The organism is Pseudomonas sp. GM25, from assembly GCF_000282255.1.
Taxonomy (GTDB): domain Bacteria; phylum Pseudomonadota; class Gammaproteobacteria; order Pseudomonadales; family Pseudomonadaceae; genus Aquipseudomonas; species Aquipseudomonas aphyarum.
On sequence record NZ_AKJQ01000078.1, the window covers coordinates 1 to 114770 of the forward strand.

The 114770-nt window shown below is 61.6% G+C and carries 98 protein-coding genes, 1 pseudogene and 1 riboswitch (1 of these 100 running past the window's edge); of the genes and pseudogenes, 48 read left to right on the plus strand and 51 right to left on the minus strand.

What is annotated here, in order from left to right; translation table 11 throughout:
* The 3 genes and pseudogenes from PMI24_RS26755 to PMI24_RS26765 form a co-directional block, all read left to right on the plus strand.
* Positions 1-377, plus strand: a pseudogene (locus PMI24_RS26755) (amine oxidase); the annotation flags it as partial.
* 216 nt (positions 378-593) lie between these two features.
* The gene (locus PMI24_RS26760) at positions 594-1145 is read left to right on the plus strand and encodes a cytochrome b (protein ID WP_007959675.1); all 552 of its coding nucleotides are present in this window, start codon (positions 594-596) and stop codon (positions 1143-1145) included.
* Between the two features lie 32 nt (positions 1146-1177).
* A complete protein-coding gene (locus PMI24_RS26765; protein WP_045121911.1) occupies positions 1178-1756 on the plus strand; it encodes a YceI family protein in 579 nt (192 codons plus the stop codon).
* 140 nt (positions 1757-1896) lie between these two features.
* Here the strand turns inward: PMI24_RS26765 and PMI24_RS26770 are convergent, their stop codons facing one another.
* The 4 genes from PMI24_RS26770 to ahcY all read right to left on the minus strand — a co-directional run bounded on the left by PMI24_RS26770 (position 1897) and on the right by ahcY (position 7401).
* Positions 1897-3774 carry a DEAD/DEAH box helicase gene (locus tag PMI24_RS26770; RefSeq protein WP_007959679.1) on the minus strand — a complete coding sequence of 626 codons (1878 nt, stop codon included), beginning with the start codon at positions 3772-3774 and terminating at the stop codon, positions 1897-1899.
* A gap of 222 nt (positions 3775-3996) precedes the next feature.
* Positions 3997-4809, minus strand: coding sequence for a substrate-binding periplasmic protein (locus PMI24_RS26775; protein ID WP_007959681.1), 813 nt, complete (start codon positions 4807-4809; stop codon positions 3997-3999).
* Positions 4810-4956: 147 nt separating this feature from the next.
* Entirely contained in the window at positions 4957-5802 is an 846-nt protein-coding gene (metF, locus tag PMI24_RS26780) for a methylenetetrahydrofolate reductase [NAD(P)H] (protein WP_007959683.1), read from the minus strand.
* 189 nt (positions 5803-5991) lie between these two features.
* Positions 5992-7401 (minus strand): adenosylhomocysteinase, encoded by a 1410-nt coding sequence (gene ahcY / locus PMI24_RS26785; protein WP_007959684.1) that lies wholly within the window; start codon positions 7399-7401, stop codon positions 5992-5994.
* 23 nt (positions 7402-7424) lie between these two features.
* Positions 7425-7523: riboswitch (S-adenosyl-L-homocysteine riboswitch) on the minus strand.
* Between the two features lie 197 nt (positions 7524-7720).
* Between ahcY and PMI24_RS26790 the strand changes: the two genes are divergently transcribed.
* Both PMI24_RS26790 and PMI24_RS26795 read left to right on the plus strand, forming a co-directional pair.
* Positions 7721-8128: an acyl-CoA thioesterase gene (locus tag PMI24_RS26790; RefSeq protein WP_007959686.1), complete on the plus strand. Its 408-nt coding sequence runs from the start codon at positions 7721-7723 to the stop codon at positions 8126-8128.
* A 73-nt stretch (positions 8129-8201) separates the two neighbouring features.
* Positions 8202-9107: a formate/nitrite transporter family protein gene (locus PMI24_RS26795; protein WP_007959688.1), complete on the plus strand. Its 906-nt coding sequence runs from the start codon at positions 8202-8204 to the stop codon at positions 9105-9107.
* Here the strand turns inward: PMI24_RS26795 and PMI24_RS26800 are convergent, their stop codons facing one another.
* Together PMI24_RS26800 and PMI24_RS26805 are read right to left on the minus strand one after the other, a co-directional pair.
* On the minus strand, positions 9108-10373 hold the full coding sequence (locus PMI24_RS26800; RefSeq protein WP_007959690.1) for a cation:proton antiporter: 1266 nt from the start codon (positions 10371-10373) through the stop codon (positions 9108-9110). It abuts the gene before it with no gap.
* A gap of 105 nt (positions 10374-10478) precedes the next feature.
* Positions 10479-11648, minus strand: a complete 1170-nt coding sequence (locus tag PMI24_RS26805) for an MFS transporter (protein ID WP_007959692.1) — start codon at positions 11646-11648, stop codon at positions 10479-10481.
* Between the two features lie 219 nt (positions 11649-11867).
* Between PMI24_RS26805 and PMI24_RS26810 the strand changes: the two genes are divergently transcribed.
* Together PMI24_RS26810 and PMI24_RS26815 are read left to right on the plus strand one after the other, a co-directional pair.
* Positions 11868-12701: an EamA family transporter gene (locus PMI24_RS26810; RefSeq protein WP_007959693.1), complete on the plus strand. Its 834-nt coding sequence runs from the start codon at positions 11868-11870 to the stop codon at positions 12699-12701.
* 39 nt (positions 12702-12740) lie between these two features.
* Complete coding sequence (locus tag PMI24_RS26815) at positions 12741-13124, plus strand: MAPEG family protein (protein ID WP_007959694.1); 384 nt, start codon at positions 12741-12743, stop codon at positions 13122-13124.
* 49 nt (positions 13125-13173) lie between these two features.
* Here the strand turns inward: PMI24_RS26815 and mltA are convergent, their stop codons facing one another.
* Positions 13174-14346 carry a murein transglycosylase A gene (gene mltA / locus PMI24_RS26820; RefSeq protein WP_007959695.1) on the minus strand — a complete coding sequence of 391 codons (1173 nt, stop codon included), beginning with the start codon at positions 14344-14346 and terminating at the stop codon, positions 13174-13176.
* Between the two features lie 128 nt (positions 14347-14474).
* On the opposite strand from mltA, the gene PMI24_RS26825 reads away from it, so the two are divergent.
* The gene (locus PMI24_RS26825; RefSeq protein WP_007959696.1) at positions 14475-14924 is read left to right on the plus strand and encodes a c-type cytochrome; all 450 of its coding nucleotides are present in this window, start codon (positions 14475-14477) and stop codon (positions 14922-14924) included.
* 42 nt (positions 14925-14966) lie between these two features.
* Here PMI24_RS26825 and PMI24_RS26830 read toward each other — a convergent pair whose 3' ends face one another.
* From PMI24_RS26830 to PMI24_RS26845, 4 genes are all read right to left on the minus strand, one after another.
* Positions 14967-15362: a DUF1090 domain-containing protein gene (locus PMI24_RS26830; protein WP_007959697.1), complete on the minus strand. Its 396-nt coding sequence runs from the start codon at positions 15360-15362 to the stop codon at positions 14967-14969.
* Positions 15363-15460: 98 nt separating this feature from the next.
* Positions 15461-17134 carry an NAD-dependent DNA ligase LigB gene (ligB, locus tag PMI24_RS26835; protein ID WP_007959698.1) on the minus strand — a complete coding sequence of 558 codons (1674 nt, stop codon included), beginning with the start codon at positions 17132-17134 and terminating at the stop codon, positions 15461-15463.
* Positions 17135-17337: 203 nt separating this feature from the next.
* On the minus strand, positions 17338-18528 hold the full coding sequence (gene metK, locus PMI24_RS26840) for a methionine adenosyltransferase (RefSeq protein WP_007959699.1): 1191 nt from the start codon (positions 18526-18528) through the stop codon (positions 17338-17340).
* Between the two features lie 18 nt (positions 18529-18546).
* Complete coding sequence (locus PMI24_RS26845) at positions 18547-19542, minus strand: ArsR/SmtB family transcription factor (RefSeq protein ID WP_007959700.1); 996 nt, start codon at positions 19540-19542, stop codon at positions 18547-18549.
* Positions 19543-19813: 271 nt separating this feature from the next.
* Between PMI24_RS26845 and tkt the strand changes: the two genes are divergently transcribed.
* From tkt to fba, 6 genes are all read left to right on the plus strand, one after another.
* A complete protein-coding gene (tkt, locus tag PMI24_RS26850) occupies positions 19814-21811 on the plus strand; it encodes a transketolase (RefSeq protein ID WP_007959701.1) in 1998 nt (665 codons plus the stop codon).
* Positions 21812-21992: 181 nt separating this feature from the next.
* Positions 21993-23045 carry an erythrose-4-phosphate dehydrogenase gene (gene epd / locus PMI24_RS26855; RefSeq protein ID WP_007959703.1) on the plus strand — a complete coding sequence of 351 codons (1053 nt, stop codon included), beginning with the start codon at positions 21993-21995 and terminating at the stop codon, positions 23043-23045.
* A gap of 12 nt (positions 23046-23057) precedes the next feature.
* Positions 23058-24221: a phosphoglycerate kinase gene (locus PMI24_RS26860; protein ID WP_007959705.1), complete on the plus strand. Its 1164-nt coding sequence runs from the start codon at positions 23058-23060 to the stop codon at positions 24219-24221.
* Between the two features lie 34 nt (positions 24222-24255).
* Positions 24256-24477 carry a hypothetical protein gene (locus PMI24_RS26865; RefSeq protein ID WP_007959706.1) on the plus strand — a complete coding sequence of 74 codons (222 nt, stop codon included), beginning with the start codon at positions 24256-24258 and terminating at the stop codon, positions 24475-24477.
* 56 nt (positions 24478-24533) lie between these two features.
* A complete protein-coding gene (locus tag PMI24_RS26870) occupies positions 24534-24866 on the plus strand; it encodes an MliC family protein (protein WP_007959707.1) in 333 nt (110 codons plus the stop codon).
* 125 nt (positions 24867-24991) lie between these two features.
* On the plus strand, positions 24992-26056 hold the full coding sequence (fba, locus tag PMI24_RS26875) for a class II fructose-bisphosphate aldolase (RefSeq protein WP_007959708.1): 1065 nt from the start codon (positions 24992-24994) through the stop codon (positions 26054-26056).
* Between the two features lie 83 nt (positions 26057-26139).
* Here the strand turns inward: fba and PMI24_RS26880 are convergent, their stop codons facing one another.
* Both PMI24_RS26880 and PMI24_RS26885 read right to left on the minus strand, forming a co-directional pair.
* Entirely contained in the window at positions 26140-26499 is a 360-nt protein-coding gene (locus PMI24_RS26880) for a DUF6124 family protein (protein WP_007959709.1), read from the minus strand.
* Between the two features lie 360 nt (positions 26500-26859).
* Positions 26860-27528, minus strand: a complete 669-nt coding sequence (locus PMI24_RS26885) for a polysaccharide lyase family 7 protein (RefSeq protein WP_007959711.1) — start codon at positions 27526-27528, stop codon at positions 26860-26862.
* A 351-nt stretch (positions 27529-27879) separates the two neighbouring features.
* On the opposite strand from PMI24_RS26885, the gene PMI24_RS26890 reads away from it, so the two are divergent.
* The 3 genes from PMI24_RS26890 to PMI24_RS26900 are packed head-to-tail and all read left to right on the plus strand — an operon-like array spanning position 27880 to position 30857.
* Positions 27880-30003, plus strand: coding sequence for a putative bifunctional diguanylate cyclase/phosphodiesterase (locus PMI24_RS26890; protein WP_007959719.1), 2124 nt, complete (start codon positions 27880-27882; stop codon positions 30001-30003).
* Positions 30004-30044: 41 nt separating this feature from the next.
* A complete protein-coding gene (locus tag PMI24_RS26895; RefSeq protein ID WP_007959720.1) occupies positions 30045-30536 on the plus strand; it encodes a M48 metallopeptidase family protein in 492 nt (163 codons plus the stop codon).
* 24 nt (positions 30537-30560) lie between these two features.
* Positions 30561-30857: a winged helix-turn-helix domain-containing protein gene (locus PMI24_RS26900; RefSeq protein WP_007959722.1), complete on the plus strand. Its 297-nt coding sequence runs from the start codon at positions 30561-30563 to the stop codon at positions 30855-30857.
* A 42-nt stretch (positions 30858-30899) separates the two neighbouring features.
* On the opposite strand, the gene PMI24_RS26905 is transcribed toward PMI24_RS26900, so the two are convergent.
* Positions 30900-31352 carry a GNAT family N-acetyltransferase gene (locus PMI24_RS26905; protein WP_007959724.1) on the minus strand — a complete coding sequence of 151 codons (453 nt, stop codon included), beginning with the start codon at positions 31350-31352 and terminating at the stop codon, positions 30900-30902.
* Positions 31353-31608: 256 nt separating this feature from the next.
* On the opposite strand from PMI24_RS26905, the gene PMI24_RS26910 reads away from it, so the two are divergent.
* Entirely contained in the window at positions 31609-32346 is a 738-nt protein-coding gene (locus PMI24_RS26910) for a substrate-binding periplasmic protein (RefSeq protein WP_007959725.1), read from the plus strand.
* A gap of 6 nt (positions 32347-32352) precedes the next feature.
* Here PMI24_RS26910 and yccS read toward each other — a convergent pair whose 3' ends face one another.
* The 9 genes from yccS to betI form a co-directional block, all read right to left on the minus strand.
* A complete protein-coding gene (gene yccS / locus PMI24_RS26915; RefSeq protein WP_007959728.1) occupies positions 32353-34536 on the minus strand; it encodes a YccS family putative transporter in 2184 nt (727 codons plus the stop codon).
* Between the two features lie 110 nt (positions 34537-34646).
* Positions 34647-35825, minus strand: a complete 1179-nt coding sequence (locus tag PMI24_RS26920) for an NAD(P)/FAD-dependent oxidoreductase (RefSeq protein ID WP_007959730.1) — start codon at positions 35823-35825, stop codon at positions 34647-34649.
* 158 nt (positions 35826-35983) lie between these two features.
* Positions 35984-37369 (minus strand): ATP-dependent RNA helicase DbpA, encoded by a 1386-nt coding sequence (gene dbpA / locus PMI24_RS26925; RefSeq protein ID WP_007959732.1) that lies wholly within the window; start codon positions 37367-37369, stop codon positions 35984-35986.
* Between the two features lie 57 nt (positions 37370-37426).
* Positions 37427-38854 carry a multidrug transporter subunit MdtD gene (gene mdtD / locus PMI24_RS26930; RefSeq protein WP_007959733.1) on the minus strand — a complete coding sequence of 476 codons (1428 nt, stop codon included), beginning with the start codon at positions 38852-38854 and terminating at the stop codon, positions 37427-37429.
* Between the two features lie 135 nt (positions 38855-38989).
* Entirely contained in the window at positions 38990-40327 is a 1338-nt protein-coding gene (locus tag PMI24_RS26935) for a TldD/PmbA family protein (protein ID WP_007959735.1), read from the minus strand.
* Positions 40327-41769, minus strand: coding sequence for a TldD/PmbA family protein (locus PMI24_RS26940; RefSeq protein ID WP_007959737.1), 1443 nt, complete (start codon positions 41767-41769; stop codon positions 40327-40329). Before PMI24_RS26940 ends, PMI24_RS26935 begins: the two co-directional genes overlap by 1 nt.
* Before the next feature lie 263 nt (positions 41770-42032).
* Complete coding sequence (betA, locus tag PMI24_RS26945; RefSeq protein WP_007959739.1) at positions 42033-43736, minus strand: choline dehydrogenase; 1704 nt, start codon at positions 43734-43736, stop codon at positions 42033-42035.
* 178 nt (positions 43737-43914) lie between these two features.
* Positions 43915-45387 (minus strand): betaine-aldehyde dehydrogenase, encoded by a 1473-nt coding sequence (betB, locus tag PMI24_RS26950; RefSeq protein WP_007959741.1) that lies wholly within the window; start codon positions 45385-45387, stop codon positions 43915-43917.
* Between the two features lie 108 nt (positions 45388-45495).
* A complete protein-coding gene (gene betI / locus PMI24_RS26955) occupies positions 45496-46089 on the minus strand; it encodes a transcriptional regulator BetI (RefSeq protein WP_007959743.1) in 594 nt (197 codons plus the stop codon).
* 482 nt (positions 46090-46571) lie between these two features.
* Here betI and PMI24_RS26960 point away from each other — a divergent pair, with 482 nt between their 5' ends.
* A complete protein-coding gene (locus PMI24_RS26960) occupies positions 46572-48512 on the plus strand; it encodes a BCCT family transporter (protein WP_223290698.1) in 1941 nt (646 codons plus the stop codon).
* A 98-nt stretch (positions 48513-48610) separates the two neighbouring features.
* Here the strand turns inward: PMI24_RS26960 and choV are convergent, their stop codons facing one another.
* From choV to PMI24_RS26975, 3 genes are all read right to left on the minus strand, one after another.
* A complete protein-coding gene (gene choV / locus PMI24_RS26965) occupies positions 48611-49789 on the minus strand; it encodes a choline ABC transporter ATP-binding protein (protein ID WP_007959747.1) in 1179 nt (392 codons plus the stop codon).
* On the minus strand, positions 49786-50631 hold the full coding sequence (gene choW / locus PMI24_RS26970) for a choline ABC transporter permease subunit (RefSeq protein WP_007959749.1): 846 nt from the start codon (positions 50629-50631) through the stop codon (positions 49786-49788). The genes choV and choW overlap by 4 nt, the downstream gene beginning before the upstream one ends.
* Positions 50632-50697: 66 nt before the next feature.
* Complete coding sequence (locus PMI24_RS26975; RefSeq protein WP_007959751.1) at positions 50698-51642, minus strand: choline ABC transporter substrate-binding protein; 945 nt, start codon at positions 51640-51642, stop codon at positions 50698-50700.
* A gap of 434 nt (positions 51643-52076) precedes the next feature.
* On the opposite strand from PMI24_RS26975, the gene PMI24_RS26980 reads away from it, so the two are divergent.
* Entirely contained in the window at positions 52077-53453 is a 1377-nt protein-coding gene (locus tag PMI24_RS26980) for an L-serine ammonia-lyase (RefSeq protein ID WP_007959754.1), read from the plus strand.
* 524 nt (positions 53454-53977) lie between these two features.
* Complete coding sequence (locus PMI24_RS26985; RefSeq protein WP_007959756.1) at positions 53978-55081, plus strand: GlxA family transcriptional regulator; 1104 nt, start codon at positions 53978-53980, stop codon at positions 55079-55081.
* A gap of 75 nt (positions 55082-55156) precedes the next feature.
* Here PMI24_RS26985 and PMI24_RS26990 read toward each other — a convergent pair whose 3' ends face one another.
* From PMI24_RS26990 to choX, 6 genes are all read right to left on the minus strand, one after another.
* On the minus strand, positions 55157-55417 hold the full coding sequence (locus PMI24_RS26990) for a hypothetical protein (RefSeq protein WP_007959758.1): 261 nt from the start codon (positions 55415-55417) through the stop codon (positions 55157-55159).
* Positions 55418-55690: 273 nt separating this feature from the next.
* Complete coding sequence (locus PMI24_RS26995; RefSeq protein ID WP_007959759.1) at positions 55691-56854, minus strand: gamma-butyrobetaine dioxygenase; 1164 nt, start codon at positions 56852-56854, stop codon at positions 55691-55693.
* A gap of 24 nt (positions 56855-56878) precedes the next feature.
* The gene (locus PMI24_RS27000; protein ID WP_007959761.1) at positions 56879-57355 is read right to left on the minus strand and encodes a thioesterase family protein; all 477 of its coding nucleotides are present in this window, start codon (positions 57353-57355) and stop codon (positions 56879-56881) included.
* A 56-nt stretch (positions 57356-57411) separates the two neighbouring features.
* Positions 57412-58377, minus strand: coding sequence for an L-carnitine dehydrogenase (locus PMI24_RS27005; RefSeq protein ID WP_007959763.1), 966 nt, complete (start codon positions 58375-58377; stop codon positions 57412-57414).
* Positions 58378-58447: 70 nt separating this feature from the next.
* Positions 58448-59335 carry a 3-keto-5-aminohexanoate cleavage protein gene (locus PMI24_RS27010; protein ID WP_007959765.1) on the minus strand — a complete coding sequence of 296 codons (888 nt, stop codon included), beginning with the start codon at positions 59333-59335 and terminating at the stop codon, positions 58448-58450.
* Between the two features lie 75 nt (positions 59336-59410).
* Positions 59411-60355, minus strand: coding sequence for a choline ABC transporter substrate-binding protein (choX, locus tag PMI24_RS27015; RefSeq protein WP_007959767.1), 945 nt, complete (start codon positions 60353-60355; stop codon positions 59411-59413).
* Between the two features lie 193 nt (positions 60356-60548).
* Between choX and PMI24_RS27020 the strand changes: the two genes are divergently transcribed.
* Together PMI24_RS27020 and PMI24_RS27025 are read left to right on the plus strand one after the other, a co-directional pair.
* The gene (locus PMI24_RS27020) at positions 60549-61493 is read left to right on the plus strand and encodes a GlxA family transcriptional regulator (protein WP_007959768.1); all 945 of its coding nucleotides are present in this window, start codon (positions 60549-60551) and stop codon (positions 61491-61493) included.
* A 68-nt stretch (positions 61494-61561) separates the two neighbouring features.
* A complete protein-coding gene (locus tag PMI24_RS27025; RefSeq protein ID WP_007959770.1) occupies positions 61562-62734 on the plus strand; it encodes a hypothetical protein in 1173 nt (390 codons plus the stop codon).
* Here PMI24_RS27025 and PMI24_RS27030 read toward each other — a convergent pair whose 3' ends face one another.
* Both PMI24_RS27030 and PMI24_RS27035 read right to left on the minus strand, forming a co-directional pair.
* Positions 62735-63151, minus strand: a complete 417-nt coding sequence (locus tag PMI24_RS27030; protein ID WP_007959772.1) for a DUF3010 family protein — start codon at positions 63149-63151, stop codon at positions 62735-62737. It lies immediately after the preceding gene.
* Positions 63152-63198: 47 nt separating this feature from the next.
* Positions 63199-63600: a lysozyme inhibitor LprI family protein gene (locus PMI24_RS27035; protein ID WP_007959774.1), complete on the minus strand. Its 402-nt coding sequence runs from the start codon at positions 63598-63600 to the stop codon at positions 63199-63201.
* Positions 63601-63834: 234 nt separating this feature from the next.
* Here PMI24_RS27035 and PMI24_RS27040 point away from each other — a divergent pair, with 234 nt between their 5' ends.
* From PMI24_RS27040 to PMI24_RS27080, 9 genes are all read left to right on the plus strand, one after another.
* Complete coding sequence (locus PMI24_RS27040) at positions 63835-64812, plus strand: dipeptidase (protein ID WP_007959776.1); 978 nt, start codon at positions 63835-63837, stop codon at positions 64810-64812.
* 77 nt (positions 64813-64889) lie between these two features.
* Positions 64890-65420 carry a DUF5943 domain-containing protein gene (locus PMI24_RS27045; protein WP_007959778.1) on the plus strand — a complete coding sequence of 177 codons (531 nt, stop codon included), beginning with the start codon at positions 64890-64892 and terminating at the stop codon, positions 65418-65420.
* A 15-nt stretch (positions 65421-65435) separates the two neighbouring features.
* Positions 65436-67496 (plus strand): dimethylglycine demethylation protein DgcA, encoded by a 2061-nt coding sequence (gene dgcA / locus PMI24_RS27050; RefSeq protein ID WP_007959780.1) that lies wholly within the window; start codon positions 65436-65438, stop codon positions 67494-67496.
* 155 nt (positions 67497-67651) lie between these two features.
* A complete protein-coding gene (gene dgcB / locus PMI24_RS27055; RefSeq protein ID WP_007959783.1) occupies positions 67652-69601 on the plus strand; it encodes a dimethylglycine demethylation protein DgcB in 1950 nt (649 codons plus the stop codon).
* Entirely contained in the window at positions 69601-70821 is a 1221-nt protein-coding gene (gene etfA, locus PMI24_RS27060) for an electron transfer flavoprotein subunit alpha (RefSeq protein ID WP_007959785.1), read from the plus strand. Before dgcB ends, etfA begins: the two co-directional genes overlap by 1 nt.
* A 9-nt stretch (positions 70822-70830) precedes the next feature.
* Complete coding sequence (etfB, locus tag PMI24_RS27065; RefSeq protein WP_007959786.1) at positions 70831-71601, plus strand: electron transfer flavoprotein subunit beta; 771 nt, start codon at positions 70831-70833, stop codon at positions 71599-71601.
* Positions 71602-72595: 994 nt separating this feature from the next.
* Entirely contained in the window at positions 72596-76048 is a 3453-nt protein-coding gene (locus PMI24_RS27070) for an alpha/beta fold hydrolase (protein ID WP_007959788.1), read from the plus strand.
* 140 nt (positions 76049-76188) lie between these two features.
* A complete protein-coding gene (locus PMI24_RS27075) occupies positions 76189-78057 on the plus strand; it encodes a hypothetical protein (protein WP_007959791.1) in 1869 nt (622 codons plus the stop codon).
* 25 nt (positions 78058-78082) lie between these two features.
* Complete coding sequence (locus tag PMI24_RS27080; protein WP_007959792.1) at positions 78083-79327, plus strand: metallophosphoesterase family protein; 1245 nt, start codon at positions 78083-78085, stop codon at positions 79325-79327.
* A gap of 106 nt (positions 79328-79433) precedes the next feature.
* Here the strand turns inward: PMI24_RS27080 and gbcA are convergent, their stop codons facing one another.
* Complete coding sequence (gene gbcA / locus PMI24_RS27085) at positions 79434-80726, minus strand: glycine-betaine demethylase subunit GbcA (protein ID WP_007959793.1); 1293 nt, start codon at positions 80724-80726, stop codon at positions 79434-79436.
* Between the two features lie 293 nt (positions 80727-81019).
* Between gbcA and gbcB the strand changes: the two genes are divergently transcribed.
* Positions 81020-82120, plus strand: coding sequence for a glycine-betaine demethylase subunit GbcB (gene gbcB / locus PMI24_RS27090; RefSeq protein WP_007959796.1), 1101 nt, complete (start codon positions 81020-81022; stop codon positions 82118-82120).
* A gap of 53 nt (positions 82121-82173) precedes the next feature.
* Here the strand turns inward: gbcB and PMI24_RS27095 are convergent, their stop codons facing one another.
* The gene (locus PMI24_RS27095) at positions 82174-82998 is read right to left on the minus strand and encodes an SDR family oxidoreductase (protein ID WP_007959799.1); all 825 of its coding nucleotides are present in this window, start codon (positions 82996-82998) and stop codon (positions 82174-82176) included.
* Between the two features lie 123 nt (positions 82999-83121).
* Entirely contained in the window at positions 83122-84162 is a 1041-nt protein-coding gene (locus tag PMI24_RS27100; protein ID WP_007959802.1) for a threonine aldolase family protein, read from the minus strand.
* A gap of 128 nt (positions 84163-84290) precedes the next feature.
* Between PMI24_RS27100 and PMI24_RS27105 the strand changes: the two genes are divergently transcribed.
* The 8 genes from PMI24_RS27105 (at position 84291) to fdhA (ending at position 93897) form a co-directional block, all read left to right on the plus strand.
* Positions 84291-85001, plus strand: a complete 711-nt coding sequence (locus tag PMI24_RS27105; RefSeq protein WP_007959803.1) for a TraX family protein — start codon at positions 84291-84293, stop codon at positions 84999-85001.
* A 156-nt stretch (positions 85002-85157) separates the two neighbouring features.
* Positions 85158-86411: a serine hydroxymethyltransferase gene (glyA, locus tag PMI24_RS27110; protein ID WP_007959804.1), complete on the plus strand. Its 1254-nt coding sequence runs from the start codon at positions 85158-85160 to the stop codon at positions 86409-86411.
* Positions 86412-86431: 20 nt separating this feature from the next.
* On the plus strand, positions 86432-87682 hold the full coding sequence (locus PMI24_RS27115) for a sarcosine oxidase subunit beta (protein WP_003206307.1): 1251 nt from the start codon (positions 86432-86434) through the stop codon (positions 87680-87682).
* Between the two features lie 14 nt (positions 87683-87696).
* A complete protein-coding gene (locus PMI24_RS27120; protein ID WP_007959805.1) occupies positions 87697-88026 on the plus strand; it encodes a sarcosine oxidase subunit delta in 330 nt (109 codons plus the stop codon).
* Positions 88023-91040 (plus strand): sarcosine oxidase subunit alpha, encoded by a 3018-nt coding sequence (locus PMI24_RS27125; protein WP_007959806.1) that lies wholly within the window; start codon positions 88023-88025, stop codon positions 91038-91040. The genes PMI24_RS27120 and PMI24_RS27125 overlap by 4 nt, the downstream gene beginning before the upstream one ends.
* 55 nt (positions 91041-91095) lie before the next feature.
* On the plus strand, positions 91096-91728 hold the full coding sequence (locus PMI24_RS27130; protein WP_007959807.1) for a sarcosine oxidase subunit gamma: 633 nt from the start codon (positions 91096-91098) through the stop codon (positions 91726-91728).
* A gap of 13 nt (positions 91729-91741) precedes the next feature.
* Entirely contained in the window at positions 91742-92599 is an 858-nt protein-coding gene (gene purU / locus PMI24_RS27135; protein ID WP_007959808.1) for a formyltetrahydrofolate deformylase, read from the plus strand.
* A 98-nt stretch (positions 92600-92697) separates the two neighbouring features.
* Entirely contained in the window at positions 92698-93897 is a 1200-nt protein-coding gene (fdhA, locus tag PMI24_RS27140) for a formaldehyde dehydrogenase, glutathione-independent (RefSeq protein ID WP_007959809.1), read from the plus strand.
* A 67-nt stretch (positions 93898-93964) separates the two neighbouring features.
* Here the strand turns inward: fdhA and PMI24_RS27145 are convergent, their stop codons facing one another.
* Together PMI24_RS27145 and PMI24_RS27150 are read right to left on the minus strand one after the other, a co-directional pair.
* Entirely contained in the window at positions 93965-94177 is a 213-nt protein-coding gene (locus PMI24_RS27145) for a cold-shock protein (protein ID WP_007959811.1), read from the minus strand.
* 40 nt (positions 94178-94217) lie between these two features.
* A complete protein-coding gene (locus PMI24_RS27150) occupies positions 94218-94439 on the minus strand; it encodes a hypothetical protein (RefSeq protein WP_007959812.1) in 222 nt (73 codons plus the stop codon).
* Between the two features lie 322 nt (positions 94440-94761).
* Here PMI24_RS27150 and PMI24_RS27155 point away from each other — a divergent pair, with 322 nt between their 5' ends.
* Positions 94762-95319 (plus strand): DUF2780 domain-containing protein, encoded by a 558-nt coding sequence (locus PMI24_RS27155; RefSeq protein WP_007959813.1) that lies wholly within the window; start codon positions 94762-94764, stop codon positions 95317-95319.
* Between the two features lies 1 nt (position 95320).
* Here PMI24_RS27155 and PMI24_RS27160 read toward each other — a convergent pair whose 3' ends face one another.
* A complete protein-coding gene (locus PMI24_RS27160; protein ID WP_007959814.1) occupies positions 95321-96208 on the minus strand; it encodes an acyltransferase in 888 nt (295 codons plus the stop codon).
* A 175-nt stretch (positions 96209-96383) separates the two neighbouring features.
* On the opposite strand from PMI24_RS27160, the gene rloA2 reads away from it, so the two are divergent.
* From rloA2 to creD, 4 genes are all read left to right on the plus strand, one after another.
* On the plus strand, positions 96384-96887 hold the full coding sequence (gene rloA2 / locus PMI24_RS27165) for a retropepsin-like aspartic peptidase RloA2 (RefSeq protein WP_007959815.1): 504 nt from the start codon (positions 96384-96386) through the stop codon (positions 96885-96887).
* 73 nt (positions 96888-96960) lie between these two features.
* Positions 96961-97641: a two-component system response regulator CreB gene (creB, locus tag PMI24_RS27170; protein ID WP_007959816.1), complete on the plus strand. Its 681-nt coding sequence runs from the start codon at positions 96961-96963 to the stop codon at positions 97639-97641.
* Positions 97641-99056, plus strand: a complete 1416-nt coding sequence (creC, locus tag PMI24_RS27175; protein WP_007959817.1) for a two-component system sensor histidine kinase CreC — start codon at positions 97641-97643, stop codon at positions 99054-99056. The genes creB and creC overlap by 1 nt, the downstream gene beginning before the upstream one ends.
* 82 nt (positions 99057-99138) lie before the next feature.
* Positions 99139-100509 (plus strand): cell envelope integrity protein CreD, encoded by a 1371-nt coding sequence (creD, locus tag PMI24_RS27180; RefSeq protein ID WP_007959818.1) that lies wholly within the window; start codon positions 99139-99141, stop codon positions 100507-100509.
* An 87-nt stretch (positions 100510-100596) separates the two neighbouring features.
* Here creD and PMI24_RS27185 read toward each other — a convergent pair whose 3' ends face one another.
* The 8 genes from PMI24_RS27185 to PMI24_RS27220 all read right to left on the minus strand — a co-directional run bounded on the left by PMI24_RS27185 (position 100597) and on the right by PMI24_RS27220 (position 109541).
* Positions 100597-101226 (minus strand): glutathione S-transferase, encoded by a 630-nt coding sequence (locus tag PMI24_RS27185; protein WP_007959819.1) that lies wholly within the window; start codon positions 101224-101226, stop codon positions 100597-100599.
* A gap of 64 nt (positions 101227-101290) precedes the next feature.
* Complete coding sequence (locus PMI24_RS27190; RefSeq protein WP_007959820.1) at positions 101291-101470, minus strand: hypothetical protein; 180 nt, start codon at positions 101468-101470, stop codon at positions 101291-101293.
* Positions 101467-102597, minus strand: a complete 1131-nt coding sequence (locus tag PMI24_RS27195) for a PepSY-associated TM helix domain-containing protein (protein ID WP_007959821.1) — start codon at positions 102595-102597, stop codon at positions 101467-101469. Before PMI24_RS27195 ends, PMI24_RS27190 begins: the two co-directional genes overlap by 4 nt.
* Positions 102598-102671: 74 nt before the next feature.
* Positions 102672-105098, minus strand: coding sequence for a TonB-dependent siderophore receptor (locus tag PMI24_RS27200; RefSeq protein WP_007959822.1), 2427 nt, complete (start codon positions 105096-105098; stop codon positions 102672-102674).
* Positions 105099-105299: 201 nt separating this feature from the next.
* The gene (locus PMI24_RS27205; protein ID WP_007959823.1) at positions 105300-106271 is read right to left on the minus strand and encodes a FecR family protein; all 972 of its coding nucleotides are present in this window, start codon (positions 106269-106271) and stop codon (positions 105300-105302) included.
* Positions 106268-106786, minus strand: a complete 519-nt coding sequence (locus tag PMI24_RS27210; protein WP_045121909.1) for an RNA polymerase sigma factor — start codon at positions 106784-106786, stop codon at positions 106268-106270. Before PMI24_RS27210 ends, PMI24_RS27205 begins: the two co-directional genes overlap by 4 nt.
* Before the next feature lie 110 nt (positions 106787-106896).
* Positions 106897-107604, minus strand: a complete 708-nt coding sequence (locus PMI24_RS27215; protein ID WP_007959826.1) for a 3'-5' exonuclease — start codon at positions 107602-107604, stop codon at positions 106897-106899.
* Positions 107601-109541 (minus strand): putative nucleotidyltransferase substrate binding domain-containing protein, encoded by a 1941-nt coding sequence (locus PMI24_RS27220; protein ID WP_045121910.1) that lies wholly within the window; start codon positions 109539-109541, stop codon positions 107601-107603. The genes PMI24_RS27215 and PMI24_RS27220 overlap by 4 nt, the downstream gene beginning before the upstream one ends.
* A gap of 253 nt (positions 109542-109794) precedes the next feature.
* Here PMI24_RS27220 and PMI24_RS27225 point away from each other — a divergent pair, with 253 nt between their 5' ends.
* On the plus strand, positions 109795-110241 hold the full coding sequence (locus tag PMI24_RS27225) for a response regulator (protein WP_007959828.1): 447 nt from the start codon (positions 109795-109797) through the stop codon (positions 110239-110241).
* 70 nt (positions 110242-110311) lie between these two features.
* Here PMI24_RS27225 and PMI24_RS27230 read toward each other — a convergent pair whose 3' ends face one another.
* The gene (locus PMI24_RS27230; RefSeq protein ID WP_007959829.1) at positions 110312-112489 is read right to left on the minus strand and encodes a malate synthase G; all 2178 of its coding nucleotides are present in this window, start codon (positions 112487-112489) and stop codon (positions 110312-110314) included.
* A gap of 454 nt (positions 112490-112943) precedes the next feature.
* On the opposite strand from PMI24_RS27230, the gene PMI24_RS27235 reads away from it, so the two are divergent.
* Positions 112944-113462 (plus strand): glycine cleavage system protein R, encoded by a 519-nt coding sequence (locus PMI24_RS27235; RefSeq protein WP_007959830.1) that lies wholly within the window; start codon positions 112944-112946, stop codon positions 113460-113462.
* Positions 113463-113685: 223 nt separating this feature from the next.
* Here PMI24_RS27235 and rarD read toward each other — a convergent pair whose 3' ends face one another.
* Both rarD and PMI24_RS27245 read right to left on the minus strand, forming a co-directional pair.
* Positions 113686-114573, minus strand: a complete 888-nt coding sequence (gene rarD, locus PMI24_RS27240) for an EamA family transporter RarD (protein ID WP_007959831.1) — start codon at positions 114571-114573, stop codon at positions 113686-113688.
* Positions 114574-114639: 66 nt separating this feature from the next.
* Positions 114640-114770, minus strand: the 3' end of a protein-coding gene (locus tag PMI24_RS27245; protein WP_007959832.1) for a serine/threonine protein kinase. The gene runs 844 nt beyond the window's last position; only the last 131 of its 975 coding nucleotides appear in the window; the start codon falls outside the window, past its right edge — the gene reads right to left on this strand; the stop codon is at positions 114640-114642.

Genomic DNA, 114770 nt, shown 5'->3' on the forward strand with positions numbered 1-114770 from the left:
CCCCCGCCGCAGCGGCAGGCGCAGCGGGTGCAGCCGTGGCGGCGAAGAAAGGCAACTTCTTCACCAACCTGTTCGGCGGTTCGGACGACGACAAGAAACCAGAGCCAGTGAAAGCGCCAGAGCCGGCACCTGCTCCAGCCGCCCCAGCGCCTGCACCGACCCCGGCCCCTGCGCCAGCCCCGGTGGAAGCACCGAAGCCAGCAGCTCCGGTAAAAGCCGAGCCGGCGAAGAAAGCGGCAGCCAAGCCAGCGGCGAAGAAACCGGCGGCCAAGACCGAAGCGAAAAAAGCTCCGGCCAAGCCAGCGGCGAAAAAAGCTGAACCGGCGAAGAAGCCAGCGGCCAAACCGGCAGCAACCACCGAGACCAAAGCGCAGTAAGGCCTTGCGGTGAATGAAAAAGCGCGGCTTTCAGGCCGCGCTTTTTTTTTGCGTGTGATTCACAACATCCCGCCACACTTTTGTCTTTAATCTTTCCTTAACTCCCCTGTTCAAGACTCTTGATCGTATTTCTCGATATTTCAAAGCGAAATTTTCCGCTTTAATTCGATAGATAACTCGCTAGTCTTGGTTCGCAGTTCTCACAGGATTTGGGCAATGCAGCTACGTAACTCTTCTTCGCGCTACGGTTGGGTCAGCATCTTCATGCACTGGGGCGTGGCGCTGGTGGTCTTCGGGCTGTTCGCGCTGGGTCTGTGGATGGTGGGGCTGGATTACTACAGCACCTGGCGCAAAGACGCGCCGGATCTGCACAAGAGCATCGGTCTGGTGCTGCTGGGTGTGATGGTGTTGCGGGTGTTGTGGCGCTTTGTCAGCCCACCACCGCCAACGCTGCAAAGCTACAGCCGCATGACCCGCATCGGCGCCAAGTTCGGCCATGGGTTCCTCTACCTTGCGCTGTTCGCCGTGATGATTGCCGGTTACCTGATTTCCACCGCAGACGGTGTCGGGATCCCGGTGTTTGGCCTGTTTGAAGTTCCTGCACTGGTTTCCGGACTACCGGATCAGGCAGATACCGCCGGTGTGATTCATCTCTGGCTGGCATGGGCGCTGGTAATTTTTTCCGGCCTTCATGCGTTGGCAGCATTGAAGCACCACTTTATCGATCGTGATGCGACCCTGACACGAATGCTGGGACGCAAAGCCTGATGTTCAACCTCGACTCCAAAGGAAAACAAAGCATGTTGAAAAAGACTCTGGCCGCTCTGGCAATCGGCTCTGCCGTCCTGTCCGCCAACGTGATGGCCGCTGACTACGTGGTTGATAAAGAAGGCCAGCACGCCTTCGTCGACTTCAAGATCAGCCACCTGGGTTACAGCTTCATCACCGGTACCTTCAAGGACATCGATGGCAAGTTCAGCTTCGACGCTGCCAAGCCTGAAGACAGCAAGATCGAGTTCAACGTGAACACCGCCAGCGTGTTCACCAACCACGCCGAGCGCGACAAGCACATCGCCAGCGCTGACTTCCTCAACGCCAGCAAGTTCGCCAAGGCGACCTTCGTCTCCACCAGCGTCAAGTCCACCGGTGCCAACACCGCTGACGTGACCGGCGACCTGACCATCCTGGGCGTCACCAAGCCAGTGGTTGTGAAGGCGACCTTCCTGGGCGAAGGCAAGGATCCATGGGGCGGCTACCGTGCCGGCTTCGAAGGCACCACCACCATCAAGCGTTCCGATTTCGGCAAGCAGAAAGACCTGGGTCCGAAGTCCGACGCGGTCGAGCTGTACGTTTCGTTTGAAGGTGTGAAAGCGAAGTAATTTTCGCCGGCCCCACAAAAACGCCCCCGTTCTTGCGACCGGGGGCGTTTTTTATTGCCTGCCGTAACGCTCGTCTCGGCGGCGCGCAAAAAAAATGCCCCGGTTTTCAGGCCGGGGCATTTTTCATTGCAGTGGAAAACTCAGCGATTGCGGGTCAGCAAGGCCGGTTTTTCACCGCGTGGGCGGCTTGGCAGTTGATCCAGCTGCTCAGGCGTCGGGAAGCGGTCGGCTTTCGATTCCTTGTGCATGATCTTCGGCCCGCTGCTGCGCGGGTTCTGCACGGCCGGTTCAGCGCGTTGCTGATCGTCACGGGCCGGGCGGCGGTTGCGCGAGTTCTCATCGCGACGACCCTGGCCGTCACGCGGGGCACCGTTGCGTGGGCCGCTGCGCTTGCCTGGCGGAGTGCCGGTGCTCGAACCGTTGCTGTTACGTGGGCCGTTCTGGCGACCTTGCGGCTGACCGCCGCGGGGTGCGCCCGAACCTGCGCCTTGCGCCGGAGCGCCCGGGCGACGGTTGCGACCACCGGCCGGAGCCTGCTTCGGCACGTAATCAACGCGGTTACCGAAGTTATCGATATCGTCGTCGAGGAATTCGTCCGGAGCACGGTCAGCAGCGGCGCGTGGCGGCTGGCTTGGCTGGCGCTGTTCGCGAGCCGGGGTGCCTTCACGCGGTTTTTGTTGACGGGCTGGACGCTCGCCACGCTCACCGCGTTCGCCGGCCGGTTTTTCCTTGCCCTTGTCTTTGCCTTTGTCTTTACGACCGCCGCCACCGCCGCCGCCATTCGGACCGTCACCGCGTGGGCCACGGGCATTGCGCGGGTTGCGCATGTCCGGACGTTCGCGGGCTTCCGGCTTCTCGGCCTCGATGGTGCTGGCATCGAAGCCCATCAGGTCGCCGTCGGCGATTTTCTGCTTGGTCATGCGCTCGATGCTTTTCAGCAGTTTTTCTTCGTCAGGTGCGACCAGCGAGATCGCCTCGCCCGAACGACCGGCACGGCCGGTACGGCCGATACGGTGAACGTAGTCTTCATCGACGTTCGGCAGTTCGAAGTTGACCACGTGTGGCAACTGGTCGATGTCCAGACCGCGCGCCGCGATGTCGGTCGCTACCAGGATGCGTACCTGGTTGGCCTTGAAGTCGGCCAGGGCTTTGGTGCGGGCGTTCTGGCTCTTGTTGCCGTGGATCGCCACAGCCGGCAGGCCGTGTTTGTCCAGGTACTCGGCCAGACGGTTGGCGCCGTGCTTGGTGCGGGTGAACACCAGCACCTGTTCCCACGCGCCGGCGGTGATCAGGTGGGCCAGCAGCGCACGCTTGTGGCTGGCTGGCAGGCGGAATACGCGTTGCTCGATGCGCTCGACCGTGGTGTTCGGCGGCGTCACTTCGATGCGTTCCGGGTTGTGCAGCAGCTTGCCGGCAAGGTCGGTGATGTCTTTGGAGAAGGTCGCCGAGAACAGCAGGTTCTGACGCTTGGCCGGCAGACGCGCGAGGACTTTCTTCACGTCGTGGACGAAGCCCATGTCGAGCATGCGGTCGGCTTCGTCGAGCACGAGGATTTCAACGTGGGACAGATCGACGCTGCCCTGGCCGCACAGGTCGAGCAGGCGACCCGGGCACGCAACGAGGACGTCCACGCCACGGGACATGGCCTGAACCTGCGGGTTCATGCCGACGCCGCCGAAGATGCAGGCACTGACGAATTTCAGGTCGCGGGCGTAGATCTTGAAGCTGTCGTGAACCTGGGCCGCGAGTTCGCGGGTCGGGGTCAGGACCAGCACGCGCGGCTGGCGCGGGCCGTGACGCTGGGATTTGTCCGGGTGGCCGTTGGGGAACAGCCGCTCCAGGATCGGAAGGGCGAAACCGCCGGTTTTACCGGTACCTGTCTGTGCCGCAACCATCAGGTCGCGACCTTGCAACACGGCGGGAATGGCCCGCTGTTGCACCGGAGTAGGCTCGGTATAGCCCGCATCTTCGATAGCGCGGACCAAAGCCTCGGAGAGACCGAGGGAAGCAAAGGACATGAGTAATCCTGTTTCAGTTAGGGCTTGGCCCAATGGGAGTCTTGCCTGGCGCGAATGGCGTTTAAGAGGACGCAATCCCGTCCGGTCCTGCTGCGGTTCCGAAGGCACGTCCGGAGCGCTCGCGCGGGCTGAAAAGCTGCGCTGTAGCGGGTCGGGAGGCCTGTTACGGTTCCGGGCGTCCGGGCGTGAGCCTGGCGGGAACGCCGGAGTATAACAGAGCAATCACTGCGCGCCGCTTTCCTGCTGCTCAACGGTTTTGCCGCTGGCGGTGGCATTGCCCAGCGGCGCCGTCAGGGCAGGGGCCGCGCCGTAGCGGGCGCTGAGCTCGGCATAGGCCGGTTCGCGCTTGAAACGCTTCAGCTCGGCGCCGAAGCGCTGCACCAGCAAATCCATCCCGGCATTGCGCCGCACGGCCAGAAACTGGCTCTGGCGGCTGATGACCGTGGGGTTTTCCGTGATCTTGTCGCGAATGCCCAGTTCATCGAGCAAATGCTGACCCACGCGGCGATCGGTGATCAGCAGGTCGATGCGCCCGCGCACCAGTTTGCCGAAGTTGGCTTCGTGGGTCGGTGCCGGTTCCCGAGTGAACAGGGTCGATTCGCGAAAGTCCGGGCTGTACAGATAGCCCGGCGAGGTGCCGACGGTCAGGCCTTTGAGGTCTTCCAGGCTACTAAAAGGGTGTGGTCGCTCGTTGGCGTAGAACATCACGAACTCGACGTCCGACAATGGTTCGCTCGGGTAGAGCAGGGTGGCGTCGCGTTCGTCGCTGTGGAAGATGTCCAGCGCGCCGTCGGCCTGACCGGTTTCGAGCATCGACAGGCAGCGCTTCCACGGCAGGAACTGCCATTCGACTTCAATGCCCAGACGCTTGAACACGATGGCGGTGGTTTCGTAATCGAGACCGAGGTTCTTGCCGCCCTGTTCATAGACGTACGGCGCCCACGGTTCGGTGACGATACGCAGCTTCTCGCCCCGAGCCGCAAAGCTCAGGCAAGCAAAAACCAGCACGGCGAATAACTGCGTGATCAAAGGCATGGCTTGAGATTACGACGAGAAACGGCAAAGAGCCAGAAACTGGCCGCAGAAGCTCTGTTTCGGGCGTTAAAAGCAAAAGATCGCAGCGGCGAAAACGCTGTTGGCGCTGTCGCGGCTACGATCTTCTGGTCTTGCGGTGACGTCTTTTTAGCGCGGCAGCTTCAGGTTGTTCCAGATCGCCAGGCTCGGTTCGGCCTGGTTCATGGAATAGAAGTGCAGGCCAGGCGCGCCGCCTTGCAGCAGGCGTTCGCACATCTCGGTGACGACCTGTTCGCCAAAGCGCTGAATGCTTTGGCTGTCATCGCCGTAGGCTTCCAGCTGCTTGCGGATCCAGCGCGGGATTTCCGCACCGCAGGCATCGGAGAAGCGCGCGAGCTTGCTGTAGTTGGTGATCGGCATGATCCCCGGCACAACCGGAATGTCCACGCCCAGCGCCTGCAAACGGTCGACAAAGTAGAAGTAGCTGTCGGCGTTGAAGAAGTACTGGGTGATCGCGCTGTCGGCGCCGGCACGGGCCTTGCGCACGAAGTTGGCGAGATCGTCTTCGTAATTGCGCGCTTGCGGATGCATCTCCGGGTAAGCGGCAACTTCGATGTGGAAATGATTGCCGGTTTCTTCACGAATGAATTCAACCAGTTCATTGGCGTGACGCAGCTCGCCGCTGGTCATGCCCATGCCGGATGGCAGGTCACCGCGCAGGGCGACGATGCGCTTGATGCCGGCAGCCTTGTACTCGTTCAGCAGGCCGCGCAGGTCGTCCTTGCTGTCGCCGACGCACGACAGGTGCGGGGCGGCGGGGATTTTGACTTCGCTTTCCAGCTGCAGAACGGTGTTCAGCGTGCGGTCACGGGTCGAGCCGCCAGCGCCGTAGGTGCAGGAAAAGAAGTCAGGGTTGTAGGTGGCCAGCTGACGGGCAGTGGCGAGCAGTTTTTCATGCCCAGCATCGGTCTTGGTCGGGAAGAACTCGAAGCTGTAGCGACGGTCTTGGGACATGGAGGGGACCTCCAGCTACAAGCTGCAAGCTTCAAGTTGCAAGAGCAGCGGAGGTGCGCTGGTCTCTTGTGCCTGAAGCTTGCGGCCTGACACTGTTTTGACAAATAGGGGCAGAGCCTTCGGGCTTCGCGCGGCAAGCCCGGCTTGTGGCCTTGCTTGCCGCTTGAAGCTTGAAGCTCGCAGCTGCTCTTAGTAGCGGTAAGCGTGCGGCTTGAACGGGCCTTCGACGGTCACGCCGATGTAGTCAGCCTGTTGCTTGGTCAGTTGAGTGACCACGCCGCCGAAGCCGCGAACCATTTCCAGGGCCACTTCTTCGTCGAGTTTCTTCGGCAGTACTTCAACGGTCAGGCGCTCGGCTTTCTGGGCTGGCGACAGGTCGGCGTACTTCTGGCCGAACAGGAAGATCTGCGCCAGAACCTGGTTGGCGAACGAACCGTCCATGATGCGGCTTGGGTGACCGGTAGCGTTGCCCAGGTTCACCAGGCGGCCTTCGGCCAGCAGGATCAGGTAGTCGTCGTTCTGAGCGTCGAAAGCGCCCGGGCCGGTACGGTGGATCTTGTGTACCTGTGGCTTCACTTCTTCCCATGCCCAGTTCTTGCGCATGAAAGCGGTGTCGATTTCGTTGTCGAAGTGACCGATGTTGCAGACAACGGCGCGCTTCTTCAGGGCTTTGAGCATGTTTGCATCGCAAACGTTGACGTTACCGGTGGTGGTCACGATCAGGTCGATCTTGCCCAGCAGCGCTTTGTCGATGCTTGCTTCGGTGCCGTCGTTGATACCGTCGATGAACGGCGAAACCAGTTCGAAACCGTCCATGCAGGCTTGCATGGCGCAGATCGGGTCAACTTCGGAAACCTTGACGATCATGCCTTCCTGACGCAGGGACTGGGCCGAGCCCTTGCCCACGTCACCGTAACCGATGACCAGCGCTTGCTTGCCGGACAGCAGGTGGTCGGTACCACGCTTGATGGCGTCGTTCAGGCTGTGACGGCAGCCGTACTTGTTGTCGTTCTTGGACTTGGTCACCGAGTCGTTGACGTTGATGGCCGGGATTTTCAGCTCGCCCTTGGCCAGCATGTCCAGCAGACGGTGTACGCCGGTGGTGGTTTCTTCGGTCACGCCGTGAACGCGGTCCAGAACCTGTGGGTACTTGTCGTGCAGCAGCTGGGTCAGGTCGCCGCCGTCGTCGAGGATCATGTTGGCGTCCCATGGCTGGCCATCTTTCAGGATGGTCTGCTCCAGGCACCACTCGTACTCTTCTTCAGTCTCGCCTTTCCAGGCGAAAACCGGGATGCCGGCAGCAGCGATGGAAGCAGCGGCCTGATCCTGAGTCGAGAAGATGTTGCAGGACGACCAGCGTACTTCGGCACCCAGGGCAACCAGGGTTTCGATCAGCACGGCGGTCTGAATGGTCATGTGGATGCAGCCGAGGATTTTTGCGCCTTTCAGCGGCTGCTCGGAAGCGTACTTGCGACGCAGACCCATCAGGGCCGGCATTTCCGACTCGGCGATGATGGTTTCGCGACGGCCCCAGGCAGCCAGGGACATGTCGGCAACTTTGTAATCGTTAAAATCTGCAGGCGTGATAACAGCGCTCATGAAGAGCCTCCATTCGTAATGTATGCGAATGGGCGCCGTTGTGCGTTTAGTGTCCGGCCTGAGCCGGTCAACGCCCCATCCGAGCCTGACAGGTTGAACCTGCTGCAGCGCCCCTCGGACAGGTGGCGGGAAAACGGTAGCAAGTGAAGGTTACCGTTTTGAAACGGGGGCGATTATAGCCGTCTAGACTGATCTTCCAAAGGGTTTCTGTCGGCCAGATGAAGATCGCTAATCGCGACCATAGTAGAAGCCTCATGGAGCATGACCGCTCAGTCTGCCAAGATGGCGCCATCATTCGGCAAGACGCTCAGGAGTGAAGATGAATTTCCACACCCGCAAGTGGGTAAAACCCGAAGACCTCAACCCCAACGGCACCCTGTTCGGCGGCAGCCTGCTGCGCTGGATCGACGAAGAAGCGGCGATCTACGCCATCGTTCAACTGGGCAACCAGCGCGTGGTGACCAAGTACATTTCCGAAATCAACTTCGTCAGCGCATCGCGCCAGGGCGACATCATCGAGCTGGGCATCACCGCCACCGAGTTCGGCCGCACCTCGATCACCCTGACCTGCGAAGTGCGCAACAAGATCACCCGCAAGAGCATCCTGACCGTCGAGAAGATGGTCTTCGTCAACCTCGGCGAAGACGGCTTGCCGGCCCCGCACGGGCGGACCGAGATCAAGTACGTCAAAGACCAGTTCAAGGATGAAACTCCCGTTACCGAGTAATCGCACCACCCTGGCGAACGGAAGCCGAGCGGCGCGTGTCGTAGCCTTATGACCCCGCCACCGGTTTCCCGCCATGACCACGCCAACAGACGGCAAGACCCCCGACCTCTCGGCCAAGGAACAACACGAAGTCGAGAAAAACCAGCCGCCCCGGGCGGCGGTCCTGCATGAAATCATCCGCAAACAGGGCGACCTGGAACTGGAGCGCAGCATCGCCGCGCTGTGGTGGTCGGCGTTGGCGGCCGGGCTGACCATGGGCCTGTCGCTGATGGGCATGGGCCTGCTCAACTCGCGTCTGCCCGAGGGCGACGAATTCAAGGTGATCGCCAGCTTCGGTTACTGCGCGGGTTTTCTCGCGGTGATCCTCGCCCGCCAGCAACTGTTCACCGAAAACACCCTGACCGCCGTGCTGCCGGTGATGACCAAACCGACCCTGGCCAATTTCGGCCGGTTGATCCGGCTGTGGACGGTGGTGCTGTTCGGCAACCTGTGCGGGACGATTCTGGTGGCGTACGTGATGCTCGAACTGCCGATCTTCGACAGCAAGACCGACGAGGCCTTCCTCGAAATCGGTCGCAAGGTCATGGAAAACCACGCGAGTCAGATGTTCGCCAAGGGCATCGTTTCCGGCTGGATGATCGCCACCATGGTCTGGATGATTCCATCCATGGAGAGCGCGAAGATGTGGATCATCATCCTCATCACCTATTTCATGGCGCTGGGCGATTTCACGCATATCGTGGTGGGGTCGGCGGAAGTGTCGTATCTGGTGTTTGCCGGCGAGTTGCCGTGGAGTGATTTCTGGGCGGTGTTTGCCGGGCCGACCCTGGCGGGGAATATCATCGGCGGCAGTTTCATCTTCGCGCTGATCAGTCATGCGCAGATCCGCAGTGAGAGCGGCGCGCCAAAAGAAACGGACGGGCCGAAAGAGTCTGCGGATCAGGCCGAAAAGCCCGATCCGCAGCAGATCAAAAAATGATCAGTGGTGCGCGGACTCGGCAGCGGTCGCCGGCTCGTCGCGCGTTGCGTGCTTGACCAGTTTGCCGATGGTCAGGCCCTGCAACAGGATCGATGACAGCACCACGATGTAGGTGATGCTCAGCAGCAGATCGCGCTCCGGGCCCAATGGCAGAGCGAGTGCCAGCGCCACCGAAACACCGCCGCGCAAACCACCCCAGGTCAGGATCCGGATCGTGCCGCGCGGCACGGTGCGCCAGCGCCGCAACAGGACGATGGCGGGGGCCACGGTGAGCAGGCGCGACAGCAGAATCGCCAACGCCAGCAGGCTTGCCGCCGCCACGTGCAACCAGTTGAACGGCAGCAGCAACAGCTCCATCCCGATCAGGGCGAACAGCAAGGCGTTGAGCATGTCGTCGAGCAATTCCCAAAAACCGTCGAGGTATTTGCGGGTCATGTCGTTCATCGCCAGGTTGCGACCGAGGTTACCGATGATCAGACCGGCGACCACCATCGCAATCGGCGCCGAGACGTGCAGCTCGGTGGCCATCGCCGAACCACCGATCACCAACGCCAAAGTCAGCATGACTTCGATCTGGTGCTGCTCGATGCTCTTGATCATCAGGTACACCAGATAACCGATCAGCCCGCCGAACAGCACACCACCAACGGCTTCGTGAACGAACAGCATGGCCGTGGCGCCGACGGTCGGGGTTTCGCCCAGTTGCGCGATGCCCAGCAGCACGGTGAACACCACCACGGCGGTGCCGTCGTTGAACAGCGATTCGCCGACGATGGTGGTTTTCAGCGGCTTCGAAGCATTGGCCGTACGCAGCACACCGAGTACCGCAATCGGGTCGGTCGGGGAAATCAGCGCGCCGAACAACAGGCAGTAAAGGAAGCTCACGTGCCAGCCGAACAGGGCAAAAATGTAGTAGGCGAGGCTGCCGATCACGGCGGTGGCGATCAGTACGCCGAAGGTCGCCAGCAGGCCGATCGGCCAGCGGTAGCTGCGCAGGTCGTTCAGGTTGACGTGCAAGGCGCCGGCGAACAGCAGGAACGACAGCATCCAGTTCATCAGCAGATCGCCGAAGTCGATCTGGCCGATCAGTTGCTGTACACGCTCTTCGAGGCCGGGGTAACCGAGCAGGCTCAGGCCTTGCAGCAACAGGGAAAACATCAGTGCGGTAACCATCACGCCGATGGTCGGGGGCAGGCCGATGAAGCGGAAATTCACGAAAGTGAGGAGGGTGGTGAGGCAGATGAAAGCGGCGACGAGTTCAAGCATCCGGGGTCCTTTGGATGGGGGGTGAAAGACAGCGCGCCCATTCATGGACGCAAGGGTTGGATGGGCTGACGCCGGGTGGGGACACAATTGTGTCCCCCGGGAAAATCAGCCGGACACATTGACCGCAGCGACACCCCGACGTTGCAGGTAGATGAAAAACAGCGCCGTCAGCACGGTCAGCACGCCCACCAGCGCGCCGGTCCACGGCAAGTCCGCCAGGTCCGCGCCGCTGGCTACCACCAATCCGCCGATCCACGCGCCGGCGGCATTGCCGAGGTTGAACGCGCTCTGGTTCAGGGTAGAACCGAGGTTCGGTGCTTCATGCGCCTGATCGATGATCAGCAGTTGCAGGATCGGGCACAGGGCGAAGGCAAAAATCCCCCACAGCACCAGCGTGATCGCCGCCGGAACCACCGAGCGGCTGGTCTGGCTGAACGCCGCCAGAATCACCACCACCGCCAGTGCGACACCCACCAGCGAAGGCAACAGGCGGCTGTCGGCCAGGCGCCCGCCGAGCATGCTGCCGCCGGTCAGGCCGACGCCGAACAACAGCAGCATCACCGTTACGCCGTGAGGGCTGACGCCGGTGATGTCCTGCAGAATCGGCGCAATGTAGGTGAACACGCTGAACAGACTGGTGGAGGCCAGTACGCTCATGCCCAGCGCCAGCAACACGTTGACCTTGCCCAGCACCTTGAACTCGCTGGCGAGGTTGGCCTTGTCCATCGGGATGTGTTTCGGCAACCACAGCCATTGGGCGAGGGCAGCGATCACACCGATCACCGAGACCGCCCAGAAGGTCGAACGCCAGCCGGCGTACTGGCCGAGCGCAGTGCCCAGCGGTACGCCGAGGACGTTGGCGAGGGTCAGGCCGGTGAACATCATCGCAATCGCCTGCGCCCGTTTGTTCGGCGCGACCAGTCCGGCGGCGACCACCGAACCGATGCCGAAGAACGCGCCGTGGCAAAGTGCGGTGACCACCCGCGCCGCCATCAGCGTCGCGTAGTTCGGCGCCAGTGCGCACAGCACGTTGCCGAGGATGAACATCAGCGTCATGCCCAGCAACGTGGCCTTGCGCGGCATGTTAGCGGTGCCGATCGCCAGGATCGGCGCACCGAACACCACGCCCAGGGCGTAGCCGGTGATCAACAGGCCGGCGTGGGGAATGCTCACTGCGAGGTCGCGGGCGACATCGGGCAGCAGACCCATGATGACGAATTCAGTGGTGCCGATGCCGAAAGCGGCAACAGCGAGTGCAAGCAAGGCGAGTGGCATGCGCAAGGTCTCTGTCGGTAGTCTTGACGCTTTGATCAGGCATACGCAGGCCGGCGACCGGTCTCGGACGAGAACGGGACAGGCAGGAATTATTGGAATTTATCTGTGCGCAACTGAGTGCGGCGTGGTCGCTTGCAGTATAAACAGCTGCTGACACATCGCGAATCAATAATCTGACTAATTGGCTCAGGCTCAACAACAAGAATCAAGGAGTGGCACGTGCTGGCGACAGCTCTGGTGTTGGTGGCGGCGCTGTTGCATGCAGCGTGGAATACGTTGATCAAATTCAGCGCCGAGCGGCTGCTGGTGGTGGCCTGCATGGACACCGTGGCGCTGTTGTTCGTCGCGATGGCGTTCCCTTTCATCAGCCTGCCACCGCCGGAAATCTGGCCTTGGATTCTGGCGTCGGCAGCGTTCGAACTGCTCTATCGTTATCTGCTGATCCAGGCCTATCGGGTCGGCGATCTGGGGCTGGTCTATCCGTTGATGCGCGGACTGTCGCCGCTGGTGGTGCTGGCGCTGACCCTGATCTTCGCCGGCGAAGTGCTGACCACCCAGCAGATCTTCGGGATCATGTTGATCCCGCTGGGCATGGCTTGCCTGCTCTGGCAGGGCGGCGGCGGGAAACACTTGCCGTGGTCGATGCTGCCGGTGGTGGCGCTGATCGGCTTGTGCATCGGTTGCTACACCTACATCGATGGCCAGGCCTTGCGGCGCTGGTCGCATCCGCTGGATTACCTGGTCTGGGTCACGCTGCTCAGTGCCTGGCCTTTCCCGATGCTGGCGTGGGTGGCCAAGCGTCCGGCGTTCATGCTGTTCTGGCGCGAGCAGTGGAAGCTGGGACTGGCGGTCGGGTTCTGCGTGTTGTTCAGCTACGCTCTGGTGCTGTGGGCGATGCAGTTGGGCTCGATTGCCGAAGCGGCGGCGTTGCGTGAAATCAGCGTGATTCTGGTGGTGCTGTTCGGCATGCGTTACCTGAAAGAACCTTTCGGCCGGCCGCGGCTCTTAGCCTGTGGGCTGGTGCTGGTCGGCATGCTGGTGATGAAGTTCTGACCGCCCGGCAACTCTATAACTCGAAAAAAGGACGGCGTTATGACGGTGGCTCTGTGGTGCGTTTTGATTGCGATCTTTTTGCCCTACCTGTGCACAGGCGTGGCCAAGGCTGTCGGTGGGTATCGGCTGAGCGACAATCACGATCCCCGGGATTTTCTCGAAAGCCTGAACGGCGTGGCGCGGCGTGCCCATGCGGCACAGCTGAACAGCTTTGAAGTGACGCCGGCGTTTGCGGCAGCGGTGATCGTTGCGCACCTGGTCGGCACGGCAGAGCTGGTGACGGTCAACGTGCTGGCGGTGCTGTTCATCACCAGTCGCCTGCTCTACATCATTTGCTATCTGGCGGACTGGGCGATTTTGCGGTCGCTGGTGTGGTTTGTCGGGATGGGGCTGATTGCCAGTTTCTTCTTCGTTTCGGTCTGAACCCTGAAAGATTGCAGGCTGACGAGGCCTGCGATCTTTTGCGTTGTGCTTACGGCTTGTCGGCCACCTGCGGCACTTGCGGCAGCGCTGCACCTTTTGGCCAGAGCATCCAGATCTGCCCTTGCTGCTTCATGTCGCCGGCCAGTTGCCCGGCGGCATCGCCGGTGCCCCAGAACAGATCCGCACGAACTTCGCCGGCAATCGCGCCGCCGGTGTCCTGTGCGGCCACCGGGCGTACCAGCGCCGTGCCGTCCGGGCGGGTGGTCGACAGCCACAACAGGCTGCCCAGCGGAATCACCTTGCGATCCACCGCCGCGCTGTAACCGGCGGTCAGCGGCACATTCAACGAGCCGCGCGGGCCTTCGTTGCTGTCCGGGTTGCGGGTGAAGAACACGTAGCTCGGATTGCTCGCCAGCAGTTCCGGAATGCGCGACGGGTTGGCCTTGGCCCAGTTGCTGATCGCGCCCATGGTCACTTCTTCTTTTTTCAGCTCGCCTTGTTCCACCAGCCAGCGGCCGATCGGCCGGTACGGGTGACCGTTCTGGTCGGCGTAGGCGATGCGCAGCTGGCGACCGTCATCGGTCTGGATCCGCCCCGAACCCTGAATCTGCAGGAATTGCAGGTTCATCGGGTCGGTCAGCCAGGCCACGACCGGCGCCTTGACGCCCTGGCTCTCGATGGTCGCCGCGTCGTCGTAAGGCTTGAGCACACGACCTTCGAGGCGTCCGCGCAGGCGCTTGCCTTTCAGTTCCGGGTAAATGCTGTCCAGCGACACAATGATCATGTCTTCGGGCACGCCGTACACCGGCACGTTGGCGGTGGCGGTTTGCGTCAGGCTGCCGGGATAGACCGGTTCGTAGTAGCCCGTGATCAGACCGTTGGGGTTGTCGTTCTCGGCGCGCAGGCCGAAGACGTCGAGGTTCTGCTTGAGGAACGTGCGAATCTCACCGGCGCTTTGCGGCACGTTGAGGGCTGCCGCACAGGTCGCGCCCCAGACCGGGTCAGCCTTGAGCCGGGTGCAGGCGCTGCGCCACGAACCGAAGCCGGCCACCAGATCGCTATCGGACACTGCCGGCAGGGCTTCCCAGGTGGCACTGGAATACGTGGCCAGGGCGTGGGTTTTCGGCTTGGCGCTGTCGCCACCGGTGCAGCCGGCGAGGATCGCCAGCAGCGGGAGGGTAGCGATAAGCGGATGACGCCAGGCCTTGAAACGGCTGTTCATGGAGAATTTCCTGTGCCGGTTGCAGAAGTGCTCCATGCGCTCAAGCAACCCTTATTGTTAATAGGGCTATTGGTGTTTGGCGGTGACGCGGGGATACTGGCCGCCGATTTCCGTGACCTGAAGCCACCATGACTCTTAAAAGAATTTCTGTTGTATTGCTGGCCTGTCTGACCTTGTCCGCCTGTGGCGGTGTCGACCCGAATTCCCCGCTGGGTCAGCGCAAGGCGATCTTCAAGCAGATGCTCAAGACCGGCGAAGACCTGGGCGGCATGCTGCGCGGACGCATTGCCTTCGACGGGCCGAAATTTGCGGAAGGTGCGGTCAAGCTCGATGCGTTGTCCCATGAGCCGTGGAAACATTTCCCGCAGGTGCGCGAAGAAGATCACACCAGCGCCAAGGACGATGTCTGGCAGAAACAGGCGCGCTTCCAGGAAATGGCCCGCACCCTTGAAGCGGCCACCGGTGAACTGGTGATCGCCAGCAAGGTTCAACCCTACAAGGCCAGTAACCTGGGGCCGGCCGTGCAGAAAGTCGAAGATGCCTGCAGTGCCTGCCATAAAGAGTTTCGCGACCACTGATGTTCAAGGGATCACGGCTTTTGGCTGTGATCCCCGGCTTTCTTACTTGTCGAGTTCGTCCAGCGCGTCCTGCAATTCCTTGCGTGATTCGGCGAGCTTGTTCTTGCGCTTGTCGATCTTCTCCGGATCGCCTTTCTTCATGGCCTTGTCCAGATCAGCCTGACGCTTGCTCACTTCATGCTTGGCGTCGAGCACCTTGTTTTCGCGTTCTTTCTTCAGGCCGGCGTCGGTGCAGTGTTCGGTGACTTCGCGCAGGGCGGTTTCGAGGCCGGCCTGCTGGTCGGCGTTGCCGCGGGACTTGGCCTGTTCGATCTGATTGATGATGCCCTGCTTCTTGGCGGCACAACCGGTCAGGCCCGGCGCGTCTTCGTCGGCCATCACGGGGGCGGCGAGGACTGCGCAGAAAGACAGCAGGGCGAGCGGTGCGAGAAATTTCATAAAAGCTCCATGTGCAAAGGCAATCGGGTCGGTGAAGCACTGCGCTGTTGGAGCGCTCCGGCAGACATTGGGTTCCCGGCGGGCCGGGGATTGCGTGTTCAGAAGCCGTCGACGCCGGCGGCTTGCAGGGTTTCACTCAGGGCCAGTACCTGCGGGTCGCGAAAAAAGGCGCTCAATTGCGCCGCGCGGCCCGGGCCGATTCCGGCTTCTGCCTGCCATTGTTCGGTATTGCGTTGTGCCAGCGCCTGCCATGAATCGGCGAGTGTTGCCTGACCGGTCGGCGGCAGCCCCAGGGCTTTGAGCCACTGCAGGAACGGCCGTTGGCGGGCGCTGTGAAAACTGTGCAGCAGGCGAGCACTGCTGCGCTCGCCGAGACCGGCAATGTTAGCAAGCTCCGGCCCGTCGAGGGTCAACCAATCCAGCAGGCTGTTCAGGCGGCCTGTTTCCAGAAGTTTCTCCCAGGTGCCGCGACCGACATGCGGTAGGGCGAGACCTTGCTTGCTGCTCAGCCAGGTGAGGCGTGCGAGAAACTGGCTTTCGCAGCCCGGCGTCGGTTGCCAGCAGCTCAGGGCGTGAAAGTCGCTGGCGAGCGGAGCGTTCAGATCCACGCGTTCAGTGCTGCGCAATACCACGCTGTCGAGACGCGGGATCGTCAGCCCGGCCAGGCTGATTGCGACCTGATCGCCGGGGCGAATGTCCAGTTCCTGCCAACGCCTGAGCGAACTGACGCTGACCCGTTTGATCTGCCGGTCATCGAGCATCACTGGCGACAGTTCGAGCACCGGCGTAATGCGCCCGGTGCGACCGATCTTGAAGTTCACCTTGCGCACATCGGCCAGCGCCTGGGCGAAAGGGTACTTCCAGGCGACAGCCCAGTAGGGCGGACGGGCCTGCCAGCGCTCCGCCGGTGGCCGCAGGCTCTGACGCAGGACCACGCCGTCCGTGGCGAATGGCAGTGGCGAGCGATACCAGTGATCGCGCCAGTGTTGCGCTTCGTTCAGGCTGGCGACGGCCTGGGTGTAGGGCTCGGTGGTGGGAAAACCGAACTGCGTCAGCGCCACGATTCGCTCCGGCAAGTCCTTCGGCCCTTGCGGCCAGTCCCAGACAAACAGCCCGATGCCGGCAGCGTGTTCCGCGTCCAGATCCTTGCGCCCCAGCAGCCCGGCCACGGTGGCGCGGGCGTTGGCGCTGCCGGCAAGTGCTTGTTTATGTCCGCTCAAGCGCCAATAGAGTTCGCCTTGCACCAGCAGATCCTGCGATTGCTTCAGCTGCTGCGGAATGGCTCCGATCTTTTTTGCTGAAGTCGTCCAGTCCTGCCCGCGAACTCCATCCCCGCGACTGATCGCCTGATGCAGTCGACCGTCGCGATAGATCAGGGTCACGGCCACGCCATCGACCTTGGGTTGTACCCAGACGTTTTGGCGGTCGCGCAGCCAGGTGGCGATGTCCGCCGCATCGTGAAGTTTGTCCAGACCGGTGTGCGCGACCGGGTGCGCAACCGGGCCTGATGCGGTGCGCACCGGCTCGGGTGGTGAGGGAAGTTTGAAGCACCGGCGCCATTGGTTCAGGCGCAAGCGTGACTGATCGTAGAGCTCATCGGCGATCACCGAGCGGCCTTCGCGATGATAGGCGTCGTCCCAGCGGTCGATCTGTTGTTGCAGGGCGGCGACTTCGCTTGATGCCCGGGCGGCGGCCCAGTCGGGGCAGTCGGCGAAGGCGTTGAGGTGGAAAACCGGCAGGAAAAACAGAAACAGGCGTAGTGTGGCAAGCATTGTGAGCGTCCTTGCTCAGGGAGATGCTTGAAGGCTAGGCGAGGATTTGTTGTTGAGAGAGTTCGGTGTTTTGCGAGCTGTTTCCAGTCCGAATGTGATGTCGCTGATTCGGGCCTCTTCGCGAGCAAGCTCGCTCCCACGGAGTACGAATGAAAAAGCCCCGCACGGCGGACCGTGCGGGGCTTCTTGTACCGCCAGGAAAATTACAGGCCGGCAGCGGAACGCAGAGCGTCGGCGCGGTCGGTTTTTTCCCAGGTGAACGTGGTGAAGGTGTCTTCGCCAACGGTCTTGGTCTGCGGAGCACGACCGAAGTGGCCGTAGGCTGCGGTTTCCTGGTACATCGGGTGCAGCAGGTCGAGCATGGTGGTGATCGCGTATGGACGCAGGTCGAACACTTCGCGGACCAGTTTGATGATCTTGTCATCGCTGATCTTGCCGGTGCCGAAGGTGTTCAGCGAGATCGAGGTAGGCTGGGCCACACCGATCGCGTAGGAAACCTGGATCTCGCAACGCTCAGCCAGGCCGGCAGCCACGATGTTCTTGGCAACATAACGGCCAGCGTAGGCAGCCGAACGGTCAACCTTGGATGGATCTTTACCGGAGAACGCGCCGCCGCCGTGACGGGCCATGCCGCCGTAGCTGTCGACGATGATCTTGCGACCGGTCAGACCGCAGTCACCTACCGGGCCGCCAATGATGAACTGGCCGGTCGGGTTGATGTGGAACTGGGTGTCCTTGCTCAGCAGTTCGGCAGGCAGCACGTGCTTGACGATCAGCTCCATCACGCCTTCGCGCAGGTCGTTGTACGACACTTCAGGGTTGTGCTGGGTCGACAGAACCACGGCGTCGATACCGACAACCTTGCCGCCTTCGTAACGGCAGGTCACTTGCGACTTGGCGTCCGGACGCAGCCAAGGCAGCAGGCCCGATTTACGGGCTTCGGCCTGACGCTGCACCAGCTGGTGCGAGAAGGTGATCGGTGCTGGCATCAGCACGTCGGTTTCGTTGCTGGCGTAGCCGAACATCAGGCCCTGGTCGCCGGCGCCCTGATCTTCAGGCTTGGCACGGTCAACACCCTGGTTGATGTCAGGGGACTGCTTGCCGATGATGTTCATCACGCCGCAGGTCGCGCCGTCGAAGCCGACGTCGGAGCTGGTGTAGCCGATGTCGCAAATCACGTCACGAACGATCTGCTCCAGGTCGACCCAGGCGCTGGTGGTCACTTCACCGGCAACGATGGCCACGCCAGTCTTGACCAGGGTTTCCACGGCAACGCGTGCGTGCTTGTCCTGGGCGATGATGGCGTCCAGCACTGCATCGGAAATCTGGTCGGCGATTTTGTCCGGATGTCCTTCAGACACGGACTCGGAGGTGAAGAGGGAGTATTCGCTCATCTCGATGTTTTCCTGAATTTACCGATGGTGAGTGTCGCCAGCCGGTCGCTGAAAATGGCGGACCTGGATCTGGAAACCATTACGTAAGCCTACATAGAGGCTTTCCCCGGGAACGAGTCCCGCAGCGGTGGCCCAACGGGCCAGATCGTCCTGTTCAAACCCCAACCACAGATCACCGCAGGCCTCCCTGGCCCAACTCTGGTTGTGGCTACATAACTCTGTCACGAGCAGGCTACCGCCCGGTTGCAGCAGGCTGGCCATGTGCTTGAGCGCTTCGGCCGGCGCGGCGAAATGGTGCAACACCATGTTCAACACCACGCAATCGGCCTGAAGACTTACGCCATTCAATGCATCGGCCAATTGCAGGCTGACGTTAGCCAGCTGTTCACGTTCACATACCTGACGGGCCAGTTCGAGCATCGCCGCGCTGTTGTCCAGTGCGGTTACGGTGCCGAAGCGACGCGCCAGTTCCGGCAGGAATGCACCATCGCCGGGGCCGACTTCAATGGCCGTGGCAGCGCCATTGAAATTCAGTTTGTCGAGCAGGGCCAGCACGCTTTCACGGTACTGCGGCAGGCCGGCAATCAAATCCTGCTGGGCGCGGAATTTCTCCGCGACCCGGGCGAAAAAGTCCTGGCTGTTGGCCGCACGTTGCCCGTGAACCTGTGCAATCCGGGTTTCCACGTCAGCCGGCAGCGCCAGATTGTCGACTTCTTCTAACAACGCCGCGTGCAACTTGCCGCCCAGCAACTCGGTGTGGGGCAGGGCGCGGCGATAGAACACCGCATTGCCTTCGCGGCGAGTCGCCACCAGATCCGCCTGCGCCAGCACTTTAAGGTGATGGCTCATGCCGGACTGGCCGATATCGAAAATCTGCGCCAGTTCCAGTACGCCGAACGAGTCGTTGGCCAGGGCGCGCAATACATTCAGCCGCAGCGGATCGCCGCCGGCCTTGCACAGGGCCGCCAGCTCGTCGCAATCGTCATGGCGAATGGAAGGCACGCGTAAGTTCATAGGGCTGGCAGTCTAGTGACGGCCGGAAAGCATCGCAAGGTCTATATCAAAATGTTTTGATATTGCTCGATGGATGGCGCATTCGATTGCACTTCTCACCGCCCGGTTAACTCTACAAACGAACAGCGGAAAGGTTTCACCAACCGAAACCGATGTTATCCATGGGAAAAACGCCTTCGGATGACTATCTGTCATTGCCCCGAGGCGCTCGGGTGAGGGAAAATGCCCTCCTTTTTTCCGTTTCAATCTATTCACACCCAGGAGATCAGCGATGCCTAGCCGTCGTGAGCGTGCCAACGCCATTCGTGCCCTCAGCATGGATGCCGTGCAAAAAGCCAACAGCGGCCATCCCGGTGCCCCTATGGGTATGGCAGATATCGCCGAAGTGCTTTGGCGCGACTACCTCAAGCACAACCCGAGCAATCCATCGTTCGCCGACCGTGACCGCTTCGTGCTGTCCAACGGCCACGGCTCGATGTTGATCTATTCGCTGCTGCACCTGACCGGCTACGACCTGTCGATCGACGACCTGAAGCAATTCCGTCAACTGCACAGCCGCACCCCGGGCCACCCGGAATTCGGTTACACCCCGGGCGTTGAAACCACCACCGGCCCGCTGGGTCAGGGTCTGGCCAACGCTGTGGGCTTCGCCCTGGCTGAAAAGGTACTGGGCGCGCAGTTCAACCGTCCTGGCCACAACATCGTCGACCACCACACCTACGTGTTCCTGGGTGATGGCTGCATGATGGAAGGCATTTCCCACGAAGTCGCTTCCCTGGCCGGCACTCTGGGTCTGGGCAAGCTGATTGCCTTCTACGATGACAACGGCATCTCCATCGACGGCGAAGTCGAAGGCTGGTTCACCGATGACACGCCGAAGCGTTTCGAATCGTACAACTGGCAAGTGATCCGCAACGTCGACGGTCACGATCCGGAAGAGATCAAGACCGCCATCGAGACCGCTCGCAAGAGCCCGCTGCCGACCCTGATCTGCTGCAAGACCACCATCGGTTTCGGTTCGCCGAACAAGCAAGGCAAGGAAGATTGCCACGGCGCCCCGCTGGGTGACGCGGAAATCGCCCTGACCCGTCAGGCGCTGAACTGGAACCACGGCCCGTTCGAAATCCCGGCCGACATCTATGCCGAGTGGGATGCCAAGGAAAAAGGCCGCGCCGCCGAAGCCGAGTGGGATCAGCGTTTCGCTGCTTACTCCGCCGCGTTCCCGACCGAAGCCAACGAACTGATCCGTCGCCTGAGCGGCGAGCTGCCGGCCGACTTCTCCGAGAAGGCTGACGCTTACATCGCCGACGTTGCGGCCAAAGGCGAAACCATCGCCAGCCGTAAAGCCAGCCAGAACGCCCTGAACGCGTTCGGCCCGCTACTGCCGGAAGTGCTGGGCGGTTCGGCTGACCTGGCCGGTTCCAACCTGACCCTGTGGAAAGGCTGCAAAGGCGTCAGCGCCGAAGACGCCAGCGGCAACTACATGTACTACGGCGTGCGTGAATTCGGCATGACCGCGATCATGAACGGCGTTGCCCTGCACGGCGGTCTGGTGCCTTACGGCGCGACCTTCCTGATGTTCATGGAATACGCCCGCAACGCCGTGCGCATGTCCGCTCTGATGAAGCAGCGCGTGATCCACGTCTACACCCACGACTCCATCGGTCTGGGCGAAGACGGCCCGACGCACCAGCCGATCGAGCAACTGACCAGCCTGCGCAGCACGCCGAACCTCGACACCTGGCGTCCAGCCGATGCCGTTGAATCGGCCGTGGCCTGGAAAAACGCCCTGGAGCGCAAGGACGGCCCGTCGGCGCTGATCTTCTCGCGTCAGAACCTGCAGCACCAAACCCGTGATGCCGACCAGATCGCCGACATCCGCCGTGGTGGTTACGTGCTGAAAGACTGCGCAGGCGAGCCTGAGCTGATCCTGATCGCTACCGGTTCGGAAGTCGGTCTGGCCGTTCAGGCCTACGACAAACTGACCGAGCAGGGCCGCAAGGTGCGCGTGGTTTCCATGCCATGCACCAGCGCGTTCGACGCTCAGGACGCCAGCTACAAGCAATCGGTCCTGCCGTTGCAGGTTGGCGCGCGTATCGCGATCGAAGCGGCCCACGCCGACTTCTGGTTCAAGTACGTGGGTCTGGAAGGTCGCGTGATCGGCATGACCACCTACGGCGAATCGGCTCCGGCTTCGGCACTGTTCGAAGAGTTCGGCTTCACCCTGGAAAACATCCTGGGTCAGGCTGAAGAGCTGCTGGAAGACTGATCCAGAAGTTGTGTTGATTGAGCTGCCGCCAATCGCGAGCAGGCTCGCTCCCACAGGGAATTTGTTGTGTGACACAAACAGTGTTCACAGCAAAGACCCAATGTGGGAGCGAGCCTGCTCGCGATAGCGGTGGTTCGAACAACAATGCAATAACGGATACACCACGGTAATCGAGAACCCCATGCCTCAACCGCGTCCCTACAAAGTTGCACTCAACGGCTACGGCCGGATTGGTCGTTGCGTCTTGCGTGCGTTGTTCGAGCGAGGCTCGGCGGCAGGGTTTGAAATTGTCGCGATCAACGATCTGGCCGACATGGCCAGCATCGAATACCTGACACGCTTCGACTCCACCCACGGCCGGTTCCCCGGCGAAGTGAAGGTCGACGGCGATTGTCTGCATATTAATGGCGACTGTGTGAAGGTCCTGCGCAGTGCCACCCCCGAAGGCATCGATTGGGCGTCGCTGGGCGTCGATCTGGTGCTCGAATGCTCCGGCGCCTACCACACCCGCGCAGACGGCCAGCGTTTCCTCGACGCCGGCGCGCCGCGTGTGCTGTTTTCGCAGCCGATGGCCAGCGAGGCGGATGTCGACGCCACCATCGTCTACGGCGTCAATCAGGATTGCCTGACCGGCGACGAACTGCTGGTGTCCAACGCCTCCTGCACTACCAACTGCGGCGTGCCGCTGTTGCGTCTGCTGGATCAGGCGGTCGGCCTGGATTACGTGTCGATCACCACGATTCACTCGGCGATGAACGATCAGCCGGTGATCGACGCCTATCACCACGAAGACCTGCGCCGCACCCGTTCGGCGTTCCAGTCGGTGATCCCGGTGTCCACCGGTCTGGCGCGTGGTATCGAGCGCCTGCTGCCGGAACTTGCCGGGCGAATTCAGGCCAAAGCCGTACGCGTGCCGACGGTCAACGTGTCCTGCCTCGACATCACGATGCAGACCGCGAGCGACACCGACGCCGGCGAGGTCAACCGGATTCTGCGCGACGCCGCCACCAGCGGCCCGCTCAAAGGTCTGTTGGCCTACACCGAATTGCCTCACGCAAGTTGTGATTTCAACCATGACCCACATTCGGCCATCGTCGATGCCAGTCAGACCCGCGTTTCCGGCCCACGGCTGGTGAACATCCTGGCCTGGTTCGACAACGAATGGGGTTTTGCCAACCGAATGCTGGATGTTGCAGAACACTATCTGCAAACAGCGACTTCAAAAAAACCGTAGGAAGTGCGACCCATGACCGTGTTGAAGATGTCCGACCTCGATCTGCAAGGTAAGCGCGTATTGATCCGCGAAGACCTCAACGTCCCAGTCAAGGACGGTGTTGTCACCAGCGATGCGCGTATCCTGGCTTCGCTGCCGACCATCAAGCTGGCCCTGGAAAAAGGCGCGGCCGTGATGGTCTGCTCGCACCTGGGTCGTCCGACCGAAGGCGAATTCTCTGCCGAGAACAGTCTCAAGCCTGTCGCTGACTACCTGAGCAAGGCCCTGGGCCGCGAAGTGCCGCTGGTGGCTGATTACCTGGGCGGCGTTGACGTCAAGGCCGGCGACATCGTGCTGTTCGAAAACGTGCGCTTCAACAAGGGCGAGAAAAAGAACGCCGACGAACTGGCCCAGCAATACGCCGCCCTGTGCGACGTGTTCGTGATGGACGCTTTCGGCACCGCTCACCGCGCAGAAGGTTCGACCCACGGCGTCGCCAAGTTCGCCAAAATCGCCGCTGCCGGCCCGCTGCTGGCTGCTGAGCTGGACGCACTGGGCAAAGCCCTGGGCGCCCCGGCCAAGCCGATGGCGGCCATCGTTGCCGGTTCCAAGGTCTCGACCAAACTCGACGTGCTGAACAGCCTGAGCCAGATCTGCGATCAACTGATCGTCGGCGGCGGCATCGCCAACACCTTCCTCGCTGCGGCCGGTCACCCGGTCGGCAAGTCGCTGTACGAGCCGGACCTGCTGGACACCGCTCGCGCCATTGCCGCCAAGGTCAGCGTGCCGCTGCCGGTCGACGTGGTGGTTGCCAAGGAATTCGCTGAAAGCGCCGAAGCGACCGTGAAACTGATCGCTGACGTCGCTGCCGACGACATGATCCTCGACATCGGCCCGCAAACCGCGGCCAACTTCGCCGAACTGCTGAAGTCGTCGAAAACCATCCTGTGGAACGGCCCGGTCGGCGTGTTCGAATTCGACCAGTTCGGCAACGGCACCAAAGTGCTGGCCCAGGCCATCGCGGACAGCGCGGCGTTCTCGATTGCCGGCGGTGGCGACACCCTGGCGGCCATCGATAAATATGGCGTGGCTGAAAAGATCTCCTACATTTCCACCGGCGGTGGCGCGTTCCTCGAATTCGTCGAAGGCAAGGTGCTGCCGGCCGTTGAAGTCCTGGAAAGCCGGGCCAAGGCCTGAGGCCGCCCGATTGGCCAGGCAAAGGAGTGTTCAGATGGTCAAGTCGTTAGCGCTGTTGCTGCTGACCGGTACGTTGGCGGCCTGCGGGAGTAACCCGAAGGCCGAGCCGACACCGGCACCGGGCGAGGCACAGAAAGGCTGCTACCAGGCCGACTGGCAGGCCGAAACCAACCCGGTGCTGAACAAGCGCTCGGGCCCGGACGGTCTGGACAAATACGAGACGCAAACCCCGGCCAAGGAACATGGTTGTCCTTGACCGGTCTGACTCTTTACTCAAGTCCGGCGGCGTGCGCTGCCGGTCGAGGAACACGGATGAAAGGCTTGATCGCCGTTGCGGCACTGGGATTGTTGGGTGGTTGCGCGCAGTGGAACCCGTTCCAGTCGTCCGCCCCTGTGGATAACTGGACCACCTGGACCTGCGACAGCCAGGCCAAGGTGCTGTGGCGCTTCACCGATGCCGCCCGCAAGGAAGTCGATGTGCGCCTGGGCGGCGGCGATCAGGTCTATCGCCTGAAAGAAGAGCCGGGCGCCTCGGGCGCGTTGTACAGCGATGACATGCTGGCGTTTCACATGAAAGGTGAGGAAGGCCTGGTTTACTGGGTCGCCACCAATGATTTGATCGGTCGGGGCTGCAAAGCCGAATAAAACAGAATTTGCTTTATCGAATCACCAGGCCGGGCCTCAACCCCCGATCTGCAATCACTTGAATAGCCGCCGCCGCTCCGGCAGGCTGGCACGATTAACGACCCAAACCGGGAGAGAGACACACAATGGCACTTATCAGCATGCGCCAGATGCTGGACCACGCAGCCGAGTTCGGCTACGGCGTTCCAGCCTTCAACGTCAACAACCTTGAGCAGATGCGCGCCATCATGGAAGCCGCTGACAAGACTGACTCCCCGGTGATCGTTCAGGCTTCGGCCGGTGCCCGCAAATACGCCGGCGCCCCGTTCCTGCGTCACCTGATCCTGGCGGCCATCGAAGAATTCCCGCACATTCCGGTGTGCATGCACCAGGACCACGGCACCAGCCCTGACGTCTGCCAGCGCTCGATCCAGCTGGGCTTCAGCTCGGTCATGATGGACGGCTCCCTCGGCGAAGACGGCAAGACCCCGACCGACTATGAATACAACGTCCGCGTGACCCAACAAACCGTCGCCATGGCTCACGCCTGCGGCGTTTCGGTCGAAGGCGAGCTGGGCTGCCTGGGTTCGCTGGAAACCGGCATGGCCGGTGAAGAAGACGGCATCGGCGCCGAAGGCGTTCTGGATCACAGCCAGATGCTGACCGACCCGGAAGAAGCCGCTGACTTCGTCAAGAAGACCCAGGTTGATGCCCTGGCCATCGCCATCGGCACCAGCCACGGCGCCTACAAGTTCACCAAGCCACCTACCGGCGACGTGCTGGCGATCGACCGCATCAAGGAAATCCACAAACGCATCCCGAACACCCACCTGGTGATGCACGGTTCCTCGTCGGTTCCACAAGAGTGGCTGGCGATCATCAACCAGTACGGCGGCGACATCAAAGAAACCTACGGCGTACCGGTTGAAGAAATCGTCGAAGGCATCAAGCACGGCGTGCGCAAGGTCAACATCGACACCGACCTGCGTCTGGCATCCACCGGCGCCATGCGTCGCCTGATGGCCACCAACCCGAGCGAGTTCGACCCGCGTAAATTCTTCGGCGAAACCGTGAAGGCGATGCGCGATGTATGTATCGCTCGTTACGAAGCTTTCGGTACTGCCGGCAACGCTTCGAAGATCAAGCCGATCTCGCTGGAAAGCATGTATCAGCGTTATCTGAAAGGTGAGTTGAACGCCAAGGTCAATTGAGACTGGGGGTTTAGCTGATTTGAAAGAAACCCGCCGTGAGGCGGGTTTTTTTTGAGCCGATTTTGTCGGATGAACGAGGGTTCCTAGTTCGGCTCCACGTGATCCAGCGCCTGATTCACCGCCAGCTCTCCAAGCATTACCAACTGCGCAATGCCTATCGCGGTCTTGCGGTCGGCGGGAGGGAGGGTGGCGGCGAAGTTGTTGAGCATTTCGCTGGCGGAGCCGAGGGTTTCGCTGGCGTTGGCCAGCAGGGATTCGGTGTTGTAGGCGGGGTTGGCAAAGTACATGCGGTCGGGTTCGTTGACCGTGGCCATGATGCGGGCGCCGGGGCAGAGGTAGTGGTCGAGGGCGCGTTCAGCGGCTTCGTTGAGTTTTTTGGAATCGAGGGATTCGTAGGGGGAGGCCAGATCAATATCTGGAGGATTGGGCGTAGGTTTGAACATTTGGTGGATTCCCGATAGGGCCACAACCAATCCGCTACTACACGAAAGGGTGGCGGCTGTACGCAAGTTAGTAGACCGGGCAACACCACCAAATCCCGGCGCACCCGAAGGCGCCATGCGCACAGCCACCATCAAGTACAGGCCAGGCCTGACTGAAGGACGCTTGTACGACGGTGGAGTTGCCGGGCTACTAAACCCGATCACTGCGAATCAGTGACCGGAATCAAGTTACCGACGGCCCTCCAGGCGCACAAGCCGGCGGATTCTGGCGTACCGGTAGGCAGCGACGCAAGCCGTTGTAGGCTTCGGGACGTTTCGCGAATTGCCTTTAAACAGAAGCCTTAAACGGTCGCGCGGCCGCTATTTATCGTGATCGATATCCAGCTTGCTGAACGTCACCTGCCCACCTTCACTCGTGTACCCGGTGTTGTCCTGCACATACACGCCCGCCTTGAAATACAGCGGTTTGTTGCGCCACGTCGCGCTGATCTGCGAATCCCACTGATACCCGGCCGCACTCACGCCCAGCGCACCGCCCGGGCTCAGGTGAATGAGGTAGTTGAACTCGCGATTGAGTTTGATCCCGGTGGCGAGGGTGATGACGCGGCTTTCGTCCTGATCCGGATGGGTGCGCAGTTTGATCACCAGGTTGCCGGTCTCGGTTTTGTCTTTGTACTGGTACTCAAGCTTGAGCATCGGCTTCTGGCTTTCATAGGCGTGGATCTGGCCGATGACGATCTTGCCGGAGCTGGGCACCTTGTTGACCGAGAGGGTCGCGCGCAGCAGGTTGTCGGCGTCCGGGTAGTACCAGTTGCGCAAGGTGCCGTTGCTGTAGGTTTCGCGCAGTTCGGTGCGCGGGTAGATGGCGTTTTCGGTTTTCGAGCCGGTCACCGGGGACCAGAAGAACAGGGTGCCGGTGTCGGAATGGAAGTACTGATCCTTGAAGCCGTTCACCAGTTTGGAGGTTTCGACGGTGTAGGGCGGGCTGCCAACGGGAACGCTGAGGTTCCAGGTTGCGAGGTCGATCATGTCGGTTCTTCCACTCTGTTGCTGTTGCACGCGCGTGCCAGAAGCTCTAGCCCGCGGGTCTTGGGGGCGGCCTTTATAAGCGTAGAGGGATTTTTTGTTAACGGCCGTCTGGCGGATGATTGGCGTCAACATCCTGTCGAAATGCCATCTTTCCCGGTTTTCGGGGGCTTCAGCGGTGACCGTTAGTCGGCTGCCTATCGGTTTGGTTAAATGATGGCTGGATGACAGCTATTGCTTTTACAGATCCCGGACTAGAGTGAAGGCTCAGTGACTGTACGGTTTTCACGAGAAACCGCCCGGAACACTGATCCGAGATGCCCCGACACGAGATGTCCCGACAAGAGAAGCAGCATGGAATGCGCGCAACCCCAGCCAGGTGAAGGCAGCTCAGTCCTTTTGATCGTTGATGATTACCCTGAAAATCTGATCAGCATGCGCGCGTTGCTGCAGCGCCAGGACTGGCAGGTGATGACCGCGGCTTCCGGTTTCGAAGCCCTCAGTCTGCTGCTCGAACACGACGTCGATCTGGTGCTGCTGGATGTGCAGATGCCGGGCATGGACGGTTTCGAAGTCGCGCGGCTGATGCGCGGCAGTCAGCGCACGCGCCTGACCCCGATCATTTTCCTCACCGCCAACGAGCAGTCCCAGGATGCCGTGATCAAGGGCTACGCCAGCGGCGCGGTGGATTACCTGTTCAAACCGTTCGATCCACAGATTCTCAAGCCCAAAGTCCAGGCGTTGCTGGAGCACCAGCGCAATCGCCGGGCCTTGCAGCGTTTGAGTCAGGATCTGGAATCGGCGCGGGCCTTCAATGCGTCGGTGCTGGATAACGCGGCCGAAGGGATTCTGGTGTTGGCCGAGGATGGCTTGATCCGCTTCGCCAACCCGGCGATTTCCCGGCTGCTGAATGCGCCGGTGAAGGAACTGGAAGGGCAGGAGTTTCTCGATTTCCTGCAGAAACCGCACATTCCGCTGTGGGCCGATTCCGAGTTTTATGCCAGTTACAAACGCGGCGAGACGTTGCGCTTACACGACGCGTTGCTGCGTACCGCGCCGGGCCAGCAAGTGCCGGTGGCCTTGTCCTGCGCGCCGCTGCCGAGTGAACAGCACGCGATGGTGGTGACGGTGCTGGACATGTCGGTGGTGCGCCATCTGCATCAGCAGCTGGAATTTCAGGCGGTCACCGATCCGTTGACCGGGCTGCTCAATCGCCGAGGTTTTTACCAGACTGTGGAAAACCTGCTGTTGCGCGGCGAGCGCACGGACAGTAGTTGGGTGCTGATGTACCTCGATCTCGACGGGTTCAAAAGAGTCAATGATTCCCTCGGCCATGATGCCGGGGACCGGGTGTTGCGCTGGGTCTCCGAACAACTGAAAGCCTGCCTGCGGCCATTCGACATTCTGGCGCGGATGGGCGGTGATGAATTCACCGCGCTGCTGGATCTGGAATTCCCCGAACAAGCGGCGAAGATTGCCGAGAAACTCATCGAGCGGGTGTCGATCTGTCAGCAGATCGAAGGCCTCGATATCGCGCTGGGTGCCAGTATCGGCATCGCCACGTACCCGGATTGCGGCAACAACCTCGACGGTTTGATGCGCGCCTCGGACATCGCCATGTACGAAGCCAAGCGTGCCGGGCGTCAGCAATATCGCTTTTACGATCATGAAATGAACGGCCGCGCGCGCTCACGGCTGATGCTGGAAGAAAGTGTGCGCAACGCCATCGAGAACCGGGATTTCAATCTGGTGTATCAGCCGCAAGTGGCGATTGGCGACGGCCGGATTCGTGGTTTCGAGGCCCTGCTGCGCTGGCAACACCCGAGCGTCGGCGACGTACCGCCGGGGTTGTTCCTGCCGTTGCTGGAGGAGGCGACGCTGATCAGCCGGCTCGGCAGCTGGATTTATCATCGCAGCGCCGGGCAGCGTAAGGCCTGGGAGGCCGAGTTCTCCAAGGATCTGGTGATCGGCGTGAGCCTGAGCAACACCCAGTTCGGCCTGCCAAATCTGGTCACCGAGTTGCGCCAGGTGCTGGAGCGCCATGGTTTGCAGCCGCACCAGATGGAAGTGGAAGTGACCGAAGAGGCGCTGACGATCAATCCGGACGAGACCCGCAAACAGCTGAAGCTGCTGCGCAATCTCGGGGTGCGGGTGGCGCTGGACGATTTCGGTTCCGGGTCCTGCTCGCTGTCGCATTTGCGCGATCTGGAACTGGACACCCTCAAGCTCGATCGGCACCTGATCGCCCGATTGCCGGACTCGTCTCGCGACGCTTCGCTGGTGCGCACGGTCATCGACCTGTGCAAGGAATACGGCTTGCTGGTGATTGCCGAAGGCGTGGAAACCGTCGAGCAATATCAGTGGCTGCAAGCCCATGGTTGCGAGTACGTGCAAGGGTTCCTGGTGGCGCGGCCGTTGGTCGCCGAGGACACCGCACGCTTTACCGAGCCGTTCGACTGGAGCGCGTTGGCCGGTTGAATTCGCTACACTGGCGGCCTTTTCATGACCCGTGCCGCCCCATGACTGCGTTGAAATACCTCCAGGCCTATCCCGCGAATCTGCAGGATCAGGTGCGCCAATTGATCGCCGACAACCGCCTCGGTGATTACCTGAGCCAACGCTATCCGGGCCGCCACGATGTGCAGAGCGACAAGGCGTTGTACGGCTACGCGCTGGACTTGAAGCAGGAATACCTGCGCAACGCCCCGGCCATCGACAAGGTGCTGTTCGACAACCGCCTCGACCTGACTCACCGCGCCCTCGGCCTGCACACCACGGTGTCGCGGGTGCAGGGCGGCAAGCTCAAGGCCAAGAAAGAGATTCGCATCGCCTCGCTGTTCAAGGACGCCGCGCCGGAGTTTCTGAAGATGATCGTCGTGCACGAGCTGGCGCACTTCAAGGAGTCGGATCACAACAAGGCGTTCTATAAGTTATGTGAGCACATGCTGCCGGGCTACCACCAGGTCGAGTTCGACCTGCGGGTGTACCTGACCTGGCGAGACATGCAATAAAAGATCAAACAACGGAGCGCATGCATGGACGTAAGCAAGACCAAGAGCAGTTTCTACCGGCGCTTGTACGTGGCGTACCTGATCGACAGCGGCTTGGCGAGCAGCGTGCCAGCGCTGACCGAGGTCACCGGCATGCCCCGGCGCACGGCGCAGGACACGATTGCGGCGCTGGCGGATCTGGATATCGTCTGTGAGTTCGAACAGGAAGAGGGCGCGCGCAATCATGCGGGGCGTTATCGGATTCGCGAGTGGGGGGCGATTGATCGGGGGTGGATCGAGCGGAATTTGCGGCAGATCAAGGTTGTTCTTGAGTATCCCTGACTTGAGCAGTCCCTTCGCGGGCAAGCCCGCGAAGGGGAAATCTCAAGACCGCCGCATACCAATATGCGGAATGTCATCCTCAAGATATTCCTCACCTGCCACCACAAACCCGTAGCGCCCGTAATACCCCTGCAAATGCGCCTGCGCCGACAGATAGATCGGCACTTCAGGCCAACGCTTATCGGCCTGTTTCAGCGCCTGCTCCATCATTTCATGCCCCAACCCTTTGCCGCGCCCGGCCGGAGCGGTCAGCACGCGGCCGATCACCACGTCGCCACCCTGGGATTCCGGGTCCAGCAGGCGCAGGTACGCCACCAGCTGATCACCGTCCCAGCCCATCAGATGGCAGGTGTCGCCGTCCAGATCCTGACCGTCCGGATCCAGGTACGCGCAGCGCTGTTCGACCACGAACACTTCCGAGCGCAACTTCAAAATGGCGTACAGCTGCTCCAGTCCCAGATCGCTGTGATGTTTGCAGACCCACTCGATTGTCATCTTCCGATTCCTTGAACTACGTCGCCCGATACTAAGCGCAGCGCCGAAATATGTCTGTATGGCTGAGAAATCTGTGACAAAGGCCAAAATGCCATCATTCCAATATCGCGGCCCGCCGTACTTTGTGTAATCTGCTGGGAAGCGCTGTGCAATGGCTTCAATGAGCTAATGTTAGGGCCTGGGATTCGCCGGTAAGGGGCCTTGGGGTTTTGACTGAAAACACGCCGGGCGGCCCGCCCGCTAAGGATTTTCAAGCATGCCGCGATTGCATCGAGCCTTTGCTTTGATCGGATTGCTGTTGCTGGGTCAAAGCGCTGCAGCGGAGAAATTGCGTCTGGTATTCGACGTCTGGCCGCCCTTTACCGATGACACGCTGGTCAACGGTGGGCTGGCGACGGACATCGTCAGCACGGCCCTGGCCCGTGCCGGTTATGCCAGCGGTTACGAGCAGGTGCCGTGGGCGCGGGCGTTGATGGGGGTTGGCGAAGGACGTTACGACGTGCTGGTCAACGCCTGGTACAACGACGAGCGCACGAAGCTGGGGCAGTTTTCCGGCGAGTACCTGCTCAATCGCGTGCGTTTTCTCAAGCGCAAAGACGCGCCCATCGAATACAACAACCTGCAGGAACTGCACACCTATCCGATTGCGGTCGTGCGCGGCTATGCCTATTCGGCGCCGTTTGATGCCGACACCGCGTTGCAGAAAGTCCCTGTGCATAACTTCGCCATGGCCGTGCGCATGCTGGCGGCGGACCGGGTCAAGCTGACGCTGGAAGACGAATATGTCGCCCGCTATTACCTGGCCCGGGAATCACCGAAAGTGCGCAATGCGGTGGAGTTTCTGCCCAAGCCGCTGAGCGAGAACAGCCTGCATATTCTGGTCAGCCTGAAGAACCCGCAGCACGAACAGATCGTGGCCGGGTTCGACAAGGCGATTGCGTCGATGAAGGCCGATGGCAGCTATGACAAGCTGCTCAGGCAGCACGGAATGTGAGGCGGCTCAATCTTCGGCTGTGTCTTTGATCAGGTGCGCCGCCAGCGTGCGCAACGGGCCGAGCTGGCGGCAGATCAGCGCCAGTTGCGTCTGCACCAGCCGCTGGCCTTCGTCGATTTCGTCCGGCATCTGCTCCAGCTCATTGGCCAGCGCTTCTTCCTCATCGCTTTGAATGGCAATCGGCTGTTTGCTTGCCAGACCCTGGGCGATCTCATCGATGCTCGCCGCCAGACTCACGCCGGCGCCGTCGATCAGGTGCTCGCGCACCTCGGCCGGCAGCTGGGTTTCCCGGTGTGCGCCGAGGCCTGACAAATAGCTGAGCAAGGTGTGTGACAGCACCAGGAAGCGGAAGCCGACGTCGGCTTCCTTTCGGAAATGCCCCGGCTCCATCAGCATGTTCGCCAGCGTCGTGGAGAGTGCCGCGTCGGCGTTGTGCGCGTTGCGTCGGGCCAGGCGATAGGCAAGGTCGTCACTCTTGCCGGCGGCGTATTGCTGCATGATCTGGCGCAGGTAAATGCTGTTGCAGGTGAGGGTGTTGGCCAGCACTTTGTTCAGGCGCCGACCCTGCCAGTCCGGCAGGAACAGGAACACCGCCAGCCCCGCGATCAGGCTGCCGAGCAAGGTATCGAACAGCCTCGGCACAAACAGCCCGTAACCGTCACCGACCTGGTTGAAGCAGAACAGCACCATGATCGTGATCGCGGCGGTCGCCACGGTGTAGCGGGTGGTGCGGTTGGTAAAGAACACCACGCCGGCGGCGATGGCGAAGCACGACTGCACCAGCGGATTCGGGAACAGATCGAACAGCGCCCAGGCAATCGTCAGGCCGATCGCCGTGCCGAAAATTCGCTGGCCGAGTTTGCGCCGGGTGGCGCCGTAGTTCGGCTGGCAGACGAACAGCGTGGTGAGGATGATCCAGTAACCCTGCGACGGGTGAATCAGGTGCACCATGCCGTAGCCGATACTCAGCGCCAGCGGCAAACGCAGGGCGTGGCGGAACAGCAGCGAGGTCGGCGTCAGCTGCGTACGCAGGCGAATCCACACATCCTTGAAGTTGCGCGGCGAGCGGTCGAGCAGGCTGCTGTCGGTGGCATCCGCCAGCGCATCGGGGTTGCTGGCGTCGCTGAGCAAACGGTCGAGGGTGCCGAGGTTGGCCGCCAGTGCGCGCAATGAACGGAGCAGTCCACGCCAGGCCGGGTTGCTCTGGATGCGCAGGTGTTCGAGGGAAGCGTGCAGGTCGCTCAGGGCTTCGGCGAAACTCGCGTCGTAGATAAACGGCTGGCGCATCTGGATCGATTCGGCCAGCGCCCGACAGGCCTTGCCTTGCTGGCGCAGCAGGCGCTGGCAGCGGAACAAGACATCGCTGTGGAAAAACGCATCGGCCAGGGCGTTGTAGGGATAGTGCGAAGAGCTGGCGCGTTCGTGAATGTCTTGCGCCAGGAAGTACAGCTTCAGGTAACGGCTGACTTTCGAGCCCGGACGACCGTTGCCGACCCGGTGCAGGATGATTTCCTTGGCGCTGTTCAACGCAGCTACCACCCGGCCGTTTTGCTGGGCCAGTTCCAGTCGCCGCGCTTCGACGTCCATCTGACGGATCGGCTCGAACAGCGAGGATTTCAGTTTCAGGTAATAGCCCAGTTCGCGAAACAGCCGCGCCAGACTCTGCTGCACCGGCTGATTGGAAAACATCGCCTGCCACAGCACCGACAGCAGGCCGTACCACGCGGCGCCGGCCACCAGCAGCATCGGCTCGTGCCAGAAATCCGTGACCGCGCCACCGCGCTGATCCACGCCGATCATGGTGTAGACGGAAAGAATCAGCGTCGCCGAAGCAATCGCGCCATAACGCTCGCCGAGCGCACCGAGCATGGTCAGGCCGAAGCTGGCCAGTGCCAAAGCGATGACGAATACGATGGGGTAGGGGAAGAGCAGTTCGACGGACAGCGCCGCAACGCTGAAACACACCAGCGTCACCGCCAGCGCGTTGAGGCGGCCCTGCCAACTGTCGTCGGTCTCGGCCAGGGCGCTGGCGATGATCCCGAGGAACAACGGGATCAGCAGCCCCATTTCATCCTGATACCAGCACAGCGCCATGCTGCCGGTCAGGGCGATGAACACCCGCACGCTGTAGCTGAATTTATCCAGCGCCCACAGGCGCCGCAAAGACTGACGAAACGAGGTCGAGGACATGAAGTGCGAAGGCCTTCCGAGGCGATGCCGCTAAATTGAGCCAGTAATGACGCCGACGCAATGGCGCCGATCACATCTGACAGCAAAAAGTGTTCCGCACGGCCTTCGAATCAGACGTATTGCGCCGCCGCGTAACCCGATGCCCACGCCCACTGGAAGTTGAAACCGCCCAGATGCCCGGTGACATCCAGCACTTCACCAACGAAGTAGAGGCCCGGGCTTTTCAGCGATTCCATGGTCTTGGACGACACTTCGCGGGTGTCGACGCCACCGAGGGTGACTTCGGCGGTGCGGTAACCTTCGGTGCCGGCCGGGACGACTTTCCAGCTGCCCAGTTTCTCGGCGATGTCCGCCAGTTCGGCGTGGGTGTACTGCTTCATCGGTTTGGAGACGAACCAGTTGTCCGCCAGCAGATTGGCCATCTTCTTGGTGAAGATTTCGCCGAGCAGGGTTTTCAGTTCGCTGTTCGGACGCTCGGCGGTCTGCTGTTGCAGCCAGCTCGCGGCGTCGTGATCCGGCAGCAGGTTGATCTCGACGGTGTCGCCCGGCTCCCAGAACGAGGAAATCTGCAGAATCGCAGGCCCGCTCAGGCCTCGGTGAGTGAACAGGATGTTCTCGCGAAAGCTCTGATCGTTGCAGCTGACCAGACAATCCACCGAGGTGCCGGACAGTTCGGTGCACAGCTCCTTGAGCTGATCGGTGATGGTGAACGGCACCAGACCGGCGCGTGTTGGCAGCAGGTCGTGGCCGAACTGCTTGGCGACTTGATAACCGAAACCGGTCGCGCCGAGGGTCGGGATCGACAGACCGCCGGTGGCGATCACCAGCGACTGGCACTGGATCTGGCCGAGGGTGGTGTCGAGCAGGTAACCGCCCTCGACCTTCTCGATGGTCTGGATCGAGGTGTCGAGGTGCAGGTTGACGCCGACCTGATCGCACTCGTCCAGCAGCATGCCGAGGATGTCGCTGGATTTGTTATCGCAGAACAGCTGACCGAGTTTCTTCTCGTGGTACGGCACGCCATGTTTGGCGACCATGCCGATGAAGTCCCACTGGGTGTAGCGGGCCAGCGCGGATTTACAGAAGTGTGCGTTCTGCGAGAGAAAATTGCTCGGTTCGGTGTACATGTTGGTGAAGTTGCAGCGCCCACCGCCGGACATCAGGATTTTCTTGCCGGCCTTGTTCGCGTGGTCGAGCAGCATCACCTGACGCCCGCGCCCGGCGGCGGTCAGCGCACACATCAACCCTGCGGCGCCAGCGCCAATGATCACGACTTCGGTAGAGCGCAAAACGGTGTCCTCACACTAAATTCAAATTCACCGGAAACCAATGTGGGAGCGAGCCTGCTCGCGATGAGGTCGGCACATGCAACATAGTTGTTGGCTGACAGTCCGCCATCGCGAGCAGGCTCGCTCCCACAGGGGATCTTCCTTGGATGGTAGACCGCTTACAAGACGCGAACGCGCAGCGAACGACCCTTGATCTTGCCGTTGTTCAAGCGCTGCAGTGCTTGCATGACCACGGTGCGTTCAACAGCCACATAGGACTGGAAGTCGAAGATCGCGATCTTGCCGACCTGGGCGCCCGGAATGCCGGCTTCACCGGTCAGTGCACCCAGAATGTCGCCCGGACGCACCTTGTCCTTGCGCCCGCCAGCGATGCACAGCGTGCTCATCGGCGGTTGCAGCGGGGCACCGCCCTGGGACTTGAGGTTATCGACCTGATCCCAGTTCAGCGGGGTTTTCTGCAGTTGTTCGATGGCTTGCGCGCGGTGCGCTTCGGACGGCGCGACCAGGCTGACCGCGATGCCTTTCTCGCCGGCACGACCGGTACGGCCAACACGGTGAATGTGGATTTCCGAATCGCGGGCCAGCTCGACGTTGATCACCATGTCCAGCGCATCGATGTCCAGACCACGGGCGGCAACGTCGGTGGCAACCAGTACCGAAGTACTGCGGTTGGCGAACATCGCCAGCACCTGATCGCGGTCACGCTGTTCCAGGTCGCCGTGCAGGCCGACGGCGGAAATGCCTTTGGAGGTCAGGTGATCGACGGTTTCCTGCACTTGCTGCTTGGTGAAGCAGAAGGCCACGGTGGAGGCCGGGCGGAAGTGGTGCAGAACCTTGGTTACCGCGCTCATGCGCTCTTCCGGGGAAATCTCGTAGAAGCGCTGTTCGATCTGGGTGTCGTCGTGGAACGCTTCGGCCTTGACCGTTTGCGGATCACGCATGAACTTCGACGCCAGTTGTTTGATGCCCACCGGGTAGGTGGCCGAGAACAGCAGGGTCTGACGACGGGCCGGGGTCTGCTCGATGATGTCTTCGATGGCGTCGTAGAAACCCATGTCGAGCATGCGGTCGGCTTCGTCGAGGATCAGCGTGTTGAGGCCGTCGAGAACCAGCGAACCCTTGCGCAGGTGCTGCTGGATGCGGCCCGGAGTGCCGACGATGATGTGCGCGCCGTGCTCCAGCGAGCCAATCTGCGGGCCGAAGGACACACCGCCGCACAGGGTCAGGACCTTGATGTTGTCTTCGGCACGGGCCAGACGACGGATTTCCTTGGCGACCTGGTCAGCCAGCTCACGGGTCGGGCAAATCACCAGCGCCTGGCAACCGAAGTAACGCGGATTGATCGGGTTCAGCAGGCCGATGCCGAACGCGGCGGTCTTGCCGCTGCCGGTCTTGGCCTGGGCGATCAGGTCCATCCCCTTGAGGATCACCGGCAAGCTCTGCGCCTGGATCGGCGTCATCTGGGCATAACCGAGGGAGTCGAGGTTAGCCAGCATGGCGGCGGACAGCGGCAAAGTATTAAAAGCGGTGGCGATGGTGGTCACGGGACTGGCCTGCAAAACAAAATGTCGCGCAGTGTACCAGTCCGGTGGCCAATAGCCCTAAGACTCGATGTGCTCTTCCGGACGTCTGACTCGCCGTCCGTCATTCTTTGAAAGTTGAGAAAAAATGGTCGCAGCGAGCATCGCCATGATCCCAACGGTCACGAATGTGAGCTGAAATGCGCCCAACACGGTCTCAACGCCGTCATTCCCGATCTCTGCCGTAAAGCCGCCGAGCAGCGCGCCGGCGCACGCCACGCCGAGGCTCAGCGACAACTGCGCCACCACCGACAGCAGACTGTTGCCGCTGCTGGCGCTGGCGTCGTCGAGGTCGATCAGGGTCACGGTGTTCATCGCGGTGAATTGCAGCGAGTTGATCGCCCCGAGAATCGCCAGCAGGCACAGCAGCAGCCAATATGGCGTCTGCTCGCTGACCAGGCCCATGCTCGCCAGCATGATCCCCAGAAACAGGGTGTTGCCGGTCAGCACGATGCGATAGCCCAGACGCTCAATCAGCGGGCGCGCACCCCACTTGGCGACCATCGCCGCAGCGGCCAAAGGCAACATGCTCATCCCGGCCTGGGACGGCGAATACCCCAGCGCCACTTGCAGCAGCAACGGCACCAGAAACGGCAGGGCGCCGCTGCCCAGGCGGGCGAAAAGGTTGCCGAGAATGCCGACCGCGAAGGTGCGGGTCTTGAACAACGACGGCGCGAACAGCGGGTTTTCAATGTGCCCGGCGCGCAACCAGTACGCCGCCAGACACGCCATGCCGCCGAACAGCAACAGCATCACCCGCAGGTGCGGCAGGTGCAGTTCGCCGAGGCCTTCCATGGCGATGGTGATCAGCACCATCGCCGCGCCGAACAGCAGGAAACCGAGGCTATCGAAACGCGTGCGCTCGGTGCCGCGCAGGTCGGGGATGAATTTCCACACCGCGTAGCAACCGATGACGCCGACCGGCAGGTTGATCAGGAAGATCCAGTGCCACGTCAGGTATTCGACCATCCAACCGCCCATGGTCGGGCCGATCAGCGGGCCGAGCAGGCCGGGAATGGTGATGAAGCCCATGATCCGCACCAGTTCCGAGCGCGGGTAGGCGCGCAGCACCACCAAGCGTCCGACCGGCAGCATCAGCGCACCGCCGAGGCCCTGGATCACGCGCGCGCCGATCAGCATGCTCAGGCTGCTGGACAAGGCGCAGAGCAGCGAGCCGAGGCTGAACAGCAGGATCGCGCCGAAGAAGATTTTCTTGGTGCCGAAGCGGTCGGCGATCCAGCCCGAGGCCGGGATCAGCAATGCCACGGTGAGCATGTAGGCGATGATCACGCCCTGCATGCGCAACGGGTCTTCGGCCAGGTCCCTGGCCATGGCCGGCAGGGCGGTATTGAGGATGGTCCCGTCGAGGGACTGCATGAAGAAAGCGATGGCGACGACCCACGGCAACCAGCGGGCGGTGATGGCGTCGAGAGGCGGGCGGTTGGGCATGGAACCTCTTGTTGGTTGATTGATCGTTCCCACGCTCTGCGTGGGAATGCCTCAACGGACGCTCCGCGTCCGCTTTTGGCTGGGACGCGGAGCGTCCCGGGCTGCATTCCCACGCAGAGCGTGGGAACGATCAGGTCAGAGAGTGAGGGTCAATCGGCTCACCAGCGCCCCCGGCAACAGCGCCGACGAGGTATTGCGCTGGCTGTAGGTGCTCGCCGACAGCAGCAGCTCGCGCTCGGCAGTCAACGCTTCCAGCTGCGAACCCAGCAGGCTGTAGGCGCTGTCGTCGAAGCGCATGGTGCTGACCGGCGCCTGAATTTCGCCATTCTCCACCCAGAACGTGGCAAACCGGGTCATGCCGGTCAGTCGCGCCGCCGGTTGATCGGAGAAGTTCAGGTACCACAGATTGCTGATGTACAACCCGGTGCCCAACTGCTTCAGGATTTCGGCCTGCGGCAGATCGCCTGCGCCCATGTTCAGCGCGCTCGGCGATTCGCCACCGCCGGCACCGTTGGCTGTCAGACCGTACTCGGCGGCACTGCGCGAGCCCACCAACTGATCACCCGCTTTGCCTTCGATGATCAGCCGCAGATCGCTGCGCGGGTAACCTTCGCCGGAGAACGCCGGGCTCAGCGAGTCGCTGACTTTTTCGTCGAGGGACACCAGCGGACTGAACGCCTGATCGCCGGCATACAGCTTCTGCAGCGGGCTGCTTTTGCTGGCAATCGACTGCGCCGAGAAACCGCCCCAGCACAGCATGCCCATGATTTCTTCCAGCGCTGCGGGCGCCAGATAGGCGCGGTATTGGCCGGGTGGCAGGGTGCGCAGCGGGCGACCGAGGAACTCGAGTTGTTCGCGAGCCTGCTGGATACGTTTGGCGAAGTCTTCGCTGTTCCAGTCATGCCCGGCGTAGCTGGCCTTCACCGCTTCGCCGTTCTCGTGGAACAGGCTGAAGTCGAAGTTGAAACTGTTGGCCTGATGCCAGCCGAATGCGCCGGAAGAGCTGGCAAAACCACGGCTGATCGGGCCGGCAGCGTAGAAACCGACCAGATCCAGACCTTCGGCCGCTTGAGCGATTTCAGCGACAACTTGCTCGGTGTCCGGCAGCGGATGCTCCTGCACATTCTTGCTCTGCCAGCCGTTGTGGTTGAGCAGCAGGTACGGGTCCTGCGGCAGCAGCGGCAGGGTTTCGCGCAGTTGCTGCAAACCTTCGGCGAGACGTTGCAGGTCGGTGGCCTGCTCGCCGGACAGGGTGATGTGCAGGTCGGCATGGCGACCGTCGTCGATCAGTTTCAGGCCGATACCGGCTTGCTGCACTTGCCCGGCCTGACGCACCTTGGCGTGGTTGAAACGGACGAAGGCCGACGATTCGGCGTCGTAACTCAGGGTGAACTGTTCCGGCTCGCGCACCGCATCGCGCAGCCAGTTGACCAGCACCTTGAACGCCTCGGACGGGTTCTTGGAAATACTCATCAGGCGTCTCCCCCAAACACATCAACATTGCTGAACACGCAGGCCGGCGACGCATGGCCGACGCGGATCACCTGGTTCGGTTCGCCCTTGCCGCAGTTCGGCGTGCCCAGCACCTGAGTGGTGCCGGCGTTACCGACGGCGCGCAGGCTCTTCCAGAAGTGCGCGGAAATGCCCCGGTAGTTCGGGTTTTTCACCACGCCCTTGAGTTCGCCGTTTTCAATCAACTGGCCCCATTCGCAGCCGAACTGGAATTTGTTGCGGGCATCGTCGATCGACCATGAGCGGTTGGTGCTCATCAGGATGCCGTTTTCGATGCCGCCGATCAGTTGTTCCAGCGGCTGGTCGCCCGGCTCGATGTTGAGGTTGGCCATGCGGTCGATCGGTGGGCGGTTCCAGCCGCAGGCGCGGCTGTTGGCGACGCCGTCCAGACCCGCGCGGAACTGCGACAGTGCACCGCCCAACGGACGGACCAGCAGGCCTTCGCGAATCAGGAATTGTTTGCTGGCCTTGGAACCGTCGTCATCGTGACCGTAACTCGCCAGCTCTTCGGGAATGCCCGGATCGAACGTCACGTTGAGCAGTTTCGAGCCGTATTGCAGGCTGCCGAAATCCGAGGCTTTGACGAAACTGGTGCCGGCGTAATTGCGCTCGTCGCCGAGAATCCGGTCGAGCTCCAGCGGGTGGCCGATGGATTCGTGGATCTGCAACATCATCTGGTCGGGCATTAGCAGCAAATCACGCGGGCCTTGCGGAGTGTTCGGCGCGAGCAGCAATTGCAGCGCCTGATCGGCGACTTGCGGGCCGGCACCGATCAAACCGCAGCGGCTGATCACGTCTGCGCCGCCCTGTTGGCCGAAGTTCTCGCGGCCGAGGCTGCGGGTCTGGCTGTCGTTGCCGTCGTAGGCGGTGACGTCGAGGCCCGGGTAGACGAAGCGTTGAGCCTGGCGCAATTCGGCGCCGGCGCTGCTCAGGTAGATCTGTTCGACGTGGGTGATGCCGATGCTCACTTCCCAATTCACCAGGCGCTCATCCTTTGGCACCGAGGCGGATTCCGCGCCGAGCAGCTCGAAGCATTCGCTCAGGGACGGAAAGGGTTGTTCGAGATTGGGTGAAAAGTAGTCGGCGCGGTCGCTGGACACCGGCTGCTGGCTCAGGTCGAGCAGGGCGTGCGGTTTGATCCGCCGGGCTTGCTGCTCGGCACGCTCGAGGGCGGCTTGCAGGCCTTGTTGCGACAGGTCATTGGTTGCGGCGTAGGCTTCGACGCCGTTGACCCGGACGGTGAGCATCGCACCTTCGTCGCGGCTCAGGCTCGGCGGTTCGGCGACATTCTTGCGCACCGACAGGTACTGGCCGGACTCGCGCACATACCGCAAGGAAAAAAACTCGGCGCCCGTGCGCAAGGCAGCGAAGCGCTGCTTGAGCTGGGGGTGGAAATCGAACATCAGGGAAACCTCCTTGTTATGGGAGAAACGGCGAAGCGGATTCGGCGGGGAGGGGGTGAAACGATTGGGCGAGGACTAGAGTAGGCCTGCGAGGGGGTAGGATCAAGTGAAGAGGGGGTGTAGGGGGATTTACTGTAGGAAGCAGGGAGATAGGTGGTGATCGGTAGGGCCTCATCGCGAGCAGGCTCGCTCCCACAGTTGAAATGCATTCCAAATGTGGGAGCGAGCCTGCTCGCGATTAGCCTTGATGCGGTGTAGCTGAATTACTGAGCAACAGCACTCACATCACGTAGCGCCTTGCCTTTTACCGGTGCATCGCCAGCGACGTAGTACGGCGCCTTGCTGCGCGGCAGCGGCTGGCGGCCACGGATCTTGTCGGCGATTTTCTCGGCCATCATGATCGTCGGCGCGTTCAGGTTGCCGGTGGTGATGATCGGCATGATCGAGGCATCGACCACACGCAGACCCTGCATGCCATGCACGCGGCCTTCGCCATCCACTACGGCCATGTCGTCGGTGCCCATCTTGCACGAGCAGGACGGGTGGAACGCGGTTTCGGCGTGCTCGCGGATGAACTTGTCCAGCTGCTCATCGGTTTGCACTTCGATGCCCGGGCTGATTTCGCGGCCACGGAAGGCGTCCAGTGCAGGCTGCTGCATGATTTCACGGGTCAGGCGGATGCCGTCGCGGAATTCCTGCCAATCCTGCTCGGTGGCCATGTAGTTGAACAGGATGCTCGGGTGCTGGCGCGGATCCTTGGATTTGACCTGGATGCGACCGCGGCTCGGCGAACGCATGGAACCCATGTGCGCCTGGAATCCGTGCTCTTTCACACCGTTGCTGCCGTTGTAGTTAATCGCGACCGGCAGGAAGTGGTACTGGATGTTCGGCCATTCGAACTCTTCGCGAGTACGGATGAAACCGCCGGCTTCGAACTGGTTGCTGGCGCCGATTCCGGTGCCGTTGAACAGCCACTCGGCACCGATGGCCGGCTGGTTGTACCAGAGCAGCGACGGGTACAGCGAGACCGGTTGGGTGCAAGCGTATTGCAGGTACAGCTCGAGGTGATCCTGCAGGTTTTCGCCGACGCCCGGCAGATCGTGAACGACCGGGATGTCGAGGCTTTCCAGCAGTTTCGCCGGGCCAACGCCGGAGCGTTGCAGCAGTTGCGGCGAAGCGATCGCGCCGGAGCAGACGATGACTTCTTTGCGGGCACGGGCTTCGACGCGCTCTTCAGCGGCGCCGACCAGGTAACGCACGCCAACGGCACGCTTGCCGTCGAACAGAACCTTGTCGGTCAGGGCGTGAGTGACGATGGTCAGGGTCGAACGCTTCTTGGCCACGTCCAGGTAACCACGGGCGGTGGAAGCACGACGGCCTTTCGGCGTCACGGTGCGGTCCATCGGGCCGAAGCCTTCCTGCTGGTAGCCGTTCAGGTCTTCGGTGCGCGGGTAGCCGGCTTGCACGCCAGCTTCAACCATGGCGTGGAACAGCGGGTTGTTGCCCGCTTTCGGCGTGGTCACGCTGACCGGGCCTTCGCCACCGTGGTAGTCGTTCGGGCCGATATCGCGGGTTTCCGCTTTGCGGAAGTACGGCAGGCAGTCGAGGTAGGTCCAGTCTTCCAGGCCTGGCAATTTTGCCCAGCCGTCGTAGTCCATCGCGTTGCCACGGATGTAGCACATGCCGTTGATCAGCGAGGAGCCGCCGAGGCCCTTGCCGCGACCGCATTCCATCCGGCGACCGTCCATGTGTGGCTCCGGATCGGTTTCGTACGCCCAGTTGTAGCGACGGCCTTGCAGCGGGAATGCCAGGGCTGCCGGCATTTGCGTGCGGAAGTCGAGACGGTAGTCCGGGCCACCGGCTTCGAGCAGCAGGACGGTGACGCCTTCGTCTTCAGTCAGACGGGTCGCCAGAGTGTTACCGGCAGAGCCGGCACCGACGATGATGTAATCGAATTCTTGGGACATTGAATGCACCCTCTTTGAAGTTGGTCAGGTCAGGCCTGGCGAGTGCTTTGCACTCGATTCGCGGGCAAGCCCGCTCCCACAGGGATCGGGGCTGCCACAGATTGGGTGGACGACATCCAATCTGTGGGAGCTGGCTTGCCAGCGAAGGCGGCCTCGCGAGCAATAAATGACTCGGGTCTTAGAACACCGAGACGTAATCGCCCAGCTCGACCTGTACCGATTTGATGCGAGTGAAGTTGTTCAGCGAGCTGATGCCGTTCTCACGGCCGACGCCCGACTGCTTGTAACCGCCAACCGGCATTTTTGCGTCGGACTCGCCCCAGGCGTTGATCCAGCAGATACCGGCTTCCAGTTGATGAATCACGCGGTGCGCGCGGTTCAGGTCGCGGGTGACGATACCGGCGGCCAGGCCGAAGTCGGTGTCGTTGGCGCGACGGATCACTTCTTCTTCGGTTTCGTAGGTCAGGATCGCCATGACCGGGCCGAAGATTTCTTCACGGACGATGGTCATGTCGTCGGTGCAGTCGGTGAACACGGTCGGAGCCACGAACGCGCCTTTGGCGAATTCGCCGTCGGTCAGACGTTCGCCGCCGCACAGAACGCGGGCGCCTTCTTCTTTACCCTTGGCGATGTAGCCCAGCACGCTTTCCATGTGCGGGAAGCTGACCAGCGGGCCGAAGTTGGTGTTTTCGTCTTCCGGGTTGCCAACGCGGATGCGGGCAACGCGCTCGACGATCTTGGCTTCGAAAGCGGCTTTCAGGTGGCTCGGCACGAACACGCGAGTGCCGTTGGTGCAGACCTGACCGGAGCTGTAGAAGTTGGCCATCATGGCGGTGTCGGCGGCGCGATCCAGGTCGGCGTCGTCGCAGATGATCAGCGGGGACTTGCCGCCCAGTTCCATGGTCACGTCTTTGAGCGACGAAGCCGAAGCGCTGGCCATGACCTTCTTGCCGGTGTCGGTGCCGCCGGTGAAGGAGATTTTCTCGATGCGTGGGTGCTCGGTCAGCCAGGTGCCGACTTCACGGCCGCTGCCGGTCAGGACGTTGAACACGCCATTCGGAACGCCGGCTTCGGTGTAGATCTCGGCCAGTTTCAGGGTGGTCAGCGAGGTGACTTCGCTTGGCTTGAAGATCATCGCGTTACCGGCCGCCAGGGCTGGAGCGGATTTCCACAGGGCGATCTGGATCGGGTAGTTCCACGCGCCGATACCGGCGACAACGCCCAGCGGCTCGCGACGGGTGTAGACGAATGCGGTGTCACGCAGCGGGATCTGCTCGCCTTCGATGGCGGGTACCAGGCCTGCGTAGTATTCCAGCACGTCGGCGCCGGTGACGATGTCGACGTACTTGGTTTCGGAGAAGGCTTTACCGGTGTCCAGGGTTTCCAGGGCAGCCAGTTCATCGTTGCGCTCGCGCAGGATGTCGACGGCGCGACGCAGGATGCGCGAACGCTCCATGGCGGTCATCGCGGCCCAGATTTTCTGGCCCTTTTCGGCGCTGACCACAGCACGCTCGACGTCTTCCTTGGTCGCACGTTGCACTTGTGCGAGGACTTCACCGTTAGCCGGGTTGATGGCTTCGAAGGTGGCATCGCTGCCGGCGTCGGAGTACGCGCCATCGATGTAGAGTTTTTGCAGTTCGAAACGGGCCATAGTGTCCTCGCAAGTGCATTAGTGGTTGGCGTTGATCACCGGGTGAGCCATGTAGCTGTGGCATCACTGGTCGGTGACAGTTCAGGGGCCGAGCGTTTTCTCTGTGCTCTAGCTCACCTGCTTGGCCAATTGGAAATCCATGTATTCGTAAGCGATCTGTTGCGCCTGCGCAGTGTCGAAAGCGTCTCCCGACAGCGCGCCGCGCAACCACAAGCCGTCGATCAGAGCTGCCAGTCCACGGGCGGCGGTGCGCGCATCTTCGAGCGGCAACACACGGCGGAACTCGCAGCACAGGTTGGAATACAGACGGTGATCGTTGATCCGCTGCAACCTGTGCAAAGACGGCTGGTGCATGCTGGTGGCCCAGAAGGCCAGCCAGGTTTTCATTGCCGGGCCATTGACCTGGCTGGCGTCGAAGTTGCCTTCGATGATCACCTGCAGATGCGCCCGGGGGCTGCTGTCTGCCAGCGCCTGACGGCGCGCGGTGACGCTCTCGCTGAGGGCGGTCATCAGATACCGCATCGTGGCGGCGATCAGGCCATTCTTGTCCTGAAAATAGTGACTGATGATGCCATTCGAGACACCGGCCAAACGGGCGATCAGCGCAATGCTGGCGTCCCCCATTCCGACCTGATCAACCGCCTGCAATGTGGCTTCGATCAGTTGTTGGCGGCGGATGGGTTGCATACCGACCTTGGGCATCTTGCACATCTCCTTAGGCCTTCCGACGGGCGAATGACGCCTATCGGATTGAGGGCCAGTCTATTTTGTTTTGATTGAACGTTCAATCAACAAAGAATAAGATCTGCGACAAATCGTCGCTGCCTACAGATTTTTCCTACGTGTAAGTGGCGATAAACCGACATCCGAAAATGCTCGAAACCTGCGCGGGGCAAGGCGCGGTTCGACGTTCGATGGACGTGTTGAATGGGCAAGACGCTCAAGGCCAGGTTTCGGATGAACGTCCATGCCTCGGCCACGACGGCGATTCGCGATGCCATCTCTGCAGGTTCGGGCTTTTTTCGGGGTGTCTTTATATCACCCGCCGGTCGGCTGCCAACTAACCGATTGGTCGGGTTCCGTGTTGCCTTGTGTTCTTCTCTCGCACTGCCTGGAGCATTTGTGCCATGAGTTCTGCCTCGCTTATAAAGACCCCGCCCGAGAAGGTGACGGTCAACGGTTGGGTGTTCTACACCTCTACCGCGCTGATTCTGTTGTTGACCGCCATTCTGATCATCGCCCCGCAAGAGGCCGGCAGAATGCTGGGAGTGGCTCAGGCCTGGTTGTCCCGCAGCTTCGGCTGGTACTACATGGTGGTGATCGCCGCTTACCTCGTATTCGTGGTGGGCCTGGCGTTCTCCTCCTACGGCAAACTCAAACTGGGTAGCAAGGACGACACCCCGGATTTCAGCTACGGCGCCTGGGCGGGGATGCTGTTCTCGTCGGGTATCGGTATTTCGCTGCTGTACTTCGGCGCCTCCGAGCCGCTGGATCACTACTTCAATCCGCCGGAAGGCGCGTCCGCTACCAACATGGCGGCGCGTCAGGCTGTTCAGCTGACTTTCCTGCACTGGGGCCTGCACGGCTGGGCGATCTACGCGCTGGTCGGTCTGGCCGTGGCCTATTTCGCTTACCGTCATAACCAGCCGCTGGCACTGCGTTCGGCGCTGTATCCGCTGGTGGGCGAGCGTTGGGTCAAGGGCGCTGCCGGTCATGCGGTGGACGGCTTCGGCATGTTCGTGACCCTGCTGGGTCTGGTGACCAACCTGGGGATCGGCTCGCTGCAAGTGTCTTCGGGCCTGGAAAACCTGTTCGGCATGGAACACAGCAACACCAACCTGCTGATCGTGATCATCGTGATGAGCACCGTGGCGACCATCGCTGCCGTGTCCGGCGTGGAAAACGGCATCCGTCGTCTGTCCAACCTCAACATCATCCTGTTCAGCGGCCTGCTGATTTTCGTCCTGCTGTTCGGCCCGACCCTGCACCTGCTCAACGGCTTCGTGCAGAACATCGGCGACTACCTCAACGGCGTAGTGCTGAAGACTTTCGACCTGTACGTCTATGAAGGCGACAGCGAGAAGTCCGACCGCTGGCTGGGCCTGTGGACTCTGTTCTACTGGGCGTGGTGGATTTCCTGGGCCCCATTCGTCGGCATGTTCATCGCGCGTATTTCCCGTGGTCGTACCGTGCGTGAACTGGTGGCTGGCGTGTTGCTGATTCCGCTGGGTTTCACCCTGGCGTGGCTGTCGATCTTCGGTAACTCGGCGCTGGATCTGGTGATGAACCAGGGCGCGGTGGAGCTTGGCAAGACGGCGCTGGAACAGCCGTCGATGGCGATCTATCAGTTGCTGGAACACTACCCGGCGTCGAAAGTCGTCATCGGTGTTTCGATCTTCGTTGGTTTCGTGCTGTTCCTGACCCCGGCCGACTCCGGCGCGGTGATGATGGCGAACCTGTCCTGCAAGGGCGGCAACGTCGACGAAGACGCCCCGCACTGGCTGCGAATCTTCTGGTCGGTCGTGATCACTCTGGTGACCATCGGCCTGCTGTTCGCCGGTAACTTCGAAGCCATGCAGACCATGGTGGTGCTGGCCGGTCTGCCGTTCTCGGTGGTGCTGGTGTGCTTCATGTTCGGCCTGCACAAGGCGATGCGCCAGGACATGCAGATCGAACAGGAGCAGGCGCAACTGGCTGAACGCGGTCGTCGTGGTTTCAGCGAGCGCCTGACCCAGCTGGATCTGCAACCGAGCCAGTCGGTGGTTCAGCGCTTCATGGACAAACACGTCAGCCCGGCGCTGGAAGATGCCGCTGCGCAGATGCGTGCACAGGGTCTGGAAGTGCAGACGCTGCTGGGTAAATCCAAGCGCTGCATGGGCGTGCGGGTCGAGATGGAAGAGGGCAACCCTTTTGTCTACGAAGTGAGCCTGGACGGCTACCTGGCGACCCCGAGCGAGTCGGTCCAGTCCGATGAAGCGCGCCAGCGTTTCTACCGCGCCGAGGTGTACCTGCACAACGGCAGCCAGGACTACGACCTGATGGGCTTCACACAGGATCAGATCACGCGCGATGTGCTCGATCAGTTTGAAAGCCATCGGCAGCTCCTTGGCCGTGTCTATAGCTGAGTTGTGATTCAGGATCGTTCCCACGCAGAGTGTGGGAACGATCATCACGCAAACAAAAACGCCGCGATCCTCTCGCGGCGTTTTTGTGTCTGCTCTCTTTATCCCAGGTTCTTCCCGAGCAACGCGTGATACAGCTCGCTGTCCCCAAGAATCCCCACCACATGGTTGTTGTCGTGCAGCACGAGTTTGTTGCCGGTCTGGTAACGGATCTGCAACGCGTCGCGCATGCCGATGTTCGAGTCCACCAGCGTCGGTTTGCGCTCCAGCCCTTCCACGGCTTGCCCCGGTGCCCAGTTCTGCAGGTTCAGCACCGAACCGTTCTGCCGCGCCCCTTTGATGGTGTTGCCTTCGGCCAGATCCAGCCACGAGTCGCCACCCGGATCCAGGCACACCGAACCGTTGATGCGTTTGCAGTTGTCCAGGGTGCGCATCAGGCTGCGACCGCACAGCACGTTCAGCGGATTGGTGTGGGCGACGAAGGTCCGCACGTAATCGTCCGCAGGATTGAGCACGATCTCCTCCGGCACGCTGTACTGGATGATCCGGCCGTCTTTCATGATCGCGATGCGGCTACCGAGTTTCAGCGCTTCGTCGAGGTCGTGGCTCACGAATACGATGGTCTTGCTCAGCTTGCGTTGCAGTTCCAGCAGTTCATCCTGCAGACCCTGACGGATCAGCGGGTCGAGGGCCGAGAACGGTTCGTCCATCAGCAGAATGTCGGCGTCCATCGCCAGCGCGCGGGCCAGACCGACACGCTGCTGCATACCGCCGGACAGCTCGTCGGGCTTCTTGTTGCGCCATTGGGTCAGGCCCACCAGTTCGAGTTTTTCATCGACCAGTTTGCGCCGTTCCTTCTCCGGACGACCCTGCATTTCCAGACCGAAACTGATGTTCTCGCGCACCGTCAGCCACGGCATCAGGGCGAACTTCTGGAACACCATGGCGATGCGTTTGGTGCGCATCATTTTCAGCTCGGCCGGGGTGCAGGACGCGATGTCGATCTGCTTGCCTTCGTGTTCGACGAACAGCTTGCCGCGGCTCACGGTGTTGAGACCGTTGATGCAGCGCAGCAGGCTCGATTTGCCGGAGCCGGACAGGCCCATCAGCACGCAGATCTCGCCTTTGTTGATGTCCAGGCTGGCTTTTTCAACGCCGACGATCTGTCCGGTCTTTTTCAGGATCTCACTGCGGGTCAAGCCTTGATCGAGAAGTTTCAGTGCTTCGCGCGGATCCTTGGTGAAGATCACGTCAACGTTATCGAAGCGAATTATGCTCATGCGTCACCCCCTACTTTGGCGTCGGGTTGTTTGCAGATACGGTCGAGCATGATCGCCAGCAGTACGATCGCCAGGCCCGCTTCGAAGCCCAAGGCGATATCAGCAGTGTTCAGTGCGTTGACCACCGGTTTGCCGAGTCCGTCGGCGCCCACCAGTGCCGCGATCACCACCATCGACAGCGACAGCATGATGCACTGGGTGATGCCGGCCGCGATGCTCGGCATGGCGTGAGGCAGTTCGATCCGTGAAAGCAGTTGGCGACGCGAGCAGCCGAAGGCCTTGCCGGCGTCCATCAGTTCTTGCGGGACATCGCGGATGCCCAGGTAGGTCAGGCGGATCGGCGCGGCGATGGCGAACACCACCGTCGAGATCAGGCCCGGTACCACGCCCAGCCCGAAGAGGGTCAGGGTAGGAATGAGGTAAACGAAGGTCGGTACGGTCTGCATCAGATCGAGTACCGGCCTCATCAAAGTGTAGAACATCGGTTTGTGCGCGGCGACGATGCCCAGCGGCACGCCGATGACCACGCAGACCAGGGTCGCGAACATGACCTGGGCGAGGGTTTCCATGGTTTCCTGCCAGTACCCCAGGTTGAGGATCAGCAGGAAGGAGGCGACCACGAACGCGGTCAGGCCCCATTTGCGTTGAATGAAGTGGGCCAGCAGGGCGATGAGGCCGATCAGCACCAGCGGGTTGAACCAGGTCAGCGCAAACGTCACGCCGTGGATCATCGTTTCCAGGGTCACGGCGATTGCGTCGAAGGTGTTGGCGCCGTGTTGCGTCAACCATTCAACGAAGCCCGCGATGTACTGGCCTAAAGGGATTTTCTGATCAATCAGCATGGTAGTGAACGTCCGCATGCAAGGAAATAAACAGCCCGGACGGCGTGAGCCGTCCGGCATAAGCGATTACTGGAGTTTGGCTTTCACGGCCTCCAGGCCTGGTTTACCGTCAATGGTGGTCACGCCAGCGAGCCAGGTATCGAGCACCTGTGGATTCTTTTTAAGCCAGGCCTTGGCGGCCGCGTCAGGCTTCATCTTGTCGTCCAGGATGTTGCCCATCAGTTCGCTTTCCATGTCGACGGTGAACTCCAGGTTTTTCAGCAGTTGGCCAACGTTGCTGCATTCCTCGGCGTAGCCCTTGCGGGTGTTGGTCGCCACGGTGGCGGCGCCGAAATCCGGGCCGAAGAAATCGTCACCACCGGTCAGGTACTGAATCTTGAAGCGCTTGTTCATCGGGTGCGGCGCCCAGCCGAGGAACACCACGGCGGTGTCGCGTTTCTGTGCGCGGTCGACCTGCGACAGCATGCCCGCTTCGCTGGACTCGACGACCTTGAAGCCGGCGGTCTTGAGGCCGAAGGCATCCTTGTCGATCATGCTCTGGATCAGGCGGTTGCCGTCGTTGCCCGGCTCGATCCCGTAGATCTTGCCGTCGAGTTCTTTCTTGAATTTGGCGATGTCGGCGAAGTCGTGCAGACCCTTGTCATACAAGGCTTGCGGAACAGCGAGGGTGTACTTGGCGCCCTTGAGGTTGGTGCGCACGGTTTCCACGGTGCCGGCGTCGCGGTAGGCCTTGATGTCGTTTTCCATGGTCGGCATCCAGTTGCCGAGGAACACGTCCATGTTCTTGCCGTCGGCCAGCGACTTGTAGGTCACGGGTACGGAAATCATGGTGGTCTTGGTCTTGTAGCCGAGGGCCTGAAGCACGACGGAGGTGGTGGCGGTTGTTGCGGTGATGTCGGTCCAGCCGACATCGGAGAAGTTCACGGTACTGCACTGCGCCGGTTCTGCGGCTTGAGCCAGTAACGGCAGACTCAGCATGGCGGCCAACAACAACGACGGGGAACCTTTCATGAATGGACTCCTTGGTGTTTTTTTTGGCAGTGTTCCGATTGGACCACCGCACTTATGGGTTGCGGTTGGATGGCGTTCTGGAGACAGCTCTACCGCAGCGCCTTGCAATCGAGTCGATACGATCATGTACCAGTGAAAATCTGACGCCTACAGGGTGCGTCGTATCCAGTACAGGGATGGTCGCATCCAGTGTCAGTGACGTCGTTTACAGCTTTTTTCTGCCCTGTCTGGCCATCTGAACCGCATAAAAACGGCGAAAACACGGGCTGAAACCGGCACGGCGTTAGTGGGCATGAGTGCGTCGGTGTCAGACGCCGAGCGACCCGGGAAAAGCCCGATGATGCGGGCATTCCGGCGGATTGCAGCTTGAGCGTAGCAGCTCCGCCAGCGGGCGCTTCACGCCCCGGACCGGCACTCTCAGGAGCTCTGCAGCAATGGCTATCAGCGTTTTCGACCTGTTCAAAATCGGCATTGGCCCTTCCAGTTCCCACACCGTCGGGCCGATGCGCGCCGCCGCCCTGTTCGTCGAGTCGTTGCGCGACAAACACCTACTGGAGCAGGTGCGTCGCATCGAGGTGCAGTTGTTCGGTTCGCTGTCGGCCACCGGTGTCGGTCACGGCAGCGACAACGCGGTGATCATGGGCCTGATGGGCGAGTGGCCGGACGCGATCGACCCGTCGCAGATCGGCCCGCGGATCCAGGCCTTGCGTGAAACCCACACGCTGTTGCTCGACGGTCGTTTGTCGGTGCCCTTTATATGGGGCCGGGACATGCGCCTGATCGACGAGAACCTGCCGTTCCATCCCAACGCCATGACCCTGGTTGCCGAAGGCGATCACGGCGAGCTGCATCGCGACACCTACTATTCGGTCGGCGGCGGTTTTGTGGTGGACGAGGCGCAGGCCTCCAGCGGCGTGGTGGATCTGGATCGCACCGAGTTGCCTTACGATTTTTCCAGCGCGGTGGAGCTGCTGGAGCTGTGCAAGACCCACAACCTGCGCGTGGCCGAATTGATGATGGCCAACGAGAAGGTCTGGCGCAGCGAAGAGGAAATCCGCGCCGGCCTGATGAAACTCTGGCGGGCGATGCAGGATTGCGTCGAGCAGGGCCTCAAGCACGAAGGCATCCTGCCTGGCGGCCTCAACGTGCGCCGCCGCGCGGCGAAGTTGCACCGTAGTCTTCAGGAATTGAACAAGCCCAACGTGATCGGCTCGACGCTCAGCGCGATGGAGTGGGTCAACCTGTTCGCCCTCGCGGTGAACGAAGAGAACGCCGCCGGCGGGCGCATGGTTACGGCGCCTACCAATGGCGCGGCGGGGATCATTCCGGCGGTGTTGCACTACTTCATGAAATTCAGCGAGGCGGTGACCGACGCCAACGTGGTCGATTACTTCCTCGGAGCGGCGGCGGTGGGGATTCTGTGCAAGAAGAACGCCTCGATCTCCGGCGCTGAAGTCGGCTGTCAGGGTGAGGTCGGTTCGGCCTGTGCAATGGCGGCGGCAGGGCTGGCGGAAATCCTTGGCGCAAGCCCCGAGCAATTGTGCAACGCGGCGGAAATCGGCCTGGAACACAACCTCGGCCTGACCTGCGATCCGGTGGGTGGCCTGGTGCAAGTGCCGTGCATCGAGCGCAATGCGATTGCGGCGGTGAAGGCGATCAATGCGGCGCAGATGGCCCTGCGCGGGGATGGTCAGCACTTTATTTCGCTGGACCGGGTGATCCGCACCATGCGTGATACCGGCGCCGACATGCATGACAAATATAAAGAGACATCGCGGGGCGGGTTGGCGGTCAGCGCGGTGGAGTGCTGATTCCGAGTTGCCTCCTTTCGCCAGCAGGCTGGCTCCCACACTGGATTTGCGGCGTTCGCAAAAACTGTGGGAGCCAGCCTGCTGGCGATGAAGCCGGACCAGTCAAAACTGCGCGTTAAGTGCACACCGGAATCAAAACGCGCCACCTTTTGGCGCGTCGCTATCAGATAAGAGTCTTTCCCACCTCCAGCGCCTGATTCACAGGCGCTACCGTCCGTCACCCGTGCCTGCGGTGACACTGTAGGACAATCGTGCGCAGGCCAGTTCCCACAAGTGCTACCGATTTGCTCACACGCATCGGAGCAGGGCATTCGCGGCCGCTGATGGCACTTCGAATTACCTTTCGTCGGAGCGCTTGTATAGACGCGTCGCGACGTCGTTTTCAGGAGTTATTGAACAGCCATTCAAATTTAGGCATGGCAATTGCTCTGTCATAACAAAGCCCGTCTCACGCAAGAGAACGATGGCAATAACAAGAGCCTCCGCCTGAGGCCATCACCCGCTTTGTGTGAGGAGATACCGCGATGACGTCGTTCAACTCCGGGGCTCAACCCCAGAACCGTGCGCCTCAATCCATCGGCTTTCTGCTGCTGGACAATTTCACGCTGATTTCCCTGGCTTCCGCAGTCGAACCCCTGCGCATGGCCAACCAGTTGTCCGGTCGCGAGTTGTATCGCTGGACCACCCTCACTGTCGATGGCGGCCAGGTCTGGGCCAGTGACGGTCTGCAGATCACCCCCGACGCCTCCATGCACAAAGCCCCGGCCCTCGACACCATCATCGTGTGCGGCGGGATCGGCATTCAACGCACCGTTACCCGTGAACACGTCTCGTGGCTGCAAAGCCAGGCGCGTCAGTCGCGCCGCCTCGGCGCCGTGTGCACCGGCAGCTGGGCCCTGGCCTGCGCCGGCCTGCTCGACGGCTTCGATTGCAGCGTGCACTGGGAATGTCTGGCGGCGATGCAGGAAGCTTTCCCGCGCGTTGCGATGAGCACCCGTCTGTTCACCCTCGACCGCAACCGTTTCACCAGCTCCGGCGGCACCGCGCCGCTGGACATGATGCTGCACCTGATCAGCCGCGATCACGGCCGTGAACTGTCTGCCGCGATCTCGGAAATGTTCGTCTACGAACGCATCCGCAACGAGCAGGATCACCAGCGTGTGCCGCTCAAGCACATGCTCGGCACAAACCAGCCGAAACTGCAGGAAATCGTCGCGTTGATGGAAGCCAACCTGGAAGAGCCGATCGACCTCGACGAACTGGCGGTGTACGTCGCCGTGTCCCGTCGTCAGCTCGAGCGCCTGTTCCAGAAATACCTGCACTGCTCGCCGTCGCGTTACTACCTCAAGCTGCGTTTGATCCGTGCGCGGCAACTGCTGAAGCAGACGCCGATGTCGATCATCGAAGTGGCGTCGGTCTGCGGGTTCGTGTCGACACCGCACTTCTCCAAGTGCTACCGCGAATACTTCGGCATTCCGCCGCGTGACGAGCGCGTCGGCTCCAACACCACCCAGCAGGTGGCGATGATGCCGCTGCCGCAGGCCATCGTGATGTCGCCGCTGTCCGGTCCGATGTCGGCGCTGAGCCAGGCACGCAATGAGTCGACCTTCGCCAGCGTGCGTCTCTAAAACGAAAGATCGCAGCCTGCGACGCGCCTTCAGGAAAGGCACTGTCGCAGGCTGCGATCTTTTTTCGGTCAGGTATCAGGCGCGGGTTTGCTGGTACTGCGCCAGTGCCGGCAGCAACTGCTTGTCGATGGCTTCGCGCACGGTCGGCTGGATGCTCGCGCTGCTGGTGTACATCTGCTTGACCATGGTGCGCAGCGTGTTGGCCCGCACATCGTCCAGCCCCCGCACCGCGCACTCGCAGGCCTGCTGTGCGGTGGAGCCCGACGGTACTTCGAATCCCAACGACTTGAGCTGGCCCAACAGGTCTTCCTGATCGATCAAATCGGCATACATCATGACGCGAATCCTTCTTCGGCAACGGAGGTCGTGGCTCGATTCTGGTAGGCCTGCCCAGGCACGGCAAGGGCGATTTATCGCAGTGTCCACATTGGCTATGAGCATGTCGTTTTCGGCTAACTTGCCGGCAAGGGGAGTGGGCACACTGGACCCAGCTCGCTTCACGAAGGTTTGGTCACCCTCGCCACGGCAGCTCCTCAACAGTACCCTCGCCCCGATCCTGTCACGGCTTGTATCGGGGCTTTTTTTGCCTGCGAATTACGATGATGCGGCCTAGCGCTGCAACACCAGAATCCGCGACAGCAATTCATCCCGGTCGATGTAGCAGCCCTGAAAATGCCGGGCCCCGGTGGCCGGGTCGAACGCATTGCGCGCGTGCAGGGTGCGGCGGTTGTCGAAGCACCACAGCTCGCCCGGATTGAGCCGCTGCATCACCCGGAAGCGTGGCTCGCGGGTCATGGCGATGAAGCGCCGGTAAGCGCGATACAGCAGGGGCATTTGCTCCACAGACGTGTCGAACGCCCCGCGCAGAAAGTTGGCCATGCGGATTTCTGCGACCCGGCCCAAGGCATCCAGAGCGATGACCGGCGCGAGGCAGCGATAGTCGCTGTGGCGGTCCTTGTTGCGAAACTCCACCGGGATCTCGCACAGCGCCTGAAACGACGCGGGATCCTCCTGACGCAACGCTTCGGCAATCGCAAAACCGTCGACGAAAATGCTCTCGCCACCCTCGGCATCGTTCACCAGGCAATGCAGAAATTGCAGCCCCGGTTGCAGCTCGCGGGTCGGCAGATCCGTGTGCAAGGGCAGGTTGAAAGCGGTGTAGGCATTGCTGTCGGCGTCGGCCTTGGATTGCACGTTGAACAGCACGCCGAAATTGCTCTCGCGGATGAACGAAATACGCTGGGCGATCAGCTTCAGCGAGCCGGGTTCGGTGGGTACGCCGCGCACCTGGGTCAGGCCGATGTCGCGTACCGCCAGCAACCATTGCAGCAGTGCGGCGTTGTCGTTCATCAGGGTGGCATAGTCGAACACCGGCAACTGCAAATCGCTGCGCCACAGAAAGGGTTTAGGTTTGGCGGCAAGGCGTTCGGCGCGGGATTCGTCGTCATAGGCGTGGGCTCGCAGCCAACCGGCGTCGAAGCGGCTGAGGTGGCCGTCCTGCCAGTCGATGCGCAGGCAGCCATCGGTGTCGATATGCGCGGCGGAGGGCGACAGATCCTGCGCCGCGTCGACGATCTCGAACACCTGCTCGCGGGTGACGCTGTAGACGCAGTGCGGGCACGGACAGTTGTCGCGCAGCCACACGTGGTGGAACGGGCTGACACGCCCGTCGGCCCATTCAATCAGGACGCGATCCGCCAGGTTCTGCACGCCGTTCAGCGCGCTGATCAACGGATAAGTACGGAAATCGGCAACTGCAGCGGCGGTGTGCATGGTGGCTCCTTGCGATGGATGAATTTACCGGGCTGGGGGCAGGGCGATGACCCGGCCGATGTAAGCAGGCGCGGGCAGGTCGGCCTGCTCGGCGACGATGGCTTGCAGGCGGCCCAGGGTGTCCGGGGTAAACGGTGCGGAACGCGGCCCGGCGAGGTCGACGTGCAGCAGCATCTGTTCGTTGCCGGCCAGCTCTTTGTCACCGCCGGCCAGGTGCAGGCTGTGATAGAGGTGCAAGCGCTTTTGGTCGTGGCCGATGATCTGCGTGCGCACTTCGACTTCGGCATCGAGCTTCACTTCGTGCAGATAGTTGAGGTGCAGCTCGAGGGTGAACAGCGAGTGACCGCTGGCTTCGCGGTTGTTGCTGTCCATGCCGAGACGATCCATCAGGGCGTCGGTGGCATAGCTGAAAATCAGCAGATAGAAGGCGTCGCGCAGGTGGCCGTTGTAGTCGACCCAGTCGGAGATGATGCGGGTTTGGTAGGTGGTGAGGGTGGGCATGTTTATCTCCGGGCACGATCGTTCCCACGCTCTGCGTGGGAACGATCAATATGCGATTACTCGCTGAAACTCATTCCATGCTTCTCTTTGGTGGTCTTCACCGCCTCGAGCACCGCCAGCAAGCAATCATCACGATAGCGCTCCAGCGCCGAAATACTGTGCCGGCCCAACTGATCGCTGGTGCCGTCCACCACATCGTCGATCAACTTGTCGGTCAGTTCCGGTGCCGGCAGGTACGTCCACGGCAACTGCAACGCCGGGCCGAACTGCGACATGAAGTGGCGCATGCCGGCATCGCCACCAGCCAGGGTGTAAGTCAGGAAAGTGCCCATGAACGACCAGCGCAGCCCCGCGCCAAAGCGGATCGCATCGTCGATTTCACCGGTGGTCGCCACCCCGTCGTTGACCAGGTGCAGCGCCTCGCGCCACAGCGCTTCGAGCAGGCGGTCGGCGATGAAGCCCGGCACTTCCTTGCGCACATGCAGCGGGCGCATGCCGAGGGATTCGTAGACTTTCATCGCCGCTTGAACCGCTTCCGGCGCGGTGTTCTTGCCGCCGACCACTTCCACCAGCGGCAGCAGGTAAACCGGGTTGAACGGGTGACCGACCACGCAGCGTTCCGGATGGGTCGAGCTCTCGTAGAACTCGCTCGGCAACAGACCCGAGGTGCTGGAACCGATCAATGCATTCGGCTTGGCCGCTGCACTGATTTTGCTGTGCAGCTCCAGTTTCAGTTCGAGGCGTTCCGGGGCGCTTTCCTGGATGAAATCCGCATCGCGCACGCACTCTTCAATGGTCGCGACAAAGCGCAGGCGATCCTGCGACGCGCCCGGCGCCAGACCGTTTTTCTCCAGCGCGCCCCAGGCGTTGGCCACGCGTTTGCGCAGCGCCGCTTCGGCACCCGGCGCCGGGTCCCAGGCCACCACGTCAAGGCCGTGGGCGAGGGCGCGGGCGACCCAGCCGCTGCCGATGACGCCGCTGCCCAGTGCTGCGAAGGTTTTGATTTCGGTGATAAAGCTCATGGTCACTTCCTGGAATGAGGCAAAAAAACGGTGGGCGTCAATGGCCCGCCCACCGGGGGAAAGGGTGATTTCAGCCGCGCTGGGTCAGGCCCATCTTCTTGCGACCTTCAGCCGGGGTCAGCACGCGGGCGCCGAGGCGGCTGAGGATTTCAGTGGCACGTTCGACCAGTTGGCCGTTGGTCGCCAGCACGCCTTTGTCCAGCCACAGGTTGTCTTCCAGACCGACCCGCACGTTGCCGCCAAGCAGCACCGCTTGCGCGGCCATCGGCATCTGCATCCGGCCGATGCCGAACCCGGCCCACACCGCGTCGGCAGGAAGGCTGTCGACCATGGCTTTCATGGTGGTGGTGTCGGCCGGCGCGCCCCACGGGATGCCCAGGCACAGCTGGAACAGCGGGTTATCGAGCAGGCCTTCCTTGATCATCTGTTTGGCGAACCACAGGTGACCGGTGTCGAAAATCTCCAGCTCCGCCTTCACGCCCAGCTCGGTGATGCGCTTGGCGCCAGCCCGCAGTTGGGCCGGGGTGGAGACGTAAATGGTGTCGCCGTCGCCGAAGTTCAGGGTGCCGCAATCCAGTGTGCAGATATCCGGCAGCAGTTCTTCGACGTGGGCCAGACGGGTCAGCGGGCCGACCAGATCGGTGTTCGGGCCGAACTCCATCGGGTTCTCGCCCGGGCCGATTTCCAGGTCGCCGCCCATGCCGGCGGTGAGGTTGACGATAATGTCGACGTCGGCTTCGCGGATGCGCTCCATGACTTCGCGGTACAGCGCGACGTCACGGCTGAACTTGCCGGTCTGTGGGTCACGGACGTGGCAGTGCACGACCGTGGCGCCGGCCTTGGCCGCTTCCACCGCGGCTGCGGCGATCTGTTTCGGGGTGACCGGCACGTGAGGGCTCTTGGCGGTCGTGTCGCCAGCACCGGTGAGTGCGCAGGTGATGATGACGTCGTGGTTCATGGTGCGTTTTCCTTCAGGCGTGATGGGTCTGTTCGCAGCCCGTGAAGGGCTGCGAAGTGGTTCGTTCGTTGCGGTTTATTTACTGGTGAGCTGGAGGTTTTCAGCCGCCGGTTTGCCATCGAAAGTGGTGACGCCTTCGAGCCAGCGCTGTTTGTCCTGCGGGTGATCCTTGAGCCATTGCTTGGCCGATTCGAAAGCGTCCTTGTGATCGAGCAGCGGCTGCATCATTCGGCTCTCGTCTTCGGCGGTGAACGTCAGGTTGCTCAGCAGGCGGCTGACGTTCGGGCATTGTTCGGCGTATTTCGGCGCGGTGACGGTCCATACGGTGGCCATGCCTTCGTTCGGGCCGAGGGCGTCGTCGCTGCCGGTCAGATAAGTCATCTGCACGTTGACGTTCATCGGGTGCGGCGCCCAGCCGAAGAACACCACGGCTTCCTTGCGGCGCACCGCGCGATCGACGGCGGCGAGCATGCCGGCCTCACTGGATTCGACGAGCTGGAATTTGCCGAGGCCGAACTGGTTCTTGGCGATCATCGCCTTGATCTGGGTGTTGGCGCCCGAGCCTGGCTCGATGCCGTAGATCTTGCCGCCCAGTTCTTTCTCGAACTTGGCGATGTCGGCGAAGGTTTTCAGGCCCTTGTCCGCCAGATAGGTCGGCACGGCGAGGGTGGCGCGGGCGTCCTTGAGGCTTGGCGCTTCGAGCACCTTGACCTGGTTGGCGTCGACGAACGGGGTGATGGTCTGGGTCATCAGCGGGTTCCAGTAGCCGAGGAACAGATCCAGACGCTGGTCGCGGATGCCGGCGAAGACGATTTGCTGAGAGGCGCTGGTCTGTTTGGTGCTGTAGCCGAGGCCGTCGAGCAGAACCTGGGCCATGGCACTGGTGGCGATCACGTCGGTCCAGTTCACCACGCCCATGCGCACGTTCTGACACGATGCGGAATCGGCCGCCATGACACTGGCGCTTAAAAACGCGGTACCGCTGAGTGCGAGAACACAGCTGCTGATCAGTCGTTTCATGTCGGGTTCCTCGGCAGGTCGTTATTGTGGGTTCCGGCATCTGTCGTGCCGGTGATGCTCAAATTACGCAGCAATGCCCCCGCAAAAACGCACTGCGGCGACCAGCTCTTGCACTGCAGCGACCTGTCCCCTTGAATGCCGCCGACAACTGGCGTATCAACGTTGCACGCTACCCGCTAACCGAGTGCGCGCCATGTCCCAGGATTTCTACTTTCTGTTGATGCCGGGTTTTTCCGCCATCGGTTTCATCTCTGCGATCGAACCGCTGCGAGTGGCCAACCGCTTTCGCGGCGAGCTGTACCGCTGGCACGTCTTGAGCGCCGATGGCGGGGCGGTGCTGGCGAGTAATGGAATGTCGGTCAACGCGGATGCGGCGCTGGAGCCGCTGAAAAAAGGGGCGACGTTGCTGGTGGTCGCCGGTTTCGAACCGCTGAAGTTCGCCACCCCGGCGCTGGAGCACTGGCTGCGACGGCTGGACAACGAAGGCGTGACCCTCGGCGCCATCGACACCGGTAGCTTCGTCCTCGCCGAGGCCGGCCTGCTCGATGGCCATCGCCTGACGCTGCACTGGGAAGCCATCGACGCCTTCAAGGAATCTTATCCGCAGCTCAGCGTCACCCAGGAGCTGTTCGAGATCGACCGCCGACGCATCACGTCGGCCGGCGGCACCGCTTCCATCGACCTGATGCTCGACCTGATCGCCCAGGCCCACGGTCCGCAACTGGCGATCCAGGTCAGCGAGCAGTTTGTATTGGGGCGGATTCGTCCGCGCAAAGACCACCAGCGCATGGAAGTCGCCACGCGTTACGGCATCAGCAACAAGAAGCTGGTGCATGTGATCGGCGAGATGGAACAGCACAGCGAACCGCCGCTGACGACTTTGGAACTGGCGGAATCGATCAAGGTGACGCGGCGGCAACTGGAGCGCCTGTTTCGCCTGCACCTGAACGACACGCCAAGCAATTTCTATCTGCGCTTGAGACTGGAGAAGGCCCGACAGCTGCTGCGCCAGACCGACATGAGCGTGCTCGAAGTGAGCATCGCCTGCGGGTTCGAATCACCGTCGTATTTCACCCGCAGCTACCGGGCGAAGTTTGCCCGGTGTCCACGGGAGGATCGGCAACGGGAGGCCGTTTGACGGACGATTATAGTTAATTATACTTTCAGGTATAAATTACAGTCGTTTGAATAATTGAGTGTAAAACCATGTCCCGAAACAACGGCTTCGTCTTCCGCCGCCCCGCTCTGGCCCGCAGCGTTGCCGATGGTCTGGTGGGTGCAGGTCTGCAGGATTTCACCTCCGGCCTTTTTCTGGCAGCGCCGCGTCGCACCGGCAAAAGTACCTTTCTGCGCGAGGACCTGATCCCGGAATGCCAGGCCCGAGGCTGGCTGACGGTTTACGTCGACCTGTGGGCCGACAAGGAAAAAGACCCTGCTGACTTGATTGCCAGTGCCATTGCAGGCGCGTTGGTCCCCTTTGAAAAGGGCATCCGCAAACTGGCGAAGAATATCGGCATCGAAAAACTCAGCTTTCTGCGCACCTTGTCCTGGGATTTCACCAAGCCGCAACTGCCGGCGGGCGCGACCCTGACGCAAGCGCTGGAACTGCTCCACAGCGCTGCTGAAAAATCCGTAGTACTGGTGATCGATGAGGCCCAGCACGCGCTAACCACCGCCGCAGGCATCAATGCGATGTTTGCCCTGAAGGCTGCACGGGATCAGCTCAACCAGGGACGTGAAGGCGAGGGCAGCGGTTTGCATCTGGTGTTCACCGGTTCCAATCGCGACAAACTCGCCCATCTGGTGCTGGGCAAGAGCCAACCGTTTTTCGGCTCGAGCATCACGCCCTTTCCGTTGCTGGGAAAAGAATTCACCCAAGCGTATACCTTGCATCTCAACGCCCATCTGGCCGAGACCAACCAGTTCAGTGCGGCCGATATCGACGACGCCTTTGAATTGGTGGGGCGGCGCCCGGAAATGTTGCGCACCATCATCGGCGAAGTCGCGTTGGAGCTGGGCGAGGCCAGCAATCTTGGGCAACTGCTGCAAAGCCGTGCCGAATTGTTGCGCGCAGGCGTGTGGACTGAGTTCGAGAGCGCCTGGAACGCACTGACCATCCCTCAGCGCGCCGTGCTGGAGGTGATGGTGGAGCGCTCACAGAACAACGAGCCTTTTGCACCGTTCACCGACAGCACACTCATGGCAGTCGGCAAGGCGCTGGAAAACCTGGGCAGCGACGTGGTGCCGGGCACCCAGACCATTCAGGCCTGTATCGATGCCCTGCGCGACAAGGAGCTGGTGTGGAAGTCGAGCCGTGGTGGCTATGCGCTGGAAGACAAGTCCTTCGGCGACTGGCTGAGCGCGCGTAAAGCGCGCTAGTTACTTCTTCACCAATGCCGAGCACGCTGCCTTGTAGGCTTCATGCTGATACTTGTTCAGCGTGCCCGGCAGCTCGAAATTGTGCTTCTTGGCCTGGGCATTGATCGTCTGCGGCGACAGCAGCGTCACCTCGCAACCGTCCAGCAACTGAAACACGCCCTCGATCTTGAACGTGGTCGGCCCACCGGCAAACTCGCCCTTCTTGCTGCGCTTCTTGATCGCGATGCGATCAATCGAGTTCTCGCGCACGAACGACGCCACCTGAGCGGCGAACAGTTTGACGTTGGCCGCCTCGTCGTCATCGTCCAGCGCGATTTTCTTGGTGTTCAGAGCGACATGGCTCAGCACCGAACCGTCGAGGGACGCCACGGCGATGATCGCTTCACTGCCTTTGATTTCGATACCGCAGATGTTCATGTGAATCCCTTGATTGGCTGAAGAGGTGCAGCTTACAGCTCAAGCCCTCACTCCTGCCCAATCGACTCCAAAAACTCCGACCGCTCGTCACTCATCCGCGCCACGCAGTCATTCTGCGCAATCTTGAACGCCTTGCTGCCGTCCGTCGCCGGGAAGGCTTCTACGGCGCAGTCGGCGTCGCGGGTTTTCAGCCATTGTTGCTGGGCAGCCTTGAGTTTGGCGGTGATGTCGGCCAGTTGCGCCGGGTTCTTGCCGTAGGTCGTCTGCATGCGCTCGTTCAGGCTGGCGTAGTTGTCCTTGAGCAGGTCCTCGGCGGTGGTGCGGCTGTAGGTCGAGCATTCCAGGGTCTGGATGTCGTTTTCCACCGCGTCGCACGGGTTGTTGTCGGACTCTTCGGCGGCGTGTACGCCGGTCGCAATCAGGGCCAGGGCCAGGAAGATCGATTTCATTGATGTCGCCGCTCTAATCCAGTGGTGTTTCCGGGATGCGGCAGATTCTGGCTCAAGCTCGCGGGCTTGAACAGGTGGCCGGTCGGACCGGTTGGCGACCCTTTGTCGCGGATTGACGCTTTCGGCAATTCCCCTGTCGTTTTTGCACCCGGCTGGTCGCGCACCGAGGCATATGCTGGCCCCAAAGCGCCGGCAGACGATTCGGCGCATGAATCGCCAATAAGGGGACGCCTGATGAGCCCAGCCGAATTACACGCCGACAGCATCGTTATCGACGGTCTGATCATTGCCAAATGGAACCGCGAGCTGTTCGAAGACATGCGCAAGGGCGGTCTGACGGCGGCCAACTGCACCGTGTCGGTGTGGGAGGGCTTTCAGGCCACGGTCAATAACATCGCTGCCAGCCAGAAACTGATTCGTGAAAACAGCGATCTGGTGATCCCCGTCCGCACCACCGCCGACATCCGCAAGGCCAAGGAGCAGGGCAAGACCGGCATCCTCTTCGGCTTCCAGAACGCCCATGCGTTCGAAGACCAGATCGGCTATGTCGAGGTGTTCAAGCAGCTCGGCGTCGGCATCGTGCAGATGTGCTACAACACCCAGAACCTGGTGGGCACCGGTTGCTACGAACGTGACGGCGGCCTGTCGGGTTTCGGTCGCGAAATCGTCGCCGAGATGAACCGTGTCGGCGTCATGTGCGACCTGTCCCACGTCGGCTCCAAGACTTCCGAGGAAGTCATCCTCGAATCGAAAAAACCGGTGTGCTATTCCCACTGCCTGCCGTCGGGGCTCAAGGAGCACCCGCGCAACAAGTCCGATGAAGAACTGAAGTTCATTGCCGACCACGGCGGTTTCGTCGGCGTGACCATGTTCGCGCCGTTCCTCGCCAAGGGCATCGATTCGACCATCGACGACTACGCCGAAGCCATCGAATACACCATGAACATCGTCGGCGAAGACGCCATCGGCATCGGCACCGACTTCACCCAGGGTCACGGTCAGGACTTCTTCGAATACCTGACCCACGACAAGGGCTACGCCCGCCGTCTGACCAACTTCGGCAAGATCATCAACCCGCTGGGCATCCGCACCGTCGGCGAGTTCCCGAACCTGACCGAAACCCTGCTCAAGCGCGGCCACTCCGAACGAGTCGTGCGCAAGATCATGGGCGAAAACTGGGTCAACGTCTTGAAAGACGTCTGGGGCGAGTAAGCCGCCGCTTCCCGAATACTTTCCCCCGGCCGTCCGCGTCGGGGGCAACACCAAAATTTTTCTGGAGTTAAGTTTCCATGGCCAAGATCGCCCCGCAATTGCCAATCGAAGTCGACAGCGAGACCGGTGTCTGGACCTCCGACGCCCTGCCGATGCTGTATGTGCCACGGCATTTCTTCGTCAACAACCACATGGGCATCGAGGAAGTACTGGGCGCTGACGCCTATGCCGAGATCCTCTACAAGGCCGGCTACAAATCCGCCTGGCACTGGTGTGAAAAAGAAGCCGAGTGCCACGGTCTGGAAGGCGTCGCGGTGTTCGAACACTACATGAAGCGCCTGTCGCAGCGCGGCTGGGGCCTGTTCAAGATCCAGGACATCGACCTCGATAAAGGCACCTGCAGCGTCAAGCTCGAACACTCGGCGTTCGTCTACGTCTACGGCAAGGTCGGGCGCAAGGTCGACTACATGTTCACCGGCTGGTTTGCCGGTGCAATGGACCAGATCCTTGCCGCTCGCGGCAGCAAGATCCGCACCGTGGCCGAGCAGGTTTACGGTGGCTCCGAAGAAGGCCACGACGACGGCCTGTTCACCGTCAAGCCGTTGTAAGTCGAGGAACCCGCCATGGCTTTCGAAGCAATGTTTCAGCCAATTCAAATTGGCAAACTGACCATCCGCAACCGCGTGCTCAGCACCGCGCACGCCGAGGTCTACGCGACCGACGGCGGCATGACCACCGAACGGTACGTCAAATATTACGAAGAGAAAGCCAAGGGCGGCATCGGCCTGGCGATCTGTGGGGGTTCGTCCGTGGTGGCGATCGACAGCCCGCAGCAATGGTGGAGTTCGGTGAACCTGTCCACCGACCGGATCATCCCGCACTTCCAGAACCTCGCCGACGCCATGCACAAGCATGGCGCCAAGATCATGATCCAGATTACCCACATGGGCCGTCGCTCCCGTTGGGATGGTTTCCACTGGCCGACCCTGATGTCGCCGTCGGGTATCCGCGAACCGGTGCACCGCGCCACCTGCAAGACCATCGAGCCGGAAGAGATCTGGCGGGTGATCGGCAATTACGCGCAAGCGGCTCGCCGCGCCAAGGCCGGTGGCCTGGACGGCGTCGAACTGTCGGCCGTGCACCAGCACATGATCGACCAGTTCTGGAGTCCGCGCGTCAACAAGCGGACCGACGAATGGGGCGGCACCTTTGAAGGCCGGATGAAGTTCGGTCTGGAAGTCCTGAAAGCCGTGCGCGCCGAAGTCGGTGACGATTTCTGCGTCGGCATGCGCATCTGCGGTGACGAGTTCCACCCGGACGGTCTGTCCCACGAAGACATGAAGCAGATCGCCAAGTATTACGACGACACCGGCATGCTCGATTTCATCGGCGTCGTCGGCTCGGGTTGCGACACCCACAACACCCTGGCCAACGTGATTCCGAACATGAGTTATCCGCCGGAGCCGTTCCTGCACCTGGCGGCCGGGATCAAGGAAGTGGTCAAGGTTCCGGTGCTGCACGCGCAGAACATCAAGGACCCGAACCAGGCCACGCGGATTCTGGAGGGCGGTTACGTCGACATGGTCGGCATGACCCGCGCCCACATCGCCGACCCGCACCTGATCGCCAAGATCAAGATGGGCCAGATCGACCAGATCAAGCAGTGCGTCGGCGCCAACTACTGCATCGACCGCCAGTACCAGGGTCTGGACGTGCTGTGCATCCAGAACGCCGCGACCTCCCGTGAATACATGGGCGTGCCGCACATCATCGAGAAATCCACCGGGCCGAAACGCAAGGTGGTGATCGTCGGTGCCGGCCCGGCGGGGATGGAAGCGGCCCGTGTGGCAGCCGAACGTGGCCACGACGTGACCCTGTTCGAGAAGAAGGAATTCATCGGCGGGCAGATCACCACCGCATCGAAAGCGCCGCAGCGTGACCAGATTGCCGGTATCACCCGCTGGTTCCAGCTGGAGCTGGCGCGGCTGAAAGTCGACCTGCGCCTTGGCACAGCGGCGGACGCCGACACCATCATGGACCTGCGTCCGGACATCGTGGTGCTGGCGGTCGGCGGTCACCCGTACCTGGAACAGAACGAACACTGGGGCGCCGCTGAAGGGCTGGTCGTCAGCAGCTGGGACGTGCTCGACGGCAAGGTTGCGCCGGGCAAGAACGTGCTGGTCTACGACACCATTTGCGAGTTCACCGGGATGTCGGTGGCCGACTTTCTCGCCGACAAGGGCAGCCAGGTCGAGATCGTCACCGACGACATCAAGCCGGGCGTGGCCATCGGCGGTACGTCGTTCCCGACCTACTACCGCAGCATGTACCCGAAAGAAGTGATCATGACCGGCGACATGATGCTGGAGAAGGTCTACCGCGAAGGCGACAAACTCGTCGCTGTGCTGGAGAACGAATACACCGGCGCCAAAGAGGAGCGGGTGGTGGATCAGGTAGTCGTCGAGAACGGCGTGCGCCCGGACGAAGAAATCTACTACGCCCTCAAGGACGGCTCGCGCAACAAGGGCCAGATCGACGTCGAGGCGCTGTTCGCGATCCAGCCGCAACCTTCGTTGAGCAGCAATGGCGACGGTTACTTGCTGTTCCGCATCGGTGACTGCGTGGCGCAGCGTAATACCCATGCTGCGATCTATGACGCCCTGCGGTTGTGCAAAGACTTCTAAAGGTTTGCACATGACCCTGTGGGAGCGGGCTTGCCCGCGAATGCATTCTGTCAGTCACCTCTGCATCGACTGACCCGGCGCTTTCGCGAGCAAGCTCGCTCCCACAGGAACACGCCGAACGTGTTTCTCCAGGCTGTACTGGTGGGAGCTTCACCATGTTGAACACCCTTCTTCCAATCCTGTTGTTCGCAGCCCTGGCCCTCGCGGTGCTGGGGGCGTTGCGGCGGGTGGCCATGTGGCGTCGGGGCCGGGCCTCGAAGGTCGATCTGATCGGCGGCCTGTTCGCCATGCCCAAGCGTTACATGGTCGATCTGCACCACGTGGTGGCGCGGGACAAATACATCGCCAACACCCACGTCGCCACGGCGGGCGGTGCGGTGGCGTCGATCGTGCTGGCGATTCTGGTGCACGGTTTCGGCCTGCATAACCGGATCCTCGGCTACGCGTTGCTGCTGATGACGGCGGTGATGTTCGTCGGGGCGATCTTCGTTTATCGGCGTCGGCTCAACCCGCCGTCGCGGCTGTCGAAAGGCCCGTGGATGCGCCTGCCGAAAAGCCTGCTGGCTTTCTCGGCGTCGTTCTTCCTGGTGACCTTGCCGGTGGCCGGGATCCTGCCGGAGAACTTCGGCGGCTGGGTGCTTGCAGCGATTCTCGGGATCGGTGTGCTGTGGGGCGTGTCAGAGCTGTTCTTCGGCATGACCTGGGGCGGCCCGATGAAACACGCCTTCGCCGGTGCGTTGCACTTGGCCTGGCACCGTCGCGCCGAACGTTTTGGTGGCGGCCGTTCCACCGGTTTGAAACCGCTGGACCTGAATGATCCGACCGCGCCGCTCGGTGTGGAAAAGCCCAAGGATTTCACCTGGAACCAGTTGCTCGGTTTCGATGCCTGCGTGCAGTGCGGCAAGTGCGAAGCCGCGTGCCCGGCATTCGCCGCCGGCCAGCCGCTGAACCCGAAAAAGCTGATTCAGGACATGGTCGTCGGCCTCGCCGGCGGCACCGACGCCAAGTTCGCCGGCAGTCCGTATCCCGGCAAACCGGTGGGCGAACACAGCGGCAATCCGCATCAACCGATCGTCAACGGTCTGGTCGATGCCGAAACCTTGTGGTCGTGCACCACCTGCCGCGCCTGCGTCGAGGAGTGCCCGATGATGATCGAGCACGTCGATGCCATCGTCGACATGCGCCGTCACCTGACTTTGGAAAAAGGCGCGACCCCGAACAAGGGCGCCGAAGTCCTGGAAAACCTGATCGCCACCGACAACCCGGGCGGTTTCGCCCCGGGCGGGCGGATGAACTGGGCGGCGGACCTGAACCTCAATCTGCTCAGCGAGAAGAAGTCCACCGACGTACTGTTCTGGGTCGGCGACGGGGCCTTCGACATGCGCAACCAGCGCACCTTGCGTGCGTTCGTCAAAGTGCTGAAAGCGGCCAAGGTCGACTTCGCGGTGCTCGGATTGGAAGAGCGTGACAGCGGCGACGTGGCCCGACGTCTTGGTGACGAAGCGACCTTCCAGTTGCTCGCCAAACGCAATATCCAGACCCTGGCCAAATACAGCTTCAACCGCATCATCACCTGCGATCCGCACAGTTTCCACGTGCTGAAAAACGAGTATGGCGCGTTCGATGGCAACTACCTCGTGCAGCACCACAGCACTTACCTGGCGGAAATCATCCAGGCCGGCGCGCTGAACCTCGGTCAGCACAAAGGCAACAGCGTGACCTATCACGATCCTTGCTACCTCGGCCGCTACAACGGTGAGTACGAGGCGCCGCGCGAAGTGCTGCGCGCCCTCGGCATCGAGATCAAGGAAATGCAACGTTCCGGCTTCCGTTCGCGCTGCTGCGGCGGCGGTGGCGGGGCGCCGATCACCGACATTCCGGGCAAGCAGCGGATCCCCGACATGCGCATGGAAGACATCCGCGAGACCGGCGCCGAGCTGGTGGCCGTGGGTTGTCCACAGTGCACGGCAATGCTCGAAGGCGTGGTCGAACCGCGTCCGCTGATCAAGGACATCGCCGAACTGGTGGCCGACGCGCTGCTCGAAGACGCCGCGCCGAACAAGCCTGCCACCCCGGCCAAACGTGAACCTGCGGAGGCCCACTGATGAGCGACATTATCCGCCGCGACCCCCGCGCCGAATGGATCGCACGCAACCGCCTGCACCCGCTGCACGCGGCCATGCAACCGGCGCAACACAGCTGGATGGGGCCCAACGGGATCATCCGCAAGAACCTGCACGGCATCGGCTTCATCGGGCCGAACGGCATCAAGCGCATTGACCGCAGCGGCGCCCAGCAGGGCGGGGCGGTCAAGCGTTCGGCAGCGGTCGAAGTGCAATTGCCGCTGCATCAGGTGCCGGCCCCGGCGTTCTACATCAGCGTGGTCCCGGACATGGTCGGCGGCCGCTTGAGCAGCCACGACCGCGACCTGCTCGGCCTGGCCCATCAACTGGCCGGCAGCGACGGCGCGGTACTGGCGGTGGTGTTCGGCGAGCACAAGGAAAATGCTTTCGCCACGGCGGGCGTTGACCGCTTGCTGGTGCTGGAAGGCGAAGAGTTCAGCGGTTATGCACCGGAGCAACGGATCCAGGGCTTGCGGGCTGTGGATAACCAGTTCAACCCGCGTCACTGGCTGCTGCCGGACAGCCGCAGCGGTGGCGGCGAACTCGGTCGACGCTTTGCCGCCGCACTGGGCGAGCGCCCGGCGACACGGGTGTGGCAGGTCAAGGATCAGGAGTGCATCGGCCGCGCCGGTGCCGGGTTGCAGGATCTGGCCCGCCCGGTGGCACGTTTGATTCTGGCGTCTGCCGAATGTGCGGAACCGGTCAGCGAAACCCGTCACGAAGCGCTGCCGGTGGAGTTATCCACACCCGTCGCGCGCAGCCTGTCGCGGATCGAAGATCTGGGTGCGGTGGCGGTGGATCCGGCGGCGATTCCGATGGCCGAAGCCGAATTCATTTTCTCCGGCGGCAACGGGGTCAAGGACTGGGAGCTTTTCCACAGGACCGCCGCCGCCCTCGGCGCCACCGAAGGCGCTTCGCGGGTGGCGGTGGACGATGGCTTCATGGCCCGCGACCGGCAGGTCGGCGCGTCCGGCACCTGGGTCACCGCGCGGGTTTACGTGGCCGTGGGGATTTCCGGAGCGATCCAGCACCTGCAAGGCATCGGAGCCTGCGACAAGGTGGTGGCGATCAACCTCGATCCGGGCTGCGACATGATCAAGCGTGCCGACCTGTCGGTGATCGGCGAAAGCGCGGAAATTCTTCAGGCCTTGATCGCGGCGGTAGAGGCCTACCGCAACGAAGCCAAGCGCGATGCGGCTTAAGGAACGGTTATGAGCACAAAGATCATCAGTCTGGTTTCAATCGGCGCCCACCCGACCTCCGGCCGCCCGCGCCGCGCCGATCAGGACGCCCGCGCGGTGGAACTCGGCCTGCAACTGGCGGGGGATAATCTGCAAGTGCTGCACGCCGGCGACATCGCCGAACCGGCGCTGCGCGCCTATCTGGGCATGGGGCTTGCGCAGATGCATGTGCTGGAACAACCGGAGGGTGCCGATGCGCTGCCGGCGTTGACCGAGTATCTGCGGGATGCTGGCGCCCAGGTCGTGTTGACCGGCAGCCAGGCGGAAACCGGCGAAGGTTCGGGGATGCTGCCGTTCCTGCTGGCCGAAGGCCTGGGCTGGCCGCTGGTGGTGGGGCTGGCACAGGTCGAATCGATCAACGACGGCTCGGCGCTGGTGCTGCAAGCCTTGCCCCGTGGGCAGCGCCGCCGGTTGAAGGTGCGCCTGCCGTTTCTGGCGACTGTGGATAACGCAGCGCCCAAGCCTCGGCAAAGTGCTTACGGACCTGCGCGGCGTGGAGCTCTTCAGGCTAAAGACGTGGAAGTGGTGGATGACGAATTGCTGGCGGTGGCGACCCTGCAACCGGCCAAGCCTCGGCCAAAGCGGCTGAAGGTGATCAAGGCCAAGAGCGGGGCGGACCGGATGAAGGCGGCGACGGCCAAGGCCAGTGGGGGTGGGGGGCAAGTGCTCAAGGGCGTGACGGCGCAGGCCGGTGCTGAAGCCATTCTCAAGCTGCTGATCGAAGAAGGTGTTGTCCGCTGAAACCTTTGCTGACCCTCTCCCTTCGGGAGAGGGCGGTTTACCCACAATCCCTGTTGGCGGATCTGTGGATAACGTGTTCGCCCCTCCCTGCACCCCATGCCAATCAAGCTCTCCAGCCATCAGATCAAAAAACAACCAGCCTAACTCGCGGTTTTTTCTGAGTTTTTCCCCAGCATAACTCCCAGACTTGCCCCCAATCTCTGTTGGCGCTTCTGTGGATAAGATGTTCGCTATCCGCTAAGAGCCATATAAACCGTGGCTTACAAAGATCTGATCAAAAAACGCTCAATTCAGCCTTTTAACCCGCCAATCCCCACGCAAACCCCCATTTATCAACGCCTCCAGCGTTTTTCCACAGCGCCCGCCAAGTTACCCCCGAACTCTGTTGGCGCTTCTGTGGATAAGGTGTTCGCCATCCTCTGCAGGCCACGTAGTCCGTGCTGTGTAGCGACTTGATTAAAAAATAATCAATCGCTAATGGAAACCCTTCTTCTGGATAAGTCACGGTTTTTCTTCGCATAATCCCGATTATTTTTCCAGGTCATCCACAGTTGTCCCCATTAGCTGTGGGTGTCTATGTGGATAACTTGTTCGCCAAACCCTACAACCCCCGGCGGGCTTAGTCCAAAAGGCAATTGATCAGATTTCATACAGTTCTAAGAGGCTGCCTTGACTTCGATCCGGTGCCTGTCTTCACTGCAATGGCACAAGGACAGCCGTCACTTATCCACATCTGGTTCAGGGAGAACGCGTGATGGATACCCAGCCACACCGCTTACCCCTCAGTCCCTGCACGCTCCGCGCGCTGCCGGCACCTTCGCCGCGAAAGCGCACGTTGCGTCGTGCCGCCAATCAGCACGCCCGCCTGTAGCGCTTGATTCCTGCCTAAACCGTTGTACTGCCGTCGGGATTTCCCGGAGGCCAGGTGCCCGTTCGCCCATTGATTGCAGGCAACCGCAGAGTTGCCCCATCTGCCTGAGAGAGGAACCACCTCATGACACGGATCGCAACGCCCATCAGCGACATCAAGGAACATTACGACGTGATCGTCATTGGCTCCGGGTACGGCGGCGGCATTGCCGCGTCGCGCCTGTCCCGGGCCGGTAAAAAGGTCTGTCTGCTGGAACGCGGTCGGGAGATCCAGCCCGGCGAATACCCCAACACCATGATCGCCGCGACCGAGGAATTGCAGGTACACGATCCGGACGGCCACATCGGCTCGCGCACCGGATTGTTCGATCTGCACGTCAACGCGCAGCAGAACGTGGTGGTCGGTTGCGGCCTCGGCGGCACGTCGCTGATCAATGCCAACGTCTCCCTGGAGCCGACCGTGGATGTGTTCCAGGATCCGCGCTGGCCCCTGGCGGTACGCGAGGACCACGACGGCTTGCTCAAGGCGGGTTACGAAAAAGCCCGAGAAATGCTCAAACCCAATCCCTACCCGAGCACCGCGCCGAACCTGCCGAAGCTTGATGCCAACAAAAAATCCGCAGACTTCCTCAAGCAAGGCGCGCACTTCTACAAGCCGCCGATCAACGTGACCTTCGACAAACTGCCCAACAACCTCAATCACGTCGGCGTCGAGCAGCTGCCGTGCAACCACTGCGGTGACTGCGTTTCGGGCTGTAACAACAAGGCAAAGAACACCACGCTGATGAACTACCTGCCGGACGCCACCAATCACGGCGCGGAGATTTTCTGCCAGGCCCAGGTGCGGCATCTGGAGCGCGACGGCAACGGCTGGATCGTGCACTTCCAGTATCTGGACAGCGGCCGCGAGAAGTTCGACGCGCCGACGCTGTTCGTGAAAGCCGGCATCGTCGTGGTGTCTGCCGGTACCCTCGGCTCCACCGAAATTCTGCTGCGCTCGCGGGACAAGGGCCTGGTGATGTCCGGCCAGCTCGGCGAGAACATGAGCGGCAACGGCGACATCCTCGGCTTTGGCCATAACTGCGAGCAGACCATCAACGGCATCGGTTTCGGCGCGCATTCGGCCAAGGAAATGCAACCGGTCGGCCCGTGCATCACCTCGATCATCGACATGCGCACCGAGGGTGACCGCAGCAGTCGCATGGTCATCGAGGAAGGTTCGATCCCCGGCGCACTCGGCCGGCCGATGGTGCCGGCGATGGCCGGGTTCGCCGAGATGATCGGCAAGCCCACCGACGACAGCTTCAGCGGCAAGGTGAAGTACAAGGAACGCGAAGCCGAAAGCTTCCTGCGCGGCCCGTATCACGGCGCGCTGCACAACATGCAGACTTACCTGATCATGAGCCACGACAGCGGTCAGGGACGCATGGTCCTCGACAGCAAGGATCAACTGCGCATCGATTGGCCGGGCGTCGGCGAGCAGGAAAACTTCAAGATCGGCAACGAGCGGCTGTACCAGAGCACCAAGGCCCTGGGCGGGATCTGGGTCGAGAATCCGATCTGGACCAAGCTGCTCAAGCACAGCATCGTTTCGGTACATCCGCTGGGTGGTTGCGTGATGGGCGAAGACGCCGCGCAAGGCGTGGTCAACCACAAGGGCCAGGTGTTCAGTGGCGCCAGTGGCACCGATGTCTACGCCAACCTCTACGTGACCGACGGCGCGGTGATCCCGACGTCACTGGCGGTCAACCCGCTGCTGACCATCTCCGCCGTGAGCGAGCGCAACATGGGCTTGCTGGCCGCCGATCGTGGCTGGACGATCGACTACACGCTGCCATCGGCACCGCGCAAACAGACCGCTCCGCCGACCCTCGGCGTGCAGTTCACCGAAACCATGAAGGGCTACTTCTCTCGCGCTTTCACCGCCGCGCAAAGCACCGACCTCAAAGTCTATGAAGCTGCCGCCAAACGCGGCGAGGCGGACAACTCGCCGATCGACTTCACCCTGACCATCACCGCCAACGACCTCAACCGGATGATCAAGGAGCCGGAACACGCCGCGACCATCGTCGGCACGGTGATCGCGCCGGCGCTGTCGCCAGAACCGCTGACCGCCAGCAACGGCGTGTTCAACCTGTTCGAGCAGTTCGAGCAGCAGGTCGATACGCGCCACATGAAATACGACATGAAACTGACCGCCGAGGACGGCCACGACTATTTCTTCAGCGCCTTCAAGACCGTGCCGGAAGACAACGGCGTGCTGAACATCTGGCACGACACCAGCACCCTCTACGTGACGCTGTATCGCGGGCCGGACAAGACCGGCGAGGTGATCGGCTCCGGGGTGATGCACATCAAACCGACCGACTTCGCCAAGCAGATGACCACCATGAAAGTCCTCAATGCGCGCAACGAGCGTGAGCGCATCGAAGGGCTGGCGCGGTTCGGCAAGTTCTTCGCCGGGATTCTCTGGGAAAGTTACGGCGGGGTGTTTGCCGGTGACAAATACTTCAACCCCGATGCGCCGCCACGGCTGAAACGGCCACTGGATGCGCCGACGCCTGCCGTGCATTTCTTCCCCACCGAAGACGGCGTGCAGTTACGCCTGACCCGTTATCAGGCCGGCAGCAAAGGTCCGGTGATGCTGGTACATGGTCTGGGTGTGGGCTCGAATATCTTTTCCACCGACACCATCCAGACCAACCTGCTCGAATTTCTGTGCAAGCACGATTACGACGTGTGGCTGCTGGATTTCCGGGTGAGCATCCTGCTGCCAGCGAGCAAGAAGGAATGGAACGGCGACCAGATTGCCCAATACGACTTCAAGGCCGCCATCGGGCAGATCCAGCAACAGACCGGCGCGAAGGATGTGCAATGCGTGGTGCATTGCTACGGCGCCACGACCTTCTTCATGTCGCTGCTCGCCGGTTTGCAGGGTGTGCGTTCGGTGGTCTGTTCGCAGATCGCTGCCGACACAGTGGTCGCGACCGCTACGGGGCTGAAGGCCGGTCTGCACTTGCCGGGGATGCTCGACGCCATCGGCATCAAATCGATGACTGCCTACGCCGACAGCAAGGAGAACTGGTTCAACCGGCTCTACGACAAGGCGCTCAACGGCTACGCGCGGATCGAAGCCCAAGGCTATTGCACCAACCCGGTGTGCCACCGCATCACCTTCATGTACGCCTCGCTGTATCGCCACGACACCCTCAACGAGACGCTGCATGACAACCTGCACGAGCTGTTCGGCGAGTCGAACATCGAGACCTTCGAGCACCTGGCGCTGATCGTGCGCAAAGGGCATCTGGTGGATTTCAAAGGGCACGACGTGTACATGCCGCACTTCGACAGGCTGATCATGCCGATCTGCTTTATCAGCGGTGCGGACAACCAGTGTTATCTGCCGGAAAGCACGCTCAAGACTTATCAGCGGGTTTGCGAGAAACACGGCCCGGAACGCTACAGCCGGCATGTGGTGCCGGGGTACGGCCACATCGATTGCATGTTCGGCAAGAACGCGGTGGTCGATGTGTATCCGATCATCCTTGAACACCTGGAGAAAACAGCCCTCGGTTGATTCGCAACCGAGTCGACTGCAATCGCGAGCAGGCTCGCTCCCACATTGGAATGCGATGCGCATTTGTGGGCGCTGGCCTGCCAGCGATGGCGGGTTATCGGGCGCTACACCTCTCCGGTCTGCACAAGGAAATGGATGACATGGACAGCTACATCCGCTGGTTTCAACGCTTCATCTGGCTCGGCATTGCGATGAACATGGTGTTCGCGATCCCGGCGCTGTTCGCGCCGGGGTTGCTGACATCGGTGGTCGGCCTGCCGCCGCAACTCTCCGACCCGTGGCTGGAAAACGCCGGGATGCTGCTGGTGGGCATCAGCGTGTTCTACATGCCGTCGGGCTTCAACGCGCCGCGCTACGTGGTGCATTCCTGGTTGTGCGTGCTGACGCGGCTGATCGCCGTGGCGTTCTGGATCTACCTGATCAACACCAGCAGCCAGGGTTCGGTGTTCGTGCCGATGCTGATGGGTGACCTGAGCTTTTTCCTGATCCTCGGCATCCTGCTGTACCTCGGCACCACGCCTGAAAACCGACCCTTGGCGCTGCTCTGTGACGGCTGGCACGAGTGGCGGGCGGCATGGGCGCGGCAGTGGCAGAGTCACGCGTTCAAGGTCGGCACGCTGATCGTTGTGGCACTGCTGGCGTTCATCGGTTACCAGACCTGGTATCAGATGCTGCGCGTGGTACCGGAGCAGGATTACGCCTCCGACGAAGACCACTACAAATACGCCGCGATTGGCCTGGGTATCGAAGCGCGGATTCCCTATTACCTGTTCTCGGTATTGCCGCAGATGTGCCCGGAAAAACTGCCGAAACCTGGTGGCTGGGAAGTCTTCGGGTTCCTGTTCGAGAACGGTAAGGACCTGCCGATCGGCATGGCCAAGCGACAGATCGGTTACCCGACCGTCGAGCCGAACTGCGCGCTGTGCCACACCGGTTCCTACCGGGCGAATGCCAGCGACGTCGCGGTGAATGTACCGAGCGCACCGGCCAACACGCTGCAACTGCAAGCCTTCCAGTGGTTCGCCTACGATTGCGCCAGCGACCCGAAATTCACCACCGACGCCGTGATGGCGGCGATCAATAGCAAGTTCCAGCTGGGCTTCTTCGAGAAGATCTACAACCGCTACCTGATCATCCCGATGGCCAAGACCGCGCTGCTCAAACAGAAGCAGGCCTACGCCTGGCAGAAGCTAAGGCCGCAACAGGGACCGGGGCGCACCGATACTTTCAACCCGACGAAAATGGTGGTGTTCGGCTTCCCGGATGACTCGACCATCGGCACCGTCGACCTGCCGCAAGTGTGGAACCAGAAACCCAGGGAATCGATGTACCTGCACTGGGACGGCAATAACAACAAGATCCACGAGCGCAACTACGCCGCCGCGATGGCCGTGGGCGCGACGCCGGAATCGGTGCTGCCGCCGAGTTTCAACCGGGTGACCAACTGGCTGCTCGGGCACAAGGCGCCGGCGTGGCCGTGGGCACTGGATCAGGCCAAGGTCGCTCAGGGCAAACCGGTGTGGGAGGCCAATTGTGCCAGTTGTCATGATTTCGGGCGTACCGACACCGGGCAGGTCACTACCAACATCGACCAGCTCGGCACCGATCCGCACCGGCTGAACTCGTTCACCACCGGGCTGGTGGCGGCGTTCCACACCTTCAAGAAACCGCCGTTCGATTTCGGCGCCTATCGCAAGACCCAGAGCTACAGCAACACGCCCACCGACGGCATCTGGCTGCGCGCGCCGTACCTGCACAACGGTTCGGTGCCGACGTTGTGGGACTTGCTGCAACCGCCGGAAAAACGTCCGCAGGTGTTCATCACCGGCTCCGATGTCTACGACCCGGTCAACGTCGGCTTCGTGACCAGTGGCGCCCAGGCCAAAGCTTCGGCGGACTTCACCTACGACACGCGCCTGGAAGGCAACCACAACAGTGGTCACCTGTACGGCACGACGCTGTCGGACGACGACAAGCGTGCGCTGATCGAATTCATGAAAACCCTGTGAACCCTTACGGATAGAGGATTACGTCATGTCAGCGGTCGGACATCTGAAACACGAATACGACAAGGTCAAGGTACGCCTGCACGGCTTGTTCACGCGCATCGAAATGGCCTGGATGAAACTCATCAGCGAACTCGAACCCAAGGAATTCGAGGCCATCATCAAGTTGCTCCAGCGCGGTCACGATCAGGCGCAATACGTGCTCAAGCACGGCGAGCTGCCGGACGACGAGCCGGCGGTGCCGTGGGAGTTGTCCCACGGCCTGTCGATCCTGCGCATCGGCAACGCGACGCCGCTGCCGCAATCGCCCGATCAACTGCAAACCAAGGTGCTCAAGGACGGCACGCTGCTGGGCTGTCGCAAATGGGAGCTGCTGGATCTGCTGTGGAGCGAGGCGCTGCTCAAGTGGATCGAAAACCTGCGCCAGCACGCGACCTTCGGCACCGATCCGGCGCTGGTGAAAATGGAGCGCGAAGTCACGTTGGCGATTGCCGGCGACTGGGGCACCGGGCCGTTCAACAGCCATGCGCCGGCGGTGTCGGTGGCGAACCAGATGCAACTGGCCAATGCCGACTTCACCATTCACCTGGGGGATGTTTATTACGCCGGCACCCACTCTCAGGAAGACACCGACATGGCGGGCTGGCCGATGGGCACCCACGGCTCGTTCACCCTTAATTCCAACCACGAGATGTACAGCGGCGCCCACGGCTATTTCAAGGAACTGGCCGCGCGTTTTCCGGGGCAGCAGGGCACCAGCTACTTTGCCCTGATCAACGACGACTGGCTGATTGTCGGGCTGGACACGGCGTACGCCTCGGACGTCATGAACCTGTACATGGACGGCACCCTGAACAAACCGCAGATCGAGTGGATGAAAGGGCTGCCGAAACGCAAGAAACTCATGGTGCTCAGCCACCATCAGGGCTTCGATATCACCGGGCACAACAAGACTGCGCTGTATCAACCGGTGTGCGATGCGCTGGGGCGTGAGCCGGATTACTGGTATTGGGGGCATCTGCATAACGGCATCGTCTATGCCACCCAGGGTGGGCTGCATGCGCGTTGTGCCGGGCACGGGGCGATTCCCTACGGCACCACCAGCGAGCTGAACGGACATTCGCGGGTGCTGTTTTCGGAGACGAAGGATGCGAACGATCCGGACTATCCGCTGCGGGTGTTGAACGGGTACGCGAAGATCAGGTTGGTGGGGGAGGAGATTTTCGAGGAGTTTATTGGTGAGGATGGCAGTGTGAGGTGGTCATCGAAGTGATGTGATGACAGTGATGACGACATCGCTAGCAGGCTAGCTCCCACACTGGATCTCTGGTGCACAGAAATCTCCTGTGGGAGCCAGCCTGCTGGCGATGCTTTTGCTGTTAGCCTTGGACTGGCACGCCTTTGAGGTACGGCGCAGGCTCGGCCCCCAGGTTGCTCAACATCCGCTCGCTGTACCAATCCACGAAGTTGACCACGCCGAACTCATAGGTCTTGGAGTAAGGGCCCGGCTGGTAAGCGGTGGAGTTGATCCCGCGCTGGTTTTCTTCGGCCAGACGACGGTCCTGATCGTTGGTCGCATCCCACACCTGGCGCATGCGCTCGACGTCGTAGTCCACGCCTTCGACCGCATCCTTGTGCACCAGCCACTTGGTGGTGACCATGGTTTCCTGGGCGCTGATCGGCCACACGGTGAACACGATGATGTGGTCGCCCATGCAGTGGTTCCATGAGTGCGGCAGGTGCAGGATGCGCATCGAGCCCAGGTCCGGGTTCTTGATCCGTCCCATCAGCTTGGCGCAGCCCTGTTTGCCGTCCATGGTCATCGACACGGTGCCTTTGAGCAGCGGCATGCGCACGATGCGGTTACGCAGGCCGAAACTGGCGTGGGCGTAAGGGATCTTCTCGGCTTCCCAGGCAGCGGCGGAGGCGGCGACGTGATCCTTGAACGCCTGATCGGCGCGCGGGTCGGTGACGTCGTCCCATTCCAGCAGGGTTTTCAGCAATTCAGGGTGCGAGCCGCCGCAGTGGTAGCACTCGCGATTGTTTTCCAGCACCAGTTTCCAGTTGGCCTTCTCCATCAAGGTGGTGGTAATCGCCACCTTGGTGTTCTCCATGTCGTACGGTTCCATGTAGTGGTTCAGGGTCGACAGGAAGTCATCGATGGCCGGCGGGTTCTCCGCCAGGCTGATGAAGATGTAGCCGCCGGCGGTCTTCACGTTCACCGGTTTGAGGCCGTACTGCTTCATGTCGAAGTCGGCGCCCATTTCGGTGCCGGCGAACAGCAGGCGGCCGTCCAGCTCATACGTCCACTGGTGGTAGTGGCAGACCAGTTTGGCGACCTTGCCCTTGTCGCTGGTGCACAGGCGCGAGCCACGGTGGCGGCAGACGTTGTGAAACGCGTGCACCACGCCTTCGGCACCGCGAATCACGATGATCGGGTTCTTGCCGATCTGCAGGGTGATGTAGTTGCCCTTGGCCGGGATCTCGCAGGTCATGCCGGCGATCAACCACTCTTTGTGGAAGATCTCCTGCATGTCGATATCGAACAGACGCTCGTCACTGTAGAACGGCTGCGGCAGGGAGTAGGTGCGCTCGCGCTCCTGCAGCATTTGTGCGGTGGCCTTGCGTGCGGGTTCCAGCGGGTCGCCCAGGCTGATTTTTGCGGTGTCCATCGATGTAATCCTCAAGGCCATCTGCGTGGCCGCGAAAGTGGCTGATCGGGTGTGCGGCTAAGGGGTGCTACGCAAGGTGTAAAGAATCTGTTTGTGTTGGGGCGAGTGTGGGGCCGGCGCAGGCGAGAACCTTATCCATGGGCGACATGGTGCAATCTGTTCCCGACGCGCAACCCCCGGTGGTTGGGGGCTGGTCGCGATAAGTATGTCAATGTCGCGGATAGGTAAACGGGGCGTTCTCGCTATACGCAGAATCGCCACATGAAGGCCGACAGTCGGCCGTGGAGAACAGCATGTCGAACAGCTTCCTGAATCCGGTCACCACCCAGACCTGGGCCAATGGCCGACACATCGTCCGTTGCGTCAAAGTCATCCAGGAAACCTGGGATGTGCGCACCTTCTGTTTCATGGCCGACCAGCCGATCCTGTTCTTCTTCAAGCCCGGGCAATTCGTGACCCTGGAGCTGGAAATCGAAGGCCAGCCGATCATGCGTTCGTACACCATCTCCAGTTCGCCGTCGGTGCCGTACAGCTTTTCGGTGACCATCAAGCGGGTGCCGGGGGGCAAGGTGTCCAACTGGCTGCACGACACGTTGCACGAAGGCCAGGAGCTGGCGGTGCACGGGCCGGTCGGGCTGTTCAACGCCATCGATTTCCCGAGCCCGAAAGTGCTGTACCTGAGCGGCGGTGTCGGCATCACGCCGTGCATGTCGATGGCGCGCTGGTTCTACGACACCAACGGCAACGTCGACATGACGTTCATCCACAGCGCCCGCTCACCGAAAGACATCATTTACCACCGCGAGCTGGAACACATGGCGTCGCGGATCGACAACTTCAGCCTGCACCTGATCTGCGAGAAACACGGGCTGGGCGAGCCGTGGGCCGGCTATCGCGGCTACCTCAACCACAAGATGCTGGAACTGATGGTGCCGGACTTCCTCGAGCGCGAAGTCTTCTGCTGCGGCCCGACGCCGTACATGACGGCGGTCAAGCGCCTGCTGGAAAACGCCGGCTACGACATGAAGCGCTATCACGAGGAATCCTTCGGCGCCACGCCACCGGAAGCCCGCGCCGATGCGGTGGAGCAGGCGGAACAGGCAGCGGAAGCACCGGAAGTGCCGGCGGCGGACCTGCACCTGGTGGAATTCACCTCATCGGACAAGAGCATCCGCGTTGCCCCGGGCGAGACCGTGCATGCGGCGGCCGCGAAGGTTGGCCTGATGATCCCGAAAGCCTGCGGCATGGGGATCTGCGGGACGTGCAAGGTGCTCAAACTGGGCGGCGAAGTGGAGATGGATCACAACGGCGGGATCACCGAGGACGACGAGGCGGAGGGGTATATTCTTTCTTGCTGCAGTGTGCCGAAGGGGGATGTGCGGATCGAGTACTGATGCCGGCATGAAACCTGTGGGAGCGAGCGCGCTCGTTCCCACAGGTTTGTCGTTCAGTCGACGAACAAATCCGTCATCAACTTCGCATCACTCCCCGGCTCAAAGCGGTAATGATCGAACTCCGTCACACCGCTCTCCCGCAAAATCTCCTCATCAATCAACAACCGCCCGGTAATCCGCCGCTCGCTACTGCTCAAAATCACATGCGCCGCATCCGCCATGATCGCCGGCGTCCTCGCATGTTTGAACGACTCACGATTGCCCAACTGAAACTCAATCGCCGCCGTGGCGATCATGGTCTGCGGCCACAGCGAATTGACGCTGATCCCATAGTTGGCGAATTCCTCGCTCATCCCCACCGTCAGCATGCTCATGCCGTACTTGGTCACGGTGTAGGGGCTGTATTGCGCGAACCATTTGCTGGCCAGATTCAGCGGCGGTGACAGGTTGAGAATGTGCCCGGAGGACTTTTTCAGATAGGGCAGGGCTGCCTGGCTGCACAGCAACACCGCGCGGGTGTTGATCTGGTGCATCAAGTCGAAACGCTTGAGTTCGATGTGCTGCACACCGGTCAACTTGATCGCCCCGGCGTTGTTCACCAGCGCATCGATCCCGCCGAAATGTTCATTGGCCTGAGCCAGCGCCTGACGCACCGCGTCTTCATCACGCACATCCAGTTGTAGCGCCAAAGCCTTGCCGCCGGCCGCTTCGACTTCAGCGGCGACGCTGTGAATGGTGCCGGGCAACTTGGCGTGCGGCTCGGCGCTCTTGGCCGCGATCACGATATTGGCCCCGTCCTGTGCAGCCCGCAGCGCAATCTCGCGCCCGATGCCACGGCTGGCGCCGGTGATGAACAAGGTTTTGCCTTTTAGCGACATGCGCAAGCTCCTGCTTATTGTTATGTGAGCGATGGCTCGACAGACAATGTAGACGATGGAGCTGAAACGTGAGGAGGGAGGAGCGGTGGCGGGGGAGAAGGCTCCCGCGCCACGTGGAGGCGATCAGGCCGACATGACTTCGCGGATGTCGCGCGCCAGTTCGCGTACGCGTTCTTCCTCGGTGTCCCACGAGCACATGAAGCGCGCGCCGCCCTTGCCGATGAAGGTGTAGAAGCGCCAGCCGCGCGCGGTCAGCGCGGCGATGGCCGGTTCCGAGAGTTGCAGGAACACGCCGTTGGCCTGAACCGGGAACATCAGCTCCACGCCCGGGATGTCGCTGACCAGTTCGGCCAGCAGTTGTGCGCAGTGGTTGGCGTGGCGGGCGTATTTGAGCCAGGCGTCGTTTTCCAGGATGCCGACCCACGGCGCCGACAGGAAGCGCATTTTCGAGGCCAATTGCCCGGCCTGTTTGCAGCGGTAATCGAAGTCTTCGGCCAGTTTGTGGTTGAAGAACAGGATCGCTTCACCCACCGCCATGCCGTTTTTCGTGCCGCCGAAGCACAGCACGTCGACGCCGGCCTTCCAGGTCAGGTCCGCCGGCGAGCAGCCGAGGAATGCGCAGGCGTTGGAAAAACGCGCGCCGTCCATGTGCAGGTTCAGGCCCAGCTCCTTGCAGGTGTCGCTGATGGCGCGGACTTCTTCCGGGGTGTAGACGCTGCCGACTTCGGTGGCCTGGGTCAGGGTCACGACGCGCGGTTTCGGGTAGTGAATGTCCTGGCGCTTGAGTGCGACTTCGCGGATCGAGGCCGGGGTGATCTTGCCGTTTTCGGTGCCGGCGATCAGCAGTTTCGAACCGTTGGAGAAGAATTCCGGCGCGCCGCATTCGTCGGTTTCGACGTGGGCGGTTTCCGAGCAGATCACACTATGGTAACTCTGGCACAGCGACGACAGCGCGAGGGAGTTGGCGGCGGTGCCGTTGAAGGCGAAGAACACTTCGCAGTCGGTCTCGAACAGCTTGCGGAAATAATCGGAGGCGCGTGCTGTCCACTCATCGTCGCCATAGGCGCGCTGGTGGCCGTGGTTGGCCTGTTCCATGGCAGCCCAGGCTTCGGGGCAGATACCGGAGTAGTTGTCGCTGGCGAATTGTTGGCTCTTGTCGGTCATGGCCGGCTTCCGTGATCGAGGCGCTTGTGGCGCTTCGTGGGGTCAATGATGGTGCGCACTGTACCGAAGATCATCCGGGGAGCACACGGGATGTCGCTGTCAGAACTTTACAAGGATGCGAGCCGATTATGCACCTGAGCCAGCGCGACGGCGCACTCGATCTGCTCAAGTGGCTGGCGCTGCTGAGCATGCTGCTCGATCACCTGCGATATGTCGGGATCGGCGCCGATTGGCTGTATGTGCCGGGACGGCTGGCGTTCCCGTGGTTCTGCCTGGCGATGGCGGCGAATCTGGCACGGGACGGCGCGCGCAAGACCGAATGGCGCTATCTGGGCTGGTTGTTACTGTTCAGCCTGCTCAGCGAGATTCCCTATCGTTTGTACATTCCCGAGCCCGACACCTTGAACGTGATGCCCACGCTGGCGCTGGGCTTGCTGGTGGCGCGGGGCTGGCAGGATCCAGCGCTGATTTCGCGACTGCTGAGTGTCGGTGCCTTGCTGGTGGCGGCGTTGTTCCCGGAGCGACTGATGTTCGGTCTGTTCGGCGTCCTCCTGCCGCTGGCGATGTTGCTGGTGTTTCGCAAACCCTGGTATTTCAGCCTGCTGCCGGGGCTGGTGTGTCTGGCGGCGAATCAGTGGCGGGTGCTCTACGAATCCGCCCAGTTCGGTAACCTGGTCGCCATCCTCGGGATTGCGACCTGCCTGATCGCGCCACTGCTCGGAATGTTCCTGTTGCGACACGCCACTTACCTCCACGCGCCACCCATGCGGCGCTGGGCGTATGCGCTCTATCCCGCGCATTTCGTGGTTCTTCTGGCCTTGCGCCAGCTGCTTGTTTGAGTCCGTCGCCGCCGTCATGTCGTAAACGCACCTTTGCGTGGCGTCCGTAGGCATTTGACCTCCCTGCGCCGGCCATACCATCGCATCAAAGGGCATTGGCTGAACGCCGTGCCTTACCGAGACGAATGGCGCACAGATGCCGCTGGGAGAGACGCGATGTTCAGCAAGCAAGACCAGATCCAGGGTTACGACGATGCACTGCTGGCGGCGATGAATGCCGAGGAGCAACGTCAGGAAGATCACATCGAGCTGATCGCGTCGGAGAACTACACCAGCAAACGCGTGATGGAAGCGCAAGGCAGCGGCCTGACCAACAAATACGCCGAAGGCTATCCGGGCAAGCGCTACTACGGTGGCTGCGAGCACGTCGACAAGGTCGAAGCCCTGGCCATCGAACGCGCCAAGCAACTGTTCGGCGCCGATTACGCCAACGTCCAGCCGCACTCCGGTTCTTCGGCCAACAGCGCCGTGTACCTGGCCCTGCTGCAAGCAGGCGACACCATCCTCGGCATGAGCCTGGCCCACGGTGGTCACCTGACCCACGGCGCCAAGGTCTCGTCCTCGGGCAAGCTGTACAACGCCGTGCAGTACGGCATCGACACCAAGACTGGCCTGATCGATTACGACGAAGTCGAGCGTCTGGCCGTCGAGTGCAAACCGAAAATGATCGTCGCCGGTTTCTCGGCCTACTCGAAAACCCTCGACTTCCCACGCTTCCGTCAGATCGCCGACAAGGTCGGTGCGCTGCTGTTCGTCGACATGGCCCACGTTGCCGGTCTGGTGGCTGCCGGTCTGTACCCGAACCCGCTGCCGTACGCCGACGTGGTCACCACCACCACCCACAAGACCCTGCGCGGTCCGCGTGGCGGGCTGATCCTGGCCAAGTCCAACGAAGAAATCGAGAAGAAGCTCAACGCCGCGGTATTCCCCGGCGCCCAGGGCGGCCCGCTGATGCACGTCATCGCCGGCAAGGCCGTGTGCTTCAAGGAAGCGCTGGAGCCTGGCTTCAAGGCCTATCAGCAACAAGTGATCGACAACGCCCAGGCGATGGCGAGCGTATTTATCAAACGTGGCTACGATGTAGTGTCCGGCGGCACCGACAACCACCTGTTCCTGGTCAGCCTGATCCGTCAGGGCCTCACCGGTAAGGACGCAGACGCCGCCCTCGGTCGCGCGCACATCACCGTCAACAAGAACGCCGTACCGAACGACCCGCAGTCGCCGTTCGTGACCTCCGGCCTGCGCATCGGCACCCCGGCGGTGACCACTCGCGGCTTCAAGGTGACCCAGTGCGTGACGCTGGCCGGCTGGATCTGCGACATCCTCGACAATCTCGGCGATGCCGATGTCGAGGCCAACGTCGCCCAGCAGGTTTCGGCCCTGTGCGCTGACTTCCCGGTTTATCGCTGAGCGTTCTGGAGTACATGACTATGCAACGCTATTCGGGCTTCGGCCTCTTCAAACACTCCCTCAGCCACCACGAAAACTGGCAGCGCATGTGGCGCACGCCGACCCCGAAAAAGGTCTATGACGTAGTCATCGTCGGCGGCGGCGGGCACGGTCTGGCGACGGCCTACTATCTGGCCAAAGAGCACGGCATCACCAACGTGGCCGTGGTCGAGAAGGGCTGGCTGGGCGGCGGTAACACCGCGCGCAACACCACCATCGTTCGCTCCAACTACCTGTGGGACGAGTCGGCGCACCTGTATGAACACGCGATGAAACTGTGGGAAGGCCTGTCTCAGGACCTGAACTACAACGTGATGTTCTCCCAGCGCGGCGTCTACAACCTGTGCCACACCTTGCAGGACATCCGTGATTCCGAGCGTCGGGTCAGCGCCAACCGCCTCAACGGCGTGGACGGCGAACTGCTCAACGCCAAGCAAGTCGCGGACGAAATTCCGTACCTCGACTGCTCGAAAAACACCCGCTACCCGGTGATGGGCGCAACCGTTCAGCGTCGCGGCGGCGTGGCCCGTCACGATGCCGTGGCGTGGGGCTTTGCCCGTGCCGCCGATGCCTTGGGCGTGGACTTGATTCAGCAGACTGAAGTGATCGGCTTCCGCAAGGAAAACGGCGTGTGCATCGGTGTTGAAACCAACAAGGGCTTCATCGGCGCCAAGCGCGTCGGCGTGGTCACCGCCGGTAACTCCGGGCATATGGCGAAACTCGCCGGTTTCCGTCTGCCGATCGAATCGCACCCGCTGCAGGCGCTGGTGTCCGAGCCGATCAAACCGATTATCGACAGCGTGATCATGTCCAACGCCGTGCACGGTTACATCAGCCAGTCCGACAAGGGCGACCTGGTGATCGGCGCCGGTATCGACGGCTACAACGGCTACGGCCAGCGCGGTTCGTACCCGGTGATCGAGCACACCATCCAGGCCATCGTCGAGATGTTCCCGGTGCTGTCGCGGGTGCGCATGAACCGTCAGTGGGGCGGCATCGTCGACACCACGCCGGACGCTTGCCCGATCATTTCGAAAACCCCGGTGCCGAACATGTTCTTCAACTGCGGTTGGGGCACCGGTGGCTTCAAGGCCACACCTGGCTCGGGCAACGTGTTTGCCGCGAGTCTGGCCAAGGGTGAAATGCACCCGCTGGCCGCACCTTTCTCCATCGACCGTTTCCACAACGGTGCGTTGATCGACGAACACGGCGCTGCGGCCGTCGCCCACTAACAGGAGAAATCCCTATGTTGCACATCTTCTGTCCTCACTGCGGCGAACTGCGCTCCGAAGAGGAATTCCACGCATCCGGCCAGGCGCACATCCCGCGCCCTCTGGACCCTGCAAGCTGCACCGACGAGGAGTGGGGCGACTACATGTTCTTCCGCGACAACCCGCGCGGTCTGCACCACGAGTTGTGGGATCACGTCGCCGGTTGCCGCCAGTACTTCAACGTCACCCGCGACACCGTGACCTACGAGATTCTCGAAACCTACAAGATCGGCACCAAGCCGCAATTCACCGACAAGGCTGACACTGCGAAAACAGCCACGACGGCGCTGGGAGAGAAGGTATGAGCCAGACCAATCGCCTGTCCAACGGTGGACGGATCGACCGCAACAAAGTGCTGAGCTTCACCTTCAACGGCCAGACCTACAAAGGTTTTGAAGGCGACTCGCTGGCCGCAGCCCTGCTGGCCAACGGCGTCGACATCATTGGCCGCAGCTTCAAGTATTCGCGTCCGCGCGGCATCTTCGCCGCCGGTGCCGAAGAGCCAAACGCGGTGCTGCAGATCGGTGCTACCGAAGCCACCCAGATTCCTAACGTGCGCGCCACGCAACAGGCGTTGTACCAGGGCCTGGTCGCCACCAGCACCAACGGCTGGCCGAGCGTCAACAACGACATGATGGGGATTCTCGGCAAGGTCGGCGGCAAGCTGATGCCGCCGGGTTTCTACTACAAAACCTTCATGTACCCGCAATCGTTCTGGATGACTTACGAGAAATACATTCGTAAGGCTGCCGGCCTCGGCCGCTCGCCGACCGAGAACGATCCGGACACCTACGATTACATGAACCAGCACTGCGACGTGCTGATCGTCGGCGCCGGCCCGGCCGGTCTGGCCGCAGCACTGGCTGCTGCACGCAGCGGTGCGCGGGTGATCATCGCCGATGAACAGGAAGAATTCGGCGGCAGCCTGCTCGACTCCCGCGAAAGCCTCGATGGCAAGCCAGCGGTGGATTGGGTTGCCAGTGTCGTTGCCGAATTGAAGAACACCCCGGACGTGCTGCTGTTGCCGCGCGCCACGGTCAACGGTTACCACGACCACAACTTCCTGACCATTCACGAACGCCTCACCGATCACCTCGGCGACCGCGCTCCGATCGGCCAGGTGCGTCAGCGCATCCACCGTGTCCGCGCCAAGCGTGTGGTGCTGGCGACCGGCGCTCACGAGCGTCCGCTGGTCTACGGCAACAACGACGTGCCGGGCAACATGCTCGCCGGCGCAGTCTCGACTTACGTACGCCGTTACGGCGTAGCGCCGGGCAAAAAACTGGTGCTGTCGACCAACAACGATCACGCCTACCGCGTGGCGCTGGACTGGCTCGACGCCAGCCTGCAAGTCGTCGCCATTGCCGACGCCCGCAGCAATCCTCGTGGCGCACTGGTTGAAGAAGCGCGCGCCAAAGGCATTCGCATCCTCACCGGCAGCGCCGTGATCGAGGCCCGTGGCAGCAAGCACGTCACCGCTGCCCGTGTGGCGGCGATCGATGTCAAAGGCCACAAGGTCACCAGCCCGGGCGAATGGCTCGACTGCGACCTGATCGCCAGCTCCGGCGGTTACAGCCCGGTGGTTCACCTGGCATCGCACCTCGGCGGCAAGCCGATCTGGCGCGAAGACATCCTCGGTTTCGTACCGGGCGAGGCACCGCAGAAACGCGTGTGCGTCGGTGGCATCAACGGCGTCTACGGTCTTGGCGATTCCCTGGCTGACGGTTTTGAAGGTGGCGTGCGTGCTGCGTCCGAAGCCGGGTTCCAGAACGTCGAAGCGGTCCTGCCGAAAGCCCTGAGCCGTCTTGAAGAACCGACGCTGGCGCTGTTCCAGGTGCCGCACGAAAAAGCCACTGCACGGGCGCCGAAGCAATTCGTCGACCTGCAGAACGACGTGACCGCCGCCGCCATCGAACTGGCGACCCGCGAAGGTTTCGAATCGGTCGAGCACGTCAAACGCTACACCGCGCTGGGCTTCGGCACCGATCAGGGCAAGCTCGGCAACGTCAACGGTCTGGCGATTGCCGCCCGTTCGCTGAACGTGACCATCCCGCAGATGGGCACCACGATGTTCCGTCCGAACTACACGCCGGTGACATTCGGCGCGGTAGCCGGCCGTCACTGCGGGCACATCTTCGAACCGGTGCGTTACACCGCACTGCATCAATGGCACCTGAAAAACGGCGCCGAGTTCGAAGACGTCGGTCAGTGGAAACGTCCGTGGTACTTCCCGAAAAACGGCGAAGACATGCATGCCGCCGTCAAACGCGAATGCAAGGCTGTGCGTGACAGCGTCGGTCTGCTGGACGCTTCGACCCTGGGCAAGATCGACATCCAGGGCCCGGACGCCCGCGAGTTCCTCAACCGCGTGTACACCAACGCCTGGACCAAGCTCGATGTGGGCAAGGCCCGCTACGGCCTGATGTGCAAGGAAGACGGCATGGTCTTCGACGACGGTGTGACGGCGTGTCTGGCCGACAACCACTTCGTCATGACCACCACCACCGGCGGCGCGGCTCGCGTGCTGCAATGGCTGGAGCTGTACCACCAGACCGAATGGCCAGAGATGAAGGTCTACTTCACCTCCGTCACCGACCACTGGGCGACCATGACCCTGTCCGGCCCGAACAGCCGCAAGCTGCTCAGCGCCGTGACCGACATCGACCTGGCCAATGAAGCGTTCCCGTTCATGACCTGGAAAGAAGGTCTGGTCGGCGGTGTGCCGGCGCGGGTGTTCCGCATCTCGTTTACCGGTGAGCTGTCGTACGAAGTCAACGTCCAGGCCGACTACGCGATGGGGGTGCTGGAAAAAATCGTCGAGGCGGGCAAGCAGTACAACCTGACGCCGTACGGCACCGAGACCATGCACGTCCTGCGGGCCGAGAAGGGCTTCATCATCGTCGGCCAGGACACCGACGGCTCGATGACGCCGGACGACCTGAACATGGGCTGGTGCGTCGGTCGCACCAAACCGTTCTCGTGGATCGGCCAGCGCGGCATGAACCGTGAAGACTGCGTGCGCGACCAGCGTAAACAGCTGGTGGGCCTGAAGCCGATCGATCCGAACGTCTGGCTGCCGGAAGGTGCACAGCTGGTGTTCAACACCAAGCAGTCGATCCCGATGACCATGGTCGGCCACGTGACCTCCAGCTATGCGCACAACTCCCTCGGCTATTCGTTTGCCATGGGCGTGGTGAAGGGCGGCCTGAAGCGTCTGGGCGAGCGGGTGTTCGCACCGCTGGCGGACGGCAGCGTGATCGAGGCGGAAATCGTTTCTTCGGTGTTCTTTGATCCGAAGGGCGATCGCCAGAACATCTAATTGATCGCTCCCGCGCCTGGCGCGGGAGCGACACCGAATTCAGGAAGGGTGCTTTATGACCGCAGCCAACGTTTACCAACAACGCCCGACCACCGGGGCCAAGGCCGAGTCGTCGCTGCATCACGCCGACCTCGCCAGCCTGGTCGGCAAGGGCCGTAAGACCGCCGGCGTGACCGTGCGCGAGAAGAAACTCCTCGGTCATCTGACCATCCGTGGCGACGGCCACGATGCCGCGTTCGCCGCCGGCGTGCACAAGGCGCTGGGCATCGAGTTGCCGGGCGCTCTGAGTGTGATCGTCAAAGGTGAAACCAGCCTGCAATGGATGGGCCCGGACGAGTGGCTGCTGATCGTGCCGAGCGGTGAAGAATTTGCCGCCGAGCAGAAACTGCGCGAAGCGCTGGGCGAACTGCATATCGCAATCGTCAACGTCAGCGGCGGCCAGCAAGTGCTGGAATTGAGCGGCCCGAACGTGCGTCAGGTGCTGATGAAATCCACCAGCTACGACGTGCACCCGAACAACTTCCCGGTCGGCAAGGCTGTGGGCACGGTGTTCGCCAAGTCGCAGCTGATGATTCGCCATACCGCCGAAGACACCTGGGAACTGCTGATCCGTCGCAGTTTTTCGGATTACTGGTGGTTGTGGTTGCAGGATGCGTCCGCCGAATACGGCCTTAGCGTTCAGGCCTGATCAGGAGAAAACGATGAGCCGCGCCCCGGATACATGGATTCTGACCGCCGACTGCCCCAGCGTTCTCGGCACCGTGGACGCGGTGACGCGTTTTCTGTTCGAGCAGGGTTGCTACGTGACCGAGCACCACTCGTTCGATGACCGGCTCTCGGGCCGGTTCTTCATTCGTGTGGAATTCCGCCAGCCCGACGGTTTTGACGAGCAATCCTTCCGCGCCGGCCTCGCCGAGCGTGGTCAGGCGTTCGGCATGATCTTCGAGCTGACCGCGCCGAACTACCGGCCGAAAGTGGTGATCATGGTTTCCAAGGCCGATCACTGCCTCAACGACTTACTCTACCGTCAGCGCATCGGCCAGTTGTCGATGGACGTGGCGGCGGTGGTATCGAACCACCCGGACCTCAAGCCGCTGGCCGATTGGCACCAGATTCCCTACTACCATTTCCCCCTCGACCCGAACGACAAACCGGCCCAGGAACGGCAGGTGTGGCAGGTGATCGAGGAGGCCGGTGCCGAACTGGTGATCCTCGCCCGCTACATGCAGGTGCTGTCGCCGGAGCTGTGCCGCAAGCTCGATGGCAAGGCGATCAACATTCACCACTCGCTGCTGCCGGGCTTCAAGGGCGCCAAGCCGTATCACCAGGCCTACAACAAGGGCGTAAAACTGGTGGGCGCCACCGCGCACTACATCAACAACGACCTCGACGAGGGGCCGATCATCGCCCAGGGCGTCGAGGCGGTGGATCACAGTCATTACCCCGAAGACCTGATCGCCAAGGGCCGCGACATCGAAGGCCTGACCCTGGCCCGGGCCGTGGGGTATCACATTGAGCGGAGGGTGTTTTTGAACGCCAATCGCACCGTCGTTCTCTAAGTCATAACAACGCAAAACCAACAAGCAATAACCCGAGCACTTAACGCGCTGCCTGCCTGGGCGGCGCGGTTCCATAAAAACAACAGCGAGGTGAAAGCATGTCTGGCAATCGTGGTGTGGTGTATCTCGGCGCTGGCAAGGTCGAAGTACAGAAAATCGACTATCCGAAAATGCAGGATCCGCGCGGCAGGAAGATCGAGCACGGTGTCATCCTGCGTGTGGTTTCAACCAACATTTGCGGCTCCGACCAGCACATGGTGCGCGGCCGTACCACGGCGCAGACCGGTCTGGTTCTGGGCCACGAGATCACCGGTGAAGTGATCGAAAAAGGCTCCGACGTCGAGAACCTGAAAATCGGCGACCTGGTGTCCGTTCCGTTCAACGTGGCTTGCGGGCGCTGCCGTTCCTGCAAGGAGCAACACACCGGCGTCTGCCTGACCGTCAACCCGGCCCGCGCCGGTGGTGCCTACGGTTACGTCGACATGGGCGACTGGACCGGCGGTCAGGCTGAGTACGTGCTGGTGCCGTACGCCGACTTCAACCTGCTGAAACTGCCGGACCGCGACAAGGCCATGGAGAAAATCCGTGACCTGACCTGCCTCTCCGACATTCTGCCGACCGGTTACCACGGCGCCGTTACCGCTGGTGTTGGTCCGGGCAGCACCGTTTACATTGCCGGCGCAGGCCCGGTCGGTCTGGCCGCTGCTGCTTCGGCCCGTTTGCTCGGCGCGGCGGTGGTGATCATCGGCGACGTCAACACCATCCGCCTGGCCCACGCCAAGGCTCAGGGTTTTGAAGTGGTCGACCTGTCGAAAGACACCCCGCTGCACGAGCAGATCGCCGCGCTGCTGGGCGAGCCTGAAGTGGATTGCGCGGTGGACTGCGTCGGCTTCGAAGCCCGTGGTCATGGCCACGACGGCGTCAAATCCGAAGCTCCGGCCACCGTACTCAACTCGCTGATGGGCGTGGTGCGCGTAGCCGGCAAGATCGGTATCCCGGGCCTGTACGTGACCGAAGATCCGGGTGCCGTGGACGCTGCCGCGAAAATGGGCAGCCTGAGCATCCGCTTCGGCCTCGGCTGGGCGAAATCCCACAGCTTCCACACCGGGCAAACCCCGGTGATGAAATACAACCGCCAGCTGATGCAGGCGATCATGTGGGACCGCATCAACATCGCCGAAGTGGTGGGCGTGCAGGTCATCAGCCTCGACCAGGCGCCGGAAGGCTACGGCGAGTTCGATGCAGGCGTACCGAAGAAGTTTGTGATTGATCCGCACAAGTTGTTCAGTGCGGCGTAAGCGCTCACAAATAAAAAAACGGCGCCTTCGGGCGCCGTTTTTGTATCGGATGTCAGCGGAGCAACGACTACTCAGGACGGACTTTCGCTGCCTGCATTCCCTTGGCTCCTTTTTCTGCTTCGAAACTAACAGTCTGTCCCTCTTTCAAACTTTTGAATCCATCCGACTCAATGGCCTTGAAATGAACAAAAAGGTCATCACCACCACCTTGTGGAGTAATGAAACCAAAGCCTTTTTCATCGTTAAACCATTTGACTGTACCCATTTGACGATTCGACATGTTCGTACTTCCTGCTTCGATTAATTGATTGGTTAACGCTTCATTGAGTCAGTGTATTGGGAAGTTCGGCCGAGCCCTCGTCTTGAGCCAGTCTGATGTCGACTGCATAAAACTGACCGTTATCACCACGCACAAGGTCATAGGTCACCTTCTGCCCCTCTTTGATATGTTTGATGATCGGATCGTCCGGACTGATGCAGAAGATGATCGGCGGGATGTCCGGATCAAGCAGTTCATTGCGCTCTACGCATTGCTTTTCCATCGCCGTATCTCCCATTCAAATGGCTGGCGCCTGACCCTCGCTGTTTCCGAATCATTGATGCCACTCCACCGTATTCCAGTCCCGATGATTCGGTAACTGTCATATCTGACAGGTAATGAAATCCTTTCGGCATCAACGCCCGTCTTTTTATGAAGGTGAGAAATAACGGAGCGGTCCTTTGGCTGGAAGCGCGTCACGCTTCCTTCACAAACAGGATGTGAATATCGGGGTGTACGCCGGAACATGCTGCCGCCTGCCCGGTCAAACCGGCAGTTTGATCGCCCGTATCCGGGCGGTCTTCACGCCACAAGAGGATGTCTGAATGAAGATTTCACGCGGTTTTGCCCTGGCATCGCTCCTGACCCTGGCGGCAGGGCCGGTGTTTGCCGGTTTCAGTTTGAATGACGTGGCCGGTGCTGTATCGGGCATGCAAGGCGGGGACAAGGCTGCTGCTGCGGCGCCGACGTCGGAAACCGCCGGTTTGTTGAGTGCCTTGAGCGCGCTGAATGTCACGCCGCAGCAAGCGGTCGGCGGCACCAGTGCGATGTTGGGGCTTGCGAAAAACCAGCTCAGCAACACGGATTATTCCGAGCTGGCCAAGGAAGTGCCGGGCATCGACAAACTGTCGGGCGGCAGCGGTAATCTGGCGGCGTTGAGCGGTTTGCTCGGCTCTTCGGGCAAGTCCGCCGGGCTGGAAAATGCGCTGGGCAACGTCAAGGACACCAATGACCTGAACAACGCCTTCGGTGCGTTGGGCATGGACAGCGGGATGGTCGGCCAGTTTGCCCCGATCCTCCTGCAATACCTCGGTCAGCAGGGTGTCGGCGGTTCGTTGCTGCAAAGCCTGGGCAGCATCTGGGGCACCGGCACCAACGGTTGACTCAGCGGCGCTCGCCCTTGAGTTCGGCGATGCGCTGATCCTTGAGAGTCCAGAGCTGGTTGACCCAGTTCTGGACCTTCTCGCGAAACACCGGATCGTTTTCGTAATCACCCTGCCACAGGGCCGGATCCAGCTCGCGGGTCTGGATGTCGATGATCACGCGCGGCACGTTGCCGCTGATCAGGTCCCAGAACCCCGGAATCTTGTGCTGTGGATAAACCACGGTCACATCGAGAATCGCGTCCAGCTGTTCGCCCATCGCCGCCAGTACGAACGCCACGCCGCCGGCCTTGGGCTTGAGCAGGTGGCTGAACGGTGACTGCTGCTGAGTGCTTTTGGCGGCGGTGTAACGCGTGCCTTCCAGATAATTCACCACTGTCACCGGCTGGCGCTTGAACAGCTCGCAGGCGGCTTTGGTGATTTCCAGATCCTTGCCGGCCAGCTCCGGGTTCTTCGCCAGGAACGCCTTGGTGTAGCGCTTCATGAACGGGTAATCCAGCGCCCACCAGGCCAGGCCCAGGAAAGGTACCCAGATCAGCTCTTTCTTGAGGAAGAACTTGAAGAACGGCGTGCGTCGGTTGAGGGTCTGGATCAGCGCCGGGATATCGACCCAGGACTGATGGTTGCTGATCACCAGGTAGGACGTGTCGCTGCGCAGGTCTTCGCCGCCGCGAATGTCCCATTGGGTGGGGATGCACAGGCGGAAGATCAGCTTGTCGATTTCCGCCCAGGTTTCAGCGATCCACATCACCGCCCACGAGGCGTAGTCGCGAAAGCGCCCCGGCAGGATCAGCTTGAGCAGGGCGAACACCATCAGCGGGCCGAACAGCACGAGGGTGTTGGACAACAGCAGCAGGGTGACGAAACAGCCGGTGAGCAGGCGGCGCATAAGCAACTCTTGGAAAACGGATGGGCGCGCCATGATAAGTGGCTTCGGCCGGCAGGCCAAATCCGCCGGTGACGAATGTTTCACCTGTGGCGCGATAACCTGCCGGGAACGATCAAGTAAACAACGGTCTAAAATCTCGCGTCTGACGCCCCCATTTCCCAAGGAAGCCCCTTACGTGAAATCCCTCCTTGCACTGCTTTCCCTCGTCGCCCTGCCGGTGCTCGCCGCCGAACCGACGCTGTACGGTCGTTACGAATACATCGCGCTGCCGGAAATCGGCGGTGAAGTGCTCAAGGCCAAGATGGACACCGGCGCACTGACCGCCTCGCTGTCGGCCAAGGACATCGAGACGTTCAAACGCGACGGCGAAGACTGGGTGCGTTTCCGTCTGGCCACCAAGGACGCCAGCAACAAGGTGTACGAACACAAGGTCGCGCGGATCAGCAAGATCAAGAGTCGCTCGGATGAAGAAGACGAGGGCGAAAGCACCGAAGTGGCCAAGCGCCCGGTGGTCGATCTGGAGCTGTGCCTGGGCGACGTCAAGCGTACCGTGGAGGTCAACCTGACCGACCGCAGCAACTTCAACTACCCGTTGCTGATCGGTGCCAAGGCCCTGCGCGAGTTCGGCGCGGCCGTGAACCCGGCTCGGCGCTTCACAGCGGATAAGCCGGACTGCTAAACCAAGTGGTCTCATTGACGTAACGCCGGGCTTGGGGCACCGTTCGCGCACTTAACCCACAGGCTCGGACGCCATGCCTCATATCCTGATTGTCGAAGACGAAGCGGCGATTGCCGACACGCTGATTTTTGCCTTGCAGGGCGAGGGCTTCACCACGACCTGGCTGAGCCTGGGCGCGGCGGCGCTGGAGCATCAGCGCCAGACTCCGGCGGATCTGATCATCCTCGACATTGGCCTGCCGGACATCAGTGGCTTTGAAACCTGCAAACAGCTGCGTCGGTTCAGTGAAGTGCCGGTGCTGTTTCTCAGCGCGCGCAACGCCGAGATCGATCGCGTGGTGGGCCTGGAAATCGGCGCCGACGATTACGTGGTCAAACCGTTTTCACCGCGGGAAGTGGCGGCGAGGGTCCGGGCGATTCTCAAGCGCATGGCACCACGTCCGGTCATCGAAGCCTCCTCGGCGCTGTTCCGCATCGATCCCGAACGTGTGCAGATCAGCTATCGCGGCCAGCCCCTGAGCCTGACCCGCCACGAATTCCGTCTGCTGCAATGCCTGCTCGAACAACCCGAGCGGGTGTTTAGTCGCGAGCAACTGCTCGATGCGCTGGGCGTGGCGGCGGATGCCGGTTACGAGCGCAGCATCGACAGCCATATCAAAAGCGTGCGCGCCAAATTGCGCCTGGTGCGCGCCGAGGCCGAGCCGATCCAGACCCATCGCGGCCTCGGCTACAGCTACAGCCCGGGGCACAGCTGATGTCGCTGGGGCTGCGGATTTTCCTGGTGTACGTGCTGTTCATCGGCCTCACCGGGTACTTCGTGCTCAACACTGTGATGGAAGAAATCCGCCCCGGCGTGCGCCAGTCCACCGAAGAAACCCTGGTCGATACGGCCAACCTGATGGCGGAAATCCTGCGGGACGATTTCAAGGCCGGCACCCTCAACCAGAATCGCTGGCCGGAACTGCTCCGTGCCTATGGCGAGCGCCAGCCGAAGGCGACGATCTGGGGCCTGGCGAAAAACCAGGTCAACCACCGCATCTACGTCACCGACGCCAAGGGCATCGTGGTGCTGGACTCCAGCGGTCTGGCCGTGGGTCAGGACTACTCGCGCTGGAACGACGTCTACCTGACCCTGCGCGGTGAATACGGCGCACGCTCCAGCCGCAGTGACCCGAATGACCCGAACTCCTCGGTAATGCACGTCGGCGCGCCGATCCGCGACAACGGCGCGATCATCGGCGTGGTTACCGTGGCCAAGCCCAACAGTTCACTGCAACCCTATGTCGATCGCACCGAACGCCGTTTGCTCGGGTACGGCGCCGGATTGATCGGCCTCGGCCTGCTGCTCGGCGCCGTGCTGTCGTGGTGGCTGAGCCGCGCGTTGCACCGCTTGACCGTTTACGCCCAGGCCGTGAGCGAGGGCCGTCGGGTGGCGGTGCCGCATTATCGCGGCGGCGAGCTGGAGCAGTTGGCGACCGCCGTGGAACAGATGCGCACCCAGCTCGAAGGCAAGGCCTACGTCGAGCGTTATGTACACACGCTGACCCATGAATTGAAGAGTCCGCTGGCGGCGATTCGCGGTGCCGCCGAGTTGTTGCAGGGCGAGATGCCGGCGGATCAGCGATTGCGCTTTGTCGGCAACATCGACAGTGAAAGTGCACGCATGCAGCAGTTGATCGAGCGCCTGCTGAACCTTGCACAAGTTGAACAGCGGCAGGGCCTTGAGGAGCGTGTCGCCGTGCCGTTGGCGGCGCTGCTGAGCGAGCTGCTACAGGCACAGATGGCACGCATCGAAGGCCGGCAACTGCGGATCGAGCAAACCATCGCGCCGGATCTGGCGTTGATCGGCGAGCCGTTTCTGCTGCGTCAGGCATTGGGCAATCTGCTGGAAAATGCGCTGGATTTCACGCCGCAAAACGGTTTGCTGCGCTTCAGTGCCGAGCGGATCGGCGAGAAGGTCGAGCTTCGTCTGTTCAACGAAACCACGCCGATTCCCGACTATGCCTTGCCCCGTTTGAGCGAGCGTTTCTACTCTTTGCCACGCCCCGACAGTGGGCGCAAAAGCACCGGTCTCGGGCTCAACTTCGTCGAAGAGGTGGTCAAGTTGCACGGTGGTTCAATGCGCATCGGTAACGTCGAAGGCGGGGTGGAAGTCGTTCTGCAGTTGTAGTCTCCACACAAACTCCACATTCCTCCCACAAAACCCCCACATCCCCTTTGCAGACTCTGCCCATCGAAACAGGGAGAGTCCCATGAACAAAAGTCTGACGATAAAACTCGGGGCCATTGCCCTGCTGATCCTGGTGTTGCTGGTGCCGCTGTTGATGATCGACGGCATCATCGATGATCGCCAGCAACTGCGTGACGGTGTGCTGGAAGACATTGCCAGAAGCTCAAGCTACAGCCAGCAACTTAGCGGGCCGGTGATGGTTGTGCCATACCGCAAGGTGGTGCGCACCTGGAAAACCAAAGAGAAGAGCGACGAGCGCTATCAGGAAATCGGCGAAGAACGCGGGCGCCTGTATTTCCTCCCGGAGCGTTTTGAACTCGACGGCCAGGTGCAGACCGAACTGCGCGCCCGGGGCATATACGAGGCGCGGCTGTTCCATGCCGACAACCGTATCAGCGGCCATTTCTCGCTGCCGGCGCAGTTGGGGATCAAGGAAGACTTTGTCGATTACACCTTCGATGCGCCGTTCCTGGCGGTCGGCATCAGTGATATTCGCGGTATCGAAAATGCGCTGAAGCTGGAGCTTGGCGCGCAACGCCTGGACTTCGTTCCGGGTACTCAGGTCGGCTGGCTGGGCGAGGGTGTGCGAGTGACGCTGCCGACGCTGGACACCAGCAAAACCACCGAACTGGCCTTCGGCTTCGACCTGCGCCTGCAAGGCACCGGCTCGTTGCAGGTACTGCCGGTGGGCAAGACCAGCCGCGTGAACCTCGCTGCCAACTGGCCGCACCCAAGCTTCATCGGCAACTTCTTGCCGGCCAAGCGCGAGATCAACGATCAGGGTTTCACCGCCGACTGGCAGACCTCGTTTTTCTCCACCAATTTGCAAGAGGCGATGAGCCGCTGCGTGTCGGGTAATGATTGCGAGGCGTTCAACGGGCGCAGTTTCGGCGTGAGCTTCATCGATCCGGTGGATCAGTATCTAAAGAGTGACCGGGCGATCAAATATGCGCTGCTGTTCATCGTCCTGACGTTCGCCGGTTTCTTCCTGTTCGAAGTGCTGAAAAGCCTGGCAGTGCACCCGGTGCAATACGCGCTGGTGGGTGTGGCGCTGGCGTTCTTTTATCTGTTGCTGCTGTCGTTGTCGGAGCACATCGGTTTTGCCCTGGCGTATCTGTTGTCGGCCAGCGGTTGTGTGCTGTTGATCGGGTTCTACGTCTGCCACGTGCTGCGCAGCGTGCGGCATGGCTTGAGTTTTTCGGCGGGGCTGGCGGCTTTGTACGGCTTGCTCTACGGCTTGCTGAGCGCCGAGGATTACGCGCTGCTGATGGGCTCGCTGCTGCTGTTCGGTCTGCTCGGTGTGTTCATGGTGCTGACCCGCAATCTGGACTGGTACGGGATCGGGCAGAAACCGGCCAAACCGCTGGAATTCGATATCGGAGCGGTGCAATGAGCCGGTTCGTGGGGTTGCGTGAGGAGCAGCGGGAGGCTGAGGTGTTGATGACGCTGATCTTTGCCTCGTTGCCTCCCGCCCGGTGCGTCAAGCCTTCGGCATCGTCGCAATCATCGACGGCCGCTGGCTCACTTCAAAGAACCAGTTGGCCAGTTGCGGGTTGGCGTCACGCCAGCCCAGATCCGGGAAGCGCAGATCCAGATAACCCAGGGCACAGGCCACGCTGATCGAAGCGACGTCGAAGTGGCAGGTCAGTTCGGCAATCGCGTCGCGCTCCAGCAGGGCGAGGGCGCGGCGGATCTTCTCGCGCTGGGCCTCGAGCCATTCGTCCCAGTGCTTTTCCGGGGCGCGCAAAACTTGCTCGTAACGCACCATGACCGAGGCGTCCATGATCCCGTCGGCCATCGAGGCCAGGGTCAGGCGCCGCCAGCGGGCCGAGCCGTCGCGGGGGATCAGCGGGTTGCCGACGTGCTGGTGGTCGAGGTAATCGAGGATCACCCGGCTGTCATGGATGACATTGCCGTCGGCCAGGCGCAGGGCCGGGATCTTGCCCAGCGGGTTGTCTGCGTTGAGGGCGGCGTCCGGGCTGACAGGGCTGAGTACGCAGTCCTGCAGCGCGACGCGATCCTGCTGGCCGGTCTCGTGCAACAGCACCATGACTTTGCGCACGAACGGGGACAGGGTGTTGTGGAACAGGGTCATGCTGGGAGCGGACATTGGCAGGGTCTCGGTCAAGGGCAAGACGGGCAGCATAGCGCGTTGCCCGTCAGGCTCAAGCCGTTCAGCGGCGTTGCAGCAATCCGCGCAGGCCAAGGGCGGCCGGAATGCCCAGACCCACCCAGCTCAAACCATCCCAGATCCCGTCGCCCAGCAGCGCCGCGAACAGGCCCGCCGCACTCAGCAGCGCGATCACCAGCGGTGTGCTGAAGACCTTCCAGAAATTCGACTGACGCGGCTTCATGCAGAGGCCTCCGCCGTTTCCAGTACCGGTTTCGCGGCCTTGCGCCGGACCACCCACAAGTACACGCCGCTGGCGAGGACGATGATGGTCAGCACGTCCAGCGTGGCCCAGAGGATTTTCATCGGCATGCCGCCGTAGTCACCGAAGTGCAGCGGCTGCGACATGCCCATGGCGTCCATGTACCACGGTCGTTCTGCCACCGCCGTGACTTGCAGGGTGCTGGCGTCGATCAGCACCGGGGTCAGCAGGTGCGAAGTCAGGTGAGTGCCGCCCTTCATGAACACCGAGTAATGGTGTTCGCTGGAGAAGCGGGTGCCGGGGAAGGCGATGAAGTCCGGTTTCATCCCCGGTGTGACGGTTGCGGCGATGTCCAGCACCCGGGTGGCCGGGGCCAGTTGCGTCAGCGGCGGAGCATCGCGGTAGGGCGCGATCAGGGTGGTCAGGGCTTCGGCCCGCCACGCGGCGATCAGCAAATCGGCGCAGGCACTGATGACGCCGGTCACACCAACCACCAGCGCCCAGGTCAAGGTGACCACGCCGATCAGGTTATGCAGGTCGAGCCAGCGCAGGCGGGTGGATTTGTCCTGGCGCACGGTTCCGAACTTCAAGCGGCGCATGAACGGCAGGTACAACACCGTGCCGGACACGATCGCGATCACGAACAGCAACCCCATGAACGCCAGCAGCAACTTGCCCGGCAGGTCGGCGAACATATCGACGTGCAGACGCAGGATGAACAGCATCAGGCCACCGTTGGCCGAAGGCATTTCCAGGGCTTCGCCGGTGCGCGCATCGAGCATGAAGGTGTGCGAGGAATTGGGCTCGGTGCCGGCGGTCTTGGCCATGATCGTCAGCACGGCATTCGGCTCGTCGTCTTCGAAACCGAAGTACTGCACGACTTCACCGGGCCGATGCTTTTCCGCCGCTTCGACCAGTTGCGCGAGGTTCAGATGCGGCGTGTCCGCCGGCATCACCCGCAACTCGGGCGCGTCGCCCAGCAGGTGGTCGATCTCGTGATGGAAAATCAGCGGCAGGCCGGTCAGGGCCAGCAGCAGCAAAAACACGGTGCAGATCAGGCTGGTCCAGGTGTGGACGAAGGACCAGCGACGAATTGTTTTACTTTTCATTTCATGACCTTCAAAAACACCAAAGCCGTCCACGAGGGACGGCCTGGTTGCAGGGCCTGTTTCAGCTCAGGCGCTTACCACTTGTAGGTGGCGCTGGCGACGACACTGCGCTGGTCGCCGTAGTAGCAGTAGAAGCTGTCGCAGGTGGAAATGTAGTCCTTGTCCAGCAGGTTGGTGGCGTTGAGTGCCAGCGACGCGCCTTTGAGGCTGTTGTCCAGACGGCCGAGGTCGTAATGCACGGCGGCGTCGAACACGGTGTAGGCGTCCGCCTTGCCCAGCCAGGTGTTGGCTTTGTCGCCGTAAGTGTTGCCCGTGTAGCGCGCGCCGGCGCCGATGCCGAAGCCGTCGAGCACGCCGCTGTGCCAGGTGTAATCGGCCCACAGCGAGGCTTGCTGGTTCGGCATCAGTTGCAGGCGGTTGCCCTTGTCGGCGCCGTTCTGCACTTCGGACTTGGCCAGGGTGTACGCGGCGATGACCTTCAGGTTGTCGGTGACGTCGGAGACGGCTTCCAGCTCCAGGCCTTTGACCTTCACTTCGCCGGTCTGGCTGGTGATGGATACGCCGTTGACGAACGAGCTGACCGAAACGTTTTTCTGGGTCAGGTCATACACGGCCGCAGTCAGCAGAGTCTTGCTACCCGGTGGCTGGTACTTGATGCCCAGTTCCCACTGCTTGCCTTCGGTCGGTTTGAGCGATTCGGTCGAAGAGGCATCGGCGCCGCTGGTCGGCTGGAAGGATTCGGCGTACGACAGGTACGGTACGAAACCGGAGTCGAACACGTAGCTGATCGCTGCGTTGCCGCTGAAGGCCTTGTCGCGGTCGGTGTTGGTCGCATCGGCCTTGTTGATGAACTTCGTACCGGTGTGCACCCAGTCTTCACGACCGCCGAGGGTCAGACGCCATTGATCCAGGGCCATTTGGTCCTGGACGTAGAGGCCGGTCTGGTAGGTCTTCTGGTTGTAGTCATAGAACGCGGTGGAGCGCGCCGGACGCACGATCGGCTGACCATGGATCGGGTTGTTCACGTTGATGTCCGGCGCGCTGCCGAAGATCGAGGTGTAGTTGGTGTTGCTGCGCTGGTGATCCAGACCCAGCAGCAGGGTGTGGCGGATGTCGCCGGTGGCGAAGTCGGCCTGGAAGTTGTTGTCCACGGCGAACTGGCTGATGTCTTCGTCGACGATGGTGGTCGAGCGGCCGACGTTGCCGTCATTGTCCACTTGAGTGAACGGATACGAGCCGACGGTAATGCCCTGGAACGACAGATCCGACTTGGTGTAGCGCAGGTTCTGTTTGAACTGCCACACATCGTTCAGGCGATGTTCGAAGGCATAGCCCAGCGCGTAATAGGTGCGGTCGTAGTATTCCCAGTCCGGATCGCCCAGATTCTTGTGGTGGGATACTTTGCCGAACGGCATGTCGATCTTGGTGCCCTGCACCGGCAGGAACTGGCTGGTGATGCCGGTATCGTCGCGGGTGAATTGGGTCAGCAGGGTGAATTTGGTGTCGTCGTCGATGTTCCAGGTCAGGCTCGGCGCGATGTTGTAGCGCTTGTTGTCGACGTGGTCGACCTGGGTGCCGCTGTCACGCACCACACCGCTGAGGCCGTAGAGAAACTGGCCGGCGTCGTCGATCTTGCCGGTGCTGGCGAAGTTGATCTGACGGTGGTTGTCGCTGCCGTATTGCAGCTGGATTTCGCTGCTCTGCACATCGCTCGGGCGACGGCTGACCATGTCCAGCAGGCCGCCCGGCGGGGTCTGGCCGTAGACGGACGAGGCCGGGCCGCGCAGCAGGGCGAGGCGGTCGAGGTTCCAGGTTTCCTGTTTCGGGTTGGCGTACACGCCTTTTGGCAGCGGCAGGCCGTCGAGGAACTGGGTCGGTTCGAAACCGCGAACGCGCAGCCAGTCGGCGCGGGTGTCGCTGCCGTAGCTGCTGGCGGTGATACCCGGCATGTAGCGCACGGCGTCATCGAGGCTGTGCACGCCACGGTCTTCCATTTGCTGGCGAGTGGCGACCGAAATCGAACGCGGTGCTTCGACCAGCGCGGTGTCGGTCTTGGTGCCGGCGGCGGTGCGGGTGGCGGTGTAGCCTTCGACCGGGCCCCAGGCGCTTTCATAGTTTTCCACGCCGATCACCGAGGTTTCCGGCAGGGCCATCACGCCTTCCGGCACGGCGACCAGGGTGTAGGTGCCGGCGCTGCTCTGTTCCAGCTGCAGACCGGTGCCGCGCAGGGCCGCGCGCAGGGCGCCGGCCGCGTCATATTGGCCGTTGACCGGCGCCGAGGTCTTGCCCGCCGCCAGCGACGGGTTCAGCGACAGCGTGAGGCCGCCCTGGCTGGCGATCTGGTTCAGGGTGGTCGACAACGGAGCCGCCGGCAGGTTGTAGGCGCGTACGCTCGACGCCTGTTCAGCGGCGATCAGTTGGCTGCTGGCCAGCGGGGTGCAGAGGGCAATGGCGACCGCCAGCAAACTGGGGCGCAACAAGGTGTCTAGCGAACGGGACATACGGCGGCTCCTGAATGGAAATATTTCTCAATTGCCTGTGTGCCGGACGAGATTCGAAAAGTGATAGGGCTGGATGAAAATAATTTCGATTAACGAACGACATGGCTGCACAAGTCAGCAGAAAGTCCGTTTTCATGGGGTGTGATGGGTGTTTCTGTCGCGACCTGCTCGCGACAGTGATTGCTCAGGCAGCGCTGAATGTCAGGGCTTCGGATCCGCCTTGGCCACGGTCACCCACCATGGCGTGTGCTGCTCGATCTGCACCGGCAGGGTCGGCAACAGGGCGTTCAGCGCCTTGTCGGTGTCGTGCAGCGGGAAGCTGCCGGTGATGCGCAGGTCGGCGACTTCCGGCGCAATACCCAGATGGCCGCGACGATAGCGGCCGAGTTCATGCACCAGGTCTTCAAGGCGCGCGTTGTCCACCACCAGCATGCCGCGGGTCCAGGCATCGGCGCCGGGGTTGAGCGCCACTACCGAATCCAGACCGTTGTTGCGGATCAGCACTTGCTGGCCTTCGCGCAGGATCTGTTCCTTGGGATCGGATTGTGGATGCGCCGCGACCGCCGACTGCAACACGCTCAGGCGCGTGCCGGCGTCTTCGCGTTTGACCAGGAACCGCGTGCCCAGGGCGCGCATGCTGCCCTCGGCGGTTTCGACGATGAACGGCCGCGCATCGCCGTGACCGGTTTCGACGAGGATTTCGCCTTCCTGCAACACGATCAGCCGCCGCTTCTCATCAAAGCGGACATCCACCGCGCTGTGGGTATTGAGGTTGAGCACGGTGCCATCGGCCAGACGCACGGTGCGCTGTTCGCCGGTGGCGGTGCGTTGATCGGCGAGCCAGTAATCCAGTGGCAGATAACGCTCGCCGGCAAACAACGCCAGACCGACCACCGCCACCACACTGGCCAGCCCGCTGCCCAGCTTGCGCACCCGACGGCGGATGCCTTCGCGCGATTGCAGCAACGCGGTGCGTGCCGGACCGTTGGCCACGCTGAAACGCTGGTCGAGCATGCCCAACTGACGCCAGGCGCGAGCGTGTTCTTCATTGGCCGCGTGCCATTTGGCGAACTCTTCGCGCTCCAGCGGCGTGCTGGAATCGAGGGTCAATTGCCAGGCAATCGCCGCATCCAGCACATGGGCCGGGACCGGTCGGGAACTGGCCGGGCTCATGTCGGCTCACCGTACAACGCGACGTAGCACTGGCGGATGCCCTGGGCCAGGTACTGACGCACGCGCGGGACCGACACGCCGAGTTTGTCGGCGATCTCGGCGTGGGTTAGACCATCGAGGCGGTTATAGAGGAAAGCGGCGCGGGCCTTGGTCGACAGCTTGCCGAGCATGCGGTCGATGGCCTTGAGGTCTTCGAGGATCAGTTGCTGTTCTTCGACCGACGGCTGTTCGCCCTCGGGGATCAGCATCAGTTCGGTCAGATACGCCTGTTCAAGCGCCGCCCGGCGGAAGTAGTCGAACAACAAGCCTTTGGCGATCGCCACCAGAAACGCCCGGGGTTCGCGAGGCGTCAGCAGTTCATCGCGGCCGAGCAGGCGGACGAAGGTGTCCTGGCTCAGGTCTTCGGCGCGTTGCGGGCAAGCCACGTTGCGGCGCAGCCAGGCCAGCAGCCAGCCGCGGTGGTCGCGATACAACGCACCGACGAGCTCACTGTGAGGGCTTTGGGCTGAAGACACGACGACACCGACTGGGAAGTGTTAACTAACGAGAATTGTTCGCGATTGTGGCAGAGGTGGGAATGGTTAGCAATTGGCCACCGGTCGGGTTGTCGGGCGACAACCCGGATTCAGAACGAATGCGTCTGCTGGCGGCGTTTCCACTGACTCAGGCGTTGCTGCAGATTCAGCGGACTGTGGATCTGTTGCTGGCGTGCCCGGCTGAACAGGATCAGCGCCAGTTCCGCAGTGGCCAGCGCATCGGCACTTGCATGGTGGCGCTCGAAGACTTCGAGCTTGAACCAGTCGATCCACTCGTCCAGCCCCGCCTCGCGAATATGCGCCTGCGGGCAAACCAGCGGGGCGATCTGCGCCACATCGAGAAACACTGTCTGCAACTTGTGCCCCAGATGTTCCTTCAGTGCGCGGCCGAGCATGTGCTGGTCGAACGAAGCGTGAAACGCCAGCACCGGACTGTCGCCGATAAACTCCAGCAGCTCGACCAGCGCTTCCGTGGGCTCGCTGCCGGCGGCAATCGCGCTCGGTGCCAGACCGTGAATCAACACGCTCGGGCCGAGTTTCAGCTCACGACATTGCAAGGTGCGTTCGAACTGCTGGCTGAAGTCGATCGCGCCGTCCTCGATCACCACCGCGCCAATCGACAGCACCCGATCCTTGCTCAGGTTCAGTCCGGTGGTTTCCAGATCCAGCACCACCCAGCGTTGTTCGCGCAGACTGCATTCACGCAGTTCGCCGATGGCCGGCAGTTTCGTCAGGCGTTGCTGCAGGTCGTCCGGCACGACGGGGCTGGCCGGACGCAGCCACGAAAACAGGCTCATAGCTGATACCGCAAGGTCAGGCTGCTTTGCAGGCGCTGAGCCTGGCGCAGGGATTCACGCAGGATGCGCCGGTCCAGATGATTGAGGCTGTCGGGATCGACCCGGTTCGAGTACGGCAGGTTTTCCCGGGTCTGCAGTTGATGCTGTTGCATGCGCGTTTGCTGGATGAAGTGATACGCCTCTTCGTACGCGGCGCCATCCAGCCGGTCGATGACTTCTTTATCCACAAGCTGGCGGAAGCGTTCGAGGGTGTTGTTGGCATCGATGCCATGGGCCAGCGCCAGCAGGCGGGCGCCGTCGACAAACGGGGTCAGGCCCTGGATTTTCAGGTCCAGCGTGGCTTTCTCGCCGTTCTTTTTCGTCAGCACGAACTCGCGGAAACGTCCTACTGGTGGACGGTTGCGCAAGGCGTTCTCGGCCATCATCCGTTGGAACAGTCGGTTATCAGCGACCTGATCGAGAATCCCCCGGCGCAACTGCTCGCAGCCTTGTTCATCACCCCAGACCACCCGCAGGTCGAAATAAATGCTTGAGCCCAGCAGGTTCTCCGGCGTCGCCTCGCGAATGAACGCGGCAAAACGTCGGGCCCATTCGGCGCGGGACAGACACAGCTGCGGATTACCGGCCATGACGTTGCCCTTGCACAGGGTGAAGCCGCATTGCGCCAGGCTGTTATTGATCTGTTGGGCGATGGGCAGCAGCTTGCCGCGAATCTCCGCCGCATGGGCCGCATCCCGTGCGTCGAACAGAATGCCGTTGTCCTGATCGGTGTGCAGCGTCTGCTCGCGCCGGCCTTCGCTGCCGAAGCACAGCCAGCTGAACGGCACGCCGGGGTCGCCTTTTTCGGCGAGGGTCAGTTCGATCACCCGGCACACGGTGTGATCGTTGAGCAGGGTGATGATATGGGTGATCTGGGTCGACGATGCGCCGTGAGCGAGCATGCGCTCCACCAGTTGGCCGATCTCGCCGCGCAGGGTCACCAGTTGTTCGACCCGCTGGGCGCTGCGAATGGTCCGCGCCAGGTGCACCAGATCGACCCGTTGCAGCGAGAACAGATCCCGCTCGGAAACCACACCGCACAGGCGTCGATCCTTGACCAGGCACACGTGGGCGATGTGCCGTTCGGTCATGGCGATCGCGGCGTCGAAGGCGCTGTGATCCGGCGACAGATAGAACGGCGAGCGGGTCATGTGGCGTTCGATCGGCTCGCTGAAATCGCCAACCCCTTCAGCCACTACATGGCGCAGGTCGCGCAGGGTGAAAATCCCCAGCGGCGCCTTTTGCTCGTCCACCGCGACGATGCTGCCGACCTGTTGTTCGTGCATCAGCTTCACCGCTTCGCGCAGTGGGGTGGAGGGGCTGCAGGTCACCGGATGGCGCATGGCCAATTCGCCGAGGCGGGTGTTCAGCGAATACTGGGTGCCGAGGGTTTCCACGGCTTTCTGCTGGACTTGCTGATTGACCTGATCGAGCAGGCTGCTGACCCCGCGCAGGGCGAAATCGCGGAAGGTGCTGGAGAGGGCGAACAGCTTGATGAACGCCAGTTTGTTCAGTTGCAGGCAGAAGGTGTCTTCGCCGGCCAGGTGCTCGGTGCGAGTCGCCCGTTCGCCGAGCAGCGCCGCGAGGGGAAAACACTCGCCGGTGGTGATTTCAAACGTGGTTTCGGTGCCGCCCTTGGCCGTGTGCGGCCGCTCGCCGACCACCCGGCCTTGCTTGACGATGTAGAAGTGTTCGACCGGCCCGTCGGCGGGTTTGATGATGCTTTCGCCCTGACCGTAGAAGCGCAGCTGGCATTGCTCCACCAGATAGGCCAGGTGGGCATGTTCCATTTGATTGAATGGGGGGAAGCGCTGGAGGAATTGCAAAGTGCCCTGAATGTTCTGCAACACCGCGGTTTTCCCTGCCTGGGTGAAGGCGTCCGCTTTACTCATAACCATTACCGCAGTCTTTTTCGAATTGTTGTTGTCGGATCGTTGCAGCCATGGTCGACCCCATCGCGCGGGGTGCCCATTGGACGTAAGTCTAGGTTGGGCATGCCGTTGGGGAGTTTTCGGATATGCCCTACAAAATCAGTCGGAAATTCTTCGGTTCGCCCCTTGGAAAAAAATCCGACGAAGTGCACATTGAAGCTCTGCCCAGCGATGTCTGACCACTGTGCCAGGGGATCGATTTGAAAACGTAGAGAACGCCATGTCCGACCACGATATTTTGAGCGACGCCGAGCGGGAAGCGCTCAGCGCCGTCATGCTGGAACCCGACCTGCCACCGCAGCGGGTACTGATCGTCGACGACGACAAGGATGCCCGCGAGTTGTTGTCGGAGATCCTGGCACTGGATGGCATTCGCTGCCTGACCGCGGCCAGCGGCGAGTCCGCCCTGAAGATGCTCGAGGAAAAACCCTCCATCGGTCTTGTGATCACCGATCTGCGGATGGGCAATGTCGGCGGGCTGGACCTGATCCGGCAGGTGCGCGAGTCGGTACGGGCGGCGATGCCGATCATCATTGTCTCGGGCGATGCGGACGTGAAGGACGCGATTGCGGCGATGCATTTGAGCGTGGTGGACTTTTTGCTCAAGCCGATTGATACCGCCAAATTGCTTGGACTGGTCAAGCATGAGCTGGGCATCGAGCCCTAGCCAATCCGGCGCAAACAAAAAAGCCCTGATCAAAAGATCAGGGCTTTTTCATGTACCGCATCAGCGCAGGTTACAGGCCGTTCGCAGCCTTGAACTCGCGACGACGACGGTGCAGGACCGGCTCGGTGTAGCCGTTCGGCTGTTTGGTGCCCTCGATCACCAGTTCGACCGCCGCCTGGAAGGCGATGTTGCTGTCGAAGTTCGGGGCCAGCGGACGGTACAGCGGGTCGTTGGCGTTCTGACGGTCCACCACCGGCGCCATGCGCTTGAGGCTTTCCATCACTTGCGCTTCGGTCACCACGCCGTGGCGCAGCCAGTTGGCGATGTGCTGGCTGGAGATACGCAGCGTCGCACGGTCTTCCATCAGGCCGACGTCGTTGATGTCCGGCACTTTCGAGCAACCCACGCCCTGGTCGATCCAGCGCACCACGTAACCGAGAATGCCCTGGGCGTTGTTGTCCAGTTCGTTCTTGATCTGCTCCGGGGTCCAGTTCGGGTTGACCGCCAGCGGGATGGTCAGGATGTCATCGACCGAAGCGCGGGCACGCTTGGCCAGTTCGGCCTGACGGGCGAACACGTCGACCTTGTGGTAATGCAGCGCGTGCAGCGCAGCGGCGGTCGGCGACGGAACCCAGGCAGTGTTGGCGCCGGCCAGCGGGTGAGCGATTTTCTGTTCGAGCATCGCGGCCATCAGGTCGGGCATTGCCCACATGCCTTTACCGATTTGCGCACGACCTTGCAGGCCGGTGCTCAGACCGATATCGACGTTCCAGTTCTCGTAGGCGCCGATCCACTTCTCGGCCTTCATGTCCGCCTTGCGCACCATCGGGCCGGCTTCCATGGAAGTGTGGATTTCGTCGCCGGTGCGGTCGAGGAAACCGGTGTTGATGAACACCACGCGCTCGCTGGCGGCCTGGATGCAGGCCTTGAGGTTGACCGTGGTACGGCGCTCCTCGTCCATGATCCCGACTTTCAGGGTGTTGCGCTTGAGGCCCAGCACGTCTTCGATGCGACCGAACAGCTCGTTGGTGAACGCCGCTTCTTCCGGGCCGTGCATCTTCGGTTTAACGATGTACACGGAACCGGTGCGGGTGTTCTTGCGCGAAGTGTTGCCGCTCAGGTTGTGCATCGCCGCCAGGCAAGTCACCAGACCGTCGAGGATGCCTTCCGGCACTTCGTTGCCGTGCTTGTCGAGGATCGCGTCGATGGTCATCAGGTGACCGACGTTACGCACGAACAACAGCGAACGGCCGTGCAGGGTCAGTTCGCTGCCGTCGACCTTGGTGTAGGTGCGATCCGGGTTCATGGTACGGGTGAAGGTCTGGCCGCCCTTGGACACGGATTCCGCCAGGTCGCCCTTCATCAGGCCGAGCCAGTTGCGGTAGATCACAACCTTGTCGTCGGCATCGACGGCAGCCACGGAGTCTTCGCAGTCCATGATGGTGGTCAGCGCCGCTTCCATCAGGATGTCTTTGACGCCGGCGGCATCGGTCTGGCCGACCGGGGTGCTGGCGTCGATCTGGATTTCGAAATGCAGGCCGTTGTTTTTCAGCAGGATCGCGATCGGCGCATTGGCGTCGCCCTGGAAGCCGATCAGTTGAGCTTCGTTGCGCAGGCCGCTGGTGCTGCCGCCCTTGAGGGTGACGACCAGTTTGCCGTCAGCAATCTTGTAGCCGGTGGAATCGACGTGGGAGCCGGTTGCCAGTGGCGCGGCTTCGTCGAGGAACGCACGGGCGAAGGCGATGACTTTGTCGCCACGCACCTTGTTGTAGCCTTTGCCTTTTTCCGCGCCGCCGGCTTCGCTGATGGCGTCGGTGCCATACAGGGCGTCGTACAGCGAGCCCCAGCGGGCGTTCGAGGCGTTGAGGGCGAAGCGGGCGTTCATCACCGGAACCACGAGTTGCGGGCCGGCGGTACGGGCGATTTCGTCATCGACGTTTTGCGTCGTTGCCTGGAAATCAGCCGCTTCTGGCAGCAGATAACCGATCTCTTGCAGGAAGGCTTTATAGGCCACGGCGTCGTGCGGCTGACCGGCACGGCTCTGGTGCCAGCCATCGATACGAGCCTGGAAGTCATCGCGTTTGGCGAGTAGGGCTTTGTTCTTCGGCGCCAGGTCGTGAATGACCTTGTCGGCACCTTCCCAGAATTTGTCGGCGGTGAGGCCGGTACCGGGAATGGCTTCGTTGTTCACGAAGTCGAACAGGACTTTGGCGACCTGCAGGCCACCGACTTGAACGTGTTCAGTCATTGCTTGCCTCACTCTGCTCAGCTATTTCGCTTTTCAGCTCTTCAATTTAACAATGAAGCCTCTGGCCATTTAAACCACAAACCTCTCGACCAGTACATGCCATCGCTGGCGGCTGGGCTGGGACCAATCAACGGCTTGGGGGCCTTGCTGACGGGGCTTTCAGGGTTGCGAACGTGCCTTGGGCAGACATCGATCCAGCGTTATGTAGTGCGCGCTGCGGCATACTACATGATGAGTTGCGGTTGTGAAAATCAGACTAATTACGTCGTTCTGCGACCCCATGACGCATTGCGGTCACGGCGCGGAACGGGATGTTCTCAAAAAACCAATGGATTGTTCCAGTTAAATATAAAAAGTTGTACACGATTTGTGATTTCGAGCGTCTGAGGCGTCTGTCGAACGCTTGCCTATACTTGCTTTTCTATAACAAAAGTCATGACAAGAGGGCTGCGCCATGGATCACCTCGTACTCACCGTCTTCGCACCGGACAAGCCCGGGCAGGTCGAGCGCATCGCCCAATGCATCGCCGAACATGGCGGTAACTGGCTGGAAAGCCGCATGTCACGCATGGCCGGGCAGTTCGCCGGGATCCTGCGGGTGGGCGTGCCGGCGGAGGCTTACGACGAATTAGTCGATGCCCTACAAGCTTTGTCGGCTCAGGGAATTCGCGTGCTGGTGGCCGAAAGCGGCATCGAGCAGGCCTGCACCTGGAAACCGATCGCCATGGAGCTGGTGGGCAATGATCGCCCGGGCATCGTGCGTGATATCACCCGGCTGTTGAGCGAGCAGGGCGTCAACCTCGAAAGGTTGGTGACCGAAGTGCGTCCAGCGCCGATGAGCAGTGAACCGCTGTTTCACGCCGAGGCGATTCTGGCGGTGCCGCTGACCCTGTCGCTGGACGTGCTGCAATCGCGCCTGGAAACCCTTGCCGATGATTTGATGGTGGAACTGGTGCTGCGCACCGATCCCTGAGAACGGATCGGGTTATCCAGTTTAAACGTGCACCTGCCTGTGGATAACCTGTAGAGACTGAGCGCCAGACCACGTCCGCCGTGGCTTGGCGAAGATTGATCAAAAAACCGCCAGCATTCAGTGACTTGCGCACAAACGGCGGGGATCACGCTGTGGATAACCTTGGGAAGGAACGATGCAGGCCACGAGAACCGTGGCCTGTGGAGGTTTGTGCGTTTTTTGATCAGCTGCGCCGGCGCAGACTCAGCCACGCATCGACGCTGTACACCGCCAGACCGGCCCAGATAAACATGAAAGCGATCAGCGTGCTGGACGACAAGTGCTCGCCGAACAGCAGCACGGCTTGCAGCAGTACCAAAGTCGGCGCCAGGTATTGCAGGAAACCGAGGGTGGTGTAGGGCAGATGCCGCGCCGCCGCGTTGAAGCACACCAGCGGCACCAGCGTCACCGGACCGGCCGCCACCAGCCACCAGGCTTCGGAGGTGGTCCAGAACTCGGCCTGGGCACTGGTTGCGGTCGGATTGAACAGCAGCCACGCGAGGGCGATCGGCACCAGCATCCAGGTTTCCACCACCAGCCCCGGCAGCGCCTTGACCGGCGCCTGCTTGCGGATCAGCCCGTAGAAACCGAAGGTCAGCGCCAGCACCAGCGACACCCACGGCAGACTGCCCACCTGCCACACCTGCTGCGCCACACCCACCGCTGCCAGACCGACCGCCAGCCACTGCATGCGCCGCAGGCGTTCGCCGAGAATCAGCATGCCCAGCAGCACGTTCACCAGTGGGTTGATGTAGTAACCGAGGCTCGCTTCCAGCATCCGGCCGTTGTTCACCGACCACACGTAGGTCAGCCAGTTGGCCGCGATCAAGGTGCCGCTGAGCGCGAGAATCGCCAGGCGTTTCGGGTTGTCGCGCAGTTCCTGCCACCAGCCGGGATGCTTCCACACCATCAACAGCAGCGCGCCGAACAGTGCCGACCACAGCACCCGGTGGATGATGATTTCCACTGCCGGCACTTCGGCGATGGCTTTGAAGTAGAGCGGGAACAGGCCCCAGATGATGTAGGCGCTAAGGCCCAGAATGTACCCGCGACGCGGGTTGGCGGCTTGCATGCAGAATCCTTGCTTAGGCAGCTAACAAAGCAGCGATTGTACGGGCAGTTGTATAGACGTGTCGTGTCAGAAAAGCTTCAACGGCTCTTCGTTCAACGCCGCCAGTTGCTCGCGCAACGCCAGCACCTGATCGCCCCAATACCGCTCGCTGCCGAACCAAGGAAAGCTGCGGGGGAACGCCGGATCGTCCCAGCGCC

Bases quoted from the DNA above. Each gene is read 5' to 3' on its own strand.
- PMI24_RS27160 (WP_007959814.1), bottom strand. From the start codon at position 96,208: ATGCGCCGCCTGCTCACCGGCTGTTTCGTCACCCTGCTGCTGTTGTCC.
- PMI24_RS26805 (WP_007959692.1), bottom strand. From the start codon at position 11,648: ATGCCACTCGCCTTGCTTGCACTCGCTGTTGCCGCTTTCGGCATCGGC.
- PMI24_RS26995 (WP_007959759.1), bottom strand. From the start codon at position 56,854: ATGCACACCGCCGCTGCAGTTGCCGATTTCCGTACTTATCCGTTGATC.
- PMI24_RS27095 (WP_007959799.1), bottom strand. From the start codon at position 82,998: ATGTCGCTAAAAGGCAAAACCTTGTTCATCACCGGCGCCAGCCGTGGC.
- creB (WP_007959816.1), top strand. From the start codon at position 96,961: ATGCCTCATATCCTGATTGTCGAAGACGAAGCGGCGATTGCCGACACG.
- PMI24_RS27025 (WP_007959770.1), top strand. From the start codon at position 61,562: ATGTCCCGAAACAACGGCTTCGTCTTCCGCCGCCCCGCTCTGGCCCGC.
- gbcB (WP_007959796.1), top strand. From the start codon at position 81,020: ATGTCGAACAGCTTCCTGAATCCGGTCACCACCCAGACCTGGGCCAAT.
- PMI24_RS27190 (WP_007959820.1), bottom strand. From the start codon at position 101,470: ATGAAGCCGCGTCAGTCGAATTTCTGGAAGGTCTTCAGCACACCGCTG.
- PMI24_RS27080 (WP_007959792.1), top strand. From the start codon at position 78,083: ATGTCAGCGGTCGGACATCTGAAACACGAATACGACAAGGTCAAGGTA.
- creC (WP_007959817.1), top strand. From the start codon at position 97,641: ATGTCGCTGGGGCTGCGGATTTTCCTGGTGTACGTGCTGTTCATCGGC.
- PMI24_RS27005 (WP_007959763.1), bottom strand. From the start codon at position 58,377: ATGAGCTTTATCACCGAAATCAAAACCTTCGCAGCACTGGGCAGCGGC.
- PMI24_RS26790 (WP_007959686.1), top strand. From the start codon at position 7,721: ATGAATTTCCACACCCGCAAGTGGGTAAAACCCGAAGACCTCAACCCC.
- PMI24_RS27215 (WP_007959826.1), bottom strand. From the start codon at position 107,604: ATGAGCCTGTTTTCGTGGCTGCGTCCGGCCAGCCCCGTCGTGCCGGAC.
- PMI24_RS26765 (WP_045121911.1), top strand. From the start codon at position 1,178: ATGTTGAAAAAGACTCTGGCCGCTCTGGCAATCGGCTCTGCCGTCCTG.
- PMI24_RS27130 (WP_007959807.1), top strand. From the start codon at position 91,096: ATGACCGCAGCCAACGTTTACCAACAACGCCCGACCACCGGGGCCAAG.
- dgcB (WP_007959783.1), top strand. From the start codon at position 67,652: ATGTTGAACACCCTTCTTCCAATCCTGTTGTTCGCAGCCCTGGCCCTC.
- mltA (WP_007959695.1), bottom strand. From the start codon at position 14,346: ATGAACAGCCGTTTCAAGGCCTGGCGTCATCCGCTTATCGCTACCCTC.
- PMI24_RS27040 (WP_007959776.1), top strand. From the start codon at position 63,835: ATGAGCCCAGCCGAATTACACGCCGACAGCATCGTTATCGACGGTCTG.
- PMI24_RS26905 (WP_007959724.1), bottom strand. From the start codon at position 31,352: ATGACAATCGAGTGGGTCTGCAAACATCACAGCGATCTGGGACTGGAG.
- PMI24_RS26865 (WP_007959706.1), top strand. From the start codon at position 24,256: ATGGTCAAGTCGTTAGCGCTGTTGCTGCTGACCGGTACGTTGGCGGCC.
- PMI24_RS26825 (WP_007959696.1), top strand. From the start codon at position 14,475: ATGACTCTTAAAAGAATTTCTGTTGTATTGCTGGCCTGTCTGACCTTG.
- PMI24_RS26910 (WP_007959725.1), top strand. From the start codon at position 31,609: ATGCCGCGATTGCATCGAGCCTTTGCTTTGATCGGATTGCTGTTGCTG.
- PMI24_RS27220 (WP_045121910.1), bottom strand. From the start codon at position 109,541: ATGGTTATGAGTAAAGCGGACGCCTTCACCCAGGCAGGGAAAACCGCG.
- PMI24_RS26890 (WP_007959719.1), top strand. From the start codon at position 27,880: ATGGAATGCGCGCAACCCCAGCCAGGTGAAGGCAGCTCAGTCCTTTTG.
- PMI24_RS27075 (WP_007959791.1), top strand. From the start codon at position 76,189: ATGGACAGCTACATCCGCTGGTTTCAACGCTTCATCTGGCTCGGCATT.
- PMI24_RS26940 (WP_007959737.1), bottom strand. From the start codon at position 41,769: ATGTTCGATTTCCACCCCCAGCTCAAGCAGCGCTTCGCTGCCTTGCGC.
- PMI24_RS26935 (WP_007959735.1), bottom strand. From the start codon at position 40,327: ATGAGTATTTCCAAGAACCCGTCCGAGGCGTTCAAGGTGCTGGTCAAC.
- PMI24_RS27205 (WP_007959823.1), bottom strand. From the start codon at position 106,271: ATGAGCCCGGCCAGTTCCCGACCGGTCCCGGCCCATGTGCTGGATGCG.
- PMI24_RS27235 (WP_007959830.1), top strand. From the start codon at position 112,944: ATGGATCACCTCGTACTCACCGTCTTCGCACCGGACAAGCCCGGGCAG.
- PMI24_RS26990 (WP_007959758.1), bottom strand. From the start codon at position 55,417: ATGATGTATGCCGATTTGATCGATCAGGAAGACCTGTTGGGCCAGCTC.
- PMI24_RS27000 (WP_007959761.1), bottom strand. From the start codon at position 57,355: ATGCCCACCCTCACCACCTACCAAACCCGCATCATCTCCGACTGGGTC.
- tkt (WP_007959701.1), top strand. From the start codon at position 19,814: ATGCCTAGCCGTCGTGAGCGTGCCAACGCCATTCGTGCCCTCAGCATG.
- PMI24_RS26885 (WP_007959711.1), bottom strand. From the start codon at position 27,528: ATGATCGACCTCGCAACCTGGAACCTCAGCGTTCCCGTTGGCAGCCCG.
- PMI24_RS26775 (WP_007959681.1), bottom strand. From the start codon at position 4,809: ATGCCTTTGATCACGCAGTTATTCGCCGTGCTGGTTTTTGCTTGCCTG.
- PMI24_RS27125 (WP_007959806.1), top strand. From the start codon at position 88,023: ATGAGCCAGACCAATCGCCTGTCCAACGGTGGACGGATCGACCGCAAC.
- PMI24_RS26895 (WP_007959720.1), top strand. From the start codon at position 30,045: ATGACTGCGTTGAAATACCTCCAGGCCTATCCCGCGAATCTGCAGGAT.
- PMI24_RS26770 (WP_007959679.1), bottom strand. From the start codon at position 3,774: ATGTCCTTTGCTTCCCTCGGTCTCTCCGAGGCTTTGGTCCGCGCTATC.
- PMI24_RS27155 (WP_007959813.1), top strand. From the start codon at position 94,762: ATGAAGATTTCACGCGGTTTTGCCCTGGCATCGCTCCTGACCCTGGCG.
- PMI24_RS27150 (WP_007959812.1), bottom strand. From the start codon at position 94,439: ATGGAAAAGCAATGCGTAGAGCGCAATGAACTGCTTGATCCGGACATC.
- yccS (WP_007959728.1), bottom strand. From the start codon at position 34,536: ATGTCCTCGACCTCGTTTCGTCAGTCTTTGCGGCGCCTGTGGGCGCTG.
- PMI24_RS26880 (WP_007959709.1), bottom strand. From the start codon at position 26,499: ATGTTCAAACCTACGCCCAATCCTCCAGATATTGATCTGGCCTCCCCC.
- choX (WP_007959767.1), bottom strand. From the start codon at position 60,355: ATGAAACGACTGATCAGCAGCTGTGTTCTCGCACTCAGCGGTACCGCG.
- metF (WP_007959683.1), bottom strand. From the start codon at position 5,802: ATGTCCCAAGACCGTCGCTACAGCTTCGAGTTCTTCCCGACCAAGACC.
- fba (WP_007959708.1), top strand. From the start codon at position 24,992: ATGGCACTTATCAGCATGCGCCAGATGCTGGACCACGCAGCCGAGTTC.
- rarD (WP_007959831.1), bottom strand. From the start codon at position 114,573: ATGCAAGCCGCCAACCCGCGTCGCGGGTACATTCTGGGCCTTAGCGCC.
- PMI24_RS27070 (WP_007959788.1), top strand. From the start codon at position 72,596: ATGACACGGATCGCAACGCCCATCAGCGACATCAAGGAACATTACGAC.
- PMI24_RS26845 (WP_007959700.1), bottom strand. From the start codon at position 19,542: ATGAACTTACGCGTGCCTTCCATTCGCCATGACGATTGCGACGAGCTG.
- metK (WP_007959699.1), bottom strand. From the start codon at position 18,528: ATGAGCGAATACTCCCTCTTCACCTCCGAGTCCGTGTCTGAAGGACAT.
- PMI24_RS27230 (WP_007959829.1), bottom strand. From the start codon at position 112,489: ATGACTGAACACGTTCAAGTCGGTGGCCTGCAGGTCGCCAAAGTCCTG.
- ahcY (WP_007959684.1), bottom strand. From the start codon at position 7,401: ATGAGCGCTGTTATCACGCCTGCAGATTTTAACGATTACAAAGTTGCC.
- etfA (WP_007959785.1), top strand. From the start codon at position 69,601: ATGAGCGACATTATCCGCCGCGACCCCCGCGCCGAATGGATCGCACGC.
- PMI24_RS27115 (WP_003206307.1), top strand. From the start codon at position 86,432: ATGCAACGCTATTCGGGCTTCGGCCTCTTCAAACACTCCCTCAGCCAC.
- PMI24_RS26830 (WP_007959697.1), bottom strand. From the start codon at position 15,362: ATGAAATTTCTCGCACCGCTCGCCCTGCTGTCTTTCTGCGCAGTCCTC.
- PMI24_RS27035 (WP_007959774.1), bottom strand. From the start codon at position 63,600: ATGAAATCGATCTTCCTGGCCCTGGCCCTGATTGCGACCGGCGTACAC.
- betB (WP_007959741.1), bottom strand. From the start codon at position 45,387: ATGGCCCGTTTCGAACTGCAAAAACTCTACATCGATGGCGCGTACTCC.
- PMI24_RS27010 (WP_007959765.1), bottom strand. From the start codon at position 59,335: ATGAACCACGACGTCATCATCACCTGCGCACTCACCGGTGCTGGCGAC.
- PMI24_RS26900 (WP_007959722.1), top strand. From the start codon at position 30,561: ATGGACGTAAGCAAGACCAAGAGCAGTTTCTACCGGCGCTTGTACGTG.
- purU (WP_007959808.1), top strand. From the start codon at position 91,742: ATGAGCCGCGCCCCGGATACATGGATTCTGACCGCCGACTGCCCCAGC.
- etfB (WP_007959786.1), top strand. From the start codon at position 70,831: ATGAGCACAAAGATCATCAGTCTGGTTTCAATCGGCGCCCACCCGACC.
- ligB (WP_007959698.1), bottom strand. From the start codon at position 17,134: ATGCTTGCCACACTACGCCTGTTTCTGTTTTTCCTGCCGGTTTTCCAC.
- PMI24_RS27200 (WP_007959822.1), bottom strand. From the start codon at position 105,098: ATGTCCCGTTCGCTAGACACCTTGTTGCGCCCCAGTTTGCTGGCGGTC.
- betI (WP_007959743.1), bottom strand. From the start codon at position 46,089: ATGCCCAAGGTCGGTATGCAACCCATCCGCCGCCAACAACTGATCGAA.
- PMI24_RS26870 (WP_007959707.1), top strand. From the start codon at position 24,534: ATGAAAGGCTTGATCGCCGTTGCGGCACTGGGATTGTTGGGTGGTTGC.
- PMI24_RS27030 (WP_007959772.1), bottom strand. From the start codon at position 63,151: ATGAACATCTGCGGTATCGAAATCAAAGGCAGTGAAGCGATCATCGCC.
- PMI24_RS27185 (WP_007959819.1), bottom strand. From the start codon at position 101,226: ATGTCCGCTCCCAGCATGACCCTGTTCCACAACACCCTGTCCCCGTTC.
- betA (WP_007959739.1), bottom strand. From the start codon at position 43,736: ATGTCCCAAGAATTCGATTACATCATCGTCGGTGCCGGCTCTGCCGGT.
- creD (WP_007959818.1), top strand. From the start codon at position 99,139: ATGAACAAAAGTCTGACGATAAAACTCGGGGCCATTGCCCTGCTGATC.
- PMI24_RS26985 (WP_007959756.1), top strand. From the start codon at position 53,978: ATGACGTCGTTCAACTCCGGGGCTCAACCCCAGAACCGTGCGCCTCAA.
- PMI24_RS27045 (WP_007959778.1), top strand. From the start codon at position 64,890: ATGGCCAAGATCGCCCCGCAATTGCCAATCGAAGTCGACAGCGAGACC.
- PMI24_RS26815 (WP_007959694.1), top strand. From the start codon at position 12,741: ATGACGGTGGCTCTGTGGTGCGTTTTGATTGCGATCTTTTTGCCCTAC.
- PMI24_RS26860 (WP_007959705.1), top strand. From the start codon at position 23,058: ATGACCGTGTTGAAGATGTCCGACCTCGATCTGCAAGGTAAGCGCGTA.
- PMI24_RS26975 (WP_007959751.1), bottom strand. From the start codon at position 51,642: ATGAAAGGTTCCCCGTCGTTGTTGTTGGCCGCCATGCTGAGTCTGCCG.
- fdhA (WP_007959809.1), top strand. From the start codon at position 92,698: ATGTCTGGCAATCGTGGTGTGGTGTATCTCGGCGCTGGCAAGGTCGAA.
- PMI24_RS27225 (WP_007959828.1), top strand. From the start codon at position 109,795: ATGTCCGACCACGATATTTTGAGCGACGCCGAGCGGGAAGCGCTCAGC.
- PMI24_RS26760 (WP_007959675.1), top strand. From the start codon at position 594: ATGCAGCTACGTAACTCTTCTTCGCGCTACGGTTGGGTCAGCATCTTC.
- PMI24_RS27020 (WP_007959768.1), top strand. From the start codon at position 60,549: ATGTCCCAGGATTTCTACTTTCTGTTGATGCCGGGTTTTTCCGCCATC.
- PMI24_RS27105 (WP_007959803.1), top strand. From the start codon at position 84,291: ATGCACCTGAGCCAGCGCGACGGCGCACTCGATCTGCTCAAGTGGCTG.
- choV (WP_007959747.1), bottom strand. From the start codon at position 49,789: ATGAGCATAATTCGCTTCGATAACGTTGACGTGATCTTCACCAAGGAT.
- mdtD (WP_007959733.1), bottom strand. From the start codon at position 38,854: ATGCCCAACCGCCCGCCTCTCGACGCCATCACCGCCCGCTGGTTGCCG.
- PMI24_RS26980 (WP_007959754.1), top strand. From the start codon at position 52,077: ATGGCTATCAGCGTTTTCGACCTGTTCAAAATCGGCATTGGCCCTTCC.
- PMI24_RS27145 (WP_007959811.1), bottom strand. From the start codon at position 94,177: ATGTCGAATCGTCAAATGGGTACAGTCAAATGGTTTAACGATGAAAAA.
- PMI24_RS26795 (WP_007959688.1), top strand. From the start codon at position 8,202: ATGACCACGCCAACAGACGGCAAGACCCCCGACCTCTCGGCCAAGGAA.
- PMI24_RS26800 (WP_007959690.1), bottom strand. From the start codon at position 10,373: ATGCTTGAACTCGTCGCCGCTTTCATCTGCCTCACCACCCTCCTCACT.
- PMI24_RS27100 (WP_007959802.1), bottom strand. From the start codon at position 84,162: ATGACCGACAAGAGCCAACAATTCGCCAGCGACAACTACTCCGGTATC.
- choW (WP_007959749.1), bottom strand. From the start codon at position 50,631: ATGCTGATTGATCAGAAAATCCCTTTAGGCCAGTACATCGCGGGCTTC.
- PMI24_RS27195 (WP_007959821.1), bottom strand. From the start codon at position 102,597: ATGAAAAGTAAAACAATTCGTCGCTGGTCCTTCGTCCACACCTGGACC.
- dgcA (WP_007959780.1), top strand. From the start codon at position 65,436: ATGGCTTTCGAAGCAATGTTTCAGCCAATTCAAATTGGCAAACTGACC.
- epd (WP_007959703.1), top strand. From the start codon at position 21,993: ATGCCTCAACCGCGTCCCTACAAAGTTGCACTCAACGGCTACGGCCGG.
- PMI24_RS27120 (WP_007959805.1), top strand. From the start codon at position 87,697: ATGTTGCACATCTTCTGTCCTCACTGCGGCGAACTGCGCTCCGAAGAG.
- gbcA (WP_007959793.1), bottom strand. From the start codon at position 80,726: ATGGACACCGCAAAAATCAGCCTGGGCGACCCGCTGGAACCCGCACGC.
- glyA (WP_007959804.1), top strand. From the start codon at position 85,158: ATGTTCAGCAAGCAAGACCAGATCCAGGGTTACGACGATGCACTGCTG.